A 112,669-nucleotide genomic window follows, 5' to 3' on the forward strand; every position below is an offset into this window, starting at 1 on the left:
ACCTGCCCGTGCGCAACCGCCTGCTCACCGAAGGCCTGCAACTGCACAACGACACCGTCGCCCATATCCCGCTGCACAACCAGATGCTGGCCTGGGCCATGAAGAAAAACATTGAACTGGTGCAGCGCACAGATAACCGCATCGACTGGCGGCTCATCAAGGTGAACTGAGGCCTGGGCGCCGCAGCATTCGAGACTGGCGCGGCGCAGCCCAGTGTCCCCGCGCAAGGGCCGCCCCGCCCCGCCGCGCCGTGGACGCCCCCCTTCCCGAAGGAGAGGGGGGAGGCGCCAAAGGCGACTCAGGGGGGGTATTCATTTCATCGGCTGCAGCATGATGATGGCCATGCCCGCCAGCGCCACCAGCACCCCCGCCACGTCCCATGCCGTGGGCCGGATGCCATCCACCACCCACAACCAGGCCAGTGCCACGCCAATGTAGACACCCCCATACGCCGCATACACCCGGCCAGCGCCCGCTGTGTCGTGCAGCGTCAGCAACCACGCAAACAGCGCCAGGCTGGCCGCAGCAGGCACCAGCAGCCACGCCGGCTTGCCCTGCTTGAGCCACAGCCAGGGCAGGTAGCAGCCGACGATTTCGGCCAGGGCGGTGAGGGTGAAGAGCAGCAGGGTTTGGAGCATGCAAAGACTTCGCAGCTTACTCAACGTGCTGAATTCAACTTGGTCCGCTGAGTAACTTCCCCTAGTGCGGAATACTCAACCCGTTCGTCCAGTGTCCCATTGCCGTCATTGTCAATTTCGGCATACCGCATGCGCCCCAACTTGTAGTACTCAGTCCGCAGCGGTTGGTGGTTCGAAGGGTTCAAGAACTTGATTTTTTGTAGTACGCCGTTTTGGAAAATAGAGTGCATCTCGGGGTAGCCATCGGCGTCCGTGTCTACCTCGGTCCTTTCTGTTTGGCCACGAGCAAAGCGGATGTGGGTTTCGAAAACACCGTTGAAGTCGTCGTCTGCTTTGGCTTCTGAGGGCAATCCGTCTGCGCTGAATTTCTGAACGTAGTCGATCTTTCCGTCGAAGTTGCGGTCAATCGTCATTTCGAGTGGCTTTCCTGTGACCGAGTAAGTCCAAAGCTCGTCGTCAACTCCGTCGCGGTTGTGGTCGATTTCGTACCGTCCCAGCGGTGCCTGAAGCGCTATCCACATGCCGAATGCACCAGTCAGTGCGCCAAACGCCAGCAGGCTGGCAGACCCCCAGCGCCTTGGGGGATTCGATGGTTGTCCGAGCTGAGACACCTGCGGCTCAGGATGGTGCTTGTCCCACTGGATCAGAAACGCCCTTGCGGCGGCGGCTTCGTCGTCTTCCGCCTCTAAGCGCAAGACGCCTGAGGCAGGCAGTTCGCCCACGCCGGACTGTGCATGCTCGCCAACGATGTGTACTGAAATGCCTTGCTGAGCGAGCAAGTCTTTGAGCATGTAGGCTTCGAGTGTGTTGGCGGGTTCGTAAACGGTACGCATGTGTCGGTAATTGAGGGCGGAAGGGAAGTAAGAACGTCAGAGCCAATCGCGCAGTGCCAGTTCGCCCTTGGGCGTGAACTGCACCACCCGCGAGGGCGTGCCTTGGGTGGCTGGTGCGCGGCGGGCCCAGCCGCCGTCAAGCAAACGCTGCAGCAATGCGGCACCCAGCGCGCCGCCCAGGTGGTGGCGGCGCTCGCTCCAGTCCAGGCACGGGCGGCACAGCATGCGCCGCTGTTGCTGCAGGGCGGCTGTGTCTATGCCCACCTGGGTGAACCAGGTCGTGCCTGCGGGCGTCAGGGCCACGCCATCCGGCGCAGGCTGCAACAGCCCTTGGCGCACCAGCGCTTCGTACAGCTGCACGCCCACCTCGCCCGCCAGGTGGTCGTAGCACATGCGGGCGCGGCGCAGGGCGGGCTCGCGCGGGCTGGAGCGCACACGCACCGCGCCAGAGCGGAAGGCCACATTCATCAGCGACTCCAGCAGCTGCGCTACATCGGCATTGGCCAGTCGAAAGTAACGGTGGCGCCCTTGCTGTTCGACCGCCAGAAGCCCGGCATCCAGCAGCTTGGCCAGGTGGGCGCTGATGGTCTGCTTGGTCACGCCCGCCACGGCGGCCAGCTCGGTGGCGGTGAGTGCGCGGTCGCTCATCAGCGCCGTGAGCACATCGGCCCGCGCGCTGTCTCCGATCAGCGCGGCAATGCGCGCAATGTGGGGTCCGTCTTTCATGGTTCGATCTTCAGCGAACCATTCATGCCCGTCAACCGCCTATCGTGCAGGGCCTACCCACTTCACCGCAATGCCGCCATGATCACCTGCTTCATCCGTTACGAAATCGATCCCTTCCAGCGCGAGGCGTTTGCCGAGTACGCCCGCCGTTGGGGGCAGATCATTCCCCGCTGCGGCGGCCACCTGCTGGGCTATTTTGTGCCACACGAGGGCAGCAACTACGAGGCTTGGGGCTTGATTGGCTTTGACTCGCTGGCCGCGTACGAGGCCTACCGCGCCCGCTTGCGGGCCGACCCCGAGGGGCAAGCAAACTTTGCCATGGCCCAGCAACAGCGCTTCATCCTGCGCGAAGAGCGCAGCTTCCCCCAGGTGGTGGAGGGCACCTTCAGCCTGCCCGCCCACGCCTGGGTGGAAGGAGCCCCCGCATGATGGCCGTGATCTTTGAGGTGCAACCCGCCCCTGGCCAACAGGATGCGTACCTGCAAGCCGCCGCCGCGTTGCGCCCGCTGCTGGAACAAGTGGATGGCTTTATCTCCATCGAGCGCTTTGAAAGCCTGAGCGAGCCAGGCCGTTTGCTGTCGCTGTCCTTCTGGCGCGACGAAGCCGCCGTGGCCCGCTGGCGCCAGGTGGAGGCGCACCGTGACACGCAGCAGCGGGGCCGTGCCCACATCTTCAGCGATTACCGCTTGCGTGTGGCAGCGGTGGTGCGGGACTATGGCTTGAACGACCGGGCGCAGGCGCCGCTCGATTCGCGCGCTGTGCACGGGTGAGCGATGTGAGCGCTGTGAGCGGTCATTGGCTGTCCGCCGCTGACGCCCGCGCCTCGGCGCTTTGTGCTGCTTGCGCCAGGCCCGCTTTGATTTGCTCCGCCTGCGCCGCCGCTTGCTTGGCTTGCTCTGCCTGCAGCTTGGTGGTGGTCACTGCCGTGGTGGCCACATCTGCGCCGCAGCCTGCCAGCGCGATGCTGGCCAGCCCAAGGAAGGTGTTGCGTTGCCAATTCAAACGTTTCATAGGGATTTCCGAAAAGTGTTGAGGTTTAGCGACTTTTGAGTGGCAGACCTTGGATTTGAAATGCTATTTAATTTGTAGCGGTTGAAATGCGATCGCCGGCGCGGTAGAGCATGCCCGAAACGAGGACCAAGCTCATGGTGGCTGTGGACGATACGAAGCTTGCCAGGGCAAGCCATGCGCAGGCGGAAAACCCTGCGAGGAAGTACAGCTGCGCTGCCGTGTGCTTGCGCTGAAGCACCACCACGGCAGCAATGTACGCGCCCAGCGCTGCAGCGGGCCAAGCGGCCCAGAGATTCTCTGAGAAGGTTCGAAATGCAGGTAGCGGATGGGTCTGGGGCTCGTACCACGTCCCCCATGAGGCAGCGAACGTAAACAAGATAGCCATGAAGGCCGCAAGGAGTTTTTCTAATCGTGAAAACAGTGGTTGCATGGAGTGCACGTGCTTGTTCCGCGTGGTTGGATGTCTGTCGCAGTGGCGAAGCCGTTCACTGCTTGGCAAGAAAATACGCCACTAGCGCATTGGCATGCCCGTGGCCCATTTGGTGTTGCTCTTTCAGCAGGGCTACGTACTCCATGTGCTTGCGCTCGCCCGCATTGCTCAGAACATCCAGCCAGTGGGCAATCGGTTTGCCGTAAGTCTTTTCAATGGACGGAAAGTACGAAGCCGGTCCCTTGGTTTTCTCTTCAGCCATACAGACTCCTCAGGTGGGTTGAGGCATGCGACTCGCAAGACGTGGTGTCACTGGTGCGCTTGTCTCCGACGGGCACGCCGATTCTCTCAGTCACTCTCCGTGCGTATCTCATGGCCGCCCTGGCAGGCCATGCTGAAGAACGGCAAAAGACGCACCACGGTATGGGCCAGCGCCTTGTTGGCCGTGCCGCCCTGGCTGGCTAGCAGATCGATCAGCTCATGCAGCAGCGCACCGGCTTGCGCCGAGGAGAGGCGGGGGTCATCGTAGTACGCACTCCACAGCGCAGACAGCGCCGGAAAGCGCTGCCGATCCGCCTGAATTAGCGCGAAGATGAATTCCTCTTGGTGCCCAATGGCCTCATGCTGGCCGTTGGCGTACATGTCAAAGGGCATGGTGTTTCTTGGGAGCGCTGCGTTGGGGAAAGCGAGGTGCTGATTTTGCAATCAATATGGCATCTGGCGCTTGCAGATAAAGCGCTAATAGCTATCAATTAAATAGCAAAATTTGCGGCGACTGTGGCATCGCCACGCACCCTCACATCGCCACGCACCCTCACATCGCAAAAATCTTCCCAGGGTTCAGGATGTTCTTCGGGTCCAGCGCGCGCTTGATGGCGCGCATCATGTCCACCGCGCCGGCGCCTGTCTCGTCCAGCAAGAAGCCCATTTTGTGGATGCCCACGCCGTGCTCGCCCGTGCAGGTGCCGCCCATGCTCAGAGCCCGGGCGACCAGGGTGTGGTTCATGGCTTCGGCCTTTGTGCGTTCTTCGGCGCTGTTCGGGTCGATGAGGTAGCCGAAGTGGAAGTTGCCGTCGCCCACGTGGCCGACGAGGAAGTAGGGAATGCCGCTGGCTTCCGCTTCATGAACCGATTCAAGCAGGCAGTCGGCCAGGCGGCTGATGGGCACGCAGGTGTCGGTGCTGATGGCGCGGCAGCCGGGGCGGCTTTGCACGGCGGCAAAGTAGGCGTTGTGCCGCGCGGTCCACAGGCGGGTGCGTTCCTCGGGGGTGCTGGCCCATTCAAAGGCTTGGCCGCCAAACTCGTTGGCAATGTCTTGCACCATCTCGGCCTGCTCCTTCACGCTGGCGGGCGAGCCGTGGAACTCCATCAGCAGCATGGGCTCTTCGCGCAGGCCTAGCTTGCTGTGGGCGTTGACCATGCGCACGGTGTGGCGGTCGATCAGCTCCACGCGGGCAATGGGCACGCCCAGCTGGATGGTCTGGATGGTGGTGCGCACGGCCGCTTCGATGCTGGGGAAGGAGCAGATGGCGGCGCTCACGGCCTCGGGCAGGGGGTACAGGCGCACGGTGATCTCGGTCATGATGCCCAGCGTGCCTTCGCTGCCCACCAGCAGGCGGGTGAGGTCGTAGCCCGCGCTGCTCTTTTTGGCGCGGGTGCCTGTGTGGATGACTTCGCCGCTGGCGGTGACCACTTGCAGCGCCAGCACGTTCTCGCGCATGGTGCCGTAGCGCACGGCGTTGGTGCCGCTGGCGCGGGTGGCCGCCATGCCGCCAATGCTGGCGTCGGCGCCAGGGTCGATGGGGAAGAACAGGCCCGTGTCCTTGATGGCCTCATTGAGCTGCTTGCGCGTGATGCCGGGCTGCACGGTCACCGTGAGGTCTTCGGCGTTGATGCTCAGCACGCGGTTCATGCGGCTCACGTCAATGCTGATGCCGCCCTGCACGGCCAGCAGATGGCCTTCGAGCGACGAGCCCGCGCCGTAGGCAATCACGGGCACGTCGTGGTCGCTGGCGAGCTTGACGGCGTCTGCCACGTCCTGGGTGTTTTCCGCAAACACCACGGCGCTGGGGGGTGGCGCCTGCAGCGAGCCCTCGTCACGCCCGTGCTGCTCGCGCACGGCCTGGGCCAGCGAGCATTGCGCGCCAAAGCGGGTTTGCAGAGCGTCGATGAGTGCCTGGGGCACATCGCGCAGGGCAATGGCGGGCAGCAGGTGGGCGGCAGCGGTGGGGGCGTTCATGGGCGGGTCTCCTGGGTGGGCCGAAAAGAATACCACCGGCGCCCGCCGCCTGCCACCGATGGCCTGCGTGGCAGGGGTTGAGCGGCGCTTAACTGACCAGTGAGTTCGCCAGCAGGGCGTAGCCGCCTTGCTCTTGCAGCGCGCTGATGTTGGGGTACGAGCCGCTGCTGCGCGGCACCACGATCAGCGTGACCACCGAGGTGCTGCCCAGCGTGATCTGGCTGGTGAAGTCAAACAGCACATTGCTCTGGTCGTCCTTGCTGGTCAGCCGCACGCGGTAAAGGCCGGACGACACCGAGACAAAGTCGCTGATGTCGCCGTATTCCGTGACCGTGGCGGTGGGGCTCAGCCCGCTCAAGCTGCTGGTGTTGGTGAGGTACAGGTCCAGTCCGCTCAGGCTTTCGCAGGCGTGGAACACGCGCACCTTGGTCTTGCTGCTGTCTGCGCTGCTGTTGGATTCGGCGAAGAACTTGAACTTGAGGCTGTTGGCCAGTGAGCCGTAGGCCAGCAAGCTGGTGTAGGTATCTTCTTCCAGCGTGCGGGTTTCGGTGAGCTTGGCGCTGGAGCCTCCGGCGGCGTACAGCGCGATCTGGGTGCTGTCGGCTTCTACGGCATACCAAGCAGAGATGTTGCCCCCGTTGCTTAGCGAAGCGGCCACGCGCTCGCCTGCGGCGTAGAAGTCGGCCTGGGTGTAATCCACCGTGGCGTTGATGAAGCGCAGCTGGGCTTCGCTGCCCAGCCCGCCGCAGCCGGTCAGGGCCAGCGCGCTGCCCGCGCCCACAAGGCCCAGGGCCGATGCCAGCACGCTGCGGCGGGTGGGGGGCAGGTGGGCGGTGAATGCCGAGCGAGGGGAGCGGTGGGACACAGGATTTCCTTGTAGTGGTCGGTAAAGCGACGAGGCTACGAAGCCGCCTGCAGGTCCACATGTGCCGGGGGTAAAGATAGCCCGCCGCACAGTAAAGAAAGTTGAAGCAGTGCCCCACACCTGTGGCGGGCTGCACCGCCTTGGCGCTGGCGTGTGCACCAGTGTTGGCGCTGTTGCCTTGCGCCTTGCGTTGAACTGGTGCGGTCGGGGCGTGGAGACCCCTCGCCAGGGCCCGTGTGCACGAAACAGGTGCGCCACCGTGGTGCATCGGTCTTGTATACCAGTTGGCACAGAACCTGCGTAGGTGGTGTCAATGACCACCGCCACCGACATCAGCAACCGCATCATGGAAGCCGTGATGGCCCAGAAGCTTGCCCCTGGCTCGCGCCTGGGTGAGCAGCAACTGGCCATGCTGTTTGACTGCAGCCGCACCATCGTGCGCGAGGCGCTGACGCGGCTGTCCACGCGCGGCATCGTCACCGTGAGTGCACGGCGCGGCTGGTATGTGGTGGAGCCCTCGCAAGACGAGGCACGCGAAGCGTTTGAGGCCCGGCGCGTGATCGAGCTGGGCCTGCTGCACCAGCTCAAAGCCCGCGCGGTGGACCCGGGCGCGTTGCGCCAGCTCAAGAACCACCTGGCGCGCGAAAAGGCCGCCCTGGCGGGCAGCGATGTGGGCATGCGCACCTACTTGCTGGGCGACTTTCATGTGTGCCTGGCCGAATGCCTGGGCAATGCGCTGCTGGCCGACACGCTGCGCGACTACACCGCCCGCACCACGCTCATCGCCATGCTCTACCAGTCTTCGCACGATGCGGCCCAAAGCTGTGCGGACCATGTGCGCATCGTCGAGGCGCTGGAGGCGGGCGACATCGACCGCGCCGAGACCCTGATGGCCGAGCACATCGGCACCGTGCAGGCGGCGCTGCGCCTGCAAGCCCAGACCGACCCCCTGGCCGGCCTGCGCGACGCGCTGGCCCCCGTGGCCAAGACGCCGCCGCAAGCCCCGAAAAAGCGGCCCGCAGCGCGCAAGGCCATGGCATCTACCTCCGCTACCTCTTCCACCCCCTCACCGTCTGACGACGGGTCTGCCTACCTAGGAGCCTTGCTATGACCGCTTTGATGAGTTCCCGTACCTCTTCCGTTGCCGCTGCTGTGGACAGCCACCGCACCCGCCGCATGGCGCTGGCTGTGCTGGCTGCAGCGGGCATGTCTGCCGCCTTGGTGGCGCCTGCCGCGCATGCCGAAAGTGCGCTGGACAACATCCTCAAAGCCAAAGAGATCAAGATCGCCATTCCCACCGACTACCCGCCCTACGGCTTTGTCGGCACTGACCTCAAGCCCCAGGGCCTAGACGTGGAAATGGCCAACTACATTGGCACCAAGCTGGGCGTGAAGGTCGAGCTGATCCCGGTGACCAGCGCCAACCGCATTCCTTACCTGCAAACGCAAAAGGCCGACCTCGTGATCTCCACCCTGGGCAAGAACGCCGAGCGTGAGAAGGTGATCGACTTCACTGCCGCCTATGCCCCGTTCTTCCAGGCTGTGTTTGCCAGCAAGAGCCTGAACATCAAGAGCTTTGCCGACCTGACCGGCAAGAGCGTGGCCGTGACGCGTGGCGCCATGGAAGACCAGGAGCTGGCCAAGGTGGCCCCCGCCGGTGTGGATGTGAAGCGCTTTGAAGACCATGCCGCCAGCATCTCGGCCTTTGTATCGGGCCAGACGCAGGCCATTGCGACCAGCGCCTCCACGGCGGGCACCATCATGGTGAAGAACCCACAGCTGCAGACCGAATACAAGCTGCTGCTCAAAGACAGCCCCAACTTCATTGGCGTGGCCAAGGGCGAAGACAAGTTGCGCACCCGCGTGAACGAAATCATTGCCGACGCCAAGAAGGCGGGCGACCTGGACAAGCTGTCGAGCAAGTGGCTGGGCCGCCCTGCGGGTGATCTGCCCCAATAAGCACTCAAGACCGTTCTCTTCCTTTGCACAGGGCTGCGGCGTGACAAGCGCCGCAGGGTTTGTCCACCATGCTGATTCAACTCGACTTTTCTGCCGTGCTGGCCGCGTGGCCGCTGCTGGTGCGGGGCGTGGTGTGGACCATTGCCCTCACCATCGTCGGCACCGTGCTGGGCCTGCTGCTGGGCACCGCCTGTGCCTGGGCACGGGCGCGCAACCTGGGGCACCGGCCGGCACCGCTGCGCTGGGCTGTGGCCAGCTATGTGGAGCTGGTGCGCAACACGCCCTTCATCGTGCAGCTGTTCTTCCTGTTCTTTGGCCTGCCGGCGCTGGGGCTCAAGCTCTCGCCCGAGTTCGCTTCCGTGCTGGCCATGGTGGTCAACTTGGGGGCCTATTCGTCCGAGATCATCCGCGCCGGCATCGAGGCCACGCCGCGCGGCCAGATCGAAGCCGCACACAGCCTGGCGCTCACGCCGGGCCAGACCTTTCGCCGCGTGGTGCTGCCGCCCGCGTTGCAAAAGGTGTGGCCTGCCATGGTCAGCCAGATCATCATCGTGATGCTGGGCTCTGCCGTGTGCGGGCAAATCTCCACGCCCGAGCTGAGCTATGCGGCCAACCTGATTTCCAGCAACACCTTCCGCGCGTTCGAGGCCTTCATCCTGGCCACGCTGGTGTATCTGGCGCTGTCCATGCTCACCCGCCGCCTGCTGATGTGGGTGGGTGCGCGATTCTTGGTGGGGAGGTAAATCCAGATGGTTGAATTTTCCTTGTGGGACATCTTGCGCAACCTGCTGATGGCGGCGCGCTGGACGGTGTCTCTCTCCCTCATTGCCTTCATTGGTGGCGGCCTGGTGGGCTTGCTGCTGCTGGTTGCGCGCTTGTCCAAGCTGCGCGGCACGGAGCGTGCCGTGGGTGCCTACGTGCAAGTGTTTCAAGGCACGCCGCTGCTCATGCAGCTGTTTCTGGCGTACTTTGGCATTGCCCTGTTTGGCATCAAGACCTCGCCATGGACGGCGGCGGCCGTGGCGCTCACGCTGTACACCAGCGCCTACCTCACCGAGATCTGGCGCGGCTGTGTGGCCTCCATCCCCAAGGGGCAGTGGGAGGCCGCGCAGAGCCTGGCGCTCAATTTTGCCGAGCAACTGCGCCACGTGGTGCTGCCGCAGGCACTGCGCATTGCGGTGCCACCCACGGTGGGATTTTTGGTGCAGGTCATCAAGGGCACGGCGCTGGCCTCGGTCATCGGCTTTGTCGAGCTGACCAAGGCGGGCAGCATGATCTCCAACGCCACCTACCAACCGTTTCTCGTCTACGCCTGCGTGGCGTTGCTCTACTTTGCCCTGTGCTTCCCCGTGAGCCTGGTGGCGCAATCGCTTGAAAGGAAACTCCATGGCACCCGCAGCTGAAGCCACCGCCACTGTCGCCACCCCCGTGCACCCGCACGACGGCATCCTCGTCGGCCCACCCCCCATCGTGGACATCACCGCGCTGCGCAAGTCCTACGGCACCAACGAGGTGCTCAAAGGGATCGACCTGAAGGTGGCGCGGGGCGAGGTGATTGCCATCATCGGCAAAAGCGGCTCGGGCAAGAGCACGCTGCTGCGCTGTGTGAATGGGCTCGAGCAGTTTCAGGAAGGCGCTTTGAGCGTGAACGGCAAGAAGCTGCTGCACGACAACCCCGCTGCCATGCGCGAACTGCGCCAGCAGGTGGGCATGATTTTTCAGGGCTTCAACCTGTTCCCGCACCTCTCGGTAGGCCGCAACGTGATGTTGGCCCCCACGCTGGTCAAGGCCCGCAACCCCAAAGACGCAGAGGTGCAGGCGCGCAAGTTGCTTGAACGCGTGGGCCTGGCCGAAAAGTTCGATGCCATGCCCGACCAGCTCTCGGGTGGGCAGCAGCAACGCGTGGCCATTGCCCGCGCGCTGGCCATGGAGCCGCAGGTGCTGTTGTGCGACGAGATCACCTCGGCGCTGGACCCTGAGCTGGTGGGTGAGGTGCTGCGCGTGGTCGAATCGTTGGCGCAAGAAGGCATGACGCTGATGATGGTCACGCACGAGATGGCGTTTGCCCGCAAGGTGAGCGACCGCGTGATCTTCATGCACCAAGGCCGGGTGCATGAGATGGGCACCCCCGCGCAGTTGTTTGGCAGCCCGCAAACGCCGGAGCTGCAGCAATTTCTGTCGTCGTTGCACGACTGAGATCGATCCCAAAAAAAGCGGCGGCTGGGCGCAACCATGCCGCCAAAAAAAGAGCCCGGAGCGTCCACCACCGCCCGGGCTCTCATGGGGTGGGCGCGGCGGGGGCCGCACCGCAGGGCGTTATGACTTCACGCCTGCTTCAAATTCTTCGCGCGACAGCATCTGGTCCTTGTTCTTGTCCAGCGCCTGGAAGCGGTTGCCAATGGCGGGCAGCGTGGCCGCTTCCTGCGGGCTGAGCATGCCGTCGTGGTTGGCATCGGCGCGCTGAAAGGCCGCGTCGCTGCTGGTGCTGGCACTGCCACCGCCAAAGGTGGCCTGGCCTGCGGTGGGCGTGGCGTTGGCTGGGCCCACCACGGTTTTGGAGGGCGCCGTGCCCGTGCCGCTGGCGCCGCTTTGTGCATGCACCGCACCGGCCGTGCCCAGCGTCAAGGCTGCAAACAGCACCACGCTGCTGGCTTCAAAGTGCCGTGTCCAGCCAGTGGCCGTGGCGCGGCTGGCCGGGCTTGTGGGGCTGGTGGTGTGGGGTGCAAGTTGTTGCTTGGTCTTCATGGATGCAGTGCTCCGTAAAGTTGAACAGGGTTGCATTGCACCCCAGCAGGGCCATGCAGGCCAGCACTTTTGCCTGCTGTTGCCTGGTCCAACATTTTTCAGCGCCGTGTAACGGCGCAGCCACCTGCCGTCCGCGCATCTGCACGGTGCGGTGCAGTGCACAGCGCACCGTTTCAAATAGAAATACCTTGTAGCGCTCAATAAATAAGCGCTGACAGCTATTGTTTTGATAGCGTATTGAGAGAGGCCGAATCGCACGGCGCACCGGGCACAATCGGGCCTTCGTTGATCCAACCCACCCCAGGTCCCGCCCATGGCCCAAGCTTCCAAAGCCCTTCCCGTCATCACCGCCCTGGCCGTGCTGGTCGCAGCCGCAGCGCTGTTCAATCCCTCGGCCGAGCGGCACCGCCAGCAGATCCAGGCGTCTGTGGCCGAGCGCAGTCCGCTGGCGGGCGTGCTGGGCGTAGGCGCGCTGGCTGCGTTTGTGTCCAACTACCACTCGGTGGGCGTGGCCTCGTACACCAGCATCCGGGGGCGCACCGTGTCGGTGGGCTTCATGGGCATGGTCTTTGTGCTCGACTCGCACAAAGATCTTTGAATTCCCTTTTGAACAGACATTGAATCCCACCGGAGACATCGCATGGGAAACCGCCTCACCGAAATCGCCACCCGCACCGGGGACGCTGGCACCACGGGCCTGGGTAACAACCAGCGCGTGTCCAAGAACAGCCTGCGCATCCACGCCATGGGTGATGTGGACGAGCTGAACTCGCACATTGGCCTGCTGCTGTGCGAGCGCCTGCCTGACGGCGTGCGTGCGCTGCTGGTGGAGATCCAGCACCAGCTGTTCAACCTGGGTGGCGAGCTGTCCATTCCCGGCTTTGAACTGCTCAAGGCCGAGGCCGTGCTCGCGCTGGACGAGTCCCTGGCCGAGCACAACGCAGTCCTGCCGCGCCTGCAGGAATTCATCCTGCCCGCTGGCACCCGCGCAGCAGCCCAGGCCCATGTCTGCCGCACCGTGGCCCGCCGTGCCGAGCGCGTGGTGGTGGCGCTGGGCAACGAGGAAGCCATCAACGATGCACCTCGCCAGTACCTCAACCGCCTCTCCGACCTGATGTTCGTCCTCGCCCGCGTGCTCAACCGCATGGATGGCGGGGACGACGTGTATTGGAAAAGCGAGCGCTTGGCGCGCCAAGAGGGCGCTTAGCCATCGGTTCGCCGCTCTGCGACTTTTTCTGTTTCTCGGTTTCCTCGTACCACGCGTTCCTTTTGTCATGAAAATTTCTGCTGGGTTTCGATATTCCATTGCCGCATGTGCCCTGATGTTGACGGGATGTCTCGTTCCCGAAAAGTTTGCAGCCAGTGTGGATGTGCAATCGGACGGTGGCTACACGTTCCGATACTCGGGCACGGCCGTGCATGCATTGGCTGCTGCTGAGATCAAGAAGGCAGGCCGTTTGACCGAGAAGGACCAGGTGGGCCTCAAAGCAGAGGCTGAAAAGCTCTCTGGCCACCCCGGCTTTCGCAAAGCGACCTACAAGGGCGATGGGCGCTACGAGTTGGAAATTAACAGCCCCAAAAAGCCAGGCCAGCCGCTGGACATGCTCAACATTTTTTCGGTGCGCACCGACAAAGACGGGGTGATGACCATCGCCTCGAAGGAAATCAAGGACAAAGAAAAGCGTGAACTCGAACAGCTCGGTATCACGGTGAACGGAACACTGGAGGTCAACCTTCCCAAGAACGCTGAAGTCATCTCGCACAACGCGACTTCAACGCCCACGCTGGGGTTTGGCTCGTACGCTTGGAAGATTGGCCGTGTGGACCAGAGGCCGCAGATGACGGTTCGGTTCAAGAGCTGACGCAGACTTCTCCCCAGCCATGGACAACCACCGCACACCAGCCCGCTGGACCAATGAGGAACATCCGTTTTCCGGCAAGACCGGTTGGCTCGGAGTGGCCTTGCCGTGCGCCATGGTGGCGCTGGGCATCTATGGGGAGTCTCCAGGCCTGGGTGGACTGGGCGCCGCAGTGTTGCTGGTTCAGGCGCTTGGATACCGGAAGTGGTTGGCAGACGGTGCCTTGGTAGCGGCTGCGCAAGCTTCCACGGACTGGATACCGGCACGGTTAGACCATGAGCAGTCTTCGGATGGATGGGGATGGAAGCTGGACGTTTCTCTGCCCAACGGGACGGCGGTGTGGATGTTGAAATCGACCGGTGATTTCAGAAAAGAGCTTCCGCTGTCCGTGGAGGTCTGTGATCTGGGGAACGACGTGGTGGTGATTCGCTGCGAAGACCGGTTGGTGCTGACCCGGGTGGAGTCTCAGGGGTAGTGCTTCTCGGTGCGCATCAATGGGCGGCTGGCCGTGCCTTGCACGCGGCCTTGATCAATCGCATGTAGGGCTGGCCCGGCACGTCCTTGAACAGCACGGGAGCCTGGCCTTCCTCGTAATTTTCCTTGCCAATGGTCGGCCCCTGCCATTGGGGCCCTGCATGGTACGAAAGCCAGAGATACCACGCCTTTTGTGCCGTGCAATCCACACTGACTTTGGCCACGTAAGAGCGGTATTTTTGTCCTCGAAACGAAGTGCGCTGGTGGCTGCGTGATACGCGCAAATCCAACAGCACGCGCTCACCCAGGGCCGTGGGGGCGGGAAGCACTTCGATCAGTTCCCCGTTTTTTTCGCTGGGGTCTCCCAGCACGGCGAACCAAGGCTCTGCCGACGCCGCCATGGGAGCTGCCAACACCATCAGGACCGAGCCATGGATCAGAAAGCGGAACACCACATTGCCTTTGGTGGAGTGCGTCACGCAGGCTAAGACGGATGGGAGGCGTGAGCGAGGTGGTGGATCGTAACGGATGGAGTTCTGCCTTCGAAAACCAGCTCTGGCGACAAGGAGGTCCGCCTACCTTTTGTTGGCAAAAAGGTGGGTCCGCCAGGGCGCCGACACACTTCTTTACATCATGTTCATCGGTGTATTGAATCCAAAAAGTTCCCTTTGATTGTTTCAATTTCATGAACATTTCGTTCCATGAAGAGGCATTTATCTCCGTGGAAACCCTAGATACAGTTCATCCCATCGATGAGCGACGCGTTCAACTGGCGCTCACCGACGCAGGTTGCACTGGCCTCCGCCCTCTGGGTGGTCTCCTCTGGCCCGCATCTGACTGTTGATCTGAAAGGTATGACCATGAAGAAGAACTATCGCACTCTCGCCGCCCTGTCCGTTCTGGCCCTGAGCTCCTGGGCTGCCCAAGCGCAATCGGTGGGCGCTTTTGGTGAAGGCTCCAACTATCCCGCAGCCGCATCGGCCCAAGGCACGCTGACCCGCGCCGCCGTGGCTGCCGATCTGGCCGCCGCCCGCGCCAATGGCACGATGCCACACGATGCCGAAGGCTCTGACGTTGCTTACAGCGATGTCTCTGCGCACGGTTCCCGCAGCCGCGCCGAAGTGCGCGCCGAAGCGATTGCCGCTGCCCGCGCCCATCAAACCGACCGCGGCGAGTTCTGATCGAACGGCGCTGCCCCGAGAGGGCACCCAAAAAAAGCCCGCAAGGCCTGCCTTGCGGGCTTTTTTGCATGGGCGCGATGGAAAGGCGGATGGCGGTGAATGCGCGGACGCAGCGCATGGATCGTGCTTGACGCTACGCTAGCGCCTTCGATGTGCAACCCAGGTAGTCAACGCAGTGACACAACGACCCAGTAAGCAAGACGCTGCGCCACAGGTGCAGGCGGCGCAATCGCCCAGCCCAGGCTTGCACGAGGCTTGGGATGCCCTGCAGTCAGGCCGGCTTGCAGAGGCAGAGTCCCGGTTTCGCCATCTGTTGCAACAGGAGCCTGCGCAGCCCATCGCGGCGCATTTTCTGGGTGTGGTGCTGCACCAGCTCGGTCGGTCGGACGAGGGCCTGGCATGGGTGCAATCGTCTTTGACGGAAATGCCCGGATGGAGTGAGGGCTACAACACGCTGGGCAACCTGTTGGCTGTCATGGGGCGGCGCGAGGAGGCTGTTGCTGCGTTCATGGAGGCGGTGGAGATTGAGCCACGCTACGCGGTTGCATGGAACAACCTGGGAGCGTTGCTATTGCAAGAAGGCAATCTTGAGGGCGCGCGCATGGCCCTTCAAAACGCTGTCGACATAGACCCCGCGTTCCGAGACGCGCTGCAGAACCTTGGCGACACCCACACCCGCGCGGGCGATGCCCACGCCGCTGCGCTGTGCTATTGCGCCGAATACGTGCTGCGCCCACCCGACCCTGCACAGCGCCAAGTGCTGGGCATCGCCTACAGCCAACTGGGACGCTATGAGGAGGCCGCCCAGGTGTACGAGGCCTGGCTGCAAGACGAGCCCGGCCACCCGATTGCCACCCATTTGCTGGCAGCCAGCCGGGGTCAGGGGGTGGTCGAGAGGGCCTCTGATGCGTACTTGCAGGCCTATTTCGATGGCTTTGCCGACACCTTCGAGAGCAAATTGCTGGGCTCCCTGGGTTACCAAGTGCCATCGGCATTGGGCGATGTCATGCGCGACCTGGGGGTGCCGCTCCGCAGTCTGCGCGTGCTGGACGTGGGTTGCGGCACCGGCCTGTGCGGCGCCGAGGTGCGGCCCTTTGCGCGCTGGCTGGAGGGTGTGGATTTGTCTGCCAAGTCGCTCGACAAGGCGCGGGGCAAAGCTGTGTATGACACGCTGCACCAGGCCGAAATTGTGGAGCACCTGGCTGGAGCTGATGCTGCAGCGTATGACTTGGTGGTGGCGGCCGACACCCTGATCTACTTTGGTGGTATCGAGCGCTTAGTCCACGGCGTGCGCCATGTGCTGGCGCCCGGTGGGTGGTTTATCGTTTCGTTGGAGGTGTTGTCCGCCGATTCGCCATCCCCCCATGCCATCCAGCCTTCAGGGCGCTACAGCCATCGCCAGGACTATGTGCAACAGGTGCTGGCGGCTGCAGGGCTGGTGGTGCAAAAGACCATCGCCCTGGATCTGCGCCATGAATTGGGGCGGCCTGTGCCCGGCGCACTGGTGGTGAGCCGCTGGCCAGTCGATGGCTGATGTCGCTGGGGTAGGGGGCTCTGCGCAGGCGCTCAGCCCTTGGGCGCCAACACGGCCATGGTGATGCGCGAGACGCAGGTCAGCTCGCCCGCGTCGTTGACCATGTCAATCTGCCAAACCTGCGTGGTGCGGCCAATGTGCACTGGCCGTGCCGTGCCGGTGACCCAGCCGCTGGTGGCTGCGCGCAGGTGGTTGGCGTTGATGTCCAGCCCCACGGCGCGGTGGCCTTCGGGGCTGGCGTAGTAGGCGCCCAGCGAGCCCAGGGTCTCGGCCAGCACCACGCTCACGCCGCCGTGCAGCAGGCCAAACGGCTGGCGGGTGCGCTCGTCCACGGGCACGCGGCCACGCACGAAGTCATCGCCCACTTCCGTCAGCTCAATCCCCAGGTGGCTGGTGGCGGTGTTGGCGCTGGTGTCGTTCAGGCTTTGGACGGAGATGGGCTTTTTCCAGATGGACATGGGGGCGGGTTCCTGTCGGTGCATGAGGGATGTGCGAATGAGGCTGCACGGTGCTTGCAGAGACAGCCTAAGGGTTGATTCTCTGGCGCTCGCGCAAGCCACCGCATAGATTGCCATGTTGCCCTGTGTTTGGGGCACTGGTGGCGGCAGGTCGGTCGCGTGCCATTGTGGTCAATTCTCAGGAGCCTGTGTTCTATGCTGCGTCGCCAATTTGTCACCCATGCCCCTCGTCTGGTTGCTGCCTTGGCAGCTCCTGCACTGGTGCGCAATGTGTTTGCGCAAGAGGGCGGCATCAGCAGCAAGAGCCTGACGATTGGCTGCTCGGCTGCACTCACCGGCCCGTTGGCAGGCTTTGGGCAAGACATCAAACTCGGCGCCGAAGCCGCGCTGGCACAAATCAACGCGCGTGGCGGCATCCATGGCCGCGCGGTGCAATTGCAGGTGGTGGACGATGGCTATGTGCCCCAGCGCACCACGGAGAACATCCAGCAAATCATCAGTCAGGGCAGTGCGTTTGCACTGATGTCCTGTGTGGGCACGCCCAACAACGCAGGCATCCTGCCTTTGATCGACGAAGCGGGCATTCCGTATGTGGCGCCGTTCACCGGGGCATCGTCGCTGCGCAAGGGCTCACGCAACGTGTTCCATGTGCGCGCCAGCTACACCGACGAAGTGCGCCGCCTGGTGCAACGCCTGGCGGGCATGGGGCTCAAGGACATCGGCATCGTGAACCTGGACAACGCTTATGGGCGCGAAATGCTGGAAGACTCCACGCGCTTTTTGGCAGAGCAGGGCCTCAAGCCACTCGTGCAGGCGGCTCTGGCCACCGATGGCAAGAACCTGAGCGATGTGCTGGCCAAGGTAGGCCAGGCGCGTCCGGCGGCGGTGCTGCTGGCTACGGCAGGCTCGGCATCGGTCGAGCTGGTGCGTGGGCTGAAAAAGAACCTGCCCGGTGTGTTGATGGCGGGCCTGAGTGTGACCCTGACGAGCGATGGCCTCAAACAACTGGGCGATGCGGGCAGTGGTTTGGCGGTCACCATGGTGATGCCTGACCCTAACCGCGCCAAGACCGCGCTGGTGCGCGACTACCAGGCCGCCATGCGTGCCAAGGGTGTGCAAGAGTTCAACCTGGGCACGCTGGAGGCCTACGTCAACACCCGCGTGCTGGCCGAAGGCCTGGAGCGTGCCGGCGCCGACCCTACCCGCAGCAAGCTGCGCACCGCACTGGCGGGCATTCGCAACTTGGACCTGGGGGGGCTCACCATCGATTACGGTGGCCAGGCCCCTTACGTGGGCTCCCGGTTTGTCGATATGGGCGTGCTCAACGGCACAGGCCGTTTCGTCGGCTGATACAGCCTGGCAGCGTGCCCACGCCCGTTGGGGGGCTGGATCAGCCGACGAAACGGCCGTTGGCGCCCAGGATGCCCAGGTCCACAAAGTGCGAGCCCACGTAGGGGGCACCGCCGCTGAAGTCCACCGTCATGCCTCCCATGTCGTGGCTGCGCAGGCCCGCCAAGGCAGAGCGCAGCTTGCCACGCGTCAGCTCGCGGCCAGCGCGCTCCAGGCCTTCGGCCAGCACGCGGGCGTTGACATAGCCTTCAAAGCTGCGGGCTGAGAATTCCTGGAAGCCCGCTGCGCGCATGGCCTTTTGGTACTCGCGCACCAGTGCCACGCTGGTGCGGCCTGAGTCGGGCAACACCATCGACAGGGCCAGGCCTGCAGCTTTGCCGCCCAGTTGGCGAAGGTTGTCGCCGCTCAAAGCCACGCTGGTGGCGGCCAGTGGGGTGCTGGGCGATACCTTCTTGAATTCATTGACCAGTGCTGCCGTCACGTCACCGGCCGTGCCCAGCAGCACGGCCATGGGCTTGGCCGCCACGGCTTGGCCCACCACGCTTTCAACGCCCTTGCCTTCTGCATCCAGCTTGAAGGCCTTGGGGGCCGCTGTCTGGCCGGTGGATTTGAGGGCTGCGGTCACGTCGGTCAGAAACTCGCGGCCAAAGGCCGTGTCCTGGTACACGATGGCCAGGTCGGTGATGCCCATGGACAAGAGTTTTTGCGTAAGGCGTTGCGCTTCTTCCGAGTAGCTGGCGCGCACGTGGAAGACGGAGCGGTGCTCGGGCTTGCGCAGCGATGTGGCACCGCTTTGTGGTGCGATGTATGGGATTTGGGCCTCGTCCACCAGGGGCAGAATGCGCTGGTTGTTGGCAGTACCCATGCAGGAGATCAGTGCGACGGTATTGGCGTCGGCAATCAGCTTGCGGGCATTGTCTTCCGAGCGTTTGGCGTCGTAGCCATCGTCCAGTGCCACCAGCTTGATCTCGCGGCCATTGATGCCCTTGGCGTTGGCTTGGGCGATGCCTGCTTCTAGGCCTTGCTTGAGTTCGCGGGCCAGACTGATCAAGGGGCCTGTCAGGCCCAAGGAACAACCGACAGACACGGTCTTGCTGTCCATGGGGTCTTGCACGCCCACCGCGCGCGAGGCGGTGGCAAAGAGAAGGCCCGTGCTGGCGGCCACCAGCGATTGTGTGAATTGACGACGTTGCATGGCTGTGAAATCCGCAAGTAAAACAGCCGACCTCTGAGGGAGGTCGGCTTAAGTCATGAAGGGGGTGGGGCCGTGCGAAGGCCTGAGATTCCCAGGCGAATAACCTAGGGTTAACCCTAATTTTACCGGGTGGTAGAGGATTTCTGCAAGCGGAACGTCCGCCAACGGCAGCGGGGGACGTTGTCGTTCAGCATGAATGACTGGGCGGCTGGCGCCCCGGCTCAGCGCATGGAGCCTGTGTCCACGTACCGTTGGTGCCAGGACAAGGCCTCGTTCAGCAGGTGTGGCGTATGTTGGCCCGTGGCACCTTTGCGGGCGCGGGCCAGGTAGTCGCGCAGCGCGGGGCGGAAGTCCGGGTGGGCACAGTGCTCGATGATGAGTTCAGCCCGCTGTGTGGGCGAGTGCCCGCGCAGATCGGCCAGGCCTTGCTCGGTCACGATGACTTGTACATCGTGCTCGGTGTGGTCCACATGCGAAACCATGGGGACGATGCTGGAGATGGAGCCACCCTTGGCCAGCGAGGGCGTGACGAAGAACGAGAGGTAGCAGTTGCGGGCAAAGTCGCCCGAGCCGCCAATGCCATTCATCATGCTGGAGCCCATGATGTGGGTGGAGTTGACGTTGCCGTAGATGTCCGCCTCGATCATCGCGTTCATGCCGATGATGCCCAGGCGCCGCACCAGCTCGGGGTGGTTGCTGATCTCCTGGGGGCGCAGCAGGATTCGCTCGCGGTAGAAGTCCAGGTTGCTCGCAAACTCGGCCAGCGCAGCGGTGGACAGCGAGATGGCGGTGGCCGATGCCGAAGCCATCTTGCCGGTGCGCAGCAAGTCGAGCATGCCGTCTTGCAGCACTTCGGTGAAACCGGTCAGCCCCTCAAAAGGGCTGTCCTGCAGGCCCGCCAGCACGGCGTTGGCCACATTGCCCACCCCTGATTGCAGGGGCAGCAATTGCTTGGGAAGGCGGCCCTTCTGTACCTCGGCCTGCAAGAAGTCGATGATGTGCGAAGCGATCTTTTGCGACACTTCGTCGGGCTTGGCAAACACGGTGTTGCGGTCGCTTTGGTGGGTGCCCACCACGGCCACCACCTTGGCGGGGTCTACGCGCAGGTAGGGCTCGCCAATGCGCTCGTGGGGCTGCGTGAGCGGAATCGGCTTGCGGTGCGGCGGCAGGGCCGTGCCGTAGTACACATCGTGCATGCCCTCCATGGCCTCGGGCACCATGGAGTTCACTTCGATGATGACTTTGTCGGCCAAGTCCAGCCAGGTCTTGTTGTTGCCCACGGCGGTGGAGGGAATCAGACGCCCATCGGGAAGAATCCCCAGCACCTCGATGACCGCAACGTCCAGATGGCCCAGAAAGCCAAACCAGGCATGCTGCGCCACGTGCGACAGGTGCATGTCATTGAACTGCATCTTGCCGGTGTTGATCTTTTCGCGGCAGATGGGGTCGGACTGGAACGGCAGGCGCATGTCGATGCCATCCACCTTGGCCAGGGCTCCGTCCAGTTCGGGCGCGGTGGACGCGCCCGTCCACACATTGATGCGAAACGACTTGCCCGCCGCGTGTTCGGCCTCAATGCGTTTGGCCAGCGCCAGCGGAATCGCCTTGGGATAGCCCGCCCCGGTGAAGCCGCTCATCCCCACGTTGGCCCCTGCCGGAATCAACGCTGCGGCCTCTTCTGCCGTCATGATGCGTGAGTGAAAGTCGGGGTAACGAACGCGCTCTGCCAGGGTCATTGGGGCCATCTCCGGTCAAAAAAAATACCGCCCCACAGGGCGGTTCCGTCTTCTACAGGGCAAATGGTAACGACCGTGTAAACCCTGTCAGTGATTACCCTCAAATGTCCCCGTTAAAGACAGGGGGCGTCAGGCTTGCGTCAAATTTGCGGCGGAGATCTGCAGGGGCTGTCTGCACACCTCCTATGCGCCGTGGGTTGCTGCGCCAGTCAGTCTGTAGACCGATTGAGCAGTGCGTACAACACGATGGCGCCGAACGTGGCGGTACCGATGCCGCCGAGGGCGAAGTCGCCGAACTTGAGTGTGAAGTCGCCCGTGCCCAGGATGAGGGTGATGGCCGCCACGATCAGGTTCTTGTTCTGCGAAAAATCCACCTTGTTGTCCACCCAGATCTTGGCGCCCGCCACGGCGATCAGGCCGAACACCACGATGGAGACACCGCCCATCACCGGCAGCGGAATGGTCTGGATCAGCGCGCCGAACTTGGGGCTAAAGCCCAGCACCAGCGCAAACACACCGGCCAGCAGGAACACGGCGGTGGAGTAAATCTTGGTGGCGGCCATCACGCCGATGTTTTCGGCATAGGTGGTCACGCCCGTGCCGCCCGCGCTGCCGCTGACCATGGTGGCAATGCCGTCACCGATGAAGGCGCGGCCCATGTAGCGGTCCAGGTCCTGGCCCGTCATGGCCGTGACGGCTTTGACGTGGCCCAGGTTCTCGGCCACCAGGATGATGGCCACAGGGGCGATGAGCAGCATGGCGTTGGCGCTGAACACGGGTGCGGCAAAGTTGGGCAGGCCAAACCAGGCCGCGTTGGCCAAGGCCGACAGGTCCATGGGTTTGCCCAGGCCCAGGCCGTTGGTCAGCACTGCATAGGCGATGCTGGCCACGATGAGCCCCACCAGAATCAGCAGGCGCTGCACCATGCCGCGCGTGAGCACGGCCACCAGGCCCACGCACACAAAGGTCAGGGCCTGCATCCAGCTGTCAAAGTTGCTCGCGGCCATGTTCTTGATGGGGATGCCCGCCAGGTTCAGGCCAATCACGGCCACCACCGAACCGGTGACCACCGGGGGCATGCAGCGCTCGATCCAGCCCGTGCCTACGGCTTGCACCAGCACACCGATGAGGGTGTAGACCAGGCCGCAGGCAATGATGCCGCCCAGCGCCACGCCGATGTTGGCATTGGCGCCTTTGCCTGCGTAACTGGTGGCTGCAATCACCACGCCAATGAAGGCGAAGCTCGAACCCAGGTAGCTGGGCACTTTGCCGCCGGTGATCAGGAAGAAGATCAGCGTGCCCAGCCCGCTCATGAGGATGGCCACGTTCGGGTCAAACCCCATGAGGATGGGGGCCAGCACGGTGGCGCCGAACATGGCGATCACGTGCTGCACGCCCATCACGGCGGTTTGTGGCCAGGGCAGGCGCTCGTCGGGGCCGACCACGCCGCCCCGCTCCAGCACGTCGGGGGTTTTGACTTTCCAGTCCATGAATCCCATGGTGTTTCCTTTATTGTGAAAATTTGTGTGCTGGATGCTAGTGGATTTCGGGGCGCAGAAGCGGTCGCTGTGCGCGGGCGGGTTGTGAGGTGGGTGGACGGTTACGATGGCGCGTCACTTCCCGTCCAGCCGCTACGCCATGAAACCCTCTTCGCTTTGCCCCTCGTGCCGCCAGCCTATGCAGACCCAGACGCTGGCGGGCCACGACCATGGCAGGGGCCAGAGCGCGGTGGAGCTGGACCTGTGCTTTGCCTGCCAGGGCATCTGGTTTGACCACCGAGAGAACCTGAAGCTGCACCCCCAGGCGGTGGTCGAGCTGTTTGCGCTGCTGCACCAGCACCGCACCGATGAGCGCAGGCCGCTGCAGCACAACCTGGCCTGCCCGCGCTGCGTGCGGCCCCTGTCGCAGGGCTATGACATGGTGCGCAGCGGGCGCTACATGGTGTACCGCTGCGCGCAGCAGCACGGGCGTTTCAGCGCGTTCTCCTCGTTCATGGTGGAGAAAGGCTTTGTGCGCCACCTCACCCGCGCCGAGGTGCAAGACCTGGCGCGGCGGGTGGATGCCATCTACTGCACGGGCTGCGGCGCGCCGGTGGACATCCGCAAAGACCACGCCTGCCCGCATTGCCGGGCGGCGTTTTCGCTGATCGACCCGGAGGCCGTCAAACGCGCCCTGGAGGGCTATCGCGTGGCTTCGGCGGCCAAGGTGCCTGGCGCCGCCGGTGACGGGGCGCCGCGCCCCGACTTGGCCGACGCGCTGATCATGATCGAGCGCGACCGCAACCGGGCCGAGCGCGAACAGCAAAAGCGCCGCTTCACGCAAGAGGACGACCGCACCGTCACCGGCGATCTGCTGACCGCCGGGGTGGGCCTGGTGGTGGGGATGCTGCTGGGCGGTTAGGCCGTCACGCCCACTTGCAACACAGCGGTGTAGCCACCGTTCACCGTACCGCTGGTGTCGGCGATTTGCAGGGCGCCACTGTCGTCGCTGAACACGTTGTCGGACGCCAGCGAAGTGCGCGCGTAGTTGGTGCGGCTGGTGGCGTAGGCGGTGGTGGCGTACACCTCGGCCATGGCGGCGGGGGTGAAGGTCAGCTGCGAGGTCTTCACATCGTTGTTGCCAGAGGTGGCCACCGACAGGCTGCGGTACACCTCGAAATGCACATGCGGGTAGCGCCCGTCGTAGCAGCCAGGGAAGATGGTGGTGAAGCTCACCTCGCCATTGGCGTCGGCCACCTGCACGCCGCGCAGGTAGTTTTCGTTGGTGATGCCGGTGCTGTACATCGAGTAGTTGCCGTCGCGGTCGCAGTGCCACAGGTACACGGCGTAGCCTGCCAGGCTGGCGCAGTTGGCGCTGGCGTTGACGAGCTTGAGCCGGATGGTCAGCGGCACGCCAGCGGCCGTGGTGCTGGTGGTCAGGCTGCTGCGGATGTCGCTGCGCACAATGCCCGACAGCAGCAGCGCGTTGGCCACTGTGCCGCCACTGCTGTTGGTGCCGTCGCCGGGGTAGGGGCCTGCCGTCTCGCTGGGGATGGTGCTGCAGGTGGTGGTGCCGGTATCGGTGCCCGTTCCGGTCCCTGTGCCGGTTCCCGTACCACTGCCAGAGCCTGTTCCCGTGCCGGTCCCGGTCCCCGTGTCTGTCGTGGTATCCGTGGCCGTGGTGGCGTCGCTGCTGCCGCCGCCGCAGCCCCACAGGGAAAAGGGCACGCTGGTGCCCACAGCCAGCCAGCGCAGGGCTTTGCGGCGTTCGGTCAACCGGTGCAGGTCTTGTGCCAGGCCGCCGTAATGCGCGTTGGGGGCGGCTGCGGGGGCGAGGTGGGGGGTGGTGCGGTCCATCGTGTGCTCTCTCTCTGGGTGGTTGCGGTTCAAGCAACGCAATCTAGAGAGCCCACTGCACCTCCTTTTTGCTGGGCCGTAAAGATTCGGTAAAACCAGGGCGAGCAGGGAACTGTGTGGTTCTAAGCAAAAAGAGGCTCTAGCGCTTTTGCCATAAGCGCTAGAAGCTATGAATTTGGTAGCAAATGGCGGCGCAAAGGCAGGCTGATCCCGCTCCGGCCCTCAGGCTTTGGCGGGCTTGCGTGTGCTTTTGGCGGGCTTCTTCTTGGCCGTGCCGCCCTTTTTGCCGCGCAGGTGCAGGCCCCAGCCCACCAGCAGCCACAGGTAGGACGCCAGCACCGAGTAGGCCGCGATGGCGGGCAGCGACAGCGGCGGTGCGGTGAGGGAGCGGGGGTTGCTGAGGGTTTCAAGCAACTGCTTGGTGCCCGTGCCCAGCACGGGCACGGTGGGCGCGCTGCCCGCGCGGGCCATGCGCGCGGCCATGAAGACAAAGAACTCCATGAGCAAGGCGCCAATCAGGTAGCAGGCCAGCAGGGACATCAGGAAGGCGAACGCCCGGCGGTCGCCCTTGGCCAGAAAGACGATGGCCGACACCAGCACCAGTGCGGGCAGCAGCAGGACCACGGCGGGCCAGGCGGAGAGGAGTGTTTGCATAGCAGCGGTGGAAATGCGGGGGCTGAGGCCCGTGGGGACGCCAGATGCCCAGGGTTCGTCTCAAGGGCCGATTTTGCGCCTGTCGGGCGCGGCTGCCGATGATAGTGGTCCGGCCGCGCCGCAGCGGCCAAAGCACCGACCACGAGGTAAGCAGGTTTTACAAAGCGGCCGCTTGTGCCGCTTGGCGCGTGGGCACCGCCTCTGCCCGTCACCCCCGTTGCCGGGCGACGGCCAGTGCGTTGCCCAGCTGGGCCAGGGGCGCTTGCCAGCGGGGGGCTTTGCCGGTGAGCTGGGCCACGATGGCCGCCTTGAGCGGCGGCAGGCGCCGCGCGCCTTGCAGCACCAGCTGGCGCAGTGCACGGGGCAGGGGGCGCGCATCGGTGTACAGGCGCACGATGGCGTTGGTGCCCTGGTAAATGGGCCAGGCATGCAGGTGGTGGGCCCGCGCATAGGGCGCCAGCGCTGCCGCGTCGCCCCAGTCTTGTCCGCGCTGGCGGGCGGCCACCAGGGCCTGCGTCAGCCGCTCCACCCCGGCCAGGCCCAGGTTGTAGCCATGGGCGGTAACGGGGTGCATGCCCACCGCCGCATCGCCCAGCAGCGCACAGCGTGGGCCGGTGAAGCGCTGCGCGTACACAGCCACCAGCGGGTAGGCGTGGCGCTCGCCCAACAGCTCCATAGCGCCCAGGCGGTTTTGGAACTGAGCTTGCACCTCGGCCGTGAAGGCGGCGGGCTCCAGCGCCAGCATGCGGGCGGCATCGGCCGCCTGGGCGGTGACCACCACGGAGCACTGCGCTTGGCCCTCGGTAGCGCCGTCGGTCGCACCGGCGGCCACATCGGGCAGCGGCAAAACGGCCAGCGTGCGTTCGTAGCCAAAGCACTCGTGGGCGGTGTCGCCGTGGGGCTCGGCATGGCGCATGCGGCAGACGATGACGGTGCGCCCAAAGTCGGTCATCTGCGCACCAATGCCCAATTGGCGCCGGGCGGCAGAAAAGCGGCTGTCGGCCGCCACCACCAGGGGGGCGCACAGCCGCTCGCTGGGCTGCCCGGGCTGGGCGGTCAGGGCAAAGTCCACCTCGGCGTGGGTGGCCAGGGCGGCCACGCGGTGCACCTGCGCCCCGGCCACGATGCGCACGCCCGGTGTGCGGGCCGCCACCTGGTAGGCCGTGCGGCGCAGGGCATGGTTGGGCACGATGAAGCCCAGCGGGGGGCGGGGGCCTGAGGCTGTGGTGCCTGCTGGGGTGTCGGCGGAGCCAAACCCATCGGGCGCCTGCAGTTGCATGGCGCTGTGCGCGCCCACGGGGCCGTCGTGCACTTCTGCGGTGCGGATGTGCCCGATTTCATGGGAGGCCAGCGCGCCCCAGGTGCCCAGGCGCTGCAGCGTGGCCGCGCTGGGGTGGGTGAGGGCGATTTCTCGCCCGTCCGGGGCGGGCTGCTCCAGCGCTGCGGTGGGGTTTTGGTCCAGCACCGTCGCGGTAAAGCCGGCTTGCGCCAGCGAAATCGCCAGAGACAGGCCGGCAGGGCCTGCGCCCACGATGAGTACGTCGCTGTGCATGTGCATGGAATGGATGGGGTGCGGCCCTGAAAAATGACGCTGGCATTGTGGCCCCGGCCTCGGCCCCGGGGCTTGCATTGCATCAAAGGGCGCCTGGATACCTAGGGACCCTTTGCACAAATCACCGCGCCGTGTGCATCTGCGGTCTCGGGCGGTCTGCGGCGTTGCAAATACTCGCAATAGCGATGGCTATTGCTGCGTTTTGCGCCTTGCAGCCCATCCCGATCCGCAGCGCACACTTGGCCAGCTCGATTCGTGCAGAAGATCCCTGGGCTGCGGGGTGGTGCAATCGACGCGCCGAGCGTGAAATATGTAACGCAAAGTGATGCGCGTTGCGCCGCCCGATGGCCACTAGAGCGGCGCCAGTGTTACAAAGTACGGCGCGTTTCAATTGCCTTCGTCAAGATACGAACGGTTGCAATTGAAGGGGCTGGGCAGGGCGTTTGGCGGGCGTGCGTGAAACAATTACGCCGCATTTGAAACAAGCCTCCTGCCCGGGTTGCCAATGCTGCAAGGGGCCACGCGGCACCAGCGGTGTGGCAGGGGCGCGCTGCACTGAATTCACATCCATCCAAAGAGGGAAATCACACCATGAAACAACTGTCTTACATCGCCATGGCCTGCGCGCTGGTCTTGACGGGCTGCGCCACCACCGACGGGGGCTCTGCCGGTGGCCTGTCGGCCGTCTCGTCGGCCCTGGGCTCGACCAGCGCTGGTGGTTCGGGCGCCAGCAAGTCCGAGAACAAAGTGGGCGCAGCCCTGGACGTGTTCAAGGCCGCCACCGTGTCGGACGACGAACTCAAGTCTGTGGCCCTGCAGTACCGCGCCTATGGCGACCGCACTGAAAAGCTGGCCCCTGCCAACAACAAGTACTCCCAGCGCCTGGCCCGCCTGACGGCCAAGCACGTCAACGAAGACGGAATGAAGCTCAACTTCAAGGTGTACCTGAGCAAGAACGTGAACGCCAACGCCACAGCCGATGGCTCCATCCGCGTCTATGCGGGCCTGATGGACATGATGAATGACCAGGAATTGTTGGGCGTCATCGGTCACGAAATCGGCCACGTCAAGCATGCCCACACCATGGGCGCGATGCGCACCGCCTACATGGCATCGGCTGGCCGCAAGGCCGTGGCCGCCTCGGGTGGCGCAGCGGCCAAGCTGGCGGACTCGGACCTGGGCGAGCTGGGCGAAAAGCTGCTCAACAGCCAGTTCTCGCAAAGCCAGGAAACCGAGTCGGATGACTACGGCCTGGCTTTCATGCAAAAGCACAAGTACAACGTCAAGGCGATGGAAGGCGCCTTCCGCAAGCTGGCCTCCTTGGGCGGCAAGCAAGGTGGCATGGACCAGATGCTGTCCTCGCACCCCGATCCAGGCGCCCGTGCCGACCGCATGCGTGACAAGGCTGCAGGCAGCAAATAACGCTATCAATAAAATAGCTGCTAGCGCTTTATAGATAAGCGCTAGAGGCCATTTTCAAACAAAAAGCCCCGCACTGCGGGGCTTTTTTATGGGTTGGCAACGTGCTGGAGGGCGCTGGCCTCAGGGGTACTGGTGCCCCCGGCGCGTGCGCATTGCGTTTCCTGCGGGCAGACCCATGCCAGGCCCGCTGCCTGTGAGCACACTGGTGGCGCCCACCGTGCTGCCCGACGCGGCCGTGTCAAAGCCATAGGTGCCTTGCCACACGGCCCAGGTCATGTCGTTGCCTGTGCACTCGCTGTCCTTGAACGCCAGCGGGTGGGTGCTCTCCAGCAGGTTGGCTGCCACCGCAAGCTGGCTTGCCAGACCCGCCGGGCGGCTCTGGCAGGAAAGGCCTTCGTAGGGGCTCAAGCTGCCGTTGCTGATGATGTTGTGGCTGATGCGTGTGCCCGCACTGCTGGGGTTGAAGGGCCCCCAATTCAGGCCAATGTGCTGCTTGATGATGGTGTTGTGGTGCACGTCATGGTCGCGCATGGAGCAGGTCGATTGAAAGCACTGCACGCCCAGGTGGATCCCGGCATTGACGATCAGGTTGTGGTGAATGTGCACGTTAGCCGAGTTGTCCTGCGCAGAAATCTGAATGCCCATCGCCGTGCGGTTGGCGTCCGAGAAGGTGATGTAGTTCTCGCGGTAGGTGTTGTACTGCGAGTTGTCCTTGTCGTGAAAGCCTCCGTTGACTTTGCCCAGGTTCAGCTGGTTGTTCTCGATCAGCGATTGGCCCGCATCGAACAGCGTGGTGGCGTAGCCGTTGCCCACATAGGGGCCAAAGTCGTTGTCCTGGATCAGGAATTTGTGCCGCCAGGCCGGGCCGGAGTCGCCCCAGCCATGGATGAACGCAGGGTTCTCGCCGTTGTTAGTGGCTTCGCCATCGAGAAAACGCACATGCCGGATCACCAGCCCGGCCTTGCTCGGGTCGCTGACGATGCCCCACTGGGTGACGCCGGTGATGTCGAAACCTTCGATGCGCACCGCGGGGGCGATGTCGCTGCCCACGCTGATGTTGGTGGTCTTGTTGAAGTTCAGCGTCACCACCTCGTCCGGGTAGGCGAGAAACTGCTTGGCCTTGTTGTCGTACACCTTGATGTTGCCGGGCAGGTAAGTCCCTTTGCGCAGCACGATGGCCTGGTTGGGCGTGGAGTTGGCCAGCGCATAGGCCACGGTCTTGTAGGGCGCTGCCAGGGTGCCGCGCCCTGAAGCGTCGGTGCCATTCGGGTCCACAAAGAGAAAGCGCGAGGCCGCTGACTGGATCGTGAAGCTCTGCTCCAGCGTCTTTTGTGCAGCGCCACTGTCCTTGATCTCCAGGGTGAGCACGTAGGCGCCCTCGCTCGCCGGAGTGAAACGCACGGTGCCCCGGCGCCAGTCCAGCGAGACGCCTGTGGTGCTTTGCGCTACGCCGCCCAGGGTGAAGCTCTTGATGCGGTACTCGTACGGGAAGATGCCGCCCACCACGCCTGGGCGGCTTTCGTACGCAATGCCTGGGTAGGCGATGTCACGCAGGCCAAAGGACACGGCCAGCGCGGCGTTGGGCAATGTCTCGGGCAGGGTGAGGTGCGCAGCGCTGGTGTACATGCAGCGCACAAACACGGGCGCGCCACTGGCAGGCACGGAGGCGGGCGCCGCGCCGGACACCGCACACGCCTGGCCCGCAGGCTGTGCCAGCACACGCAAGTCCAGCGGCGCCCCGGCAGCCACCTGGGGCGTGAAGGTGTAAGGCTGGTTCAGCGTTGCATCCAGCGTGGCCGAGCCGTGCCCCAGCTTGAGCGTGCCACCCAGGCCGAGGCCTTGCACGCGCACATTCAGGGCGACTGGGCTGGCTGGTGCTGGTGCTGGTGCTGGTGCTGGTGCTGGTGCTGGTGCTGGTGCTGGGGCTGGGGCAGGAGCAGGAGCAGGAGCAGGAGCAGGAGCAGGAGCAGGAGCAGGAGCAGGAGCAGGTGTCGGTGCGGGCGTAGGCGTAGGCGTAGGCGTAGGCGTAGGCGTAGGCGTAGGCGTAGGCGTAGGCGTAGGCGTAGGCGTAGGCGTAGGCGCGGGTGTGGGTGTGGGAACCGGCGTCGGCGTGGGCGTTGTCGGTTGCACGGGCGAGGGGGCGGGTTCCGGGTTCGCCGTGGTCACGGTGTCTTGTGTGCCGCCGCCGCAGGCGACCAGGCTGGCGGTCAGCGTCCAGGCCAGCAGGGCCCGGGCGGTGGCATGGTGGCGGGGGCCTGCAGTGTGGGCTGGCAACAGGGGGGCGTGGGGCAGCATGGGGCTCAGATCCTGGGTCTGGTTTCAATCCGGCAGGCGCCGGGCTCTTTTTTTGGCTGCCGCTCGCTGGCGGCCTCTCTCTCTGAGCGCGGATTCTGTGTCATCGGATGTCGTACGTGTCGCGTAGCCATCCCCACCTTGTTAAGGTTTGTAATTTTTGAGGCCCAGGTGCTGCGCCGCCGCCACAGGCGCTGTGAGTGTCAAACAGGTGACTGACCCGGGTGGCTTATGTGTTGATGCACTGCTAAGTTGCCGGGCATGGAGACACCACATATTTCTGACGGCCGGGGCACATCGGCCGAGGGCCCCACGCCGCCCTACATACCGCAAATCCGCCTGTACCAGCACTGGCTGCGCGATGTACGCGGCCTGCAGTTCGACAGCTACGACGCCCTGTGGCGCTGGTCCACCACCGAGCTGGATGCGTTCTGGCAAAGCGTGTGGGACTACTTTGATCTGCAGTCGCCCACGCCGCACACGGCCGCGCTGGCGTGCAACACCATGCCGGGGGCGCAGTGGTTCCCCGGTGCGCAGGTGAACTACGTGCGGCAGGTGCTGCGGCATGTCGATGCGGCCCAGGCTGCGGGTCTGCCCGCCATCATCAGCCGCAATGAAAAAGGCCAGCACCGTGAACTCTCCTGGCCCGAGCTGCGCCGCCAGGTCGCGTCGCTGGCGCTGCACCTGAAGGCCCAGGGCGTGCAGCCCGGCGACCGCGTGGCCGCCTACCTGCCCAACGTGCCGGAGGCCATGATCGCCTTCCTGGCCACCGCAAGCATCGGCGGCGTGTGGAGCATCTGCGCGCCCGACATGGGCACCCACGCGGTGCTTGACCGCTTCCGCCAGATCGAGCCCAAGGTGCTCATCAGCGTGGACGGCGTGACCTACGGCGGCCGCGACCACGACCGCACCGGCGTGCTGGCCGAGCTGCGCGCCGCGCTGCCCAGCGTGCAGCACGTGGTGCTGCTGGGCAATCTGGATGCTTCTATTTCGATAGCTGGTTGCGCTGATTGGACAAGCGCTACAGCCCAAAACGATGCAGAAACTGCGGCCTTTGAGTCGATGTGGCTCCCGTTTGACCACCCACTGTGGATCGTCTACTCCAGCGGCACCACCGGCCTGCCCAAACCCATCGTGCACGGCCACGGCGGCAGCATGCTGGTGGCGCTGCAGCTCAAGGTGCTGCACAACGACATTGGCTGCAGCTACGAGGCCAACAGCTTTGGCGAGCGCTACCACTGGTACAGCTCCACCGGCTGGGTGATGTGGAATGCGCAGATGAGCGGCCTGCTCTCGGGCACCACCTGCGTCATCTTTGACGGCAACCCCGGCGGCAGCAAGGAACACCCCGACTGGGGCGTGCTGTGGCGCTTTGCGGCCGAGACGGGCGTGACGTTCTTCGGCGCGGGGGCGGCGTTCTTTGCCAACTGCATGAAGGCAGGCATCACGCTGGCCGACTATGGCGACCTCACGCGCATCCGCGCCCTGGGCACCACGGGCTCGCCGCTCTCGCCCGAGGTGCAGCAATGGGGCACGGCGCAGTTTGAGGCGCTGGGCACACCCGATATCTGGTGGAACAACATCTCGGGCGGCACCGACTTCTGTGGCGCCTTCATCGGCGGCAACCGCGAGATGCCCCAGGTGCCCGGCGAGATGCAATGCCGCATGCTGGGCGCGGCGGTGGAGGCCTGGAATGCCGAAGGCCAGCCGGTGACGGACGAAGTGGGCGAGCTGGTCTGTGCGCAGCCGATTCCGTCGATGCCGCTGTACCTTTGGGGCGACAAGGACGGAAGCCGCTACCTGTCGAGCTATTTCGACATGTACCCCGCAGGCCACGGCCGCCAGCCCGGCGGTGGTGACGGCCCTGCCCACATGGGCGCGGTGTGGCGGCATGGCGACTGGCTGAAGATCGACGGGGCCACGGGCGGCTGCATCATCTACGGCCGCAGCGATGCGACCATCAACCGCCACGGCCTGCGCATGGGCACCAGCGAGATCTACAGCGCGGTCGAATCCCTGCCCGAGGTGCTGGACAGCCTGGTGGTGGACCTGGAGTACCTGGGCCGCGAGAGCTACATGCCGCTGTTTGTGGTGTTGCGCGCCGGGGTGGTGCTGGACGACGCATTGCGAGCCCGCATCAACGCCGCAGTGCGCACGGCGCTGAGCCCGCGCTTCGTTCCAGACGACCTCTTTGCCGTGGCCGAGGTGCCGCGCACGCTCAGCGGCAAAAAGCAGGAGCTGCCGATCAAGAAGCTGCTGCTGGGCCAGCCCATCGAGAAGGTGGTGAACAAGGACGCGATGGCCAATCCGGGGTGCCTGGATTGGTATGTGGCGTTTGCGGCAGGGCGGGCTGTGAAACTACAAAATTCATAGCGGCTAGCGCTTGTTGGACAAGCGGTGGCGACCTTTTTTCTTGAAATATGGCGTGGCTACATGGCCCAGTCAGCCCTGGGTTTCCGCGCACCAGCGGCGCTGCGGTCTTAGCCCCCTCTCCCCTGGTGGGAGAGGGTTGGGGAGAGGGGGCTTGTGCAAGGGGCTGTGCCTCATTACCCCCCTCTCCCCCGCCCTCTCCCGCAAGGGGAGAGGGAGCATCAGGGGTGCTATGACCGATGCGGGGCGGTAGAAGGCAGCCCTGTCCCTCGCCACCTCAATCCAGCTTCGCTCCAGATGCCTTGATCAGCCGTTCCCACACCGGCCGTTCCTTGGCCATCGCTGACGCAAACAACGCGGGCGAGCTCTTTTGCACATCAAAGCCCATCGCTGCAATGCGCTGGGCCACGTCGGGCTGCTCGGTGGCTTTGCGCACCTCGGTGGCAATGCGCTCCAGGATGGCGGGTGGCGTGCCTGCAGGCGCACCAACGGCCAGCCAGCCCGCCACGCGGTAGGCCTCGTCATTCAGGCCCTGTTCGGCCAGGGTGGGCACATTGGGCAGCGTGCCCATGCGGCGCTCGCCGCTCACGCCAATGGCCTTGAGCTTGCCTGCGTCAATGTGGGCCTTGACCTGCAGCGCGCTGGCAAAAGCAATCTGGATCTGCCCGCCCAGCAGGTCCTGCACCATGGGCGCCTCGCCCCGGTAGGCCACATGGCTCATGTCGGCGTTTTGCGATTGGCTCATGTACGCGCCCGCCAGGTGCGGGTAGGCGCCCGTGCCATACGAGCCGTAAGACACCTTGCCTTTGTTGGCCGCGATGTACTTGAGCAGCTCTGGCCCCGTGGCTACGGGCACGCTGGGGTGGGCCACCAGCACCAGGGGTGCGATGGCGATCTGGTAGACGGGCGCAATGTCGCGCTCGGGGCTGTAGGGCAGCTTGGTGTAGAGGAACTGGTTGGTGAGCATGGAGTTGCTCAGCCCCAGCAGCAGTGTGTAGCCGTCGGGCGCGGCCTTGGCCACGGCGTCGGTGCCGATGATGCCGGCGGCGCCGGGCTTGTTGTCGATGACCAGTGGCTGGCCCAGGCCCACGGCCATCTTCTCGGCCAGCACGCGGGCCAGCACGTCGGTGGCGCCGCCGGGGGCAAAGGGCACCACCACCTTGATGGGCTTGCTGGGGTAGGCCTGGGCCAGTGCTGTGGTGCCCGTGCCTGCGGCGATGCAGGTTGCGGTGGCCAGGGCGGCCCCGCGCAGCCAGTGGCGGCGGGGCATCCAGCGGGGCATCAATGGGGAGGGGTGCATGCGATGTCTCCTGTCGTTGTGGTTGGCAAATCGTCAGCCTGGCTTGCTTTGCTGGGCGGGTGCCGGGGCAAGCCGCCAGCCCCGGCACGCAGCGCCATCAGGGCCCAATCAGGTGGGCGCAGGGGTGGCAGCAGCGCCCTGCGCTACCACCGTGATGCGCAAGGGCAGGGGGGCCAGCAGTTCGCGCAGCGCGGTCAGCCGTGCCGCGTTGTCTGCGCCAGGGGTGGGGGCTACGGTCACGCGCACGGCGTTATCCCCTTCGGCCTGGATCTGGACCTGTGCTTGCGCCGGGTTCAGGTCGGCCAGGGTGGGCAAAGCGGCCATGGCGGCTTGCACCGCCTGGCACGCTGCGCGCTGTCGCAGCTCGGGCTTGTAGATCTTGCCGACGTTGGTCACCGGCATGTGCTCGATCACCTGCACCCAGCGCGGGCGGGCCACGGCCTCGTCCACGCGCGCGGCGGTGAAGGCCATCAGCTCCGCTTCTGTCACCTGCACGCCGGGCCGCAGGGTGGCGTAGACCACGGGCAGCTCGCCTGCATAGGCATCGGGCGCGCCCACGGCGGCGCACAGCTGCACAGCGGGGTGGGCGCCCAGCGCGTCTTCGATCACCTTGGGGTCGATGTTGTGGCCGCTGCGGATGATGAGGTCCTTGGAGCGGCCGCTCAGGTGCAGGCGCCCTTGCTCGTCCACAAAGCCCAGGTCGCCGGTGGCCAGCCATCCATCGTGCGTGAAGGCCTTGGCCGTGTCGGCCGCATCGAGAAAGCCCGAGAACAGGTTGGGCGACTGGAACAGCACCATGCCCGGCTGGCCGGGCGACAGGTCCAGGTCGGACGCGTTGCCCTGCGCATCAAGCGCCACCACGCGCAGCTGGGTGTACGGCAGCCGCCAGCCCACGCAGCCTGCGGGCGCGTTGACGCCGGGCGGGGTGATGGTGGAGATGCCCGCCATTTCCGTCATGCCCAGGCTTTCGTGGATATGCAGGCCAAACAGCCGCTCAAACCGCGCCGCCAGCTCGGGCGCCAGGATGGCCGCGCCGGTGCGGCAGTAGCGCAGGGTGGCAATGTCGGCCCCGTCCAGCGGCACATTCGCCAGCGCCGCCAGCACCGTGGGCACGGCCGAGAGGTAGGTGCAGCGGTAGCGCTCCACCAGCCGCCAGTAGTTCGCAATCACCTCGCGGTTGCGGAACAGGCCGGTGGTGGGGATGATGGTCTCCACCCCCGCAGACAGCGCCGCCAGCGAGCCCGGCAACACGCCCGCCACATGGAACAGCGGGTAACCGTTGATGCCCACGTCCTCGGGCCGTATGCCCTGCATCTGCACGCTGCCCCAGGCGGTGAACACCTGCGCGCCGTGGCTGTGGCGCGCCAGCTTGGGCGCACCCGTGGTGCCGCCGGTGTGAAAGTACGCAGCGATGTCAGTGGCCACAATGCGGCGGCCGCTCACCAGGTGGTCGCCGGGGTGCTGGTGGCGCGCGGCCAGGTCCACCACGCCAGCGGGCAGGGCGGTTGTTGCGCCCGCTGCCTCATCGTGCGGGGCTACGCGCAGCACGGTGGTCAGCGTGGGCACCAGGGCGCGCAGGCGCAGCGCCTTGCTCCAGTAGCCCAGGTCGCCCTCGCCGCCGTAGGCAATCAGCACCTTGGCGCGGGCCAAGGTCATCATGGCTGCGATCTTCTCGTCGGTGAGCATGGGGTTGAGCGGCTGCACGATGCCCGCCGCCTCGCCGCCCCACAGGGCCAGGTGGTATTCGAGGCAGCCGGGCAGCAGCACGGCCACGGCGTCCTGCGGGCCCACGCCCAGGTGGTGCAGCAGGTTGGCCGTCTGGTGGATGCCGGTGAGCAGTTGGGCATAGGACCAGCGGATGGGCTCGGCAGCCGGGTCGGCGGTGGGCAAAAAGGTCAGCGCCGTCTTGTCGCCAAACGCCGCCGCCGAGTTCACAAAAATTTCGTAGGTGCTTTGCACCGGCAGCGCCTCGGCCAGGGGGCGGGCTTCGAGCCGCTGCACATCCTGCAGGCTGCGGATGGGGAAGGCGCGGGAGAACGGGGCGGCAGAGGGCGCAGGAATGGGGACTGCAGGGGCCGAGGATGGGGGCTGTGGCGGCGTCAGCCCGCTCTGGGGCTGGTCGGTGCGTTCGTGCAGGCGGTTCCCGGTGGTGTGCATGGTGTTTGTCTCGTTGGTCCTGGCGCCACTGTGCCGTGGCGTGTGGCCACAGTCTCGCTGCGTGCGGGCGCAAAAGCAGTCGCGCAAATGTCAGTGGGGGTCAGTGGGGGGCCGTGGGGGCCTGCGGAGGCAGCCAGGGGTTACCCGGGGCCGGGGTGGCGCCGCGCCCATAATGGGAAGTGTTGTCACTGCGCGCTCAGGGCGCTCTTTTTCATGAACACTCCCCAGCACCCCAAACGCTTTTCCATGATCCGCGAATTCCATCTGGCCGACTGGTTCACCCTCGGCAACGCGGTCTGTGGCGTGGGGGCTCTGTTTTCGGCCATGTCGTACCTGGCCACGCACGATGTGGTGCACATCTACTTTGCCGCCGCCCTGGTGTTGGCGGCGCTGATCTTTGACGTGCTCGATGGCCGCATCGCCCGCTGGCGGCAAAAAAGCTCGGCCATGGGCCGTGAGCTGGATTCGCTGGCCGACGTGATCTCGTTCGGCGTGGCGCCCGCCATCATTGCCTACGGCTGCGGCATGCAGGGCCTGTACGACCGCGTGGTGCTGGCCTACTTTGTGGCCTGCGGCGTCTCGCGCCTGGCGCGCTACAACGTCACGGCCGAGACGCTTTCGGAAGGCACGGGCAAGGTCAAGTACTTTGAGGGCACGCCCATTCCCACCTCCATCGTGCTGGTGGGCCTGCTGGCCCTGGCCGCCGCCCAGGGCGCGGTGGGCGCCAACCTGTGGGGTGGCCGTGTGGTGCTGGGGGGCTTTACGCTGCACCCGCTGGTGCTGTTGTTTGCGCTGTCAGGCTCGTTGATGATCAGCCGGATCAAAATTCCGAAGCTGTAATTTGCTATCAATAAAATAGCTGCTAGCGCTTATTTGGTAAGCGCTAGCAGCTATTTTTATGCAAATGGGTGGGTTGGCCCTTTGGGCGGGGGCTCAGGCCGCTGCCGGTTTGCGGTTGACCAGCACAATGCCCACGGCCACCAGCGCCAGTGCGGCCACCAACGAGGGCGTGACCGGCTCACCCAGCCAGCTGGCGCCAAACAGCAGCGCAAACACCGGGGTCAAGAACACAAACGAAGACATCTTGGTGGCCGGGTAGTGCGCCAGCATCCACATCCAGGCCAGGTAGCTCACAAACGCGCCCACCACCGCCTGCACCAGCAGCGATGCCCAGGCAAACGCGCTGAAGTGCCAAGACCACACCTCCCCCAGCGCCAAGGACAGCAGCGGCAGCAGCGCAGCGCTCACCGCCACCTGGTACAGCAGCTGCTGCGCCGGTGCCACCCGCGCCAGGGCCGTGCTGCGGATGACCACGGTGGTCAAGGCCCACATCAGGCCCGCCACCAGCCCCAGCACATCGCCCAGCCAGGCCAAGGGGTGGGCATCCGGGCCCCGGCCAGTCATGCCGTCCCCCAGGGCCAGCCCCACCCCCACAAAAGCCGCGGCCAGGCCCAGCCACTGCCAGCCGCGCAGCCGCTCACCGGGGATAAAGCGCGGCAGCAGCAGCGCCACCCAGAACGGCGAGCCGTACAAAAACACCGTGAGCCGCGAGGCGCTGGTGTACTGCATGCCCACGTAAATGCACGCAAACTCGCCCGCAAACAGTGCTCCGGCCAGCAGCCCCGGGCCCCAGCCGCCAAGCCGGGGGGCTGGGGCTTTGTCTGCGGCACCGGCCGGTGTGGGGCTGGGCACAGCGCCTGCCGCGCTTGGCACGGGGGTGCGCAGGCCACTCCACAGGCACCACGCGGCCACCGCCACTGTGGCCAGAGCAAAGCGCACAAAGGCCTGAAACACCGGCGCCACCTCGGCCACCGTGGCCTTGACCAGCACCTGCTGGAACCCCCAGAACATGCAGCAGGCCAGCAGCAGCGAGATGGAGAGGGTGTCGAGATGGGTTTTGCGTGCGCGGGGGCTGGTCATGGCTTGATTATGGTCAGGTGACAGGGGCGGCGCTTCGGGGTTCAATAGGGGGAATGCCCCAACCTGCCTCCCTCGCCCCTGCCGCCCAGACGCCCCTGGCCGCAGGCGTTCGTCCCTTGAAACCGAATGTGAGCGGTTGCCCCGCCTGTGGCGGCTTGGCCACGCGCTGCCGCTACACTCAGGCCTTTTGGCTGCGCCCGGTGGCGTGGCTGCTCAACACACCCCTCCATGGCCACTGAAACGGCGGCGCACACCCGCGCCAGTTTTGACCTCAAAAGCGCTTCACTGCCGGTGGTGGCCGTGGTGCTCAAGACCACGGACGCGGCGCAGTTTGCCGTGGACTTGGCCGACCGTGTGGCCGATGCCCCAGGCTTCTTTGACTACGACCCGGTGCTGATTGACCTGTCGCCCGTGCGTGAGGCCGAAGACGCCATCGACTTTGCCGCCATCACCGAGCAGCTGCGCGAGCACCGCACCCTGCCCGTGGCCGTGCGCGGCGGCAGCCCTGCCCAGATGGAAGCGGCCCGCGTTGCAGGCCTGGCCGCCGCCCCTGATGCCCCACCGGCCCGCGCCGAAGCGCCCGCCCCGGTGGAGGTGGTGCGTGAAGTGGTGCGCGAGGTCGAGGTCGTGCGCGAAGTGCCCACCCTCGGCCCCGGCACCGTGGTGGTCGACAAGCCCTTGCGCTCGGGCCAGCAGGTGTACGCGCGCGGCGCCGATCTGGTGGTGATGGCCGTGGTGAGCTTTGGTGCCGAGGTGATTGCCGACGGCAACATCCACGTCTACGCCCCGCTGCGCGGCCGCGCCATTGCCGGGGCCCGGGGCAACACCGAAGCCCGCATCTTCAGCACCTGCCTGGAGCCGCAACTGGTTTCCATCGCAGGCATTTACCGCACCACCGAAACCGCCCTGCCCGAGAACGTGGCCGGCAAGCCCGCCCAGGTTCGCCTGGAGGGCGAAAAACTCATCATCGAGCCCCTGGCTTGATGGCTTCCATTCCCTCGTATCAACCCACAGAGAATCTGCAACACATGGCCAAAATCGTCGTCGTGACCTCCGGCAAAGGTGGCGTGGGCAAGACCACCACCAGCGCCAGCTTTGCCACCGGCCTCGCCCTGCGCGGCCACAAGACCGCTGTGATCGACTTTGACGTCGGTCTGCGCAACCTGGACCTCATCATGGGCTGCGAACGCCGCGTGGTGTATGACCTGATCAACGTCATCCATGGCGAGGCCAACCTGAACCAGGCCCTCATCAAAGACAAGCAGTGCGACAACCTGTTCGTGCTGGCCGCCAGCCAGACGCGCGACAAGGACGCGCTGACGCAAGACGGCGTAGAGAAGGTGCTCAAAGACCTGGCCGCGATGGACTTCGAGTACATCGTCTGCGACTCACCCGCTGGCATCGAAAGCGGCGCCCTCATGGCCATGCACTTTGCCGACGAGGCCCTGCTGGTGACCAACCCTGAAGTCTCTAGCGTGCGCGACTCCGACCGCATCCTGGGCATGCTGGGCAGCAAAACCAAGCGCGCCATCGACGGCGGCGAGCCCATCAAAGAGCACCTGCTCATCACCCGCTACAACCCCGCCCGCGTGGAAGACGGCCAGATGCTGAGCCTGGAAGACATCCAGGACATCCTGCGCATCAAACTCATCGGCGTGATTCCTGAATCCGAGGTGGTGCTGCAATCGTCCAACCAGGGCACGCCCGCCATCCATGCGCAGGGCACCGACGTGTCCGAGGCGTACAAGGACGTGATCGACCGCTTCCTGGGCGCGACCGACAAGCCCATGCGCTTCATCGAGGCCGAAAAGCCCGGTTTCTTCAAACGCCTGTTCGGGAGCAAATAAGCCATGGCTTCGTTCCTCTCTTTCCTTCTGGGCGAAAAGAAAAAAACCGCCAGCGTGGCCAAAGAGCGCCTGCAGATCATCCTCGCGCACGAGCGCAATGGCCGCAACGCCTCCGAGCCCGACTACCTGCCGGCACTGCAGCGCGAACTGGTGGCCGTGATCTCCAAATACGTCAAGATCAGCCCCGACGACCTCAAGGTCCACCTGGAGCGCCAGGACAACCTGGAAGTGCTCGAAGTCAAGATCGAGCTGCCCGACACCGTGCGCTGAACGCCGGGCACTGCCTGGCAAGCACCCCCAAGCCCGCCCCGCAGCCCTGCGGCGCGGGCTTTTTTGTGCCGGTGTTGCGGTGACTGGCCTGACAATTGCTTAAAAAATCAGGGTAAACCCTATATCGATGGGTAGAGAGCATTTTGGTGGACACAACCTGGAAACTCAGCTGGCAGCGTGCCAGCAACCACGAAGGCTTCACACGCGGGGCGCGGGCGTTTTTGGCGCTGGCCGTGGTGCTGGCCTATGGCTGGTGGGCGGATTGGCAGACCGAGCTGATGCCCGTGCTGCTGGGCGTGATCGCCAGCGCCCTGACCGAGACCGATGACAGCTGGCGCGGCCGCTTGCGCGCGCAATTGCTGGCCATGGGCTGCTTCACCCTGGTGGCGTTGGCGGTGTGTGCCACGGTGTCGTGGCCCTGGGTGCTAATGGGGGTGATGGCGCTGTCGGCCTTCACCTTCACCATGCTGGGGGCGCTGAGCGAGCGCTACCGCGCTATTGCCTTTGGCTCGCTGGTGCTGTTCATCTATGAAGCGCTGGCCGCCCACACCAGCCGCGACGCCGCCGTGGTGGCCACGCCCTTGATGCTGGGCGGGGCCGCCTGGTACGGCGTGGTGTCGGTGCTGTGGAACGCGGTGATGCCCCGCGCCCCCGTGCGCTATCGGCTGGCCAAGTTGTATGCCATGCTGGGCGAATACCTGCGCCTCAAAGCCCTGCTGCTGGAGCCCGTGCGCGACGAAGACCTGGAGCGCCGCCGCATGGCGCTGGCCCTGCACAACGGGCGGGTGGTCGATGCGCTCAATGCCACCAAAGAAAGCCTCATCAGCCGCATGGGCCGGGGCACGCCACCGCTGTGGCTGCAAACCGCCATGCACCAGTACCTGGCTGCGCAAGACGTGCACGAGCGTGTCAGCTCTTCGCACGAGCATTACGACCTGCTGGCCCAGTCGTTCTTCCACAGCGACGTGCTCTACCGCTGCCAGCGCGTGCTTACGTTGCTGGGCGAGCAGGCGCTCAAATTCTCGGTGGCCATCCAGCAGCAGACCGAGCCGGTGCACTCCGGCGTCACCTCGCGCGCCATTGAAGACATGGAAGCCGCCCTGGCCCACCAGGAAGAGATCGAGCGCGAACACCCCAGCGCCGCGCAGGCCCGGCCCCTGCGCTCGCTGCGCGCCTTGGGACACAACCTCACCGCCCTGGCCCGCGTGTTTGCCGGTGCCCTGGCGCTGCCGGTGGACGAGCCCGGCGCCTCTGCGGCGGTGGACTACAGCCTGTTTGACCGCGAGCCCCGCACCCTGCGCGACGCCTGGGGCCGCATCCGCGCCCAGTGCCGCGCGCAGTCGCCCTGGCTGCGCCACAGCGTGCGGCTCAGTCTGTCGCTGGTGCTGGGCTTTGCCGTCATGCAGGCCACCGCCGACCCGCACGGCTACTGGATCTTGCTGACCATCGTCTTTGTCAGCCAGCCCCAATACGCCGCCACCCAGACGCGCCTCATGCAGCGCGCCAAGGGCACGGCCATCGGGCTGGCACTGGGCTGGGCGGTCATCCAGCTGTTCCCGGGCGACTTCATCCAGGCCGCCCTGCTGGTGCTGGGCGGCGCCGTGTTCTTTGGCGCGCGCCACACCCGCTATGTGCTGGCCACCGCCGCCGTCACCACCTTGCTGCTGCTGAGCTTTCACCAGATGGGCATGTCGCAGGGCGTGATCCTCACCCGCCTGCTCGACACCGCCGTAGGCTGCTGCATTGCCGCTGCCGCCGCCTGGCTGGTGCTGCCGCACTGGCAATCGCGCCAGTGGCCCCAACTGGCCGCCCAGGCGCTGCAGACGCAAGCCATCTACCTGCGCGAAATTTTGGCCCAGTACCAAAGCGGCAAGCGCGACCACCTGGCCTACCGCGTGGCCCGCCGCAACGCCCACAACGCCGACGCCGCCCTGTCCAACTCCTACAGCGCCATGCTCAAAGAGCCTTTGCGGGTGCGCGGCGGTGCCGAGGTGGTGGGCAACTTCCTGCGCTTGTCGCACACGCAGCTCAACTACCTGTCTGCCCTGGGCGCCCAGCGCGGCGGCGCAGCCGCCCAGCCCATGGACGAAGCCACCCAGGCCTCGGCCCAGGCGCTGCTGCAGTCGTTGCAGGATTTGTCGGACGAGCTAGAGCGCGCCCAGCGCGAAATGGGCGGCCGCCGCCGCCCCGTCGCCCAGGCCCCCGCCGTGGCCGAGGTGCTGCGCCAGTTTGGCCAAACCCCACCCGCAGCGCCCGCCCAGAGCTGGATGGCGAACCAGCTGCAGCTGGTGGGCAAGGTGTTTCCGCAGCTCAGGGAGCAGGCGAGGCAGATGGTGGAGCGGGGGTGAGGGTGGGTTGGCGCCGCTTTATTCATGCGGAGATGCGGCTCCCAATTCAAAGCTTCATGGTTTGCTGAAGCGGGCTTTGTCAGAGTCTTGTATTTGCTGAAGGGCTATAGTTTGGTGGTAGATGTGTGTGGGGTTTTTCGGAATTTAATACTTGGATATTTAAAAATCGATCTACGCACGCGCTAAGATTCTGCGGAATATATTAATTTGGAACCTACATGTGTAAGCTCTCTCACCTCGTTGAAAATGAATGGGTTGAGCACTCGTTTGCACCGATCTTCGCGCTTGAGGAAAATCGAATTGCCGGCGGAGTACCGGGAGGTGACGCATCAATATTTGAAACATTGGTGATGTGTTTATCCGAGCCGATTTTGGTAATTTACATTCTTCACACCCCACGGGGTGAAGCGGATCCGGGGCGTTATCAAAGCCCCGAACTTTCCATGAATGATTTCCGCGCTTTTATCGGGAAGTACCGAGATTTTTTGAGCAGCGATGCACGTTTTGATATTTGGGCTCATTCATCACACGATCATGCGACAGTTGTCTGGGATAGGCACAACAAGTTCTTTGCATATGGGCCGCTTCCAAAATTCGTCTCACAGCTCCAGGCAAAGGGTTTTGTTGAAGGCACTATCAGACCTCTTGGTACACATCAGCACCACTACCGCGCGGAACAAGATGCGTTGGCAAGGTCGCTAATCGATGAATATCAATGGTGTTATTCTCCACTCCGACCGGAGGACGAGCAGTGAGCATGTGCCCCTACCTTTCAGCCTGTTCACTTCTACGCTATCCATTATGAAATGTCGTCCTCGGCTGCCTCCGACGGAGTCCACTTCGTACCAAGTGCTTTGGGAGAGATGGGAGCTTCTTCCCACGGGGGAACTGGCCGTCTACCTTCGTCGAATAATCGTCGCCGAGCGTCGATGTCGCACCGGAGAGTTTCCGAGGCGCCTCTTTTCTCGATTTCGTCGCCGACGAATTGCGGTTGGCCGCAGGTTAATTGCGTTGGGTGGAACAGTGCATCCGCGTCTTTTTATTGATCCACATATTCGAGGCTGGAAATATGGGCAGCAGTTCTGGCTTGCGAACGTATCCCCGAAGCTCTGCCGACCAGCCATATTCCTTCTTGTGCCCATTGTGACGGGCATTCAATAAAAGATAAAAGGTCGGCCCAGTCGCAACAGCCTATGGCGGCAGCTGGCCTCCAACGTTAGGCCGCAGAAAAATGCCCGCTCTTAAACCGTCGCATCCGCTCATCGAGCAACGAGTCAGGAATCGCCTGATTGAGTGGCTTGAAATGCTGGTCCACTACGAGACTGATCCACCACCGTTCGATCTGAATGCAGTACTAAATCAGTGGGAAGACTGGAATTCGCCCCTTCATTCATACTCTGCCCCGACTTACTCGGAAAGCGAAGCCAAGAAGCTCCTGCTTGTAGCGAATGCCTGGGAAGGCTTTTGCAAAGGAACACCAAATACTATTTCGAATGAGCGTGAAGCTTTAGGCACATCGGAATGGATAACACTCGTCTTGGCATGCCAAGTCGCTCTATCTGAGTTGCGTCGCCGGGGCAGGCTCCCCGAGGAAATCGAGGTTGGTCATGGCGAAAATACGGTTTAACCCAATAGTCAGCGCCTGCTAGATTGGGGCCGGAGGGTAGAACACCTGCAGTCCTAAATCATGCCGCTGTTGTGGACGTTTTGGAGGCCTATGGCGTCACAAGAATCTGTGCCACAGCATCGCCCCGTGCTGCAAGCGGCAGACGCAGTGTGGTGGGTGGGCAAACCGACTTCCCTGCTCGCCGTACACCTCCACCGCCGCATTCTTCATCCCCAACGGTTCGTGCCGTTGCGATTACCCATCGCTCCAACCCCTGGCGGTAAATCCCGGTTGGCGTAACAATGCGGCAACTATTGCGGAGGGGCGCATGAACGAACCAACCACCATGAAGTGGGCCGTGCTGGCCCTCGGCTGTGCAGCCCTGGCAGGTTGCGGGGGCTCTGCCGAAAACGATGGTGTCACCATCTCGTTCGGCGGGCCGGGAGCTCCGCCCGCTGTGGCCGAGGTACCCCAGCCCAAAGCCATGGGCAAGGCCATGGCGCTGGCTTCCATCGCCCCACTGGCCCAGGTCAGCTTGGCACCGTCCGACCAGGACTTCCCCAACCCTGAGCGCGGCTTCTACCGCTTTGCCACCGACCCCTCCAAAATCACGGCCACCTCGCTCGACTATGTGGTGGCAGACGGGCAGCGGCTGGTCTACACCCCGGCCGACCTCAGCGCCTACCGTACGCGGGATTTGCCCAGCAGCTACCTCACCAAGCTGAACACCGGCTTTGCCAACCTGCGCAAACAGGGCCTCAAGGCCGTGGTGCGCTTTGCCTACAACTACCCTGAGACCGAGGCCGATTACCTCAACGCGCAAGACGCCACGCTCTCGCGCGTCAAGCGCCACCTCACCCAGCTGCAGCCGGTGCTGCAGGCCAATGCCGATGTGATTGCGGCTGTGCAGGGCGGCTTCATCGGTGCGTGGGGCGAGTGGCACACCTCGTCCAACAACCTCACCACCCCCGCCAACAAATCCGCCGTACGCGACGCGCTATTGGCGGCCGTGCCCGCCAGCCGCCAAGTGCATGTGCGCACCCCGGCCGACGTGGCCGCGTGGTACCCCACCCCACCCACCCTGGCGCAACTGCTGGCCCCAAGCCCCACGGCTGCAGCGCGCATTGGCCAGCACAACGACTGCTTTTTGGCCAGCCCCGACGACGTGGGCACCTACTGGGCCGATACGTCTGCGCAGGCTGCCGCTCTGCGCACCCATGCCCAGCAGACCAGCGCGGTGACGGGCGCAGGGGGCGAGACCTGCGCCCCACCCGAGGTGGCCCAGGCCCGCATGGCCTGCGAGGACATCTTGCGCGAAGGGGCGGTCTACCACATGACCTACCTGAACCGCGACTACTAAGAGGGCTTCTTCGCCCAGTGGCAGGCGGGCGGCTGCATGGCCGAGGTGTCGCGCAAGCTGGGTTACCGGCTGCAATTGAGCACCGTTGCACACAGTGCCATCGCCGCGCCGGGCGGCACGCTGGCCTGGCAGGTGGCCCTCAGCAACCAGGGCTGGGCCCGGCCGCTGAATGCGCGCAGCCTGGCGCTGTACCTGGTCAGCGCCACCAACGTGGCCACCGTGCTGCCCTTGGCAGGCACCGACCTGCGCCAGGCCAGCCCTGGCGAGCCGCTGCAATGGTCGGGCGAAGTCACCCTGCCCGCCACCCTGGCCCCCGGCAGCTACAGCGTGCACATTGGTGCGCCCGATGTAGCCAGCGCTTTGGCTGCCACCCCCGCCTATGCCGTGCGCTTTGCCAATGCCGACAGCGCTGTGACGGGCGTGCAGTGGCAGGCGGGCACGGGGCGGCTGGCGCTGGGGACCACGTTGCAGGTGCAGTGAGTGCTTGCCGATTGCCCGCAAAATCCCCCGCATGGATTCCACGTTATTTCTGGCGATAGGGTTGTTGTTTCCCGCAATCAGTTGGCTGACGCTGATCACGGGATACCTTCACTACAAATGGCACGGGGGCTCGTCGTCTGGTGTGTACGTCCCTTTTGTCGGCCCCGGGTTGCTCGATCTGTGGCTGCTGGCCCGTGGTGAGCCCGGTTGGGCGCTGGTAGTGCCGTGGCTGGCAGACGTGGGAACCCTGTTTTTTCTGGTGGCTTTGCCTCGATTGGTAAGGGATGTATGGCAAACCAGCCGCTTCACCCGTTTGCTGCTTTTATCTGGTCAGCACTCCGATACCAGGGTAGAAATTTCGCTCCACCGAGGTGGGCACTACTTGCTTCGGAAACACTGGAACCCAGACGCTACTACGCATGCCTCCGCCGGGTATCGCCCTGTCTTCCTGGGTGAGCCTGGAGTCTGCGAAGAGGTAACTGGTGGTTGGCGTTTGACCAGCCACGCAGGGCGTGTTCGGCTTTTGCTTCGCGGCGAAGGTTCTGGCTATGTGGTAAGCGATATGGCGGTGGCGGCGCGCGATGAAGACTTTCAAAACATCAATGGATGTTTGTTAAGGAATCATGCTTGAAAGTCGGTCTAGCGCTTGAATCGAAAGCGCTGGTAGCTATAAAAAATATAGCGATATAACTCGCACAACCAAACCCTACAGCGGGTGCTCCGTATAAAACTTGCCCCCGTGGTACAGCAGGGGCGAGGCGCCTTCGCGATGTTCGCAGTGCTCGACCTCGCCCACGAAGATGGTGTGATCGCCTTCCTTGTATTGGCTGCGGTTGAAGCATTCAAACGTGGCGGCAGCCCCGGCCAGCAGGGGCGCGCCCTGGATGCCGGGGCGGTGTTCCACGCCTGCCCAGCGGTCGATGCCACGGGTGGCGAAGCGTTCGGCCAGGGCCTTTTGGTCGGCGGCCAGCACGTGGATGGCGTAGTGCGAGCCGTTGGCAAAGGCGGGCATGCTGCTGGCGCTGTGCGACAGGCTCCACAGCACCAGCGGTGGGTCCAGCGACACCGAGTTGAACGAGCTGGCCGTGAGCCCGACCAGCTCGCCCGCCGCATTGCGTGCGGTGACGATGGTCACGCCCGTGGCAAACATGCCCAGCGCGTTGCGAAACTCGCGGGAGGAGAAGCTGGGGGGCAGTGCCAGGGCAGGGCGGGGCGAGGGGCTGTTCACAAAGGTTGGGCGCGGGGCCTGCATCAAGGGGGGATGGAACTATTATGGAGTGCCGCCCGCGCGCCTGTGCGGCGGGGGTTACTCGGCACTTATTTCTTTAGGACTTACGCAAATCGCGATGCAACAGGCGGCCCAGCCTGGGGCACGCCGCCCGCCTCGGCCCTGTTTGGCGTCCGTCATTTTCTGTATGGCTTTGCTCCCCACCTTCTCCACCCTGGGCTCTGGCCCCACCGTGCTCATGCTGCACGACGCTGATGGCGACCACCTCACCTTTGCCCCCCAGTTGGAGATGCTGGCCAGCGCCGGCTACCGCGCCGTGGCGTGGGACATGCCGGGCTACGGCCACAGCGCACCCATTGAGCCCTACACCTTCAAAGGCCTGGCGCAAAGCTGTCTGGCGCTGATCGATGCGCTGCAGTGCGGCCCCGTCACGCTGGTGGGCCACGGCATGGGCGCCATGCTGGCGTTGGAGGTTGCGGTGCGCCGGGCCGAGGTGGTGCGCCGCCTGGTGCTGTGCGCGGGCGGGCCCGCGCTGGATGCGCAGGCCGTGCAAGCCTGGCTGGCCCCACGCGAGCGCGCGCTGGACGCCGTGCAGCAGCCCGGCGGCAGCATGCAGCAGTTGGCGCAAACACTGGTGCCCCAGTGCATTGGCACCGCCGCCTTGCCCGAAGGCGTGCGCCTGGCCGAGCATGCCCTGGCGCAGGTCCACCCCGCCACCTACCGCCGCGCCTTGCAGGCCATGCAGGGCTTTGACCGCTGGGCCCAGGCCTGGGTGAATGTGCACACCCCCACGCTGTTGCTGGGGGGCGATGCCGACCATTGCACCCCACCCGCGGCACTGCAGGCGCTCGCCGAGTTGATGCCCGACGCCCAGCACCTGAGCCTGCCCCACATTGGCCACTGGCCGCAGCTGGAGCACCCCGAGGCGTTTGACGCTGCGTTGCTCGACTTTCTGGCCACGCAGCGGGTGCTGCATTGAGCGGCGCTGCGCAGCCCGCAGGCCAGGGGGCGCGGCACCGGGGGCATTCCCAAGCACGTTCCCCGGTGTGGACCGTGGCGACGGCGAGTGCGGTGGTCACTGCGCTGGCCGCCGTGCTGTGGGTGCCCACGCAGCTGTGGCCTGGTGGCCCCGCGTCCGGCGGTGTGTATGGCCGCGCGCCTTCGGGCCCGATGGGGCTGAACGCGCTGGAAGGGCGCGCAGCAGTGCAGGGCAACTTGGCCGTGCCTGGCTCAGTCCATTCAAGGGACTCAATGGAGCCCATGGGTGCTGAGGCGCAGCCCCGCCCCGCTGCCACGGTGCCAGCGTCGACGGCGCCCTCTGGGGTGGAGACGTCTGCGACGGCTGCGCCCGGGATGTCCGAGCCAGCCACGCAAGCCGCCTGCGAACTGCTGTTGGCGCGCCTGCCCGGTGTGACACGCTCGCAGTGCCTGGCCACGCAACTGCAGCCCAGCGGCGCGGCATCAGGCCAAGGCGTGCCGCTTTACTGGCGCGATGTGGTGCCACGCACGGGGGGGCCTGCCCCGGCCGCCGATGTCCCGCCGCTGCGCGTGCTGGTGGTGGGCGCCATGCACGGCGACGAACTCACAGCCGCCTCGCTGGCCTTGCGCTGGATTGCCCTGGCGGGGGCCGAGGGCGGGGACCGCGGTGCGCCGCAGCCGCCCGTGCATTGGCGCTTTATCCCCGTGCTCAACCCCGATGGCCTGTTGGCCCCCAAACCCACGCGGGTCAACGCCAGCGGGGTGGACCTGAACCGCAACTTTCCCACCCCCGGCTGGGCGCAAGATGCGCCGGTGTACTGGGAAAAGCGCACCCGCAAAGACCCGCGCCGCTGGCCGGGCCACACGCCGCTGTCCGAGCCCGAGTCGCGGTTTTTGCACCAGCAGATGGAGCAGTTCCAGCCCCAGCTGGTGGTCAGCATCCACGCGCCTTATGGCGTGCTGGACTTTGACGGCCCGCACGACCCGCCTGCCCGGCTGGGCCGTTTGCGCATGGACAAGCTGGGCGTGTTCCCCGGCTCGCTGGGGCATTACGGCGGGCTGCACCGGGGCGTGCCGGTGGTCACCATTGAGCTGGAGCACGCCCTGCGCATGCCGCCCGACACTGAGGTGCGCGCCATGTGGCGCGACCTGCGCCAGTGGATGAACACCCGGCTGCTGGACGGCGGTGATGCCGTGGCGGGCGTGGCCGGTGCGGAACCGCCCGGCGTGGCGCGTTGAGGGCAGGCCGGGTTTGAATAAAAATGGGCGTTAGCGCTTATCTATCAAGCGCTAATAGCTCCTATTTTGGTAGCAAAAAGTGCGCTGCTTGCGCTACGGCCTCTGCATCGGCCTGCACAGCACCGGGTGGGCCACCCTTGCCCCACAGGGCGCCGCCCCAGGGCATCGATAAGAACTTGGCGCACAGCTCTACCGAGTCGATCATCGGCTGGGCCTTGGCACGGTCGCCGCTGGTGGTGATGAGCTGCAACGACTTGGCCGCCATCTGCTCCTTGAAGGGCAGGCCCGGCACGCGCATCCAGCCGCTCCAGTGGTCCAGGTAGGTCTTGAGCGGCGCGGGAATGCTGAACCAGTACACCGGCGACACGAACACGATGTGCGTAGCCGCCAGCGTGGCGTCGAGCAGGGTTTTCAGATCGCCCTCGGGCGCGGGGTAGGTGCCCACGGTGTGGCGCAGGTCCACAAATGGTGGCAGCTGCATGCGCGCCAGGTGGTGCCAGGTTTGCACCGTGCCTGCGGGCAGTGCAGCGGCGGCTTGCTGGGCCAGCCATTCGGTGTTGCCCAGGTGGCCGCTTTCGCGGGTGGAGGTGGTCAGAAAGAGATAGTGCGGGGAGTGCGGTGTGGTGTTCGGCATGCCGCCGATGGTAGCGGCGGCGGAGCCGTGATGCCGTGGTGAGCGGCATGGCCCGCAATGCGCCATGCCGTCCCTTGGGGCTCAGGCCGCTACGGTGCCGCGCACGGCGCGCGGTGCCTGCACACCCAGAAAACCAAAGTTCATCGCAGGCACTTCGCCGCTCACCAGCTCGGCCATGGCCTTGCCCGAGCCCGCGCCGTGCGTCCAGCCCAGGGTGCCGTGGCCTGCGTTCACCCACAGCTTGCCCACGCGGGTGTGGCCGATGAATGGGATGTTGGTGGGCGTGGCGGGGCGCAGGCCGGTCCAGTACTCGGGGTTGCCGCCTTCTTCGGGCGTGCGGGTGTCGCACACGCCGGGCAGGATCTCTGCAATGCGGCGCGACAGCATGTGGCAGCGGGCGCGGGCCACGGGGCTGTCCAGGCTCAAATCAAAACCGCCCAGCTCGATGGTGCCGGCCACACGCAGGGTGTTGCCCAGGCGGCTCATGGCGATCTTCTTGCCGTCGTCGATGGTGGAGACCATGGGAGCGCCCTCGGGCTTGAGCAGCGGGAAGGTGGCGCTGTAGCCCTTGCCAGGGTAGATGGGCAAATCCACGCCCACGGTGCGCAGCAGCGGCGCACTGTACGAGCCGCAGGCCACCACAAAGGCATCGGCTTTGAGAATGAAGTCTTTTTGGCCGCCAGCGCCCGTGTTGCGAGCGATAACAGCTACAGAATCAATAGCGTCCCCGATCTTGTTCAGTCGCAGCACGTCGTGCCCGTAGAGGAACTGGGCGCCCCGCGCAGCGCAGCGGCGGGCCAGCTCTTGCGTGAACACGCGGGCGTCGCCGCTTTCGTCGGTGCTGGTGTAGGTGCCGCCGGTGATCTTGTCGCCATAGGCTTTAAAGGCGGGCTCGATTTGGAGCAGCTCGTCGCGGCTGACCAGACGGCGCTGCACGCCAAACTTGCGCATCAGGTCCACCGCGTGGCCTGCGGCGTCGAACGATTTTTGGTCGGTGTAGAAATGGGCGATGCCGCGTTCGAGCCGGTTGTATTCAATGCCGGTGCTGGCCACCAGGTCCTTGAGGGCCGCGTGGCTGTAGGCGCCCAGGGCCACAATCTGCTGCACGTTGCGCTCAAATGCCACGTCGTTGCACTGCGCGAGAAACTTCAGCCCCCAGCGCCACTGGTCCCAGTCGAGCTGCGGGCGAAACAGCAGTGGCGCCTCTTTGTCGAACATCCATTTGAGCGCCTTGAGCGGCGCTTCGCGGTTGGCCCACGGCTCGCAGTAGCTCACCGAGATCTGCGCCGCGTTGGCGAAGCTGGTTTCCAAGGCAGCGTCGGGCTGGCGATCGACGACGATCACTTCATGACCGCGTTCCAGCAGGTGCCACGCTGTGCTGATGCCGATGATGCCGGCGCCCAAAACAATGGTTTTCATGAGGGCGCAGTGTGCGCGACATTGCATTTGAGTAAAAGCAAAATTAAACTTACTCCAAAATCATCAGCATCGCTAATGTTTGGCGGTGCCATTTTTCTGTATAAATTTGCCTGAGATCGGCCTGCGCAGGCCCTTGCGAGACCATGAGCACTTACGATCCCGCCGCCCTGGAATGCCTTGCCGCCATCGTGGAAGAGGGCGGTTTTGAACGCGCCGCGCAGCGGCTGAATGTGACGCAATCGGCCGTCTCGCAGCGCCTGCGGGCGCTGGAGGCGCAGGTGGGCTCGGTCCTCATCGTGCGCAGCCGCCCGCTCAAGCCGACGTCTGCCGGGCAGTTGCTGCTCAAGCACACCAAGCAACTGCGCCTGCTGCGCGCCGACCTGGAGCGCGACCTGCAGGAGCTGGCCCCCAGCGCCCCCGGCAGCACCCGCGAAGACGAGCGCATCTCCATCGCCATCAATGCCGACAGCATTGCCACCTGGGCCATGGGTGCGCTGCACGACCTGGTGCGCCAGCGCCTGCCGCTCGAAATCATTGCCGATGACCAGGACTTCACGCAGGAATGGCTGCGCTCGGGCCAGGTGCTGGGCTGCGTCACCACGCTCAAGCAGGCGCTGCGCGGCTGCAAGATGGTGCCGCTGGGCGCCATGCACTATGTGGCGGTGGCATCGGCCGAATTTGCCAGCAAGCATCTGCCGCAGGGGCTCACGCCGCACAACTTCCGCGAGGTCTCATTTTTGTCCTTCAACCGCAAGGACGACATGGCTGCCGAGTTTGTGGCCCGTGCGTTCGGCCTCAAGCGCGTGGCACTGAACCACCTGTTTGTGCCCAGCACTGAAGGGCAGATGCGCGCCGTGGCCGCAGGCTGGGGCGTGGGCGTGATGCCCGAGCTGTTGGCGCGTGGCCCCATTGCCGATGGCAGTCTGATCGACCTGGTGCCTGGGCGCTCGCTGCCGATTCAGCTGTATTGGCACTGCTGGAACCTGGAGTCTGAGCTGCTGGATGCGCTGACCGATGCCCTCAAGGCCACGGCCGCACGCACCTTGGTGGCCTGACCGGAGTACGTTTGGGGCATTCGGGCGGCCACACGGCGTGAACGCCGTAGTTGCAAAGCAACTTCTACAGTAGTTTTTTTACCGTAGTGGATAAGATGCGAACCATGTCTTCGCTGCCCACCAAAGTTTCGTTCAAAGAGCAGATGCACCTCGCCCGCGAGGAGGCCATCCTGCAATCGACTTGCCGCCTGCTGGGCGAGAAGGCCTATGACGCCATGACCATGGACGATGTGGCCAACGCCGTCGGCATTGCCAAGGCCAGCCTGTACAAGCACTTCAGCAGCAAAGAGGAGCTGTGCTGTGCCGCCATGGTGCAGATTTTGGAGAGAGTGCGCGCTTACCTTTCTGGCTTGCCAAGCGAGCTTGCACCCATTGAAAAGCTGCGGGCGCTGGTGCGCTGGTCGCTGGAGCGGCTCATCACCAACGAAATGCCGCTGCTGCCCAGCCGCAATTCCAGCCTGCGTGCGGTGCTCATGGCCAACAAGCAGTACCTCAATGGCCTGGTGAACGTGAGCGATCAGATTGGCGAATGGATCACCGAGGCCCAGGCGCAGGGCGTGATCGACCCCAAGCTGCCGCCCCTGGTGGTGCTGTACACCCTGTACGCGCGGGCGTGTGATCCGGTGGTGACCTTCTTGAAGGACGGCGGGCAGTATTCCGACGCCGAGATCGTCGAGCTGGTGGTGCGCACCTGCTTCGATGGGCTGGCCGCACGCTGAGCCGCCCATGAAAAAGCCCCGCTCGGGGCGGGGCTCGTGCCGTACCGTTGAGGGGCTGAGTGGAATCAGCGCACGATCAACAGCGGCACCTTGCAGTGGGCCAGCACCTGCGTGGTGACCGAGCCCACGACCAGCGTGGCCAGGGCGCCGTGACCGTGCGAGCCCATCACCAGCAAGTCGAATTTGCCGCTCTCTGCCACTTTGGCAATGGTCTCGCCCACCGCACCCACTTTGAACATGCACTTGGCTTGCACGCCATGGCGAGCGAGGAACTTGGCCACGGGGGCGGTGACTTTCTCGGCTTCTTCCGTGTGGTAGTTGTCCACCACTTCTTTGCCCAAGGCCGCGCGTGCGCGGGTGGGCAGCGGGGCCTGCACCGTCAGCACGGTGTAGCTGTGGCTTGCGCCCAGCAGGTCTTCGTGGGTGGCCAGGTAGGCCAGCATCTTCTTGGTGTAGGCGCTGCCGTCGACAGCCAGCAAAATGTTCATGGTGTGCTCCAGGTTGGTGTGCTCAGACTAATGCGCGCGAGCGGTTGTTGTCTTGACCTGGGTCATGTTTTTCGTCGTGCGCTGTGAAAGGCGGTTGAACAGGGGTGTTCAGGGGCCTGCGTCGATCATACGGTGACGCACATCTGGGGCTGGAAGGTGGCCTGTTCCCCCTTGCGGGCATAGCCCAGCGGGTTGGCCACCACGCGGCATTGCCAGGGCTGCCCGGTGGCGTCGTGCGTGCCGCGCACGGTGTAGTCGCTGGGCGCGTGCAGGTGGCCGTGCAGCCACAGCTGGGCGTGGGGCAGCAGCCCGTCCAGGGCGTTGCAAAAACCTGCAGTGCCGGGCACCAGCCCATAGCGCGGGTCCGCACTGCGCAGGCTGGGGGCAAAGTGGGTAACGGCCACGGTGGGGCCGTCAAATGGCGCGGTCAGGGCAGAGCGCAGCCATTGCTGGCAAGCCAGGGCCTGCTCGCGCATGGGCTCGGCCAGAAAGGGCTCGCCATGCCGGGTGCCACCGGTCTTGCGCAGGTAGAAATTGGCGGCGCGGTAGGCTTTGTCGCGCAGGCGCAGTTGGCGGGCAAGGTCTTCGGTGCCTTCGTCCTCAGCCAGTGCGTCAAAGTCGCTCCACAGGGTGGTGCCCACAAAGCGCACGCCGCCGAGCACCAGGGTTTCGCGCTCCAGCCAAGCAATGCCCAGCCGCTCGCAGGTGCTGCGCAGGCGTTGGTGGGCTTCGTCAAAGTCTTGGGCGTCGTATTCGTGGTTGCCCGGCACAAACAGCACGGGGGTGGGCCAGGTGCCGCCTGCCGCCTGGGGGGCAAACCGGGCCAGGCCGAAGTCTTCGTCGCTGAGCTGTCCCCCTTGCTGGTACGAGCCGATGTCGCCAGCGAGCACCAGCAGGTCAGCGCCGGGTGCGGGCTCGGGAACAAAGTGGGGGTGCGCCTCCAGGTGCAGATCGGACAGGAGCTGAATCTTCATGCGGGCAGTGTAGATGCCCAAGGGGCGCCCGGGCTGGGTGCGCCTAGTCCGGGAACATGCTGCGGGCCGAGCGCGCCAGGGCGTTGAGCAGCCATTCCATGGCCTTCTCTTGGGGGCCGCGCCGCCGCCACAGTGCATCAACGTGCACAGCGGGCACGTTCAGGGGCAGGGGGCGTTGCACCAGCCGGTCGGCAATGCCGGTCACCGGCACAAAGTGCCGGGGCAGCACGGTGAGCAAGTCCGAGCCCACCACCACCCGGCCCGCTGTGAAGAACTGGTTGACCGTGATGAGCACATGCCGCTTGCGCCCCAACGAGGCCAGGGCTTCGTCGATGAACCCGTAGGGGCGCCCGGAAAAGCTCACCAGCATGTGCCGCGCTGCGCAATACGCATCGAGCGTCAACTCCCCGCTGGCCAGTGGGTGCCCTTGGCGCATCACGCACATGTATTCACCGTCGTACAGGCGCCGGCTGTCGTAGGCCACGGCGCCGCCCGATTGGGCGCGGGCCGTCAGATCCGCCAGGGCGGCCGGAAAGTAGCCCACGGCCATGTCGGCCGACTCTTCGTCCAGCAGGCGGCGTGGGTCGCGGGTGGTGAGGGGCAGCACGCGCACCGAGATGCCCGGTGCCTCGCGCTCGATGATTTGCACCAGCGCGGGGATCAGCGTGGCGGCGGTGGCATCGGCCATGGCCAGCACAAAGGTGGACGTGGCGGTGGACGGCTCGAAGGCGCCCGGGGCCAGGGACTCCTGCAGCAGGGCCAGTGCATCGCGCACGCTGGGCCACAGCGCCAGTGCGCGGGGCGTGGGCTCCACGCCCTGGCCGCTGCGCACCATCAGCTCGTCACCCACCACCTCACGCAAGCGCCGCATGGCGTTGCTGACGGCCGGTTGGGTGATGGAAAGCTTGTGCGCAGCCTTGGTCAGACTGCGCTCGGCCATCACCTCATCGAAGACACGCAGCAGATTCAAATCCAGTGATCGGAAGTTCACTAGCGATGCTTTGGGCGATGTCTTGGGTGAGGTCATGGCTCGATCATCATCAATGTGAATGTAAAGAATTCAAAATATAAATTTGAATAGATAAAGGGTAAACCCTAAGATTCATGCATTCGCCCGGCAATCTCGCCAAAAGCGTTTGAAAAGGGACTTCCAAAATGACCAATTTCGCACACGTCGACTACCCCACCGAACACCTTGGCGTGACCCGCGCCGAAAACGCAGCCGCCTCCATCAAGGACATGGCGTCGCGCTTTGACGGCACCCGCGGTGCTGCCTCTTTGCTGCTGGCCGCAGTGGTTTCCGCCCTGCTGGTCGTGGCCAACCAAGTGATCGACACTTGGAGCGAAGGCCACCTGCTGGCCGCTTGGATGGTGCTGTGGCTCGTGGCCTTTGCCGCCCTGGCCCTCTTGACCATGCCCGCCCGCCGCATGGCTGTGGCCCTGCGCGCCTCGGCCAAGGCCTGGGCTGAAAACCGCGCTCGCAATGCAGAAGACGAGCGTACCTGGCAAGTCGCCCTGAAGGATCCCCGCATCATGGCCGAATTGAACCATGCCATGGGCGTGCCCACTGTGAGCGATATCTGTCGCTACTACTGAGCATCAGGTTACTCCAAGCTGCGGCAGGCCCTGAATAAGCACCAGGGTTGAGCCCAAGATTCAAGCCGTGGACGGTACAACGTCCACGGCTTTTTTCATGCCCGCTCGCACGGCGAGGTGCCGGGCTGTTTGGTTGCATATGCGGTTGCCCGCAGATGCCCACAAAAAAGCCGCCCGGCACAAAGGCGGGGCGGCTGATGGAGGCCTGAGCCCAGCGCGCAAGTGCGCGACAAATGGGCTCAGCCATGTGTCGGTCAGGCCGACAGGCGCTTTTCAATAGCGGCCTTGGTGTCCAGCAGGGCTTGGGGCAGGTGGTAGGCCAGTTGCTCAAAGTGCGTGGTGTGCAGCTTGAGTTCTTCGGTCCACGCGGCCTTGTCAATGCTGGTGACGGTGTTGAACTGCTCAGGCGAAAACTCCAGGCCGGTCCAGTTGATTTCGGCGTACTGCGGGGCCACGCCAAACATGGTTTCCTCGCCCTGGGCCTTGCCTTCAATGCGGTCGATCATCCACTTGAGCACGCGCATGTTCTCGCCATAACCAGGCCACACGAACTTGCCCGCCGCGTCCTTGCGGAACCAGTTGGTGGTGTAGATCTTGGGCTGCTTGCCACCGGCGGCGGTGATCTTGTCGCCCATGTTCAGCCAGTGCTGGAAGTAGTCGCTCATGTTGTAGCCGCAGAAGGGCAGCATGGCGAATGGGTCGCGGCGCACCACGCCTTGCTGGCCAAAGGCAGCGGCAGTGGTTTCCGAACCCATGGTGGCGGCCATGTAGACGCCTTCGGTCCAGCTGCGGGCTTCGGTCACCAGTGGCACGGTGGTGGAGCGGCGGCCGCCGAAGATGAACGCATCGATGGTCACACCGGCTGGGTCGTCCCAGGCCGAGTCAAGGGCTGGGTTGTTGGTGGCAGCCACGGTGAAGCGGGCGTTGGGGTGGGCGGCCTTGGCGCCGGTTTCCTTGGCGATGGCGGGCGTCCAGTCCTTGCCTTGCCAGTCGATCAGGTGATCGGGCAGTTTGCCGGAGTCCTTGTCCATGCCTTCCCACCACACGTCGCCGTCGTCGGTAAGGGCCACGTTCGTGAAGATCACGTCCTTGTCCAGGCTGGCCATGCAGTTGGGGTTGGTGAGCGTGTTGGTGCCGGGGGCCACGCCAAAGTAACCTGCTTCAGGGTTGATGGCGCGCAGGCTGCCGTCGGCCTGGGGCTTGATCCAGGCGATGTCGTCGCCAATGGTGGTGACCTTCCAGCCTTCGAACGCTGTGGGTGGCACCAGCATCGAGAAGTTGGTCTTGCCGCAGGCGCTGGGGAAGGCGGCTGCCACGTGGTACTTCTTGCCTTGGGGGTTGGTCACGCCCAGGATGAGCATGTGCTCTGCCAGCCAGCCTTGGCTCTTGCCCATGGTGGACGCAATGCGCAGGGCCAGGCACTTCTTGCCCAGCAAGGCGTTGCCGCCGTAGCCCGAGCCATAAGACCAGATTTCGCGCGTTTCAGGGTAGTGAACGATGTACTTGACGGTGGGGTTGCAAGGCCAGCTGGTCTTGTCGGTTTCGCCTGCCGCCAGGGGGGCGCCCACGGTGTGCATGCAAGGCACAAATTCGCCATCCACGCCCAGCACGTCGTACACCGCCTTGCCCATGCGGGTCATCAGGCGCTGGTTCACGGCCACGTAGGCGCTGTCGGTCAGTTCGACGCCGATGTGGGCAATGGGGCTGCCCAGCGGGCCCATGCTGAAAGGCACCACGTACATGGTGCGGCCCTTCATGCAGCCGTCAAACAGGGGCTGCAGGGTGGCGCGCATTTGGGCAGGCTCCATCCAGTTGTTGGTGGGGCCTGCATCTTCCTTTTGGGCCGAGCAGATGTAGGTACGGTCTTCCACGCGGGCCACGTCCGAGGGGTCAGAGCAGGCCAGAAAGCTGTCGGGGCGCTTGGCGGGGTTGAGCTTCTTGAAGGTGCCCGCCTTGACCAGTTGCTCGCACAGGCGGTCGTACTCTTCCTTGGAGCCATCGCACCAGAAGATGTTGTCGGGCTTGCACAGAGCAGCCATATCGGCCACCCAGGCCAGCAGGCGTGGGTTCTTGACGTAAGCGGGGGCGTTGAGATTCAGGCCCTGCATGGTGGGTGCGTTCATCGGGAGCTTCCTAAGTTGAAAAACAGTTTTTTCAAAGGAAGCGAACCGTGCGGCTCACGACGACAAAGACCTGGCGCAATTGCGATGCTGAGCGCTGCCTTTGAAAAAACGGCTTGCGGCAAGCGTTGGCAAAGGGAGCGCTGGGCGGGCCACCCCTTGCACAGCGCGGTGCCTGTGCTCAGTCGGCGGGCGAAACAGGTGTGGCTACCCCCACGGTGTGGAGGCGTCTCCACGCATTCCGCGGGTCGGCTGGGATGACGATTTTATGAATCTGTCGCCGTTTTGTCTGTCAGACTCGGGTCAAATCCATGCAAAAATTGCATGGGGTTATGTGGTGATTGTGGAGGCTGTGGGGCCTCGTCCTGGGCCATTCAGGGGGCTTTGCCGGCTGTCCAGCGCTCAAAACCGGCCTTGCGCAGCGCACAGGCGGGGCAGGTGCCGCAGCCGTAACCCCAGGCGTGCCGCTCACCGCGCACGCCGTGGTAGCAGGTGTGCGATTGCTCCAGCACGATGTCCACCAGCGCGTCACCGCCCAGTGCATGGGCCATCTCCCAGGTGTCGGCCTTGTCGATCCACATCAGCGGCGTCTCAAAGGTGAAGCGTTGCCCCATGCCCAGCGAGGTGGCCACTTGCAGGGCCTTGAGCGTGTCGTCACGGCAATCGGGGTAGCCCGAAAAATCCGTCTCGCACATGCCCCCCACCAGCGTGTGCAGACCACGCCGGTAGCCCACGGCCGCTGCCAACTGGAAAAACAGCAGGTTGCGCCCCGGCACGAAGGTGTTGGGCAGGCCGGCCGCAGTCATCTGGATTTCGGTCTCGCTGGTCAGTGCTGTGTCGCTGATGCGGCCCAGCACGCCCAAGTCCAGCATGTGGTCGTCGCCCAGCTTGCCGCGCCATTGCGGGAACTGCGCGCGCATGGCCTCCAGCACGGCGTGGCGTGCCTGCAGCTCGATGTGGTGGCGCTGGCCATAGTCGAAGCCGATGGTCTCGACATGGGCAAAGTGGCTCAGCGCCCAGGCCAGGCAGGTGGTGGAGTCTTGCCCACCAGAAAACAAAACGAGTGCGTTGCCGCTGCGCATGGGTGGATTCCTTGCAAAAAATGGGTGAAGTCGGGGCCGTGTTCAAGGTGGGTCAGCGCGTGGCGCCAAACGAAAAAAAGCCCCGCAGTGCGGGGCTTTTGCTCTGGGGCGCAGGGGGCGCCTCAGGCCATTTTGACGGCAATGAAGGCCAACAGGAACATGATGACACCGCCCATGACGGGCAGCACTACGGGCATGAAGGAGACCACGTTTTCCACGGGGTCAGACGATGGCTCGGAAGTGGTGTGCGAGGGGCTGTGGTCCGACATGGTGATGGCTCCAGTGCTGAATGTTGGCGCGATTCTAGCGGTTCCCGTGCGTTTTCGTCTGCGGGTCTTTACGGGTCAGGCGCTCACATCAGGGCCGCTTCCATGCCCGCGGCCCGCAGTTGCTGCAGCACCTGCTCGACATGGCTTTTGCTGCGGGTTTGCAGCACCAGTTCAATGTCCACGTTTTGTGCGGCCAGCATGGTGAAGGCGCGCTGGTGGTGCACCTCTTCGATGTTGGCGCCCGCGTCGGCCACCGTGGCGGTGATGCGTGCCAGCACGCCGGGTATATCGCGTGCGCTGACCTGGATGCGTGCCAGGCGGCCCGAGCGCACCATGCCGCGCTCGATGATGGCGGCCAGCAGCAGCGGGTCGATGTTGCCGCCGCACAGCACCAGGCCCACGCGCTTGCCCTTGAAGCGCTCGGGGTAGCGCACCAGCGCGGCCAGGCCTGCAGCGCCAGCGCCTTCGACCAGCGTCTTTTCAATCTCCAGCAGCATCAGCACGGCTTGCTCGATATCGCCTTCGTCCACCAGCACCAGGTCGTCTACCAGGCGCTTGATGATCTCTTGTGTGATCTTGCCCGGCGTGCCCACGGCAATGCCCTCGGCAATGGTCGATGTGCCCTGTGGGTGGTGCGTGCCCTGGATGGCATTGACCATGGCTGGGAAGCGCTGGGTTTGCACGCCAATGATTTCGATACCGGGTTTGAGTGCCTTGGCCGCTGTGGCCACGCCCGAGATCAGGCCGCCACCGCCCACGGCAATCACCAGCGTGTCCAGGTCGGGCACGGCTTGCAGCATCTCCAGCCCCAGCGTGCCCTGGCCTGCGGCCACGCCCTCGTCGTCATAGGGGTGCACAAAGGTCAGCTGTTGCGCATCGGCCAGCGCATAGGCGTGTGCTCGGGCTTCCTCCAGTGTGTCGCCGTGCAACACCATTTCGGCGCCAAAGCCTCGGGTGCGTTCCACCTTCACACCGGGGGTGAAGCGTGGCATCACGATCACCGCGCGCAGGCCCAGGCGCTGCGCGTGGTAGGCCACGCCCTGGGCATGGTTGCCCGCACTCATGGCCACCACGCCGCGTGCGCGCTCCTCATCGGTGAGCAGCGCCAGCCGGTTGCAGGCGCCACGCTCCTTGAACGATGCGGTGAACTGCAGGTTCTCGAACTTGAGAAACACCTGCGCTCCGACGATGTGAGAAAGCGTCTTGGATTCAACGCAAGGGGTGTCCAGCACCTGGCCTTGTAGGCGGGTGGCGGCGTCACGGATGTCTTGGAGGGTCAGCATGGGTGCCATTGTGGCGCACCGGGGCTGGTGGTGTCACTTGGGCTGCGGTCCACCGCCAGGCCACATCCGCTGCAGCACGCCGTCGCGCCGCACCCAGTGGTGGTACAGCGCTGCAGCCACATGCAGTGCGACGACGCCCCAGGCCACAAACTTGCCCAGGAAGTGGTGGACGGCATCCACCGGCGCTTCAAACTCATCCCAACTGAGGTGAAAGGACTCGCTGATCCATGCAAAGGCCGCAGTCTCGTTGAAGCCGGTCACGGTGAACAGGCCGAAGTCCGTGGGCGCGCCCGTGCCGATGTAGCCAGTCACCGGCATCGCGATCAGCAGGCCATACAGCCCGATGTGGGCGGCATGCGCCAGTGCGTGCTCCCACGCCGGGCCGGGGGGCTGCGCAGGCTGCACAGCCCGCAGGCGCCACAGCAGGCGGGGGACGACCACAAACCCCACCAGCAGGCCCAGCACCCAGTGAATGTTGAGCACGGGCAGGGACTCCGGCGAGGTGTCGTCCATGAACCAGATGACGTAGTACACGACCACGTATGCGCCGATGAAAGCGGCTGCGCTGGTCCAGTGAAAGAGCTGGGCGATGGCGCCGAAACGGTGGGTGGAGTTGTTCCACTGCATAAAGTTTTTGAATGGGTAGGCTGGGGTCAAACGGTGGTGGTCAGGCACGAAGCCCATTGAGCAGGCGGTCCAGCCCGTCCAGGGCTTGGGCCAGCTTGATGGAGGGATCGTCATCTGGCTCGGCGATCCAAAAGGAGGCTTCGGTGACAGCGCCGTACAGCATGCGTGCCGTCACGCCAGCGTGATGCCGCGCCACAGTGCCTTCTTCCATCAGCTGCTCCAAGGACGCTTCCAGTGCTGCAATGCCTACGGACTGGGCGGCCTGGGGCACATCCCCCAACACGGCCCTTGCGTCCTGCAGGATGATGCGGCGGATTTCGGGCTCCAGCGCCAGCTCCAGATAGGTGTGGCAGCGTTGGCAAAAGCCTTCCCAGAGGGTCGGCGCGGCCTGCGATACCGCGTCCAGCTGGGTGCCCACCTCGGCCTCGATCTGCTCAATCACGGCCACCAGCAAGCCCTCCTTGCCGCCAAAGTGGTGGTACAGCGCCCCCCGTGTAAGGCCTGCTTCGCCCGTGAGGTCGTCCATGGACGTGTGTGCGTAGCCCTGTGCGGCGAAGGCGTGCCGTGCCGTGGCCACCAGTTTGGCCCGGGTCTCTTCCATCATTTCCGCCCGTGTGCGGCGCTGCGACATGCGCTCCTCCTTTGACATACGCTGCGTATGTTAATTGGCATACGCAGCGTATGTCAATGTCTTGAGGCGCGTCACGCTGGGCTGCGGATTGCGTGGTTGCGTCATCGCCCGTTGCGCTTCATCAAACTACCTATAGCGTTTCGTGGGTATCGTTGACGCTATAGGTAGTGTTTTAAACCCTCGTTGGATTGTGAGAACCCATGGCGTCCACCCTCGTCACTTTGCCCCGCGAAGTTGTTTTGCGCAGCGGCCAGCGCGCTCCTTTTGATGCGGAGCGCATTCGCGCTGCGCTGGCCAGTGCGGGCCTGGCCTCGGGTGAATATGGCGCTGAAGAAGCCGCGTTGCTCACCGCGCAGGTCACTAAGGTGCTGATCCACCGCTTTCACGGCGAAGCCCCCACGGTGGAGCAGATCCAGGACGTGGCCGAGCAAACGCTCATCGCCGCCAACCATCTCGCCACGGCGCGCGCCTACATCGTCTACCGCGAGCAGCACGCCACGCTGCGCGCGGAAAAGCAGACGCTGGTCGATGTGGAAAGCTCCATCAACGAATACCTCACGCGTGCCGACTGGCGCGTGAACGCCAACGCCAACCAGGGCTACTCGCTGGGCGGGCTGATCCTGAACGTGGGGGGCAAGGTCACGGCCAACTACTGGCTGTCGCACGTCTACACGCCCGAGATCGGCGAGGCGCACCGCAATGGCGATATCCACATCCACGACCTTGACATGCTCAGCGGCTACTGCGCGGGCTGGTCGCTGCGCACGCTGCTGCACGAGGGGCTCAACGGCGTGCCCGGCAAGGTGGAGGCGGGGCCACCCAAACACATGAGTTCGGCTGTGGGGCAGATCGTGAACTTTCTGGGCACGCTGCAGAACGAGTGGGCGGGTGCGCAGGCGTTCTCGTCGTTCGATACCTACATGGCACCGTTTGTGCGCATCGATGCCATGGACTACGCCGCCGTGCGCCAGTGCATCCAGGAGCTGGTTTACAACCTCAACGTGCCCTCGCGCTGGGGCACGCAGACGCCGTTCACCAACCTCACCTTCGACTGGACCTGCCCCGAAGACCTGCGCGAGCAGGTGCCCGTGATCGCTGGCAAAGAGATGCCCTTGGCGTACGGTGACTTGCAGGTGGAGATGGACCTCATCAACCGCGCCTACATCGACGTGATGACCACGGGCGATGCCAAGGGTCGGGTGTTTACCTTTCCCATCCCCACGTACAACATCACCAAGGACTTTCCGTGGGATAGCGAGAACGCGCAGCTGCTGTTTGACATGACGGCCAAGTACGGCCTGCCGTACTTCCAGAACTTCATCAACTCCGAGCTGGAGCCCAACATGGTGCGCTCCATGTGCTGCCGCCTGCAGCTCGATCTGCGCGAGCTCTTGAAGCGCGGCAACGGCCTGTTCGGCAGCGCCGAGCAGACCGGCAGCCTGGGCGTGGTCACTATCAATTGCGCACGCCTGGGCTACCAGCACGCGGGCGACGAGGCGGGCTTGTTTGGTGCGCTCGACCGCTTGATGGAGCTGGGCAAACAAAGCCTGGAGACCAAGCGCAAGCTCATCCAGCGCCTTATGGACCAGGGCCTGTTTCCCTACACCAAGCGCTACCTGGGCACCTTGCGCAACCACTTTTCCACGCTGGGCGTGAACGGCATCAACGAGATGGTGCGCAACTTCACACACGGCCGTGAAGACATCACCAGCGAAGGGGGCCATCGCCTGGCCCTGCGCCTGCTCGACCACGTGCGCGAGCGCATGACGCAATTCCAGGAAGAAACCGGCCACCTCTACAACCTGGAGGCCACACCCGCCGAAGGCACGACCTACCGCTTTGCCAAGGAAGACAAAAAGCGCTGGCCCGGCATCCTGCAGGCGGGCACGGCCGAGCAGCCGTACTACACCAACTCCTCGCAGCTGCCCGTGGGCTTCACGGACGATCCGTTCGAGGCCCTGATGCGGCAAGAGGCGCTGCAGTCCAAATACACCGGCGGCACCGTGCTGCACCTGTACATGGGCGAGCGTGTCTCCAGCGGCGCGGCCTGCCGCGAGCTGGTGAAACGGGCGCTGACGAACTTTCGCCTGCCCTACATCACCATCACGCCCACGTTCTCCATCTGCCCCACGCACGGCTATCTGGCGGGCGAACACCCGTTTTGCCCGCGCTGCGATGAAGAGCGGCTGGCCGCCAAGCGTGCGGCCCTGGCGGCCTGAAGCGGTGCAGGGCAGTTGTGAATAAAAAGTGCCTCCAACGCCCAATATAAAAGCGCGAACAGCTATTAAATGCATAGCAATTTGAAATGCACTGGTGATAGCTGCAGCACCCCATCGGCCCTGGGCCGATACCCCCGGGGCCGCAGGCCACAACGGTGGCCCCTTTTGTCCTTCCTCCCCTTTTTCGGAGATCCATCCCATGACCCATTTCTCATCCACCGAACACACTGCCGTGGCCAGCGCTGCCGTGCAACTGACCGACGCCGAGCGCCAGCCTTGCGAGGTGTGGACCCGCGTGATGGGCTACCACCGCCCGGTGGCCAGCTTCAACGTGGGCAAGCAGGGCGAACACCATGAGCGCCAGTTCTTCAACGAATCGCGCTGCTGTGGCTGATGCGGCAGGCGCAGCCCCACTGGCCTGGCCGGGCGGGCTGCGCGTGGGCGGCCTCACGCCGCTCACCACCATCGACTTTCCAGGCCGCTTGGCGGCGGTGGTGTATTGCCAGGGCTGCCCCTGGCGCTGCGGCTATTGCCATAACCCTGAGCTGCTGGACGCCACGGTGCCCGCAGCCACCCCATGGCCCGAGGTGCTGGCCTTTTTGGGCAAGCGCCGGGGGTTGATCGATGGCGTGGTCTTTTCAGGCGGCGAGCCCACGCTGCAAACGGGCCTGCCCGCCGCCCTGGCCGAGGTGCGCGCCATGGGCTTTGCCACGGCCCTGCACACCGGCGGCATGTACCCCGAACGCCTGGCCGCCGTGCTGCCCCTGCTTGATTGGGTGGGGCTCGACATCAAAGGGCCCGAGCACCGCTACGAGGCCATCACCGGCGTGCCCGGCAGCGGCGCGCGTGCCTGGCAGTCGCTGGCGCTGCTGCAGGCCCATGCGGTGGCTTTTGAATGCCGCACCACCTGGCACGAGGGCCTCTTCAGCCCACAAGAGCTGCAGACGCTGGGCGATACCCTGGCCGATGCCGGTGTGCGCCACTGGGCCGTGCAGGTCTGCCGAAAAGGGCCTGGCGTGCCCCTGGCTGCGGGTGCCGACATCGAGGCGCCGGTGGGAGCCAGAATCCCGCGCTTCGAGGTCCGGGGGGCCGAGAAAACCCTTGGTCGGTAAAAAAAATCGCGCCAAAAGGCCTAATTTTTTGCATCATGAAAATGCATTGCAAAAAATGGCAATTTCGACAGGCCGACGCAAGCAGAATCGGCGACCATCTGAGATGGCTTGCGCAAAACAGGGCCCAGGCATACGGTTCACCCCCGGGTGAATTCCGTTTTTGCGGCCCGATTTGTGTGAGTCTTATCTGAATTTGACCGTGGTCGCCGGGCGCAATCCCAGCCGGTGGCTTTTCCACTCCTGTTCCTTGAGACAAGTCATGAGTACCCAGCAACCCTCCATCATCTACACCTTGACAGACGAAGCGCCACGCTTGGCGACGGCGTCGTTCCTGCCCATCATCCGCAGCTTCGCGGCTCCGGCGGGCATCAACGTGACAGAGAGCGACATCTCTGTGGCGGCACGGGTGCTGGGTGAGTTTCCTGAGTTCCTGAAAGAAGAACAGCGCGCGCCCAACACGCTGGCCGAGCTCGGCAAGAAGACACTGCAGGCCGATGCCAACATCATCAAGCTGCCCAACATCAGCGCCTCGGTGGGCCAGCTGCAAGCCGCCATCAAGGAGCTGCAAGGCAAGGGCTACGCCTTGCCCGACTACCCTGAAGCCCCCAGCACTGACGAAGAAAAGGCCATCCGCGCCCGCTACGCCAAGTGCATCGGCAGCGCCGTGAACCCTGTGCTGCGCGAAGGCAACTCGGACCGCCGCGCCCCCAAGGCCGTCAAGGAATACGCCCGCAAGAACCCCCACAGCATGGCCGAATGGAGCCAGGCATCGCAGTCGCACGTGTCGCACATGCACCATGGCGACTTCTATCACGGCGAAAAGTCCCTGACCCTGGACCGCGCCCGTGAAGTGAAGATGGAGCTGATCACCAAGAGCGGCAAGACCATCTTGCTCAAGCCCAAGGTCTCGCTGCTCGACCGCGAAATCATCGACAGCATGTTCATGAGCAAGAAGGCCTTGCTCGAGTTCTACGAAAAAGAAATCGAAGACGCCCGCAAGACCGGCGTGATGTTCTCGCTGCACGTCAAGGCCACCATGATGAAGGTCTCGCACCCCATCGTGTTCGGCCACTGCGTCAAGATCTTCTACAAGGAAGCCTTTGAAAAACACGGCGCCCTGTTCAAGGAACTGGGCGTGAACGTGAACAACGGTATGGCCGACCTGTACGGCAAGATCGCCACGCTGCCCCAGTCCAAGCAAGACGAAATCAAGCGCGACCTGCACGCTTGCCACGAGCACCGCCCCGAGCTGGCCATGGTCGACTCGGCCAAGGGCATCACCAACTTCCACTCGCCCAACGACATCATCGTGGACGCCTCCATGCCCGCCATGATCCGCAACGGCGGCAAGATGTGGGATGCCAACGGCCGCCTCAAGGACGTGAAGGCCGTGATGCCCGAATCGACCTTCGCCCGCATCTACCAGGAAATCATCAATTTCTGCAAGTGGCACGGCGCGTTCGATCCCAAGACCATGGGCACCGTGCCCAACGTGGGCCTGATGGCCCAGCAAGCCGAAGAGTACGGCTCGCACGACAAGACGTTTGAGATCACCGAAGACGGCGTGGCCAACATCACCGACCTGGCCACCGGCGAAGTGCTGCTGAGCCAGAACGTGGAAGCAGGCGACATCTGGCGCATGTGCCAGGTCAAGGACGCAGCCATCCGCGACTGGGTCAAGCTGGCCGTGAACCGCGCCCGCAACTCCGGCATGCCTGTGGTGTTCTGGCTCGACTCGTACCGCCCGCACGAAGCGCAGCTCATCACCAAGGTCAAGATGTACCTGCACGAGCACGACACCACCGGCCTCGATATCCAGATCATGAGCCAGGTGCGTGCGATGCGCTACACGCTCGAGCGCGTGATCCGTGGCCTGGACACCATCAGCGCCACCGGCAACATCCTGCGCGACTACCTGACCGACCTGTTCCCCATCATGGAACTGGGCACCTCGGCCAAGATGCTGTCCATCGTGCCTTTGATGGCTGGCGGCGGCATGTACGAAACCGGCGCGGGCGGCTCGGCCCCCAAGCATGTGCAGCAACTGGTGGAAGAAAACCACCTGCGCTGGGATTCGCTGGGCGAGTTCCTGGCCCTGGCCGTGTCGCTGGAAGACCTGGGCCTGAAGACCGGCAACGCCAAGGCCAAAGTGCTGTCCAAAACGCTGGATGCCGCTACTGGCAAGCTGCTGGACAACAACAAAAACCCCAGCCCCAAGACCGGCCAGCTCGACAACCGTGGCAGCCAGTTCTACCTGGCCCTGTACTGGGCCCAGGCCCTGGCCGCGCAGACCGACGACGCCGACCTGGCCAAGCTGTTTGCCCCTCTGGCCAAGCAACTGACCGACAACGAGCAAAAGATCGTGGACGAGCTCAACGCCGTGCAAGGCAAGCCCGTGGACATCGGTGGTTACTACCTGCCTGATGTGGCCAAGCTGGACGCGATCATGCGTCCTAGTCAGACGTTCAACGATGCGTTGAAGGCGGCGCTGGCGTAATCTCGCCCATGTGCCACCGCCCTGGCGCCGTGCCAGGGCAAAAAAAAGAGACTGCCATAGGCAGTCTCTTTTTCATTGGCTGATCAAGTCTTTGGATCGAATGCAAGCTTTGAACAGACTTCAGCGCAGGTTTACGGTGCCAGCCCTTGGGTGGCTAAAAGCTCCAACGCTTGCCCCAATGCGGCAGGTGATGCAGCCTGGCTTTCTGTGCCATCACCGCTTTCCTCGCTTTTTATGGTCAGTCCGGTACCTACACCCCGTGGGTCGGTGAGACGCCGCACCACCAAAAGTTGCTGGCTGCTGGAGTTGGCTGCGGATGAGTAGCCTTCGCCCTCGTTCACGCTGTACTGCAGTACGTACCCTCGCTGCAATGCTCCGCTGCTATTTATCCATACGCATACGACATTGCCTGCGAGGGTGCCGCGGATTTGGTGCTCACAGCCAAATAGGTTGTTGGCGCTGGCCATCAGACCATTGCCATTGGCTGTAGCAGCCTGCGCCTGGGTCAAGTCGACCACATCCGTGGACACAACGCCGCTGCCAATGGAGTTGAATACCCACAAGCCCCGCAGGCTAGAGGCTTGAGCGGGGTAACCAAACTGAAAGCGTGAAATGGCTTTTTCCGTTTCATTGGGAAACTGCACAAAACCCGTGGTGCCAGAGGTGAAGCGGATGGTCATGTTGCCAGCGCTGCCTGCCTCCACTCCAGAGCGGGCATTGCTGCCGAAGAACCGTCCGCCGGTGTAGCGCACCAGGGGGGCCGTCGCGGCGTTGTTCACCACCTTGCCTACAGCCAAGTAGAACGTAGGCTGGCTATTGGCCTCGTACGCATACATCTGCATCAGCAGTGTGTCGTTTTGTACATCCATCGCCAAGCCACGCCCCGGCTTGCCGTCCACCTCCGAAGTCACCACCCAGGTCCCTGCCTGGGGCATGAACGCATAGGCCATACCGGCGCTGCACAGCAGTGCTGCGGTCATCAATTTCTTCTTCCACATGTGCAAAGCTCTCCCTCAAAACGGTTGGAATGAATGTTTACAAAACTTCACACCTTACCCGTTTTTGCACACATCCGTGAGAAATTGTTAACCGACCGATGCTGTGTCTCAACTCGCCTCTGATTGGCCTTGCTTCGTTCAATCACTTCGCCGTTGTACACAGGCTCCATGCAAGGCTTTGAGCAGATTCTTAGCTGCCAGCGCACACCCGCAGCACCTCTGCCCCATACGCTTCCAGCTTTTTGGCACCCATGCCGCTGATGCCCTGAAGGTCCTCCAGTGTGGTGGGGCTGCGCTCTGCAATGGCTGCCAGCGTGGCGTCGTGGAAGATGACGTAAGCGGGCAGGTTGTGCTCGCGGGCCACCTCGGCGCGCCAGGCTTTGAGGTTGATGAAGCGCACCTGCGCATCCGGCCCCAGGTTGGCGGCGGCAGCCGGGGGGGCGCTGGCCTTGCGCGTGCGTTTGGCGGGGGCGGAGGACACCGATTCGCGCAGCTGCACCGGCACCTCGCCCTTGAGCACCGCGCGTGAGCCTTCGGTGAGGCACAGCGTGTCAAAGCTGTGGCCGCTGTCCAGCATCACCTTTTGCAAGCCCACCGCACCGGTGGCGATGAGCTGGCGCAGCACGCCGCGCAGCTGCGGCTCGGTCAGGTCGGCGCCGATGCCAAAGGTGGAAATCTTCTCATGCCCAAACTGCGCGACCTTCTCGGTCTTCTTGCCGCGCAGGATGTCCATGATGTGGCCAGTGCCAAAACTGATGCCGCTGGCCTGGTGCACGCGGTAGATGGTGGACAGCAGCTTGCGCGCAGCATCGGTGGCATCCCACACAGCAGGCGGGTTCAGGCAGTTATCGCAATTGCCACAGGGCGTGGACTCCTCTCCAAAGTAGGCCAGCAGCCGCACGCGGCGGCAGTCGGTGGCCTCGGCCAGGGCCAGCAGGGCATCGAGTTTGCCGCGCAGTGCCTGTTTGAACTCCTCGCCCGCCGGGCTCTCGTCGATCATGCGGCGCTGGTTCACCACGTCTTGCAGGCCATAGGCCATCCAGGCGTCGGCGTTCAGTCCATCGCGGCCAGCGCGGCCCGTCTCCTGGTAGTAGCCCTCGATGTTCTTGGGCATGTCCACATGCCCCACAAAGCGCACGTCGGGCTTGTCGATGCCCATGCCGAACGCGATGGTTGCCACCATCACCACGCCTTCCTCGCGCAAAAAGCGGTCCTGATGCCGCTGGCGCACCTTGGCGTCCAAGCCCGCGTGGTAGGGCAGGGCGTTGATGCCTGCGTCGCTCAGCGTGGCGGCCAGCTCTTCCACCCGTTTGCGCGACTGGCAGTACACCACGCCCGCATCCCCAGCGTGCTCGCGCTCGATGAAGCGCAGCAGTTGCGTAGTGGCGTCCTTTTTCTCGACGATGGTGTAACGGATGTTGGGACGGTCAAAGCTGCTGATGAACAGGCGCGCGTCCTGCAGTTGCAGCCGCTCGATGATGTCTTCGCGCGTGAGGGCATCGGCCGTGGCCGTCAGGGCAATGCGCGGCACCTGCGGATAGCGCTCGTGCAGCAGCGACAGTGCCCGGTATTCAGGCCGGAAGTCGTGCCCCCATTGGCTTACGCAATGCGCTTCGTCAATCGCAAAAAGCGACAGGTGCCCGCCTTGGTACAGGCTGTCGAGCAAACCCAGAAAGCGCGGTGTATTGAGCCGCTCGGGCGCGGCATACAGCAGCGTGATGTCACCGGTTTGCAGGCGCAGCTCAATGTCCTGCGTCTCGTCGTAGCTCAGCGTGGAGTTGAGAAACGCCGCGCTCACCCCCGCCTCGTGCAGCGCCCCCACCTGGTCGTGCATCAGCGCGATCAGCGGCGACACCACAATCGTCACCCCACGCCCCTGCTGCTGGCGCACGATGGCGGGCACCTGGTAGCACAGGCTTTTGCCTCCCCCGGTGGGCATCAGCACCAGCGCATCGCTGCCGCCAATCACATGCTCAACGATGGCCTGCTGGGGGCCTCGGAACTGTTCGTAACCGAAGACGCTTTGTAGTACGGACTGTGCGGGGGACAAACTCAAAGACTCTCTGTGTGATAGCAGCGAATGGTGCAGTCAAGATGCTTGGGCGAGCTTGGCATCCGCATCTACTGCTGCTGCTTTGCGCGATGGCTTGTGAAAGCAAGTGCTTATTGTGCGCTCGGTTCCGGACCTACCTGTCGGATCGGGCCATGGCCAAGAGTTGGTTGAGGCCGGGCCTGGAGTGTGGGCCCAGGTGATCGGTTTTGGCCGGTGCACCATGCTATTGGTGGCTGATGTCTCAGAGCGAATGCTGGGAGAACACCCATGTCTCCGCATCTTTTCTTGGCACAGAGACATCGCGGCTTGCGCCATTGCATCATTTGGCGCGCTGCGATATGAAGAACTCTGTCGCCACCCCGTGCAGGGGCGCGGGGGGCGACACACAGGGCAAGATTATTTTGCGAGTGCCTTGGATTGCCGCAAGGCCACCGTGAGTTTCTTCAGCGCGTCCTCGCTGGCCCGGACTGCCGCCAAAGAGAAGTTGGCTTTGAACTCTGCAAACTCAGCTTTGCCGACACCTTCCACCCGGACCGTGTCCAGGGTCTTGCCTTGATTGTCTTTCAGCTGGCAGTTGAGTACGACGGTGAAAGACGTAGGCGGCCAGGTAAACGCACTTTCGGAAGATGAGTTGGTTGTGATTTCTGGCGTGATGAGCAGTTGGATTCCGCTGGTCTGTACTTCAGCGAGATCCCCAGGGTTTTTGATCTTGGTTACATCCCGGAAAACGGTGCCCAATGCCTTGTACAAACCGGGCTCAATATCGCGGTAAGGGAAGTAGCGCACCTTGTCGCCGCCACCGCCCGGTGTTGTTACTTCGAGCGTTTGGGATGCCGCAGAGATGTGATAACCCACCTTCTTTGCAAGCAGGTTTTGGTCTGGTGTTGCCTTAACCGCTTCCAGGTTGGGCGCCATAGAGATGGGATGGGCACAGCCTCCCAAAATGAGCGTCAATGCGAGGCCACAGGCGAGAAAAATAGATCTTTGGGACATGGCAAATTCTTAGCGTTGTTTCAGTGCACGGATGAAATCTGGATCGGCAAACAGCTCGGCCAAAAGCTGCTGGACCATCAGGGGGTAATTGTTTGCAGCTTGTGGAATAGCGACAGCTCCTGCGAAGGCGCCGTCCCACTGCCGTGTGATCTTCTTGACCTTGTCGTAGCGCAACTCAGATCCATTCTTCACAACAAACTGGGCTTCCAAGACGCCATCATTGGTTTTGATACCACCTGCGTTAATGTTGTTTTGCAGCAGTCTGCCCGAGACCTCGAGAGGCGATGCTGGCGCATGCAGCTTGGCCATCTCCAGCTCTGCGCGCAAAGCGGCGGCCAAATAGTCACCATAGTTTTTGCCGACAGGAGACACCAGAGATGCTGCGCGCAACCCAATGGTGTCTGCGTTTTGCATACCTGCTTTGGTGTCAAAAACCCCTACCTTGGCGGCAGAAACGTCTGCTTTCTTCAGTTTTTCAACGTTGTCAATTGATGGCGCGTAGTTGGGCGCAGGGCCAGCGCAACCGACCAAAAAAATGCATGTAAGTGCGGCCAATGGCAGTGCCATGGACATCGAGCGTTTGGACTGCATGTAGCGGTTCCCCCCTCTTTCGTGTCTTGTTAGAGAATTGTTTTTGCCGTGGCGGATCCCGGCGCGGGGGATCATATATGACGGTTATTGCCTCAATAGGGGCGTTTCAGCCGTTTGCCTTGGGGTGGTTTCTACAATGGAGGGATGCAAGCCCTCCACTACACCCGCGCCCAGCAGCTTCCCGGCATCCTTGCCCAACGCATTGCCATTCTTGACGGTGCCATGGGCACCATGATTCAGCGTTTCAAGCTGGGTGAGGCCCAGTACCGCGGCGAGGGCTACAGCGGCCCGGACGGCGCGGGTGATCGGTTCAAGGAGTTCCCGCGCGATGTGAAGGGCAACAACGAGTTGCTGAGCCTGACGCGCCCCGATGTGATCCGTGACATCCATGAGCGCTACCTCGCTGCCGGGGCCGACCTGATCGAGACCAACACCTTTGGCGCCACCACCGTGGCGCAAGAGGACTACAAGATGGCCGAGCTGGCGCGCGAGATGAACCTGAAGTCTGCGCAGCTGGCCCGTGCTGCCTGCGACAAGTACAGCACGCCCGATAAGCCCCGCTTCGTCGCCGGCGCCCTCGGCCCCACGCCCAAGACGGCCAGCATCAGCCCCGATGTGAACGACCCCGGCGCACGCAACATCGACTTTGAGCAACTGCGTGCCGCTTACTACGAGCAGACCGAGGCCTTGGTCGAAGGCGGCTCGGATGTGCTGCTGGTCGAGACCATCTTCGACACGCTCAACGCCAAAGCCGCGCTGTTTGCCATTGACGAATTTTTTGAAAAAAGCGGCGAGCGCCTGCCCATCATCATCAGCGGCACGGTCACCGACGCGTCGGGCCGCATCCTGAGCGGGCAGACGGTGACGGCCTTCTGGCACAGCGTGCGCCACGCCCGCCCGCTGGCCATTGGCCTGAACTGCGCGCTGGGTGCCACGCTGATGCGCCCCTACATCCAGGAGCTCAACCGCGTGGCGGGGGACACCTTCATCAGCTGCTACCCCAACGCAGGCCTGCCCAACCCCATGAGCGACACAGGCTTTGACGAAACGCCCGAAGTGACCAGCCGCCTGGTGCATGAGTTTGCCGCCGAAGGGCTGGTCAACATCGTGGGCGGCTGCTGCGGCACCACGCCCGACCACATTGGCGCCATCGCCCGTGCGGTGGAGACGGTGCCTGCGCGCAAGATGTTCTACCCCGCAGAGGCCTGACAGGGCCGACAGGACTGGCGCCCCGTCAGGCGCCAAGCTGGCCTTGCTGTGGATGGAGCCACTGGCCTCAACCCGGTTTTGCATCCGCCATGTTTGAGAAAAACCGGGTTTGTAAGAAAATACGGCTCCAGCGCTTGATTGGTAAGCGCTGGCAGCTATTAAAAACATAGCTAACAACCCACAGACAAAGGGCCTTGCCACTGCCACCCTGATTGCGCGATGCCCACAGGCATGGTGTTGGGGCGGCGGCCTCTGTGCCGCGTTGGCGGCTTTTTTGCCCTGCTTGTGCCTTGCTACCGCCCTGCGGTCCCCCACTGCCTTGATCCATGCTCTCCACCGCTGAAACCCCATTTGCCGCTGCTTTGCCCATCGATGCGAGCCATGCTGCGCCCGCTGCTGAGCCGTCGGCAGACCCTGCGGCCGAGCGCGAAGCCATCAAGCTCGAAAAGCGCCTGGTGCGCCAGGTGGCCCAGGCCATTGGCGACTTTGGCCTGATCGAAGACGGTGACAAGGTGATGGTGTGCGTCTCGGGCGGCAAGGACAGCTATGGTCTGCTCGACGTGTTGCACAAGCTGCAGCAGCGCAACGGCCACCGCTTTGAACTGGTGGCCGTCAACCTCGACCAGAAGCAGCCCGGCTTTCCGGCCCATGTGCTGCCCGACTACCTCGCGAAGGTGGGCGTGCCCTTTCATATCGAAACGCAGGACACCTACAGCGTCGTCAAAGAGCACATCCCAGAGGGCAAGACCATGTGCAGCCTGTGCAGCCGCCTGCGCCGGGGCATTCTGTACCGCGTGGCCGACGAGCTGGGCTGCACCAAAATTGCACTCGGCCACCACCGTGACGACATGCTGCAGACCTTCTTCCTGAACATGTTCTTTGGCGGCAAGCTCAAGGGCATGCCGCCCAAGGTGCAGAGCGACCGGGGCGACCACCTCATCATCCGCCCCCTGGCCTATGTGGCCGAGAGCGACCTGACCCGCTGGGCCGAGATCCAGCAGTTTCCCATCATCCCCTGCTCGTTGTGCGGCAACCAGGAGAACCTGCAGCGCAAGCAGATCGGCCAGATGCTGCGCGACTGGCAGCAGCTGTACCCCGGGCGCATCGAGAACATGGCCGTGGCTCTGCGCAACCTGGTGCCCTCGCACTTCATGGACACGCGCCAGTTCGACTTCAAGGGCATGGTGCCCAATGGCATGGCCGACGCCGATGGCGACAAGGCCTTCGACGCCGAAGAGTTTCCCCAGGCCGTGGGCACCCTCGCGGGCCTATCGGTGATGCCCCGCTGACCTGACACCGACGATTTTTAGATTGGGCCACCCCATGACCACCCTCAAAGCCCCCGAACTGCTCTTGCCCGCTGGCTCGCTCGACAAAATGCGCGCCGCCTACGACTTTGGCGCCGATGCGGTGTACGCCGGGCAGCCGCGCTATTCCTTGCGTGCGCGCAACAACGAGTTCCGCCTGGAGCAGATCAAGCAAGGCATTGACGAGGCCCACGCACGCGGCAAGAAATTCTTTGTGACCAGCAACCTGATTGCGCACAACGACAAGATCCGCACCTACCTGCGCGACATCGAGCCCGTGATCGACTGCAAGCCCGACGCCCTCATCATGGCCGACGCGGGCCTGATCATGATGGTCAAGGAAAAGTGGCCCGAGCAGGTGGTGCACCTCTCGGTGCAGGCCAACACCACCAACTGGGCGGCGGTGAAGTTTTGGCAGAAGATGGGCGTGGAGCGCATCATCCTCTCGCGCGAACTCAGCCTGGACGAGATCGAAAAAATCCGCCAGGAATGCCCCGACATGGAGCTGGAAGTGTTCGTGCACGGCGCGCTGTGCATCGCGTACTCGGGCCGCTGCCTGCTCAGCGGCTACTTCAACCACCGCGACCCCAACCAGGGCACCTGCACCAACGCCTGCCGCTGGAACTACGCCACGCACGACGCCGACATCGACCCCACCACCGGCGAAGCCATTGCGCAGAAGATGGAAGGCGACTTCAACTTCGAGGCCGCGCAGCAGAAGGCCGAACAATCGTTTGCCTCCACCACCGGCAACGGCGAGCGCCACCCCAAGGCCGACAAGGTGTACCTGATCGAAGAAGCGGGCCGCCCTGGGCAAATGATGCCCATCATGGAAGACGAGCACGGCACCTACATCATGAACAGCAAGGACCTGCGTGCGGTAGAGCATGTGGCGCGCCTGGCGCAGATCGGCGTCGATTCGCTCAAGATCGAAGGCCGCACCAAGAGCCTGTACTACGTGGCCCGCACCGCCCAGGTGTACCGCCGCGCGATCGACGACGCCGTGGCGGGCCGCCCCTTCAACCCTGAGTTGCTGATTGAGCTCGAAGGCCTGTCCAACCGGGGCTACACCGGCGGCCTGCTGGAGCGCCGCCCCAGCAACGACTACCAAAACTACATCAGCGGCCACTCGCTCACGCAGCGCAGCCAGTACGTGGGCGAGGTGCTCGGTACCGAGGGCCTGGCCGAAGCGGGCCTGAGCGGTCTGAACCAGGAATGGGTGCTGGTCGAAACCAAGAACCACTTCGCCGTGGGCGACCTGATCGAAGTGGTGCACCCCAGCGGCAACATCACCGTGCGGCTGCAGGAGATGCGCAACCTGGAAGGCCAGCCCGTGCAAGTGGCCCAGGGCAGCCCCGTGCGCGTGTGGATTCCGCTGCCTGCGCTCTACAGCGGCGCCTTGCTGGCCCGTGTGATCGAGTCGCAGCCCACAGCGGCACCCGCTGCACCGGCCGAAGCGGCACTGGCCGCGCATTGATCCCGGCAAAGCGGCGATGCCGCCTGGGGCCGCCGTGTGATGCCCGCACGCAACGGTGTGCCCCATGTGCGAGGTATTCAATGGGCCAATGCGGAACTAGTTCACTGCACTGGCGTTTCTGACGGGCGCAGGCCCCTGCGAGCCCGCAGGGGCTGGCAACAATCGCGGCTCTGAGACCTTCCCACAGAAAGCGATCCATGCCCGCCCTCAAACACGCCGATGCCCTGGTGCACTCCAGCCACCAGGTCGTTCTCTCCGACATTTCCTACACCTCGTTCACCTACCCCGGTGACCAGGAGGCCCTGGCCGCGCTCAAGGCCATCCCCGGCGCCGGCCCGTTGCTGGCCTGGCTGGACGCCAATTTCTCCGAGCAGATCACCCACCTCAACAACAACGAGCAGATGGTGCGGGTCAATGCCAACAACTATGGCTCGTTGTTTGCACTGGTCGAGCGCTGCTGCGCCATCCTCTCGTGCAAGGTGCCAGATGTGTACATCACCACCAACCCCGAGATGAACGCCTACACCTCGGGCCAGCGGCGCACCTGCATCGTGCTGCACAGCGCCTTGGTCGAGGCCCTCACGCCCGACGAGCTGTGCTTTGTCATTGGCCACGAAATCGGCCACATCAAGGCCGCGCACGGCCTGTATCGCCAGCTGGGCGACATGCTGATTCGCTACTGGGACATCCTGTCGTCCGTCGTGCCCATCCCCGGTGTGGGCCTGCTGCGCATACCCCTGCTGCTGGCGTACTGGGAGTGGTACCGCCGCGCCGAATTCACCTGCGACCGCGCAGGCCTGCTGTGCGTGCAAGACATGGCCCCCGGCCTGAACGCGTTGGCCCAGCTCTCGGGCAAGGTGGCGGGGTACGAAGACGAGCGCAACATCGAAGAAACCATTGCCCAGACCGAGGCCCACAAAGAGGTCAACAAGCTGGTGCTGCTGGTGTCGATCCTCGAAAACTCCAGCACCACCCACCCCTTCATTCCCCTGCGCCTGAAGGCCCTCAAAGAGTACGCGCAGGGCGATGCGTACCGCCAGATCCTGGCAGGCCAGTACGACCGCGAGGCCAAGGCGCTGACTGCCTCGGCACCAGCCACCGCACCTGCTGACGGTGCCCCTGACGCAGTGGCCGACCCCGCCGACCCCGCCGCCGCCAAGCCCCTGCTGGCCGCAGGCGCAGACACCGTGGACAAGTGGAAGGCCTCGGCCACGGGGTTCTTCAAGCGGTAGTGGGGTTGTGCTGTGCGCGCAGGCGCACAACACGGACAACACGGACAACGCGCAGGGCACGGCGCGCGCACACTGTGCACTACCATGCTGCCGTGCTGCACACCACATGCCCGAAAGCGCGTGGTGTGCGACCCCTGGCCACCCACCCCGCGAACCCACCATGCTGCACCGCCAACGCCATCGTTTGCCCCTTGTCGCCCTCTGGGCCTCTTTGTGCTGCCTGTCGCACGCCAGAGCCCAGCAGGCGGCTTCGGGCGTGGCACCCTCCAAGCAACGCTATGTGCAGGGCTCGTGGGTCAACCTGCGCGAGTCGGCCCAGCCGCAGGCACGCATCGTCGCCCAAGTGCCCGCCAACACCGTGCTGCAACAGCTCACCGAGCGTGACGGCTGGTGTGCCGTGCTCTATGCGGGTGATGCACGCCTGGGGCCGCCGTTGCCCGAGCCCCTGCAAGCCCACATCGCCTGCAACCTGCTGGCCGACCAGCCCCTCACCCTGGCCCAAGCGGGCAAAGACGCCGCCCGCGCCTTCTGGGTGGCCCCATCGCCCAACCGCTTGCGCGCTTACGGCAACGCCCTGCCGCGCCCGCCCGCTCTGCAGTTGTCTGCGCTGGTCAAGAGCCACACGCCCGAAATGCCGGTGCAATACCCCACGCGGGCCGAGTTTGAGGCCGCCAAAAAGCTCCTGCGCACTGGCGTGCCACTGCGGCCTGAACAAGAGATCGACCGGGGCCGCCCCATCAACCCGCTGGACGATCTGAAGCTGGCCACGCGCGGCACGGAGTACCAGCCTGCCGTGGCCCCTCTGGCCGCCAAACCCACCTTGCCAGCGATTGCGCCGTCGTACTTTCGCAACCACGCCAGCGTGGCCCTGCTGCACGAGACCGACGCCGATGGCCTGGCCGCCGTGGCGGGCACCCGCATCAGCGTCATCCCCAAGGGCTTGCCCTATGGCACCTTCACCCGCCATCAAGGCCCAGAGATCGACTACATCACCGGCTTTTGGGACGTGGGCTTGGCCGACCAGACTTTTGCCCCCGCGCTCACCTTCTATTCCGTCACCCACCAGGGCCTGGTGGGCGCACGCAGCTTGAGCCAACGGTACTGGAACATCAGCAACGAAGCCCACTACTGCGGTGGCCACTACCCCGGCAAAGGCTTGGACGACCCACGCGACGACGAAACCACCCCCGTGCGCGGCTATGCCAAGCTGCCAGACACGGCCGAAGTGCTGGTGCGGTTGGTGCTGCCCGGCAAGCTGCCGCCCGACGCCGTGAAGGTCAAAACCCAGCGCTACGCCACCAGCTGGATGATCCCCGCAGAACCGCCCGAGCGGCCCAAACCCCAGCGCAAATCCACCGCCGTGCTGGTGCATGAAATCGACCTGGACCGCGATGGCATTGCAGACATCCTGCGCATCGACACCCCCGCGCCCGGTGGCATGAGCTTGGAGCCGATTTTTGACTGGCGCTGGTACCTCAATATCAACGGCCAGTGGTTCAAGGCGGGGTACTGGGAGGATCAAGAGTGCACTTGATGCTTGTGGAGGCTGGGCCACTAACTGGCCCACCGAAAGCGCCGCTTAAGCCACGTCGCCTGTCACCACCGAGAGCAGCGTTTCACCGGTGGCGACCAGCTTCTCGGCGCCTCCAGCCTGGGCATACAACTCACAGGCGGTGAAGACCTGTGTTTTGCCCGGCTTGACGACACGGGCTCTGGCAATGAATCGATCGCCAATGGCTGGGCGCAGGCAGTTGACCGAATAGTGCGACGCCAACACCCGCCCGACCACCGTGGCGGCAGCGAAGCCGCAAGCCGTATCGATGAGCGCACCGACCAGGCCTGCGTGCAAGAAGCCCGCGTACTGGCCGACCTCCGGTCGCCAAGGCATGGCGATTTCGACCTTGCCGGGTTCCGCGCTGATGACCTCCATGTGGCACCATCGATTGAAAGCGGCAGTCTGGTTGATTGCGCGAATTTGCGCGAGGGGGTCGTGGAGTGAATGCATCGCGTCGCCTCCAGGCAGGTGGACAACGGCAATGTAGGTTTTGGCGCGCGTGGCAGCTGTCAACGCGGCGACAGGCGATCTTGTTCAATAGCCCCTGCATCAACCACCGCGAGGCCACAGTCAACATGGGGGTTATTGCTTCATTGGTCCAAAGAAATCGGTCGGGCTCTCAATTCGACACGCCATCGTCGTAGCTATTGCAATCAAATCCATTCAGCCTTGCCAGCCTGGGTGCCTCAAAGCGCTTTTCCTTGTTGACTTTGACGCGTCCTTTCACCCGCTCGTAGAGCGTGAGCTTGCCTGCCAGATAGTTGACGCTGGTGCGCCCGTGCTCCTTGCCTTGCACCTCCCAAAGGTTTTCCTTGCCGATCAGCTCAAAGTCGCCACGCTGTGGGCTGAAACGGAATTGAAGCGCCGTGGTAGCCGACACATCGCCTTCGGCTTTGTCCACAGCGGTGACAAAAAGCGATGTGCCCTTGGTCTCCAGGTTGAAGAACTTCTGTGCCCTGCAATAGCTGGCAGAGGCGGACAGGAGCGTGTACTGGCCGCCCGGCGTGCCTGCCAGCACCACGAGGCGGATTTCCATCGGCGCATCCGAGGGGGCATTGACTTCGTTGAGGAGCAAGGCGAGGTCCTGGACGCTATCGCCGTTCCAGTCGCCCGTCGTGGAGGTCCATTCCACGAAAGTCTGTTGCGGAAACAGGGCAGCGACCGCTGCTTTGGCACTGGCAAATTCAGGCGGCTGGGCGTATGCCACCGCTGCCATGGTCAGGCAGGCGATGGTGGTGGAAATGCGTTGGATGCAGCGCATGCGGTGCCTCATGAATGCAAGTGTTTGGGGCTGTGTCCGTGCGGGATCACCCCTGGGTGCCCGGCTGCCGCAGCAGCGCCGCCAGCACCAGCGCCTCGGCCAGCACTTCCAACGCCTCTTCGAGGGTGGCCAGCAGCGGCGGCAGCTCGGGCAGCCAGTGCCAGTGCGTTTGTACTTCAGGCCACTGGTCCACGCCAATCGCTAGCCAGCCCACGGCCAGGCCCGCCCACAGCAGGGCGCGCGTGCTGCGGTGGCCCAAGGCGCGGTGCAGCCAGGCCAAGGTGAGCAGGCCGATGGCGGCCACGGCCAGCATAGGGGCCTCGCGCACGGTGCTGTACTGGCAGGCGGCAGTCCATTCGTGGCAGCGGAACTTCCACAGCTCGTGCAGCATGAACTGCTCGTCCAGCGCCAGCACCAAAAACGCCACCGCCAGCCACGCGCCCAGCAGGCGGGGCAGGGCGCGTTCGCCCACGAGCCGCAGGGCGGTGATGCTGAGCGTGAGCAGCAGCGCGCTCGACAGCCAGGCCACGGGCGATGCGTCCGAGCGGAAGGCGCGTTCCCACGCGGGGGCGTAGACCCAGGCGCTGAGCAGCAGGTAGCCCAGCACGGCGGCGAGCAGCGCGGGCGCCACGCCGCGGTGGGGGTTGGGGCGATGGCGGGGCAGCGGTGTGGGTGGCGCAGCGTGGGGCATGGGCCGATTGTCTGCCAAACCCGCAAGATTGTGAATAAAAAGTGCCTCTAGCGCTTGATGTGAAAGCGCTAGCAGCTATTGTTTTGATAGTGATTGGGTCGCGGCTTTTCATGCGGGTTGAATGGGAACAGAATCTGGCATCTCCGCTGCACTGGGCCAGGCTTGGCCTTGCGCCCCACCGTTCAGCCACACCGCCTTGCCGCCATGTCCATCCAAATGGATCCCCCCCGCAGCCCTGTGCCCGCCGCAGCCCAGGTGTTGGCCGAAGCTGCTTTACAGCGGCAAAACATGCTGCTGGGCGCAGACAAAGTGGGCACCGGTGTGGCGGCGCCCACCCCTGGGGCTCTGCCGTCCCCCACGCCAATCCCTGCCACGCCTTTGGCCCCGCCGCCGTTGCCCGAGGGGGTCCGTGACCCGGCGCTGGCCGACCGGGTGAGCCTGTCGCCCCGCGCCAGCCAGGCGCTGCAGGCGCAGGGCCAGGGTGGGGTTGCGCAGGGCAACGCAGCACCGGCCGCGCCCCGGGCCGCGCCTTTGCCCCCTGCGGCTGCAGCCACCTTGGCGGCCGCGGCTGCTGGCGGCGCTGAAGCGGTGGAGGGTGCTGCATGGCCTGCGCAGGGCGTGTCGCCCGCCATGCGGGGGCTGCTCCAGGCGCTGGTGCAGCAGCTTGCCCCTGCGGCGCCACCGCGCGTGGTGGTGGCGCAGCCCTGGGGGCCTGCGGCGGGCGGTGGCGTGGCTGCCGATGTCGATGTGCCCCCGCTGCAAACCTGGCTGGTGGGCCAGGGCCGTGTGCTTACCGAGCAGGGCGAGCGCGTTTTCTCCGCCACGCTGCGTGTGCCAGCGGCGTGGTTGCAGGCGCAACCTGCCGCGCCTGCCGCAGCGCCACCGGGCTCTGCCAGCACGCTGCAGGCCGCCTTTGCCGGGCGGCCCCAGGCGTTGGCGGGCGGCTTGTTTGCGTTGGTCTTGCAGCCGACGGTGCTGGCGGGCGATGCGCACGGTGGTGCTCCCGTGGGGGGGCACACTAGTGCCTTGTTGGCTCTGGAGCTGGCCCCGTGGGCGGGTGCCGCCGCCAGCCTGGTGTACGGGCGCGAGCAACTGCACTCGCGCAACGACCCGTGGTTGCAGATGCTGGCGCTGCAAGCCAGCGGCTACGGGCGCGATGAGGAAGAGGCGGAACAGCGCCGCCGTGCACGGGGCCATTGCGACACCCCCGGCTGCCCCTACGCAGGCCGCGCGCCTTGCGAGCAGCCGTTTTGCCATGCCATGCGGGTGGAGCCGGTGCCTCCGATAGATCGGGCTTGACGCTGCGCACGGGCTTGGCGTGAACTTACGCAAACCGTTCACGCTGAGCCTGTTGAAGCGCCGCTCAGGGCTTCGACAAGCTCAGCCCGAACGGATTTCTCATGTGCAAAGATGCCGACTCAATGGCCCGTCAAGAAAGAAAAGAGGCGGGCATAAAAAAAGCCGCCCTGTGGTGAGGGCGGCTTTGCCGGGCGCTTGTGGCGCACCTGGATTCGGGGCGCTGGCGGTGTGCCAGCGCTGCGAGAAAATTCAGACCACGGCGGGCATCATGGATACAGGCCGCGCATTTCGCGGGCGTGCAGGATGCGCTGGCAGGCCACGATGAAGGTGGCAGTGCGCAGGCTCACCTTGTGCTCTTGCGCCACTTGCCAGATGCCCGCAAAGGCCTCTTGCATGATGCGCACCAGGCGGGCGTTGATCTCGTCTTCGCTCCAGAAGAAGCTGGAGAAGTCCTGCACCCATTCAAAGTAGCTCACCGTCACGCCGCCGGCGTTGGCGATCACATCGGGCAGCACCAGCACGCCCTTGTCGTGCAGGATGTCGTCGGCCTCGGTGGTCGTGGGGCCGTTGGCGCCTTCGATCACGAGCTTGGCCTTGATCTGGCCCGCGTTGTCCTTGGTGATCTGGCCTTCCAGCGCGGCAGGGATCAGGATCTCGCAGTCCACGCCCCAGAACTCTTCGGCCTTCATCACATCCGCGCCAGCAAAGCCGCCCACGCCGCCACGGGTCTTCACATGCGCCAGCAGCGCGGGCACATCAAGGCCCTTGCTGTTGAAGATGGTGCCGGTGTGGTCTTGCACGGCCACCACCTTGGCGCCTGCTTCGGCAAACAGCTTGGCGGCAATGCCGCCCACGTTGCCAAAGCCCTGCACGGCCACGCGGGCGCCGTCCAGCGCCAGGCCGGTCAGCTTGGCGGCTTCCACGCCCACGGTGTACACGCCGCGGCCGGTGGCCTCGACACGGCCCAGTGAGCCGCCCAGGTCCACGGGCTTGCCGGTGACCACGCCGGTGGAGGTGGCGCCGGTGTTCATCGAATACGTGTCCATCATCCAGGCCATGATCTGGCCGTTGGTGTTCACGTCAGGCGCAGGGATGTCCTTGGAGGGGCCGATCAGCAGGCCGATTTCGCTGGTGTAGCGGCGCGTCAGGCGCTCCAGCTCACCCATTGACAGCTTCTTGGGGTCCACGCGAATGCCGCCCTTGGCACCGCCGTAGGGCACGTTCACTGCGGCGTTCTTCACCGACATCCAGGCCGACAGGGCCATCACTTCAGACAGCGTCACGTCTTGGTGAAAGCGCACGCCGCCCTTGCCGGGGCCACGGCTCAGGTTGTGCTGCACGCGGTAGCCTTCGTAGTGAGCGATGGTGCCGTTATCGAGCTCAATTGGCACGTCCACGATCAGGATGCGCTTGGGGCGCTTGAGCGTTTCCACCCAGCGCGCCAGGTTGCCGAGGTAGGGGGTGACGCGGTCGACCTGCTGCAGGTAGTTGCCCCAGGGGCCGAGATGATCGGCTTGCAGGTAAGAGGGCAGGGGGTGTGCGGGTGCGGCGGGTGCGCCAGAGGGGGTTGACATGTAATTTCCTTGTGGGACCAGTTCAAGGCGCGAAGCTTATGCCTGCCGATTACCTCTGTCCAAGGCCAGAGTGTTACGGGGTTATGCGTTTGCTGCATAACTTGCCAAGTTGTCCTGTTGACGCTCAGGACCGCTGCACATCGGTCCTGTCTTGTTACCCTTGGTGGCATTTCTACCGACGGTGCCCCATGTCCGCAAACACGTTCACCTTGACCTGCATTGGCGCCGACGCAGGCGCGCTTTCCAACCTGAACGCCCATCTGCAGGCTGCCATTGGCGTTGCCAGCGGTGCCTGGGCCGAGCCGTTGAACGGAATGTTTGCAGACTGGGACCAGCCCTCGGTGCTCAGCGCATCCTTGCTGGGCACCACCTTGCGCTGCAGCATCGACACCTCGGCGCACGATGCACTGGAGAAGGCGCAGATCACAGCCCTGCATGCAGCGGGTGCCGAGTACCTGCGCGTGCAGGTGTTCAACAGCCAAGTGGGCGAGTCGCAGACCCTGCACTACCACGGCGGCAAGCGGATCACTGCCAAGGCGTTCCCTAAGCCGACCTTGTCTGAGGCCGACCGTTTGTACGAACTGGTGCTCGAGTCCAAGGATGGCGCGCTGGCCAAGGAGATCAAGGCCGGGGCCTCCCCAGATGCCGTGGTCAACGGCGTGCCTTTGTTCATGCACGCCCTGCGCGGGGGCATGGAGAAGTCCTTGCGCGCCATGTTCGACGCCCGCGTGGACCTAGCCCCCTGCCTGCCTTGGGCGGCCGAGGCTGCACAGCAGATCGGCCAGCTGGGCGGCAGCCGCAGTGAAGCCATGCTGGCAGCGCTGCTGGCACTGCCAGGCGCGGACCTCGTGGCGCTGTCGCGCTCTGTGTTGGTGATGCGGGCGGTGTGTGCACACCCCCGACTGCTCCAGTGGTTGCTGGTGCAAGAAGGTGTGGACGTGAATGCCCGGCTGTACGAAGAGGACTCAGCGCAGGAGATCGGCAGCCTGCTGTTCCACAGCGTGGAGCTCTTTGAGGACCAGCCCAAGGTCTTGGCGGTGCTCCAGGCCCAGGGCGCCCGCTCGGTGCCACCCGTGCAGATGAGCGACGTGGTCCGGCTGGACCGCATGCGTTACAGGTACCGCGATGCGGAGACACCGGCGCAACTGGTCGCGGCGGGTGTGGGCCTCGATACCTCTGTCTGGCGCGAAGACTATCCCGCAGTGCGTATGCTCCTGCGCAACTACCAGGGGGCGTTGCAGGACCTGCGGCTGGTGGAGGACTTGCTCGACGCGGGTGCCAGCATCGCTGGCTGGTTGACGCCAGAAGTGGCCCAGGAGGAGGTTCTGGCAGCGCTGCTGGAGTGGTACTGGTACGAGCATATTGCCGCCCAGGAGGGGCGCCCCGCCACCCTGGACGGGCAGCGTGCGGACGCGATCATCGGCATCTTTCGCCGCCTGCTGGAGCTCGGGCTCAACGCAGATGCCCCCGTGGTCTTCAGCGCCCGCAACCTGGCCGCCAAGGACGAAGCCTATGCAACGCCCCGCGTGCGCTACGAGGGCAACCTGCTCGGCGCCGTGGCTGGCTTGCTGTGCGCACGGGGCAGCGAACTGCGCGGCCTGTGCCTGCCCCTGCTAGAGCTGCTGCTGGCGCATGGCGCTGACCCGCGTGCGCCCTGCCGGCGTGTCGCCGACCACCTGGACTTGGGTGGCACCAGTATCTGGGTGCGCGGGGCCTGGCCGGAGATCAACCTGCCCTGGCCCGAAGGTGCCTCGGCATTGGACTACCTGGTGCTGCGCCAGGCCCAAGGGCCGGACGCTGTCGATGCGGTCGTGATCATGGCGCTGCAGGCTCGGGGGTAACGCGGGCGACGGTCCAAGCCACCTTGACCCTGCCAACCGGCTCTACCCTGACGGACAGCGCAGCACCAGGTTCTGCATCACTGAGCAGAGCGGGGTGGCAACCACTAGGTTGCGGGGGAGAGGGCGAGACCAGCTCCGTCTGCTACCACCAGGATGCGTCTGAAGCGCGCCAGGGCCTCTGCCCAGGGCATCAGGTGGCCCACGCAGGGGTGACACGGTGCAGCTGCTGCAGGCAGATGCACCAGGGGAATTGAGTAGGCGGGGGAGAGTGTCCGGGTGCGATGGTGCCCCAGGCCAGTCTGTATCTGGACAGTGCATTTGATGCATACAGTGGCGGGCGTGTGCTGGAGCCGGCCTTGGCAGCGCACGGAACCCCGATTTCTGTGCAATTTTTGTGCCCTGCGCGCGTTGCGAGGCGCATGGCTTGCGCTTGTTACCGGTGATTAACATTTGGCCGATAGACTCGGGCGCCAAAGCACCTGCAACCCCGCGAAGAACACGGCCTGAGAGGGGTGGGTGTTTTTCATGCCCCGCAGCCCGGAGCGGCGGCAGACCGGGCCAGCGCCTTGGCTGCGGCCCTGGGGGTCAGCGTGCAGTCTGTCCAATCTCCAACAAGGTCCGCCAATGAGTGTCAACTGCCATGCCTGCGCCACCGTGAACCGCGATGGCGCCAAGTGCTGCAAGGGTTGCGGCACAGCCCTGATTCCCCAACCAGCCGAAGCTGTCGCCAGCACGGTGTGCCCCGCCTGTGCGGCTCCGTGCAAACCCGGTGCGCGTTTTTGCGGCCAGTGCGGCGAAAACCTGGTGGCCCCACAGCCCGCTGGGACCGTTGCAGGGGCCGCCGTTGTCGCCGTCGCCACTCCCACCGTGCCCCCGGTTTCCGCTGCGCCATCGCCCAGCACCACTCCGGCAGACGAGCCCGTGCTGGAGCTGGACATGGACTTCGACCTGGACGATGGCCCCTCGGACCCCGATGCCGACACCCGGCCTGCGCCGCTGGAGTTTGTAGCGTCGGCGCAAGAGGAGGAAATGGACTTGCTGCTGGACGTGCCTATGGCCGCCGAGGCCCCCGCCGCCACGCAAGCCCATGCGGCGCCCGCACCCACAGTACCCGCCCCCACACCTGCCGAGCCGGTCGTGGCCGCCGAAGCTGCCGCCCCGGTGCCCGAAGCGCCTGCGGCGGTGGCCGCAGCGGTGGCCGCAGTCTCTGCCGTGGCTTCCTCTGCGTCAGCGTCTGGCGCGGTGCCTGCTACGCCCGCTGTGCCCGCGCCCACCGTGCAGGCCCCAGCCACCTCTGCCACTACTCCAGCGGCGGCAAGCCCTGCACCCGCCCCGGCAGCCGCAGCGCCCGCTCCACGCCCGGCGGCACCCGCCTCGGCCTGGCCGTTGCCTGAGGAGCCCGTGGCCTCTTCCGCACCGGGCGGTGCCCTGAAGTACGCCGCCATGGGCTTTGCCGGTGTGGCTGTGGTGGCCGGCCTGGCCTGGTGGCTGCTGGTGGCCAAGCCGCAAAGCCAGCCCGCCGTGGCACAGCAGGCGGGTACGCAGATGGCAGACGCTGCGCCAGCGCCGGGCCCCAAGATCGTGATCGAATCGGCCCCCGCCGCCCCTGTGGTGGCTGCGCCCGCTGCCCAGTCTGAGCCCGCACCTGCGGCGCCGGTGGCATCGCCCGCCGTGGTGACCGAACCCCTGCAACCGCAGGTGGTGGCACCCGCCCCCGTGGCTGCCGCTGCGCCAGCGCCAGCCGCTACCGCTAAGCCCGCGCCCAAGGCCAGTGAAGCCGCCCCCAAGCCGCCCAAGACACGCCCCGGTGCGCAGCCTGCCAACGAGCCGCCTTGGCCCCACGCGGGCTCGCGGGCCCCGGCGCCGCCCACCTTGTCCAACGCCCCGGCGCCCGCCCCGCAGCCGCCAGCAGTCACCGTCATCACCGCGCCGCCTGCCGATGGCCTGGGCCCCCTGCGCGCCGCGCTGCGCCAGTGCGACCGCGAAGACAACATGTTCAGCAAAGGCGTGTGCGTGGTGAAAGCGCGCCACCAGCACTGTGGCAACCACTGGGGCCGCGTGCCGGACTGCCCCATGAGCAGCCGCAACAACGACCCCTACGCCAACTGATACCGGGATGCGTTCAAGAAGACAAACCCGTTCACGCTGAGCTTGCCGCAGCGCCGTGCGAGGCATCGACCAGCGCAGCACGAACGGTTGGGGTTTTGATCTAGAGAACGCGAATCTGTATGAGGGGTGCAAGGGCACTGCGCCGGGCCTGCACCCATACCAACAACTGACGATTTACCGAGGGAGAAAACACCATGAACCAACCGCCCAACCCAGCGCCGAATGCACCACTGAACCCGTCGCCCGCGCGCACCGACAACCCGTATTCCATCTACCGCCTGCCCGAGGCGCTGACCTGCTGGCCCGCCATGGCCGTCATGGCCGCCGCCTTCCTGGTGGCCGCCCTGGTGTTTGCGCTGGGCGGCGTCATGGCCCGCGTGTGGTTTGGTTTCACGCTGCTGTTTGCCATCGTGGCCGTGGTGGTGGGCATGGCGGGTGTCAGCGGGGCGGGCGCATGCCTGTCTGACCTGGCCCGGGGCCGCCCCTACCGGGGGCTGGTGGGGTACTTCATGGCCGGGCTGCTGTGCCTGCCCAAGCTGCTGGGCGCGGGCCTGGTGATGGGGCTGGGCGTGCTGGCCGTGTTCCTGGCCCTGGCCGTGGTGTTCTTTGTCTGCAAGATCCCGGTGCTGGGGCCATTGCTGCTGGTGGTGGTGGTGCCTGTGGCGGTGCTGCTGATGGCGGCGCTGATGCTGGCGCTGTATGTGGCCTCGTCCATCGTCGGGCCTGCACTGTGGGACGGTGAGCGCGTCATGCACTCGCTGTCGATCGCCTGGCACATCACGCGCAAGTACCCGTTTGCGGCCATCGGCAAGATCGTAGGCGGCATGCTGCTGTCGGCCATCTTCGCCTCGATGCTGTTTGGTTTGCTCACCTCGGCCTCGTTCACGGTGGGCGGCATGTTTGCGGCCGTGGTCGGCATGGGCGGCGACTTTGGCGGGGGCATGGGCTACGGTATGGGCGGCCGCATGGGTGGCGGCTTCAACCCGCTGGCCGTCATGATGGGCGGTGCCTCGGGCCATGTGATGGGTGCGGGCGTGGGCTTCAGCCTGGTGTTTGCGCTGGCCTCGGCGTTTGTCTTTTTGCTGCCGCTGATGGTGGGCGTGCTCACCTGGTGCGAGTTTTCCGAGAAGGTGGACCTGGGCAGCATCCGTGACTCTGCAGACGAAGCCCTCAAAGAAGTGAACAGCAAGGTGGCGGACCTCAAGGAAAAAGCCCAGGCCCAAGCCGCTGCGGCTGCAGCCGCCGCCACGGCCGCCACTACCGCGCACAACACGGCGAATACGGCCAGCCCTGCGCCAGCCCAGGCCCCTGCGGCAGCGCCCTCGGTGGCCCCGGTAGCACCCGCCACGGCGGCACCTGTGGCATCCACAGCGCCCGCCGCTCCAGCCTGCCCCCAGTGCCATGGCGAGGTGCAGGCCGATGACCGCTTTTGCGAGCACTGCGGCCACAAGCTGGTGTGATCGGTTGAAATCGAGATAGAGCGTGCAGGGGGGCGCCATGCCCAGGGCACGCTCTGGGCATGGCGGCGCCCCCGCCTGGTGGATCACTCCACCGTGAAATGCTCCAGCGCCGCGTCGCCCGTGGGGTAGCGCAAGGGCAGGCCCTGCAGCACCGCACGCAGCACGGTGACAATCATCAGGTTGCGGTGGGTTTTGGAGTTGGCGGGCACGATGGTCCACGGTGCCCAGGGCGTGTGCGTGGCGCCCAGCAGCGTGTCGTAGGCGCGGCGGTAGTCGCCCCATTGCTTGCGCACTGCAATGTCTCCCATGCTGAACTTCCAGTGCTTGGCCGGGTCGTCCAGGCGCTCTTGCAGCCGCTCGCGCTGCTCGTCCTTGCCAATGTGCAGCAGAAACTTCAGCACGATGGTGCCCGTCTCGCTGAGCATGCGCTCAAAGTCGTTGATGTGCGCCAGGCGCTGCTGGTGCTGCTCGGGCGTGATCCAGCCGTTCACCACGGGCACCAGCACGTCTTCGTAGTGGCTCCGGTTGAACACCGTGATGTCGCCTGCCTGCGGCACCTGCTGGTGGATGCGCCAGAGGTAGTCGTGCGCCAGCTCGGGCTCGGTCGGGGCCTTCCAGCCCACGGCGTGCACGCCCAGGGCGCTCATGCGGCCAAACACGCCGCGAATGGTGCCGTCCTTGCCCGAGGTATCGGTGCCCTGCAGCACCACCAGCAGCTTGTAGCGCTTGTCGGCGTAAAACAGGTTTTGCAGCGCGTCCAGCTCCACGGCCAGGGCTTCCACCGCCGCTTTGTCTTCGGCCTTGCTGCCGGTAGAAAAGGGCTTGGCGCTGGGGTCGATGGCGTCCAGCGCAAACGGCTTGCCCGGCTCGGGCTGCCAGGGCGCCCAGCGCGGCGCCAGGCTGTGGCGGACGGTGCCCCAAAGGGCGTCATGGGCATGGGGTGAGGGCATGGGGCTCTCCGGTGTGGGGGTTGGCAGGGGCGTTGGCGCCACGATACCAGCCGAGTCCTTCACCGGGCATTCATGCCATTGAATGCTATTAAAAATATAGCTGCTAGCGCTTATTCAATAAGCGCTGGCAGCATTTTTACCTATAACCTAGCCTGCGCCGGTCAGAACGCCACCTGCACCCCGGCCACCACCTGGCGGCCCAGGCCAGGGATCACCGTCAGGTTGCCCCACGAGGCGGTGTAGTAGGTCTTGTCGAACAGGTTTTGCACGTCCAGCGTCAGGCGCGTGCGCTTGTCGATTTGCCAGTAGCTGGTGATGCGCGCCGTGGTGTAGGCGGGCAGGCGGTAGGCATCGGTAGCGGTGCCTGTGCGCTCGCCCACGTGCACCAGCCCACCGCCAATGCCGTAGCGACCGCCCCAGGGGGCTTGGTCTTCGCGGATGGCGAACAGCCCGGCGCTGACGCGGGGCACGTTCAGCAGGCGCTTGCCCAGCAGGGCGGCGTTGTTGTCGCGGGTGACTTCGGTGTCGGTGTAGGCCAGGTTGGCCGTCATGCGCCAGTGGGTGTCGATTTGCCCGGCCAAGTCCAGCTCCAGCCCCCGGCTGCGCACCTCGCCAGCGGCAATGCTGAAGTTGGCATTGGTGGGGCTGCGGGTGAGCACGTTGGTCTTGCGAATATCAAACAGCGCCACGTTGGCGTTCAGGCGCTGGTCGGGCGACTGCCACTTGGCGCCCAGCTCAAACGCCTTGCCCTTTTGCGGGTCGAATGCGTTGCCGTTTTCGTCGGTGCCCGCATTGGGGCGGAACGAGCGACCCGCCGAGGCATACACCGAGGTGTTGGCGTCAATCAGGTAGGTCAGGCCGATGCGCGGCGTGGTGGCCGAGTAGGAGTGCACTTGGCGCGTGCCCGCCATCAGGTCTTGGTTGTCCTGGTGGTAGCTGTCAAAACGCACGCCGGCCAGCAGCTTCCACTGGGCGCTCAGGTCGATCTGGTCTTGCGCAAACAGGCCGGTGGCGCGCAGGCGGTCATTGAGCAGGTAGCCCTGTGCCAAGGTGCTGCCGGTGACGGTGCCGTAGGTGGGGTTGTAGATGTCGATGGGGTACTTTTGCGTGGAATAGCGAATGTCCTGGCCCGACGTCAGCCGCCACGAGTCCACCCCCGCCAGCACGGTGTGGCGCAGCGCGCCGGTGGTGACCTTGCCTTCCACTTCGGCTTGCACCGACGTGTCCCGCGAAGGCAGGCTGCGCCAGCTGTCGCTGCGCGCCAGGGTGCGGCCGTCGCTGCCCAGCACGCCCAGCTGGCCCGTGCCAAAGTCCACGGCGTTGCCGTACAGCTCGGTTTCGCGGTACGACGCGCCCAGGCGCGTGCGCCAGCCGCTGCCCAGGTCATGGTCCAGCGTGATCTGGTGGGTGTCGCCATTGACATGCAGGTTGCCCCGGTCGGGCTCGCCCAGGAAGCGGTCGCGTGGCAGGGCCCCCACATTGCCGTTGACCTGCACCAGGCCCCGGTCCAGCGGGGTGCGGATGCGGATGAACTCGGCCTCGTAGTTCAGCACGGTGTTGGGCCCCAGATTCCAGGTGATGGCCGGGGCCACCACCATCTTGCGGTTGTCCACCAGGTTCGAGCGGCTGGCGCCGTCTTCAGCCGCCACGTTCAGGCGGTAAGCCACGTCGGTGCCCAGCGGGCCGGTGCTGTCGAGCGTGGTACGCCGATAGCCCAGGGTGCCCACCTGTACGCCCGCCTTGTTGGCGGCGGTGAACTGGGGCTTTTTGGTGACCACATTGAGCGTGCCGCCGGGCTCGCTGCTGCCGTACAAAGCAGCGGCGGGGCCTTTGAGGAACTCCACGCGCTCCACGCTGGCCACATCGCGCTGCGGGCCATAGCCCCGGTTGGAGGCAAAGCCGTTGAGCAGCTGCCCGCCGTCGGTGTTGCTGAAGCCGCGAATGGCGTAGTTGTCCCAGGTGCCGCCAAAGTCGTTGAGGCGGGTGATGCCGCTGACAAAGTCCACCGTGTCGGCCAGGCGGCGGGCGCCCAGGTCTTGCATGAGCTGCTGGGGCACCACGCGCACGGACTGCGGCGTCTCGATGAGCGGGGTGTCGGTGCGGGTGGCTGCGGTGTTGCGCTGCGCGCCCTGGTAGCCGCTGCTGCCCGAGGTTTCGCGCACCTGCACTTCAGACAAGGCGGGGCTGGCCGGTGCCTCGCCCGACTGGGCAAAGGCGTGAGAGGTAGCAGCCAGGGTACACAGCGCCAGCGCAGCGCGGGCCACGGCATGGTGTCGCACGGGCCGGAAAGGGAATGAAGACATGGTGATGGGGTCTGAAAGGGACGGACAAACCCGCCCACCCAACGCCGCAGCCCACACAGGCCACCGCGCCAGGCAAAGGACGAGCGGGGCGCCATTATCCAATTAAATGCAACTAATTCGCATTTGCTTTCAGTTTTGATGGGCGGGAATGGTGAACCTGGGGGTAGAGGCCGTGTTCACACGCAATAAAGTCTGAGACGACGCAATAAAGTCTGAGACGCACAGCCAGGTGGTAGCGATCACTATGCAGCGGTTGCCGCCATTCGAATCTACGGCGAGCGCTTACTATCGGCCAGAAGCAGCCTGTGGTGGCAAATTAAAGCGGACGTTCAAGGGGAACATGAGTCGCAGGATGTCGGTCTTGACCGTTTCGTTGGGCCTCACCATGCCGCTCCAAACAACGCAGTCTTCGAGTGACTGCACTGAAGAGTGTTGCGACTGAGCCTTCCGTCAATGGCTCCCAAAATGCACATACACCCGTCACTGATTCTGACGATCGCATCGTTTGCGGCCGAGTGCATGGACAAATTGCTTTGCGTCACGATGGCTTGTACTTGGGACATCTCCATGCCGTCAGCAAACTGTGCACAGGATAGGACCATCCGCTCAGAAGGTCTTGGACGAAGACTCGGAGAGAAGTCTTCCAAGACCGCATACGAGAAGCCAACGACTAGGAGCGCCAAGACTCCGTGCAGCCACCATTTTTGCAAGAACTTCACTGTGAGGTCTAACGTTTAACATGTGAGGCGGCGCCCGGCTTGCCGGGTGACATCCTCTCAATGGAAGGATTAGGCGTCGGCTTTCGAGAGAACATAGGCAATGCGCTGCTTGTCGAAGGCGATCCAAGACGTCTTTCCTTGAAGCATGGCTCCTTGAAGCTCGGCGAGCTTTAGCGTCATCTTCAGGAAATCGACCCACGGCATTCCGACATAGCCATCTTTCAGTGAAGGGTGCGACGGTAGCGTCGCGGCTGAAGACCAAGTTCCGTTACTTGGAATGGTGACGCTCTTCATCACAAGCCGATCGCTGGCTTGAGTTGTGTATGAAATACCGGGCTTGGCAAAGGAAGGGATTGACGTGGGATCGATTCCGGCAAAAACGTCCCGACCAACCATCATCTTGTACAGATGATGGAAATCGGAATCACGTTTGTGTTCTGCAATGTCAAAAATTAACTGCTCGAGATCGTGCGGATCTTTCTTCCCCGTCTTTCTTAGAAATGCAAACACGCGTATCTCCGGCGCCTAACCCACTAAGCCGCAGGCCATATCTGGCGCTTGCGGTTTAAATGGGCACGTAGACAACGCTGCAAGTGGCCTGAAACCTAGCTTTACGGCATGTTTTCTGCATAAAAATACAGTACTAAATTCAGTCATGAAACCCCCCGCTCCTCCTGTATTGTGCACCACACGGTTTGCTGGGTCAGGTCCCGCGAGTGCATTCGTTAAAAATACTATAGCTTGCACGGAGTTGGGCCGCTACATGGTCTGTCGCTCATTGGATGACCGCTTTGCGCGCCTTAGCTGAAAGACTGCTTCGGGCGGGAAGTCTGACTTCGCGGAATTCCGCTTTGGGCCCTGAGCCGACGGTGAGCTTCCCTTCCCAAAAGCCGTCATTGATTCACAAATCCGCTACTCGTGGTCCGAAAAAGAGCTGTTGTTAGCCCTAGACCTGCCTGCTCGAAATCTGTAGTTTGTTTCGTCGAACCTTGCCCAGTATCGTGGCATTTTTATACTCGAGCGATTCAACGGTGCTGCAACAAAAAACTAGACTGCAGGTCTCTTTCAAGAGGCATCAATGTCCAGAACATCTCTAGCGGCACAGTTCATTCAGTCAAAATTTGCGTTCGCAATTACCTTTAGATCTTTCTTATGGCACTCATCGACGATCCGAAGGCTTTTATCGCAAGGATGTTTCAGATGGAGGCCAACGAGGGACGCGGCACGTATTGCCAGGTTTTCTCGGAAGGGACAACTGCAGTTCCCATCGACCTGCAGCCGCACGATCGCGTGTACGCCATCTACAAGTCCAAGTACTACTTCACCTCGGACGCCATGTATGTCTCCGGTTCTCAAGGCAGCTTGAGGCTCGCTTGGAAAGAGGTCTCCGCCTGTTCAAGTAAACACGGCGATGGAAGCAAGAAATCTACGATTTCAACGGTACATGGGAAATCGATTGTCATTGACATGACGGATCTCGCAAAAGGGTGGTCTGGTCGCATCTCTCAACTTGTGCACAGCATGATTGACAGATGGGGGAGCCCGGGTGCGCTAGGTCTGCCGCTGATGACGGTACAAGAGTTTCTTTGTCACCCAGATGCGGAAGCTGCATTCGCTCCGAATTTTGAAGGGCGCCTATCGTGCTCGGAACTCAGCGAAGCATTTCAACTACTACTCGGTCTTCCTGGCGTTGAAAGTGTTTTCCTTAGCCGCGCTGGAACGGAAGAAGAAGAGCTTGCTATTCAGGGCGTCATCATCGTCTCCACGTGTGAGCCGGATGAATTTGCCGCATTTATCAGCCGACTGAGTGCAAGCGAAGTGGTCCCTGCAGATGAAAGTGTTCGGAGAAAAGTAGGACGTCTCGCAGCCGATCAAAAGGTATTTGAGGTCATGTGGTCCTAGGACAGAAATCTACCCATTCCATCGAGGGGACGGCGCAAGTGCCATGCTCGCAGATCACTTCCGGGATAAAGCATTGAGCGTCCGCTTCCATTTGCAATGAACGGCTGCTCTTGGCCGATAGTACTCACTCGCAGGCACGTCGCGCTTGAGCTTGGAGCGGACCTTGGCGCTGTCTCAGACATTGACGCCACGACTGGTTGTAGATGAGTCCCACGGGGGCATCTGTCTCAGACTTTCTCAGCGAAAGATCGCCAGACGCGCTCCATCGCGCCCCGTTTGGCTGTCTCAGACTTTAATGCCCGTGAACAGGCCGATACGGACCAAGGATCAGACGCTCTCAATTGCCTCAGCAGCTTCAGCCGCGACAGCCGCCCGGCTGTTGATGCGTGGCCGCACCGCACCTAGGGGCCACAAGGCACACCCCCCAGCCGGGTTGACTGTGCCTACGCAGGCGGCTGGGTGCGTTCCATCAACGCCACAAACCGCCGCGCGCCCAGGCCCAGAGGCCGCTCCTTGGACCACACCACATCCACCCACAGGGCGGCGCCGTTGCTCAGGTTCTCAAACGGCATCTCCACTAGCCGGCCCGATTCGATGCGCGGCTGCACCAGTGCGCGCGGCTGCCAGCCCCAGCCCAGCCCGGCCTCGATCAGGCCCAGCGCGGCCAGGTGGTTGTCGGTGCGCCAGTGGTGGCGGGCAAACACAAAGCGCGGGTCGGTCTGCGCCAGGTCGCGGCTGGCCACCACGATCTGGCGCGTGGTGGTCAGGTGCTCCTCGCGCAGCATGGCGCTGGCGGGGGCTTCGCCGCGGGCCTGGGCGGCCGCGCGCGCGGTGGCCAGCACCGGGTGGTCGGGCGCCATCACGGCCACCAGGGTTTCGGTGCCCACCTCTTGAAAGCCCTCGCGCCCGTCAATGCTGGGCCGCTCGAACACCAGCGCCAGTTGGGCGCGGCCGCTGTGCAGCAACGCCAGCGCATCCACCTGCGGGGCGGCCAGCACTTCCACCTGCAGCAGCGGGTATTCGTGCGCCAGCGCGGCCAGTGGCGCCGTCCAGCGCGCGGCCAGCAGCTCGGGGGCAATGGCCAGGGTCAGGCGCTCCTCCAGCCCCTGCGTCAGTGCCAGCGCCTGGGCGTTGAGCTGCTGCAGCTGCCCGGCCAGCAGCCGCGCCTGGGGCTCCAGCGCCCTTGCGGCAGCGGTGGGCCGGGGTTCGCGCCCGCTGCGGTCAAACAGCTGCACGGCCAGCTCGGCCTCCAGGTGGGCGATGGTCATGCTCACCGCCGAAGGCACCCGCGACAGCGCCCGCGCAGCGGCCGAGAACGAGCCGTGGTCCAGCGCCGCCAAGAACACCTGCACGCTGTCGGAAGAAAAGGCCATGGGCTTGAACTATCAATTAATCTGAAAGAAGCTGACTTTATATATCAGCAAGGTGCACATAAAGTGCACAGCCATGACTTCCAACTCCCTGATTCAACCCCTGTGGCGCAGCCTGCAAGGCCCCAAGCGCCGCGTGCTGTACGTCACCCTGTACGAACTCATCGCCATTGCCGCCGCGACGCTGGGGCTGGCGGTGCTGACGGGGCAGGGCGCCGGGCACTCGGGCGTGGTGGCGGTGGCTGCGTCGGCAGTGGCCGTGGTGTGGAACGTGGTCTTCAACTGGGCCTTTGAGCGCTGGGAGGCCCGCCAGGCGGTGCGTGGGCGTGGCATCGGCCGCCGCATAGCCCATGCCATCGGGTTTGAAGGGGGGCTCGTCTTCACGCTGGTGCCGCTGTTTGCCTGGTGGTTCAACGTGAGCCTGTGGCAGGCCTTTGTGATGGACCTGGCGCTCATCGTCTTCTTCCTTTGCTACACCTTTGTCTTCAATTGGGTGTTTGACCGGGTGTTTGGCCTGCCCGCCTCGGCCATGGGGCATGCGGCGGCCTGACGCGGCAGGGTGTATTTGCTATGTTTTGGATAGCTGCTGGCGCTTTAGGGATAAGCGCTGGAGGCCCATTTAATCTAAATTTCTGGCCCAAGCCTGCAAGATCAAGCCTGCAAGAGCTGCCCTGCGATGGCCGCCGCAGCGGTGCGTGTTTCGACCCCCAGCTTTTCGAAGATGTGCTCCAGGTGCTTGTTCACCGTGCGCGGGCTCATGCCCAGGATGTCGGCAATGTCGCGGTTGGTCTTGCCCTTGCTGAGCCAGGACAGCACCTCGGTTTCACGCGGGGTCAGGGCCACCTGCTGCAGGTGGCGCGGCGCAGCGGCCTCGGGGGCGGCATGGCTGAGCAGCAGCATCGACTCGGCCAGGCCGCTGGCCCCCAGGTGGCGCGCCAGCAACTGGCGGCCATCGGCCAGTGCCAGGGTCTGCCCGCCCGTGCGCTGTGCGCGGTTGAGCCAGGCCGCCGCCGCATCGTGCGGCGCAGGCGCTGCGGCAAAGGCGGCTTCGAGCCAGCGCAGGGCCTGGGGGGATCGCCAGGCCACGCGGCCCTGGCCGTCGAGCACCACCACGCCGAGCCCGGCCACATCCACCGCTTCGCGCGCCAGCCGTGTGGCCTGTGCGTTGCGCACATGGGTGGCCAGCCGCGCCAGCACCTCGGGAATGCGCAGCGGCTTGACGACATAGTCCACCCCACCGCTGGCAAAGCCCTGCAGGATTTGCTCGGTGTCTGACAGCCCCGTCATGAAAACGATGGGCACATGCGACCACGGCGGCGTGGCCTTGAGCTGGCGGCACAGCGCAAAGCCGTCCATGCCGGGCATCACGGCATCGAGCAGCACGCCGTCGGGCACAGTGATGTCAAAGCGCTGCAGGGCCTCCTGGGCGTCGCGCGCGGCCAGCACCGCGTAGCCTTCTGCGGCCAGGGCGTCGCACAGCATGCGCAGGGTGTCCAGCGCGTCGTCCACCACCAGGATCACGCGCTGCGGCGCCGGGGGGGCGGGCTGGGGGCCAGCCTCTGCCAGGGCTTGGGGGTCAGTCTCGGCGTCGGACATGGTGCTCTTTCATGCATCGGCCGCTTGCACCGCACGCAGGTGCTCGGCCAGGGCTTCAAAGTCGAAACGGTCGGCGCAGGCTTGCAACAGCGCCAGGGTGGCCTGGTGGTTCGGCAGCTCAGCGCGTGCACGCCGCAATTGCTCACGCAGCGCAGCGGCCTGGCCTGACCGTGCCAGGCGCGCGAGGTTTTCGCGCAGGTCGCCCGGCAGCGTGGCCAGGGTGTCGTGCGGGTCCACTGGCCCGGTGGCGCTGCGTGGGGCGTGGGCCAGCGGTGTGTTGTCGCGCACCCATTCCAGCTGCAGCGCCTGCTCCAGCGCCTGCAGCAGTTCGGATTCGATCACCGGCTTGCCCACAAAGCCCTGGCACTGCTGGGCCGCCAGGCGCGAGGACTCGTGCTCGAACAGGTTGGCCGACACGAACACGATGGGCAGCTCGGCCGCAGGCCGCAGATCGCGCAGCAAGGCGGCGGTTTGCCAGCCGTCCAAGTCGTCCATGGTGATGTCCAGCAGCACCAGGTCGGGCGGGGTCTGGCGCACGATCTCCAGGCACTCGCGCCCGCTGGCCGCCTCACGCACCACAAAGCCCAAGGGCACCAGCAGCCCGGCGAGCAACTGGCGCTGCAGGGGCTGGTCGTCCACCACCAGCAGCGTGCGTTGCGGCGCCAGGTAGCCAATCACCGAGCGCAGCGCCGCGCGGCTGGGCGTGGTCCAGTGCGGGTCGGCGGCCATGCCGGGCAGGTACAGCCGCACGGTGAAGGTGCTGCCCTGTCCGGGCGTGCTGGTGAGTGTGAGCTGCCCGCCCATCAGCTCGGTCAGCAAATGCGTGATGGTCAGGCCCAGGCCGGTGCCCGCCTCGCTGGCGCGGCGACCTGCGCTGCCGCGCTCAAACGGCACGAAGATGCGCTCCAGGTCCTGCGGCTCAATGCCAATGCCGGTGTCGATCACCTCGATGCGCGAGACATGCTGGCGAAAGTCCATGCGCAGGCGCACCTCGCCGCGTTCGGTAAAGCGCACCGCGTTGGACAACAGGTTGATCAGAATCTGCCGCAGCCGCTTGGCGTCGGCGCGAATCCAGGCCGGCATGGTGCCCAGCGTCTCCACCACAAAGCGCAAGCCCTTGGCCTGGGCCTGCGGGCGCAGCATGGCCTCGATGTTCTCGATGAGGTCGGGCAGGGGCAGGGGGGCCAGGTCCAGCCGCAGCCGCCCCGCCTCGATGCGGGCCAGCTCCAGCGATCCATCGATCAGCGCATGCATGTGCAGGCCGCTGTGCTGCATGGTCGATAGCGTCTCGCGCAGCCAGCCTTCGGTGTGCGGGTGTTTGAGCAGGATTTGCGTGTAGCCCAGGATGCTGTTGAGCGGCGAGCGCAGCTCGTGCGTCATGCCCGCCACGTAGCGTGTCTTGGCCTGGTTGGCCGATTCGGCCTGGTCCTTGGCGGCCTGCAGCTCGGCGTCGGTGCGCTTGTGGGCCTCGATCTCTTGCAGCAGCAACTGGGTCTGCCGCTCCGACTCGTCTTGCGCCATGCGGCGGCTGTCGGTGCTCAGCACCACCCACCAGGCACACACGGCCGCCAGCAAGGCCAGCAGGGCAAACACCTTGAGAAAGGGCATCTGCAGCAGGGTGGCATGCGCGGGGCTCTGCAGGCCCTCTTGCACATACACCACGCCCACCAAAAACGCCATGGCCGCGCACAGCGACACCAGCACCATGGCGTACTGCCCCACGCGAAAGTTCACCTTGATGGCCCAGCGCTTTGGCAACAAGGCCTCCACCACGCCGCGCAACTGGTCTGCCGCGCGCGAGCCCGTCTTGCAGCGGTCGTGGCAGCGCGATTCGAGCGAGCAGCACAGTGAGCAAATGGGCGCGGCATAGGCCGGGCAGCGCGCCATGTCTTCCGACTCGAACTGGTTCTCGCACACCGCGCAGCGCACGATCTCGCCGGGCTTCCAGTCGTTGTCCGGCGTGCGGGCCAGGTAGTAGCGGCCCTGGGTCATCCACGCCAGCAGGGGCGCCAGCGCAATCGACAGCACCAGCGCGATGAAGGGCGAGAACGCGGCAGCCTCTTCGCCCAGCAGCCCCGCATAGGCGCAGCAGGCCACCGTGGCCGCCAGCACCATGGCGCCCAGGCCCACGGGGTTGAAGTCGTACAGGTGCGCGCGGCGAAACTCAATGCCCTTGGGCGACAGGCCCAGCGGCTTGTTGATGACCAGGTCGGCCACCAGCGCACCCACCCAGGCAATGGCGACGTTGCTGTAGACCGCCAGCACTTTTTCGAGCGCGCCAAACACGCCCAGCGTCATCAGCAGCGTGGCGATCAGCACGTTGAACACCAGCCACACCACGCGGCCAGGGTGGCTGCGGGTGATGCGGGCAAAAAAATTGGACCAGGCCAACGAGCCCGCATACGCATTGGTGACGTTGATCTTGATCTGTGACACCACCACAAACACCACCGTCACGGCCACCGCCAGCCCCGGCAGGCCCAGGGCCTGCATCACCTGATGAAAGCCTGCGAGGAACATTTGCGTGGGCTCGGCCGCACGCTGTGTGCCCACCTCGAACTGCAACGCAGCAAAGGCCAAAAAGGCGCCGCCCGCCATCTTCAGCATGCCCGTCACCACCCAGCCCGGCCCCGCGACCAGCACCGCGCCCCACCAGCGCAGGCGGTTGGCGGCGGTGCGCTCGGGCAGAAAGCGCAAAAAGTCCACCTGCTCGCCAATCTGCACCACGAGCGAAAAGATCACCGCCGCTGCTGCACCAAACATGAGCGGGTCGAACTGGCTGCTGCCGCTCTTGAGGCCGGAAAGCCCCGCAAAGTCGCGGTACAGCTGCGGCTGGGCCAGGGCAATCCACACAAAGGGCAGCAGCAGCAAGAACAGCCACAGCGGCTGCGTCCAGGCCTGTAGCCGCGAGATGAGCGTGATGCCGCGCATGGCCAAAGGCAGGATGACCAGCGACGACACGATGTAGCACCACTCCAGCGGCCAGTCCACCACCATCTGCAGCGCCAGCGCCATGATGGCCGCCTCCAGCGCAAAGAAGATGAAGGTGAACACCGCGTAGATCAGCGAGGTGATGGTGGAGCCCAGGTAGCCAAAGCCCGCGCCGCGGGTGAGAAGGTCCATGTCCAGCCCGTAGCGCGCGGCGTAGTAGGCAATGGGCAGCCCCGTCAGAAAGATCAGCAGCCCCACCGTGAGGATGGCCCACATCGCATTGCTGAAGCCGTAGTTCAGCGCAATGGCGCCGCCAATGGCTTCCAGCGCCAGGAACGACAGCGAGCCAAAGGCCGTGTTGGCCACGCGGAACTCGCTCCAGCGCCGAAAGCCCTTGGGCGTGTAGCGCAGTGCGTAGTCCTCCATCGTCTCGTCGGCCACCCAGGCGTTGTATTCGCGCCGGAACCGAAAGATGGTCTGCGGCGCGCTCTGGGGATCGGGGGGGAGCGGGTGGGCCATGCAGGGCACCAAGCAAGAAGCGTTCTACGTCCCCCGCTGAAGTGGCACGGGCTGCGTACGCCACCTACGTTAATTGACGTATGGGCGCGAACAAGGGTTGTCCCTAATCTTCAACCCAGAGCGGACACACCGCCCCAACCCCGTCGTTTCAACCCCTTCCTGATCCTGCAAGGAGCGTCCTCATGAGCCACCCATCAGACCCCCGCACCTCTGGCCCCAACGCCGCAGAGCCCGGCCGCCGCCGCATGTTGCAAGCGCTGGGGGCCGCCTCGGTGGCAGGCTTGCCCGCCTGGTCGTTTGCGCAGCCCACGGCCCAGGTCAACACCACCAAGTTGGCGGTGACGGACACGGAGGTCACGGTGGGCCAGCTGCACTCGGCCACCGGCACCATGGCCATTTCTGAAACGGGCTCCATCCAGGCCGAGCAGCTGGCCATTGACCAGATCAACGCCATGGGGGGGGTGCTGGGCCGCAAGATCAAGGTCATCAAGGAAGACGGCGCCTCTGACTGGCCGACGTTTGCCGAAAAGTCCAAGAAGCTGCTCATCAACGACCACTGCGCCGCCGTGTTCGGCTGCTGGACCAGCGCCTCGCGCAAAGCCGTGTTGCCCGTGTTTGAAAAAGAAAACGGCCTGCTGTACTACCCCACCTTCTATGAAGGCCTGGAGCAGTCCAAGAACGTGATCTACACCGGCCAGGAGGCCACGCAGCAAATTTTGTACAGCCTGGAGTGGGCCAAGACCGAGAAGAAAGCCAAGACGTTCTTCCTGATTGGATCGGACTACATCTGGCCCCGCACCTCGATGAAGATCGCGCGCAAGCACATCGAGAACTTCCAGAAGGGCAAGGTGGTGGGCGAGGAGTACTACCCGCTGGGCAGCACCAACTTCGGCTCGCTCATGAACAAGATCAAGGTGCAAAAGCCAGACTGCCTGTTTGTGGCGGTGGTGGGCGGCTCCAACGTGGCGTTCTACAAGGCGCTCAAGGCCGCAGGCATCACGGGCGACAAGCAACTGCTGGTGACGTTGTCCGTCACGGAGGACGAGATGACCGGTGTGGGCGGCGAGAACTTCGCGGGGTTCTATTCGTCGATGAAGTACTTCCAGTCGCTCGACAACGAGAACAACAAGAAGTTTGTGGCCGCCTTCAAGGCCAAGTACGGCAAGGACGCCGTGATCGGCGACGTGACGCAGGCGGGCTATCTGGGCCCCTGGCTGTGGAAGGCCGCCGTGGAAAAGGCCAAGAGCTTTGACGTGGACAAGGTGGTGGCCGCATCGCCGGGCATTGAGCTGACCACGGCGCCTGAAGGCTACGTGAAGGTGGATGCCAACCACCACCTGTGGAGCAAGTCGCGCATCGCCATGGGCATGCCAGACGCCACGTTCAAGGTGGTGTCCGAGTCTCCGAACCTGATCAAGCCCGATCCGTTTCCCAAGGGATACCAGTAAGCAGTGAGAAGTCACCCCCTGAGGCGCTTCGCGCCTTCCCCCTCTCTCGCTGCGCGGGAGGGGGACGACACCCTCGGTGCGGGGCGGCCCTTCCTCGGTGTCCCTGGCATTTGCGCCGCGCCAGTAGCGGGCGCAGTGACCGGATGACTGCTGCGGGGCTGTGCTTCGCGCAAATCGCTCTCTTTTCGATTGGCCTGCACGCAGGAGCTGCAACATGACCTTTTCCGAAATGCTCAACATTGGCCTGATGCAGGGCTTTGCGGGCCTGAGCCTGTTTGCCGTGCTGCTGCTCATGGGCCTGGGGCTGGCCATCATCTTTGGGCAGATGGGCGTTATCAACATGGCGCATGGCGAGTTCATGACGATTGGCGCCTACACCATCTACCTGGGCTCTACGCTGGCGGCCAACCATGCGCCGCAGATGGCGCCGTACTACTTTCCGCTGGCCATCATCGCGGCCTTTGGCTTTGCCTTTGCCGCGGGCTGGCTGGTGGAGTGGGGACTGATTCGCCACCTGTACAAGCGCCCGCTCGATACGCTGCTGGCCACCTGGGGCATCAGCCTGGCGCTGCAGCAGTGCTTTCGCACCTTCATCGGGCCCAAGGAGGTCAGCCCCACGCTGCCTGAGTGGCTGATGGGCTCCTGGGCGCCTGCCCCAGGGCTGGACATTCCGATCAATGGCCTGTTTGTGCTGGGGCTCACCGCCGTGGTGACCGCAGGTGTGCTGCTGGCGCTGCACAAAAGCCGCTGGGGCTTGCGTGTGCGGGCCACGGTGAGCAACCGCGTCATGGCCAACGCCATTGGCATTGACACCCAAAAGACTGACCGCCTCACTTTTGCCATCGGCTGCGGCATTGCGGGTGTGGCGGGGGCTGCGTTCACCACCATCGGCTCCACCGGCCCCACTAGCGGCTCGTTGTACATCGTGGATGCGTTCCTGGTCGTCACCTTTGGTGGCGCAGCGAGCTTGCTGGGCACGGTGGTTTCGGCCTTTGGCATTGCGCAGACGCAGTCCATCACCGAGTTTTTCCTGGCGGGTTCCATGGCCAAGGTGATCACGCTGTCGTTGATCGTGCTGATCCTGATGGTGCGACCCCAAGGACTCTTTGCATCGAAGGTTCGTCGATGACATCCGCACACCCGACCATTCCCACCGCGCTCAACGGAGTCTCCGCATGAATGCCCTCAAAGCCTGGATCCTGCGCTACCAGCTTGCCAGCCTGGTGCTGCTCACCGTGCTGCTGGCCCTGGTGCTGCCGCTGGCGCTCGACATTTTTCGCCTCAACCTGGTGGGCAAGTACCTCACCTACGCCTTTGTCGCCATCGGCCTGGTGATGGTGTGGGGGTACGGTGGTGTGCTCAGCCTGGGGCAGGGTGTTTTCTTTGGCCTGGGCGGGTATGCCATGGCCATGTTTTTGAAGCTGGAAGCGTCTGACCCCATCAGCACCAAGATCCAGTCCACGCCCGGCATTCCCGACTTCATGGACTGGAACCAGATCACCGAGCTGCCCAGCTTCTGGGTGCCGTTCAAGAGCCTGCCGTTCTCGCTGGCCGCCGTCATCGTGGTGCCTGCGCTGCTGGCCTGGCTCATCAGCTTTGCCATGTTCAAGCGCCGCGTGGGGGGGGTGTATTTCGCCATCATCACGCAGGCGGTGGCGCTGATTCTCACGGTGCTCATCATTGGCCAGCAGGGCTACACCGGCGGCGTCAACGGCATGACTGACCTGAAGACGCTGTGGGGCTGGGACACGCGCACCGACAGCGCCAAGTACATCCTGTACTACGTGTGCGTGGCGCTGCTCATCGGCTCTATCGTGCTGTGCCGCTGGATCCAGACCGGCAAGGTGGGCACGCTGCTGCTGGCCATGCGCGACAAGGAAGACCGCGTGCGCTTTTCGGGCTACGACGTGGCCAATTTCAAGATATTCACCTTCTGCCTGGCGGCTGCGTTGTCAGGCATTGGCGGGGCGTTGTTTTCGCTGCAGGTGGGGTTCATGTCACCGAGCTTCGTGGGCATCGTGCCCTCCATCGAGATGGTGATCTACGCCGCCGTGGGCGGGCGTATGAGCCTGGTGGGCGCGGTGTACGGCACGCTGCTGGTGAATGCGGGTAAGACGTTTTTCTCGGAAAGCTTTCCGGAAGCCTGGTTGTTCTTGATGGCGGGCCTGTTCATCGGCGTGACCATGGCCTTCCCTATGGGGTTGGCGGGCTTGTGGGAGAGCCACGTTGTGCCCTGGTGGAAGGGCCGCCGCGAGGCCCTGCGCCAGGCCTCGGTGCCACCCCGGCCGGTGGCAGAGGCTGCAACTGCCGCAAATGCCGTCCCCACAGCATCGGTCAGCGTGGCGCCCGCGCCCGCGCCCGCGCCCGATGCCCTGCCCGACGGCGTGAGCCGCCAGGGCGCCTGACACCCCACGCCACGGAGCACGCCCCATGAGCAATACCGACTTCGCCCTCGCCGTGGAAGACCTCACGGTGTCGTTCGACGGCTTCAAGGCCATCGATGCCCTGACGCTGTACATCGACAAGAACGAGCTGCGCGTGATCATCGGCCCCAACGGTGCGGGAAAGACCACGCTGCTCGACCTCATCTGTGGCAAGACCCGTGCCACGGGCGGCAGCATCAAGTTCAAGAACGAAGAATTGACCCGCATGGCCGAGCACCAGCGCGTGCGCTTAGGGATCGGCCGCAAGTTCCAGACGCCCTCGATCTACGAGAACCTCTCGGTCTTTCAGAACCTGGAGGTGTCGTACCCCGCAGGCCGCTCGGTGCTGGGGGCGCTGGCCTTCAAGTGCACCGACGAGGTCAAGGCCCGCGTGCAGGTGGTGGCCGAGGACATTGGCCTGGGCGACAAGCTCGATACCGAAGCGGGCTTGCTCAGCCACGGGCAAAAGCAGTGGCTGGAGATTGGCATGCTGCTGATGCAGGAGCCCGAGCTGCTCATGCTTGACGAGCCGATTGCCGGCATGAGCGCCCGCGAGCGCGAGCTGACGGCCGAGTTGCTGCAGCGCATTTGCAAGAACCGCGCGGTGATCGTGATCGAACACGACATGGAGTTCGTCAAGCGCATTGCCCACAAGGTCACGGTGATGCACCAGGGAAAGATCCTGGCTGAGGGCCCCATGGAGAAGGTGCAGGCTGACCCTAAGGTCATCGACGTGTACCTGGGCCATTGAGATGAAGCGCCCCCCTGAGCGGCTGCGCCGCTTCCCCCCGCTCTCACCTTGCTGCGCAAGGTGGGCAAGGGGACGCAGCCCTCGCTGCGGGGCGGCCCTTGCTCGGCCGCCCTGGTATGGGCCGCGCCCGCTTCATGCGGTGTGGATGACGTGCAGCGCCAGGACGAATGCAATGCGAGACGGCCCCTGGAGCGACCGCAGCCCTCTCCGTCCATCCTCCAAACCCTCTGGAGCACAACTATGTTGAAAGTCGAAGACCTGTTTGTCGCCTACGGCCAGAGCGAGGCGCTGCACGGCATCTCGTTTGAAGGCCGTGCCAACGAGACCGTGGCCATCATGGGCCGCAATGGCATGGGCAAAACCACGCTGTTCAAAAGCCTCATGGGCGTGATGCCGGTCAAAAGCGGCCAGATCACCGTGGCAGGCCAGGACGTGACGAAGGACGAGAGCTTTCGCCGCGTGGCCAAGGGCATTGCCTATGTGCCCCAGGGGCGCATGATTTTCCCGACCCTCACGGTCGAGGAAAACATCGAGACCGGCCTGGAGAACTCCAAGACGCGGCAGATTCCAGAAGACATCTATGCGCTGTTCCCGGTGCTGTGGGACATGCGCCGGCGCAAGGGCGGCAACCTGTCGGGCGGGCAGCAGCAGCAACTGGCCATTGCCCGCGCCCTGGTCACCGACCCCAAGGTGCTGCTGCTTGATGAGCCCACCGAGGGCATTCAGCCTTCCATCATCAAAGACATCGCCAAGGCGCTCAACGAGATCCGCAAGCTGCGCCAGACCACCATCGTGGTGAGCGAGCAGGTGCTGTCGTTTGCCATGGATGTGGCCGACCGGCTGTTCGTCATCGAGGGCGGCCGCCTGGTGCATGAGACCGCACGGGCCGACACCGACCAGCAGCGCATCAAAGCGTATCTCTCTGTATGAGGCACCCCCTGTGTCGCTTCGCGCCTTCCCCCTCTCTAGCATCGCTGCGCGCTGCGGGAGGGGGACGCCCCCAGCGCGGCGGGGCGGCCCTTGCGCGGGGGCACTGGCGTTGGCCGTGACCGTTTCACAGGCAGCTTGCCTTGCAGGCCCTGGAGCTTTTATCTCGCTTTTTCATTTTTCCACCCACCCCTTCCAAGGAGCACGCCATGGCTGAAACCCTGATCAAGGTCGATCTGAGCAAGTCGCCCACCGAGAACGAAAACATCCACAACCGCTGGCATCCCGACATCCCCATGGCCTGCTGGGTCAACCCGGGCGATGAGTTTGTGCTGGAGACGTTTGACTGGACGGGCGGCTTCATCCAAAACAACGACAGCGCCGACGATGTGCGCGACATTGACCTGACCACGGTGCACTACCTCAGCGGCCCGGTGGGCGTGAAGGGTGCCGAGCCGGGCGATCTGCTGGTGGTAGACCTGCTGGACATTGGGGCCAAGCAAGACAGTCTGTGGGGCTTCAACGGCTTTTTCAGCAAGAACAATGGCGGCGGCTTTCTGACCGAGCACTTCCCCCAGGCGCAAAAGTCCATCTGGGACTTTCATGGCATGTTCACCAGCTCGCGCCATGTGCCGGGCGTGAAGTACGCGGGGCTCATCCACCCCGGCCTGATTGGCTGCCTGCCTGACCGCAAGATGCTGGAGCAGTGGAATGCGCGCGAGCAGGCGCTCATCGACTCGGCACCCACGGCTGGGCTGGCCAATCCGCCCTCGGCGGGCACAGCCCACATGGGCCGCCTCACGGGCGAGGCCAAGGCCAAGGCAGCAGCCGAGGGCGCACGCACCGTGCCGCCGCGCGAGCATGGCGGCAACTGCGATATCAAGGACTTGTCGCGCGGCGCCAAGGTGTTCTTCCCGGTGTATGTGGACGGCGCGGGCTTGAGCGTGGGCGACCTGCACTTCAGCCAGGGCGATGGAGAGATCACGTTCTGCGGCGCCATCGAGATGGCAGGCTGGGTGCACATGAAGGTCACCCTCATCAAGGGCGGCATGGCCAAGTACGGCATCAAGAACCCTATCTTCAAGCCCAGCCCCATCACGCCGACCTACAACGACTACCTGATCTTTGAAGGCATCTCGGTGGATGAGGCGGGCAAGCAGTACTACTTGGACGTGAACGTGGCCTACCGCCAGGCCTGCCTGAACGCCATCGAGTACCTCAAGAAATTTGGCTACTCCGGAGCTCAGGCGTATTCCATCCTGGGCACCGCGCCCGTGCAGGGTCACATCAGCGGCGTGGTGGACGTGCCCAACGCCTGCGCCACGCTGTGGCTGCCTACGCAGATCTTTGACTTCGACATCAACCCCAGCGCGGCCGGACCGATCAAGCACCTGGACGGCTCCATTGCCATGCCGTTGTCGCCCGACCTGGTCTGACCGCACAACGCCCTGCCACTGCTGCGCAAGGAGCCGCCATGCCCACCTACGACTACGCCTGTGCCCAGTGCGGCGGCTTCGATGCCTTTCGCACGCTGGCCGACCGCAACGAGCCCGCCGCCTGCCCTGACTGCGGGGCCGCATCGCCCCGCGTGTTTGCCACGGCGCCGCGCTTGGCGCTGATGAGCGCCACCACCCGCAGCGCCATGGCCACCAACGAGCGTGCGCGGCATGAGCCGCAGCGCTCAGGTGACTACGCCCGCCTCAAGCACCCCGCAGGGTGTGGCTGCTGCTCTTCGTCGTCCACGCGCAAGGCCACGGTGACAGCGCCTAGTGGCGCCAAAGCGTTCCCAAGCAAGCGGCCCTGGATGATTTCCCACTGACGGGATGCGTCCCTGTGTTTCACAGCGATATTTCACGCAGCAAGGGCGCTTGACAGGGCAACGCCTTCAGGTGGCAGAGTCGCGCGCGCGGGCTTAGGCGTTGGCCTGCGCGCACTTCCCCTTAAAATTGCCTGTCAGCCCAAGGAGCGTTGCAGCGGCAGGCCAGGCCCCACCCACAGGTGGCCGGTTGCCGTCAGGCTTGGGCCCTGTGCACTATGGCACCGTCCCCCCGTAACGACGCTCACCTGTTTTGTCCGTGTTCCTGCACAGGTGAGCCCTATGTCTGCTGTTTCCGTCCCTCCCATGAAACTCTCTGGCCTGGAGCCTGTCTCCATTGGCGAGGGCACCCTGTTCGTCAACGTGGGCGAGCGCACCAACGTCACCGGCTCCAAGGCGTTTGCGCGCATGATTTTGAACGGCCAGTACGAAGAAGCCCTGGCCGTGGCCCGCCAGCAGGTGGAGAACGGCGCGCAGGTCATCGACATCAACATGGACGAGGCCATGCTCGACAGCAAGACCGCCATGGTGCGCTTTCTGCAGCTCATCGCGTCCGAGCCCGACATCGCGCGCGTGCCCATCATGGTGGACAGCTCCAAGTGGGAGGTGATCGAGGCTGGCCTGCGCTGCGTGCAGGGCAAGGGCATCGTCAACTCCATCTCCATGAAGGAGGGCGTGGACAAGTTCAAGCACGAGGCGCGCCTGGTGCGCCGCTATGGCGCCGCTGCGGTGGTGATGGCGTTTGACGAAACAGGCCAGGCCGACACCTACGAGCGCAAGATCGAAATCTGCGAGCGCGCCTACCGCATCCTGGTCGATGAAGTCGGCTTCCCGCCCGAAGACATCATCTTCGACCCCAACATCTTTGCCGTGGCCACCGGCATTGAAGAGCACAACAACTACGCCGTCGATTTCATCGAAGCCACGCGCTGGATCAAGCAGAACCTGCCGGGCGCCAAGGTGTCGGGCGGCGTGTCGAACGTGTCGTTCAGCTTCCGCGGCAACGACCCCGTGCGCGAGGCCATCCACACCGTGTTCCTGTACCACGCCATCAAGGCCGGGATGGACATGGGCATCGTCAACGCAGGCATGGTGGGCGTGTACGACGACCTGGAGCCCGTGCTGCGCGAGCGTGTGGAAGACGTGGTGCTCAACCGCCGCCCCGACGCGGGTGAGCGCCTGGTCGAGATCGCCGAAACCGCCAAGAGCGGCGCCAAGGACGAGAGCAAAAAGCTTGAATGGCGCGGCACGCCGGACAACCCCAAGACCGTGGGCGAACGCTTGAGCCACGCCCTGGTGCACGGCATCACCGACTTCATCACCGAAGACACCGAAGAGGCCTACCGCGCCATCCTGGCCAAGGGCGGCCGTCCGTTGCACGTGATCGAGGGCCCGCTCATGGACGGTATGAACGTGGTGGGCGATCTGTTCGGCGCGGGCAAGATGTTCCTGCCCCAGGTGGTGAAAAGCGCACGCGTGATGAAGTCCGCCGTGGCCCACCTGATCCCCTACATCGAAGAAGAAAAGCGCCAGGACGAACTGGCCGGGCGTGATGTGCGCAGCAAGGGCAAGATCATCATCGCCACCGTCAAGGGCGACGTGCACGACATCGGCAAGAACATCGTCACCGTGGTCCTGCAGTGCAACAACTTTGAAGTGGTGAACATGGGCGTGATGGTGCCCTGCCACGAAATTTTGGCGCGCGCCAAGGTCGAGGGGGCCGACATCGTGGGCCTGTCGGGCCTCATCACCCCCAGCCTCGAAGAGATGCAGTACGTGGCCGGCGAGATGCAGAAGGACGACCACTTTCGCATCAAGAAGATCCCGCTGCTCATCGGCGGCGCCACCACCAGCCGCGTGCACACCGCCGTCAAGATCGCTCCGCATTACGAAGGCCCCGTGGTCTACGTGCCCGATGCCTCGCGCAGCGTGAGCGTGGCGCAAAGCCTGCTGGGCGACGGCGTGCAGAGCTACGTGGATGAACTGAACGCCGACTACGACAAGGTGCGCACCCAGCACGCCAACAAAAAGGCCACGCCCCTGTGGCCCCTGGCCAAGATCCGCGCCAACAAGACCCCCGTGGACTGGTCTGTCCACCGGCCCGCCGTGCCCCGCGCGCTGGGCCGCCGCGTGTTCAAGAACTTCGACCTGGCCGAGCTGGCCAAGTACATCGACTGGGGCCCGTTCTTCCAGACCTGGGACCTGGCCGGTCCGTACCCTGCCATCCTCACCGACGAGATCGTGGGCGTGGAAGCCACGCGTGTGTTTGCCGATGGGCAGGCCATGCTCAAGAAGATCATCGAAGGCCGGTGGCTCACCGCCAGCGGCGTGATGGCCCTGCTGCCCGCCAACAGCGTGAACGATGACGACATCGAGTTCTATACCGATGACACCCGCAAAGAAGTGGCCATGACCTGGTACGGCCTGCGCCAGCAGGCCGAAAAGCACACCATCGACGGCGTGACGCGCCCCAGCCGCTGCCTGGCCGACTTTGTGGCGCCCAAGGAAAGCGGCATTGCCGACTACGCCGGCCTGTTCGCCGTGACGGCGGGCCTCGGGATCGAAAAGAAGGAAAAAGCCTTCATCGACGCGCTGGACGACTACTCCGCGATCATGTTCAAGAGCCTGGCCGACCGCCTGGCCGAGGCGTTCGCCGAAGCCCTGCACCACCGCGTGCGCACCGACCTGTGGGGCTATGCCGCTGGCGAAGCGCTGAGCAACGACGACATGATTGCCGAGAAGTACCACGGCATCCGCCCCGCGCCCGGCTACCCCGCCTGCCCGGACCACAGCGCCAAAAGCGAGCTGTTCCGCGTTCTGCAGGCCGAGGAGATCGGCATGACCCTGACCGAAAGCCTGGCCATGATGCCCGCCGCCAGCGTGAGCGGCTTCTACATCGGTCACCCTGACGCGGTGTATTTCAATGTCGGCAAGATCGGTGAAGACCAGTTGCACGACATGGCCCAGCGCCGGGGCATGGACGAGAAGGTGTTGGAGCGGTTGTTGGCACCGAACCTGTGATGCTATGAAATGAATAGCTGTCAGCGC

At 64.5% G+C, this 112,669-nt stretch carries 102 protein-coding genes, 1 pseudogene and 1 riboswitch (1 of these 104 running past the window's edge); of the genes and pseudogenes, 55 read left to right on the forward strand and 48 right to left on the reverse strand.

Translation table 11 applies throughout. The features are described from left to right. Window positions 1–170, forward strand: the 3' end of a protein-coding gene (locus tag CLU86_RS18345; protein ID WP_099742635.1) for an ABC transporter substrate-binding protein. Its footprint begins 1,429 nt before the window's first position; 170 of the gene's 1,599 nt are visible here — the last part of the coding sequence; its start codon lies off the left edge, out of view; the stop codon is at window positions 168–170. 141 nt (window positions 171–311) lie between these two features. On the opposite strand, the gene CLU86_RS18350 is transcribed toward CLU86_RS18345, so the two are convergent. The 3 genes from CLU86_RS18350 to CLU86_RS18360 are packed head-to-tail and all read right to left on the reverse strand — an operon-like array spanning window position 312 to window position 2,197. Further along, window positions 312–638: a YnfA family protein gene (locus tag CLU86_RS18350; protein ID WP_099742636.1), complete on the reverse strand. Its 327-nt coding sequence runs from the start codon at window positions 636–638 to the stop codon at window positions 312–314. 20 nt (window positions 639–658) lie between these two features. After that, complete coding sequence (locus CLU86_RS18355; RefSeq protein WP_099742637.1) at window positions 659–1,471, reverse strand: putative signal transducing protein; 813 nt, start codon at window positions 1,469–1,471, stop codon at window positions 659–661. A 36-nt stretch (window positions 1,472–1,507) separates the two neighbouring features. Continuing rightward, window positions 1,508–2,197 (reverse strand): helix-turn-helix transcriptional regulator, encoded by a 690-nt coding sequence (locus CLU86_RS18360; RefSeq protein WP_099742638.1) that lies wholly within the window; start codon window positions 2,195–2,197, stop codon window positions 1,508–1,510. 78 nt (window positions 2,198–2,275) lie between these two features. Here CLU86_RS18360 and CLU86_RS18365 point away from each other — a divergent pair, with 78 nt between their 5' ends. Beyond that, window positions 2,276–2,626, forward strand: a complete 351-nt coding sequence (locus CLU86_RS18365; protein WP_099742639.1) for an NIPSNAP family protein — start codon at window positions 2,276–2,278, stop codon at window positions 2,624–2,626. Continuing rightward, entirely contained in the window at window positions 2,623–2,967 is a 345-nt protein-coding gene (locus CLU86_RS18370; protein ID WP_099657362.1) for an antibiotic biosynthesis monooxygenase, read from the forward strand. Before CLU86_RS18365 ends, CLU86_RS18370 begins: the two co-directional genes overlap by 4 nt. Window positions 2,968–2,989: 22 nt before the next feature. On the opposite strand, the gene CLU86_RS18375 is transcribed toward CLU86_RS18370, so the two are convergent. The 6 genes from CLU86_RS18375 to CLU86_RS18400 form a co-directional block, all read right to left on the reverse strand. Continuing rightward, on the reverse strand, window positions 2,990–3,208 hold the full coding sequence (locus CLU86_RS18375; RefSeq protein ID WP_099742640.1) for a hypothetical protein: 219 nt from the start codon (window positions 3,206–3,208) through the stop codon (window positions 2,990–2,992). Between the two features lie 67 nt (window positions 3,209–3,275). Next, complete coding sequence (locus CLU86_RS18380; protein WP_143226738.1) at window positions 3,276–3,638, reverse strand: hypothetical protein; 363 nt, start codon at window positions 3,636–3,638, stop codon at window positions 3,276–3,278. Window positions 3,639–3,693: 55 nt separating this feature from the next. Further along, window positions 3,694–3,900 carry a DUF4287 domain-containing protein gene (locus CLU86_RS18385; protein ID WP_099742642.1) on the reverse strand — a complete coding sequence of 69 codons (207 nt, stop codon included), beginning with the start codon at window positions 3,898–3,900 and terminating at the stop codon, window positions 3,694–3,696. Between the two features lie 86 nt (window positions 3,901–3,986). Then, window positions 3,987–4,292 carry a hypothetical protein gene (locus tag CLU86_RS18390; RefSeq protein WP_099742643.1) on the reverse strand — a complete coding sequence of 102 codons (306 nt, stop codon included), beginning with the start codon at window positions 4,290–4,292 and terminating at the stop codon, window positions 3,987–3,989. Window positions 4,293–4,452: 160 nt separating this feature from the next. Beyond that, the gene (locus tag CLU86_RS18395; protein WP_099742644.1) at window positions 4,453–5,877 is read right to left on the reverse strand and encodes an FAD-binding oxidoreductase; all 1,425 of its coding nucleotides are present in this window, start codon (window positions 5,875–5,877) and stop codon (window positions 4,453–4,455) included. An 88-nt stretch (window positions 5,878–5,965) separates the two neighbouring features. Further along, entirely contained in the window at window positions 5,966–6,742 is a 777-nt protein-coding gene (locus CLU86_RS18400; protein ID WP_158236351.1) for a DUF4397 domain-containing protein, read from the reverse strand. A gap of 313 nt (window positions 6,743–7,055) precedes the next feature. On the opposite strand from CLU86_RS18400, the gene CLU86_RS18405 reads away from it, so the two are divergent. From CLU86_RS18405 to CLU86_RS18425, 5 genes are all read left to right on the forward strand, one after another. Further along, window positions 7,056–7,853, forward strand: coding sequence for a GntR family transcriptional regulator (locus CLU86_RS18405; protein ID WP_099742645.1), 798 nt, complete (start codon window positions 7,056–7,058; stop codon window positions 7,851–7,853). Window positions 7,854–7,918: 65 nt separating this feature from the next. Beyond that, window positions 7,919–8,701 carry a transporter substrate-binding domain-containing protein gene (locus CLU86_RS18410; protein WP_199175207.1) on the forward strand — a complete coding sequence of 261 codons (783 nt, stop codon included), beginning with the start codon at window positions 7,919–7,921 and terminating at the stop codon, window positions 8,699–8,701. 68 nt (window positions 8,702–8,769) lie between these two features. Continuing rightward, window positions 8,770–9,444, forward strand: a complete 675-nt coding sequence (locus CLU86_RS18415; RefSeq protein WP_099743682.1) for an amino acid ABC transporter permease — start codon at window positions 8,770–8,772, stop codon at window positions 9,442–9,444. A 6-nt stretch (window positions 9,445–9,450) separates the two neighbouring features. Continuing rightward, window positions 9,451–10,104: an amino acid ABC transporter permease gene (locus CLU86_RS18420; RefSeq protein WP_099742647.1), complete on the forward strand. Its 654-nt coding sequence runs from the start codon at window positions 9,451–9,453 to the stop codon at window positions 10,102–10,104. Beyond that, the gene (locus CLU86_RS18425) at window positions 10,088–10,897 is read left to right on the forward strand and encodes an amino acid ABC transporter ATP-binding protein (protein ID WP_304528980.1); all 810 of its coding nucleotides are present in this window, start codon (window positions 10,088–10,090) and stop codon (window positions 10,895–10,897) included. The genes CLU86_RS18420 and CLU86_RS18425 overlap by 17 nt, the downstream gene beginning before the upstream one ends. Window positions 10,898–11,017: 120 nt before the next feature. Here the strand turns inward: CLU86_RS18425 and CLU86_RS18430 are convergent, their stop codons facing one another. Next, on the reverse strand, window positions 11,018–11,446 hold the full coding sequence (locus tag CLU86_RS18430) for an EF-hand domain-containing protein (protein WP_099742648.1): 429 nt from the start codon (window positions 11,444–11,446) through the stop codon (window positions 11,018–11,020). A 313-nt stretch (window positions 11,447–11,759) separates the two neighbouring features. On the opposite strand from CLU86_RS18430, the gene CLU86_RS18435 reads away from it, so the two are divergent. The 4 genes from CLU86_RS18435 (at window position 11,760) to CLU86_RS18450 (ending at window position 13,780) form a co-directional block, all read left to right on the forward strand. Next, window positions 11,760–12,044 (forward strand): hypothetical protein, encoded by a 285-nt coding sequence (locus tag CLU86_RS18435; RefSeq protein WP_099742649.1) that lies wholly within the window; start codon window positions 11,760–11,762, stop codon window positions 12,042–12,044. A 42-nt stretch (window positions 12,045–12,086) separates the two neighbouring features. Next, window positions 12,087–12,653 (forward strand): cob(I)yrinic acid a,c-diamide adenosyltransferase, encoded by a 567-nt coding sequence (locus CLU86_RS18440; RefSeq protein ID WP_099742650.1) that lies wholly within the window; start codon window positions 12,087–12,089, stop codon window positions 12,651–12,653. A 67-nt stretch (window positions 12,654–12,720) separates the two neighbouring features. Further along, entirely contained in the window at window positions 12,721–13,308 is a 588-nt protein-coding gene (locus CLU86_RS18445) for a hypothetical protein (RefSeq protein WP_199175149.1), read from the forward strand. Between the two features lie 19 nt (window positions 13,309–13,327). Continuing rightward, on the forward strand, window positions 13,328–13,780 hold the full coding sequence (locus CLU86_RS18450) for a hypothetical protein (protein WP_099742651.1): 453 nt from the start codon (window positions 13,328–13,330) through the stop codon (window positions 13,778–13,780). A 16-nt stretch (window positions 13,781–13,796) separates the two neighbouring features. On the opposite strand, the gene CLU86_RS18455 is transcribed toward CLU86_RS18450, so the two are convergent. After that, window positions 13,797–14,258, reverse strand: a complete 462-nt coding sequence (locus CLU86_RS18455; protein WP_233195097.1) for a surface-adhesin E family protein — start codon at window positions 14,256–14,258, stop codon at window positions 13,797–13,799. Window positions 14,259–14,639: 381 nt separating this feature from the next. Here CLU86_RS18455 and CLU86_RS18460 point away from each other — a divergent pair, with 381 nt between their 5' ends. Beyond that, window positions 14,640–14,960: a DUF4148 domain-containing protein gene (locus CLU86_RS18460; RefSeq protein ID WP_099743686.1), complete on the forward strand. Its 321-nt coding sequence runs from the start codon at window positions 14,640–14,642 to the stop codon at window positions 14,958–14,960. A gap of 175 nt (window positions 14,961–15,135) precedes the next feature. Continuing rightward, window positions 15,136–16,494, forward strand: coding sequence for a tetratricopeptide repeat protein (locus CLU86_RS18465; RefSeq protein WP_099742652.1), 1,359 nt, complete (start codon window positions 15,136–15,138; stop codon window positions 16,492–16,494). A gap of 32 nt (window positions 16,495–16,526) precedes the next feature. On the opposite strand, the gene CLU86_RS18470 is transcribed toward CLU86_RS18465, so the two are convergent. Next, a complete protein-coding gene (locus CLU86_RS18470) occupies window positions 16,527–16,952 on the reverse strand; it encodes a hotdog fold thioesterase (protein ID WP_099657376.1) in 426 nt (141 codons plus the stop codon). Between the two features lie 195 nt (window positions 16,953–17,147). On the opposite strand from CLU86_RS18470, the gene CLU86_RS18475 reads away from it, so the two are divergent. Then, entirely contained in the window at window positions 17,148–18,302 is a 1,155-nt protein-coding gene (locus CLU86_RS18475) for an ABC transporter substrate-binding protein (protein WP_099742653.1), read from the forward strand. Between the two features lie 40 nt (window positions 18,303–18,342). Here CLU86_RS18475 and CLU86_RS18480 read toward each other — a convergent pair whose 3' ends face one another. From CLU86_RS18480 to CLU86_RS18490, 3 genes are all read right to left on the reverse strand, one after another. After that, window positions 18,343–19,497 (reverse strand): ABC transporter substrate-binding protein, encoded by a 1,155-nt coding sequence (locus tag CLU86_RS18480; protein WP_099742654.1) that lies wholly within the window; start codon window positions 19,495–19,497, stop codon window positions 18,343–18,345. A gap of 221 nt (window positions 19,498–19,718) precedes the next feature. After that, a complete protein-coding gene (locus tag CLU86_RS18485; protein WP_199175150.1) occupies window positions 19,719–21,233 on the reverse strand; it encodes an acetyl-CoA hydrolase/transferase family protein in 1,515 nt (504 codons plus the stop codon). 209 nt (window positions 21,234–21,442) lie between these two features. After that, window positions 21,443–22,732, reverse strand: a complete 1,290-nt coding sequence (locus tag CLU86_RS18490; protein ID WP_099657379.1) for a solute carrier family 23 protein — start codon at window positions 22,730–22,732, stop codon at window positions 21,443–21,445. Between the two features lie 139 nt (window positions 22,733–22,871). On the opposite strand from CLU86_RS18490, the gene CLU86_RS18495 reads away from it, so the two are divergent. Next, window positions 22,872–23,633, forward strand: a complete 762-nt coding sequence (locus CLU86_RS18495) for a zf-TFIIB domain-containing protein (RefSeq protein ID WP_099742655.1) — start codon at window positions 22,872–22,874, stop codon at window positions 23,631–23,633. Here CLU86_RS18495 and CLU86_RS18500 read toward each other — a convergent pair. The 3 genes from CLU86_RS18500 to ubiM form a co-directional block, all read right to left on the reverse strand. Then, window positions 23,630–24,568 carry an intradiol ring-cleavage dioxygenase gene (locus tag CLU86_RS18500; protein WP_099742656.1) on the reverse strand — a complete coding sequence of 313 codons (939 nt, stop codon included), beginning with the start codon at window positions 24,566–24,568 and terminating at the stop codon, window positions 23,630–23,632. The genes CLU86_RS18495 and CLU86_RS18500 overlap by 4 nt on opposite strands. 222 nt (window positions 24,569–24,790) lie before the next feature. After that, window positions 24,791–25,222: a hypothetical protein gene (locus tag CLU86_RS18505; RefSeq protein WP_099657382.1), complete on the reverse strand. Its 432-nt coding sequence runs from the start codon at window positions 25,220–25,222 to the stop codon at window positions 24,791–24,793. A 208-nt stretch (window positions 25,223–25,430) separates the two neighbouring features. Continuing rightward, on the reverse strand, window positions 25,431–26,780 hold the full coding sequence (gene ubiM, locus CLU86_RS18510; RefSeq protein WP_143226739.1) for a 5-demethoxyubiquinol-8 5-hydroxylase UbiM: 1,350 nt from the start codon (window positions 26,778–26,780) through the stop codon (window positions 25,431–25,433). A gap of 585 nt (window positions 26,781–27,365) precedes the next feature. On the opposite strand from ubiM, the gene CLU86_RS18515 reads away from it, so the two are divergent. Next, on the forward strand, window positions 27,366–28,196 hold the full coding sequence (locus CLU86_RS18515; protein WP_099742657.1) for a M48 family metallopeptidase: 831 nt from the start codon (window positions 27,366–27,368) through the stop codon (window positions 28,194–28,196). A gap of 120 nt (window positions 28,197–28,316) precedes the next feature. Here CLU86_RS18515 and CLU86_RS18520 read toward each other — a convergent pair whose 3' ends face one another. Next, entirely contained in the window at window positions 28,317–30,491 is a 2,175-nt protein-coding gene (locus tag CLU86_RS18520) for a right-handed parallel beta-helix repeat-containing protein (protein WP_158236352.1), read from the reverse strand. 258 nt (window positions 30,492–30,749) lie between these two features. On the opposite strand from CLU86_RS18520, the gene CLU86_RS18535 reads away from it, so the two are divergent. Continuing rightward, window positions 30,750–32,861, forward strand: coding sequence for an acetoacetate--CoA ligase (locus CLU86_RS18535; protein WP_099742659.1), 2,112 nt, complete (start codon window positions 30,750–30,752; stop codon window positions 32,859–32,861). A 274-nt stretch (window positions 32,862–33,135) separates the two neighbouring features. Here the strand turns inward: CLU86_RS18535 and CLU86_RS18540 are convergent, their stop codons facing one another. Together CLU86_RS18540 and CLU86_RS18545 are read right to left on the reverse strand one after the other, a co-directional pair. Continuing rightward, window positions 33,136–34,158: a Bug family tripartite tricarboxylate transporter substrate binding protein gene (locus CLU86_RS18540; RefSeq protein WP_369803842.1), complete on the reverse strand. Its 1,023-nt coding sequence runs from the start codon at window positions 34,156–34,158 to the stop codon at window positions 33,136–33,138. 108 nt (window positions 34,159–34,266) lie between these two features. Beyond that, window positions 34,267–36,315, reverse strand: a complete 2,049-nt coding sequence (locus tag CLU86_RS18545; RefSeq protein ID WP_233195099.1) for an acyl-CoA synthetase — start codon at window positions 36,313–36,315, stop codon at window positions 34,267–34,269. A 213-nt stretch (window positions 36,316–36,528) separates the two neighbouring features. On the opposite strand from CLU86_RS18545, the gene pssA reads away from it, so the two are divergent. Beyond that, window positions 36,529–37,155: a CDP-diacylglycerol--serine O-phosphatidyltransferase gene (gene pssA, locus CLU86_RS18550; RefSeq protein ID WP_099657386.1), complete on the forward strand. Its 627-nt coding sequence runs from the start codon at window positions 36,529–36,531 to the stop codon at window positions 37,153–37,155. Between the two features lie 93 nt (window positions 37,156–37,248). Here the strand turns inward: pssA and CLU86_RS18555 are convergent, their stop codons facing one another. Continuing rightward, a complete protein-coding gene (locus CLU86_RS18555; RefSeq protein ID WP_099742661.1) occupies window positions 37,249–38,235 on the reverse strand; it encodes a DMT family transporter in 987 nt (328 codons plus the stop codon). A gap of 228 nt (window positions 38,236–38,463) precedes the next feature. Here CLU86_RS18555 and minC point away from each other — a divergent pair, with 228 nt between their 5' ends. The 8 genes and pseudogenes from minC (at window position 38,464) to CLU86_RS22705 (ending at window position 46,777) form a co-directional block, all read left to right on the forward strand. Beyond that, window positions 38,464–39,219 carry a septum site-determining protein MinC gene (gene minC, locus CLU86_RS18560; protein WP_099657388.1) on the forward strand — a complete coding sequence of 252 codons (756 nt, stop codon included), beginning with the start codon at window positions 38,464–38,466 and terminating at the stop codon, window positions 39,217–39,219. A gap of 44 nt (window positions 39,220–39,263) precedes the next feature. After that, window positions 39,264–40,082 (forward strand): septum site-determining protein MinD, encoded by an 819-nt coding sequence (minD, locus tag CLU86_RS18565; RefSeq protein WP_099657389.1) that lies wholly within the window; start codon window positions 39,264–39,266, stop codon window positions 40,080–40,082. Between the two features lie 3 nt (window positions 40,083–40,085). Continuing rightward, a complete protein-coding gene (minE, locus tag CLU86_RS18570) occupies window positions 40,086–40,352 on the forward strand; it encodes a cell division topological specificity factor MinE (RefSeq protein ID WP_099742662.1) in 267 nt (88 codons plus the stop codon). Window positions 40,353–40,498: 146 nt separating this feature from the next. Next, window positions 40,499–42,700: a YccS family putative transporter gene (yccS, locus tag CLU86_RS18575; RefSeq protein WP_099742663.1), complete on the forward strand. Its 2,202-nt coding sequence runs from the start codon at window positions 40,499–40,501 to the stop codon at window positions 42,698–42,700. A gap of 218 nt (window positions 42,701–42,918) precedes the next feature. After that, entirely contained in the window at window positions 42,919–43,455 is a 537-nt protein-coding gene (locus tag CLU86_RS22695; protein ID WP_143226740.1) for a hypothetical protein, read from the forward strand. A 476-nt stretch (window positions 43,456–43,931) separates the two neighbouring features. Then, a complete protein-coding gene (locus CLU86_RS22700) occupies window positions 43,932–44,327 on the forward strand; it encodes a hypothetical protein (protein WP_143226741.1) in 396 nt (131 codons plus the stop codon). A 475-nt stretch (window positions 44,328–44,802) separates the two neighbouring features. Continuing rightward, window positions 44,803–46,146, forward strand: a pseudogene (locus tag CLU86_RS23150) (DUF4832 domain-containing protein). Between the two features lie 31 nt (window positions 46,147–46,177). Next, window positions 46,178–46,777 carry a hypothetical protein gene (locus CLU86_RS22705; RefSeq protein ID WP_143226742.1) on the forward strand — a complete coding sequence of 200 codons (600 nt, stop codon included), beginning with the start codon at window positions 46,178–46,180 and terminating at the stop codon, window positions 46,775–46,777. Between the two features lie 75 nt (window positions 46,778–46,852). On the opposite strand, the gene CLU86_RS18590 is transcribed toward CLU86_RS22705, so the two are convergent. Next, window positions 46,853–47,374 (reverse strand): flavin reductase family protein, encoded by a 522-nt coding sequence (locus CLU86_RS18590; protein WP_099657393.1) that lies wholly within the window; start codon window positions 47,372–47,374, stop codon window positions 46,853–46,855. A gap of 187 nt (window positions 47,375–47,561) precedes the next feature. On the opposite strand from CLU86_RS18590, the gene CLU86_RS18595 reads away from it, so the two are divergent. After that, window positions 47,562–48,353, forward strand: coding sequence for an alpha/beta fold hydrolase (locus CLU86_RS18595; protein WP_099742666.1), 792 nt, complete (start codon window positions 47,562–47,564; stop codon window positions 48,351–48,353). A gap of 74 nt (window positions 48,354–48,427) precedes the next feature. Beyond that, window positions 48,428–49,591 (forward strand): M14 family zinc carboxypeptidase, encoded by a 1,164-nt coding sequence (locus tag CLU86_RS18600; protein ID WP_233195100.1) that lies wholly within the window; start codon window positions 48,428–48,430, stop codon window positions 49,589–49,591. A 61-nt stretch (window positions 49,592–49,652) separates the two neighbouring features. On the opposite strand, the gene CLU86_RS18605 is transcribed toward CLU86_RS18600, so the two are convergent. Together CLU86_RS18605 and CLU86_RS18610 are read right to left on the reverse strand one after the other, a co-directional pair. Beyond that, window positions 49,653–50,225 carry an NAD(P)H-dependent oxidoreductase gene (locus CLU86_RS18605; RefSeq protein ID WP_099742667.1) on the reverse strand — a complete coding sequence of 191 codons (573 nt, stop codon included), beginning with the start codon at window positions 50,223–50,225 and terminating at the stop codon, window positions 49,653–49,655. Between the two features lie 81 nt (window positions 50,226–50,306). Beyond that, entirely contained in the window at window positions 50,307–51,644 is a 1,338-nt protein-coding gene (locus CLU86_RS18610) for a D-amino acid dehydrogenase (protein WP_099657397.1), read from the reverse strand. Between the two features lie 143 nt (window positions 51,645–51,787). Between CLU86_RS18610 and CLU86_RS18615 the strand changes: the two genes are divergently transcribed. Both CLU86_RS18615 and CLU86_RS18620 read left to right on the forward strand, forming a co-directional pair. Continuing rightward, window positions 51,788–52,699: a LysR family transcriptional regulator ArgP gene (locus CLU86_RS18615; RefSeq protein ID WP_099742668.1), complete on the forward strand. Its 912-nt coding sequence runs from the start codon at window positions 51,788–51,790 to the stop codon at window positions 52,697–52,699. 104 nt (window positions 52,700–52,803) lie between these two features. Further along, window positions 52,804–53,418, forward strand: a complete 615-nt coding sequence (locus CLU86_RS18620; RefSeq protein ID WP_233195101.1) for a TetR/AcrR family transcriptional regulator — start codon at window positions 52,804–52,806, stop codon at window positions 53,416–53,418. A gap of 65 nt (window positions 53,419–53,483) precedes the next feature. Here the strand turns inward: CLU86_RS18620 and CLU86_RS18625 are convergent, their stop codons facing one another. From CLU86_RS18625 to CLU86_RS18635, 3 genes are all read right to left on the reverse strand, one after another. Then, entirely contained in the window at window positions 53,484–53,906 is a 423-nt protein-coding gene (locus CLU86_RS18625; RefSeq protein ID WP_099657400.1) for a universal stress protein, read from the reverse strand. Window positions 53,907–54,031: 125 nt separating this feature from the next. Beyond that, window positions 54,032–54,880 carry a metallophosphoesterase gene (locus CLU86_RS18630; RefSeq protein ID WP_099743691.1) on the reverse strand — a complete coding sequence of 283 codons (849 nt, stop codon included), beginning with the start codon at window positions 54,878–54,880 and terminating at the stop codon, window positions 54,032–54,034. Between the two features lie 43 nt (window positions 54,881–54,923). Continuing rightward, window positions 54,924–55,907, reverse strand: coding sequence for a LysR family transcriptional regulator (locus CLU86_RS18635; protein ID WP_099657401.1), 984 nt, complete (start codon window positions 55,905–55,907; stop codon window positions 54,924–54,926). 128 nt (window positions 55,908–56,035) lie between these two features. Between CLU86_RS18635 and CLU86_RS18640 the strand changes: the two genes are divergently transcribed. Further along, window positions 56,036–56,476, forward strand: a complete 441-nt coding sequence (locus CLU86_RS18640) for a hypothetical protein (RefSeq protein ID WP_099742670.1) — start codon at window positions 56,036–56,038, stop codon at window positions 56,474–56,476. A 254-nt stretch (window positions 56,477–56,730) separates the two neighbouring features. Here CLU86_RS18640 and CLU86_RS18645 read toward each other — a convergent pair whose 3' ends face one another. The 6 genes from CLU86_RS18645 to CLU86_RS18665 all read right to left on the reverse strand — a co-directional run bounded on the left by CLU86_RS18645 (window position 56,731) and on the right by CLU86_RS18665 (window position 62,488). Continuing rightward, window positions 56,731–58,599: a phosphoenolpyruvate carboxykinase (GTP) gene (locus CLU86_RS18645; protein WP_099742671.1), complete on the reverse strand. Its 1,869-nt coding sequence runs from the start codon at window positions 58,597–58,599 to the stop codon at window positions 56,731–56,733. Window positions 58,600–58,970: 371 nt separating this feature from the next. Further along, window positions 58,971–59,678 (reverse strand): 7-cyano-7-deazaguanine synthase QueC, encoded by a 708-nt coding sequence (queC, locus tag CLU86_RS18650; RefSeq protein WP_099742672.1) that lies wholly within the window; start codon window positions 59,676–59,678, stop codon window positions 58,971–58,973. 122 nt (window positions 59,679–59,800) lie between these two features. Next, a complete protein-coding gene (locus CLU86_RS22950; RefSeq protein WP_199175151.1) occupies window positions 59,801–59,947 on the reverse strand; it encodes a hypothetical protein in 147 nt (48 codons plus the stop codon). A gap of 83 nt (window positions 59,948–60,030) precedes the next feature. Next, window positions 60,031–61,230 carry a threonine ammonia-lyase gene (locus CLU86_RS18655; RefSeq protein ID WP_099743692.1) on the reverse strand — a complete coding sequence of 400 codons (1,200 nt, stop codon included), beginning with the start codon at window positions 61,228–61,230 and terminating at the stop codon, window positions 60,031–60,033. 33 nt (window positions 61,231–61,263) lie between these two features. After that, window positions 61,264–61,857, reverse strand: coding sequence for a cytochrome b (locus CLU86_RS18660; RefSeq protein ID WP_099743693.1), 594 nt, complete (start codon window positions 61,855–61,857; stop codon window positions 61,264–61,266). A gap of 40 nt (window positions 61,858–61,897) precedes the next feature. After that, on the reverse strand, window positions 61,898–62,488 hold the full coding sequence (locus CLU86_RS18665; protein ID WP_099742673.1) for a TetR/AcrR family transcriptional regulator: 591 nt from the start codon (window positions 62,486–62,488) through the stop codon (window positions 61,898–61,900). A 200-nt stretch (window positions 62,489–62,688) separates the two neighbouring features. Here CLU86_RS18665 and CLU86_RS18670 point away from each other — a divergent pair, with 200 nt between their 5' ends. The 4 genes from CLU86_RS18670 (at window position 62,689) to CLU86_RS18685 (ending at window position 68,316) form a co-directional block, all read left to right on the forward strand. Continuing rightward, the gene (locus CLU86_RS18670; protein WP_099742674.1) at window positions 62,689–64,707 is read left to right on the forward strand and encodes a ribonucleoside triphosphate reductase; all 2,019 of its coding nucleotides are present in this window, start codon (window positions 62,689–62,691) and stop codon (window positions 64,705–64,707) included. A 199-nt stretch (window positions 64,708–64,906) separates the two neighbouring features. Then, the gene (nrdD, locus tag CLU86_RS18675; protein ID WP_099657406.1) at window positions 64,907–65,101 is read left to right on the forward strand and encodes an anaerobic ribonucleoside-triphosphate reductase; all 195 of its coding nucleotides are present in this window, start codon (window positions 64,907–64,909) and stop codon (window positions 65,099–65,101) included. Then, the gene (locus CLU86_RS18680; protein ID WP_099742675.1) at window positions 65,061–65,819 is read left to right on the forward strand and encodes an anaerobic ribonucleoside-triphosphate reductase activating protein; all 759 of its coding nucleotides are present in this window, start codon (window positions 65,061–65,063) and stop codon (window positions 65,817–65,819) included. Before nrdD ends, CLU86_RS18680 begins: the two co-directional genes overlap by 41 nt. 259 nt (window positions 65,820–66,078) lie before the next feature. Further along, a complete protein-coding gene (locus CLU86_RS18685; protein ID WP_099742676.1) occupies window positions 66,079–68,316 on the forward strand; it encodes an NADP-dependent isocitrate dehydrogenase in 2,238 nt (745 codons plus the stop codon). A gap of 131 nt (window positions 68,317–68,447) precedes the next feature. On the opposite strand, the gene CLU86_RS18690 is transcribed toward CLU86_RS18685, so the two are convergent. The 4 genes from CLU86_RS18690 to CLU86_RS18705 form a co-directional block, all read right to left on the reverse strand. Further along, a complete protein-coding gene (locus tag CLU86_RS18690) occupies window positions 68,448–69,314 on the reverse strand; it encodes a hypothetical protein (protein ID WP_099742677.1) in 867 nt (288 codons plus the stop codon). Between the two features lie 190 nt (window positions 69,315–69,504). Beyond that, the gene (gene recQ / locus CLU86_RS18695; RefSeq protein ID WP_099657410.1) at window positions 69,505–71,364 is read right to left on the reverse strand and encodes a DNA helicase RecQ; all 1,860 of its coding nucleotides are present in this window, start codon (window positions 71,362–71,364) and stop codon (window positions 69,505–69,507) included. Between the two features lie 399 nt (window positions 71,365–71,763). After that, complete coding sequence (locus CLU86_RS18700) at window positions 71,764–72,360, reverse strand: hypothetical protein (protein WP_143226024.1); 597 nt, start codon at window positions 72,358–72,360, stop codon at window positions 71,764–71,766. A 9-nt stretch (window positions 72,361–72,369) separates the two neighbouring features. Next, window positions 72,370–72,951, reverse strand: a complete 582-nt coding sequence (locus CLU86_RS18705) for a hypothetical protein (protein WP_233195102.1) — start codon at window positions 72,949–72,951, stop codon at window positions 72,370–72,372. A gap of 144 nt (window positions 72,952–73,095) precedes the next feature. Here CLU86_RS18705 and CLU86_RS18710 point away from each other — a divergent pair, with 144 nt between their 5' ends. From CLU86_RS18710 to CLU86_RS18730, 5 genes are all read left to right on the forward strand, one after another. Further along, window positions 73,096–74,160 carry a homocysteine S-methyltransferase family protein gene (locus CLU86_RS18710; protein WP_099742678.1) on the forward strand — a complete coding sequence of 355 codons (1,065 nt, stop codon included), beginning with the start codon at window positions 73,096–73,098 and terminating at the stop codon, window positions 74,158–74,160. 326 nt (window positions 74,161–74,486) lie between these two features. After that, window positions 74,487–75,449 (forward strand): tRNA 2-thiocytidine(32) synthetase TtcA, encoded by a 963-nt coding sequence (ttcA, locus tag CLU86_RS18715; protein WP_099657413.1) that lies wholly within the window; start codon window positions 74,487–74,489, stop codon window positions 75,447–75,449. 34 nt (window positions 75,450–75,483) lie between these two features. After that, a complete protein-coding gene (yegQ, locus tag CLU86_RS18720; RefSeq protein ID WP_099742679.1) occupies window positions 75,484–76,944 on the forward strand; it encodes a tRNA 5-hydroxyuridine modification protein YegQ in 1,461 nt (486 codons plus the stop codon). Between the two features lie 197 nt (window positions 76,945–77,141). Then, window positions 77,142–78,176 carry a M48 family metallopeptidase gene (locus CLU86_RS18725; protein ID WP_099742680.1) on the forward strand — a complete coding sequence of 345 codons (1,035 nt, stop codon included), beginning with the start codon at window positions 77,142–77,144 and terminating at the stop codon, window positions 78,174–78,176. A gap of 160 nt (window positions 78,177–78,336) precedes the next feature. Continuing rightward, on the forward strand, window positions 78,337–79,710 hold the full coding sequence (locus CLU86_RS18730; protein WP_233195104.1) for an SH3 domain-containing protein: 1,374 nt from the start codon (window positions 78,337–78,339) through the stop codon (window positions 79,708–79,710). 45 nt (window positions 79,711–79,755) lie between these two features. Here CLU86_RS18730 and CLU86_RS18735 read toward each other — a convergent pair whose 3' ends face one another. The 3 genes from CLU86_RS18735 to CLU86_RS18745 all read right to left on the reverse strand — a co-directional run bounded on the left by CLU86_RS18735 (window position 79,756) and on the right by CLU86_RS18745 (window position 81,683). Beyond that, window positions 79,756–80,181, reverse strand: coding sequence for a PaaI family thioesterase (locus CLU86_RS18735; protein WP_099743696.1), 426 nt, complete (start codon window positions 80,179–80,181; stop codon window positions 79,756–79,758). A gap of 169 nt (window positions 80,182–80,350) precedes the next feature. Continuing rightward, window positions 80,351–80,947 carry a hypothetical protein gene (locus tag CLU86_RS18740; protein ID WP_158236354.1) on the reverse strand — a complete coding sequence of 199 codons (597 nt, stop codon included), beginning with the start codon at window positions 80,945–80,947 and terminating at the stop codon, window positions 80,351–80,353. A 91-nt stretch (window positions 80,948–81,038) separates the two neighbouring features. After that, window positions 81,039–81,683, reverse strand: coding sequence for a hypothetical protein (locus tag CLU86_RS18745; RefSeq protein ID WP_099742682.1), 645 nt, complete (start codon window positions 81,681–81,683; stop codon window positions 81,039–81,041). Between the two features lie 204 nt (window positions 81,684–81,887). Between CLU86_RS18745 and CLU86_RS18750 the strand changes: the two genes are divergently transcribed. Then, the gene (locus CLU86_RS18750) at window positions 81,888–82,982 is read left to right on the forward strand and encodes a hypothetical protein (RefSeq protein ID WP_099743697.1); all 1,095 of its coding nucleotides are present in this window, start codon (window positions 81,888–81,890) and stop codon (window positions 82,980–82,982) included. Between the two features lie 266 nt (window positions 82,983–83,248). On the opposite strand, the gene CLU86_RS18755 is transcribed toward CLU86_RS18750, so the two are convergent. Further along, the gene (locus CLU86_RS18755; protein ID WP_099742683.1) at window positions 83,249–84,556 is read right to left on the reverse strand and encodes a Glu/Leu/Phe/Val dehydrogenase; all 1,308 of its coding nucleotides are present in this window, start codon (window positions 84,554–84,556) and stop codon (window positions 83,249–83,251) included. Between the two features lie 188 nt (window positions 84,557–84,744). Between CLU86_RS18755 and CLU86_RS18760 the strand changes: the two genes are divergently transcribed. The 3 genes from CLU86_RS18760 to CLU86_RS18770 all read left to right on the forward strand — a co-directional run bounded on the left by CLU86_RS18760 (window position 84,745) and on the right by CLU86_RS18770 (window position 89,966). Continuing rightward, window positions 84,745–86,397, forward strand: a complete 1,653-nt coding sequence (locus CLU86_RS18760; RefSeq protein WP_099742684.1) for a hypothetical protein — start codon at window positions 84,745–84,747, stop codon at window positions 86,395–86,397. Window positions 86,398–87,021: 624 nt separating this feature from the next. Next, window positions 87,022–88,506 (forward strand): zinc ribbon domain-containing protein, encoded by a 1,485-nt coding sequence (locus tag CLU86_RS18765; RefSeq protein WP_158236355.1) that lies wholly within the window; start codon window positions 87,022–87,024, stop codon window positions 88,504–88,506. A gap of 194 nt (window positions 88,507–88,700) precedes the next feature. Beyond that, window positions 88,701–89,966, forward strand: coding sequence for a zinc ribbon domain-containing protein (locus CLU86_RS18770; RefSeq protein ID WP_233195106.1), 1,266 nt, complete (start codon window positions 88,701–88,703; stop codon window positions 89,964–89,966). Between the two features lie 83 nt (window positions 89,967–90,049). Here the strand turns inward: CLU86_RS18770 and CLU86_RS18775 are convergent, their stop codons facing one another. The 3 genes from CLU86_RS18775 to CLU86_RS22710 form a co-directional block, all read right to left on the reverse strand. Next, on the reverse strand, window positions 90,050–90,916 hold the full coding sequence (locus tag CLU86_RS18775; protein WP_099742686.1) for a PPK2 family polyphosphate kinase: 867 nt from the start codon (window positions 90,914–90,916) through the stop codon (window positions 90,050–90,052). A gap of 161 nt (window positions 90,917–91,077) precedes the next feature. Continuing rightward, the gene (locus tag CLU86_RS18780) at window positions 91,078–93,219 is read right to left on the reverse strand and encodes a TonB-dependent siderophore receptor (protein WP_099742687.1); all 2,142 of its coding nucleotides are present in this window, start codon (window positions 93,217–93,219) and stop codon (window positions 91,078–91,080) included. A gap of 788 nt (window positions 93,220–94,007) precedes the next feature. After that, the gene (locus CLU86_RS22710) at window positions 94,008–94,448 is read right to left on the reverse strand and encodes a hypothetical protein (RefSeq protein WP_143226744.1); all 441 of its coding nucleotides are present in this window, start codon (window positions 94,446–94,448) and stop codon (window positions 94,008–94,010) included. A 642-nt stretch (window positions 94,449–95,090) separates the two neighbouring features. On the opposite strand from CLU86_RS22710, the gene CLU86_RS18790 reads away from it, so the two are divergent. Continuing rightward, window positions 95,091–95,840, forward strand: a complete 750-nt coding sequence (locus CLU86_RS18790; protein ID WP_099742689.1) for a hypothetical protein — start codon at window positions 95,091–95,093, stop codon at window positions 95,838–95,840. A gap of 443 nt (window positions 95,841–96,283) precedes the next feature. Here the strand turns inward: CLU86_RS18790 and CLU86_RS18795 are convergent, their stop codons facing one another. After that, the gene (locus tag CLU86_RS18795; protein ID WP_099742690.1) at window positions 96,284–97,213 is read right to left on the reverse strand and encodes a LysR family transcriptional regulator; all 930 of its coding nucleotides are present in this window, start codon (window positions 97,211–97,213) and stop codon (window positions 96,284–96,286) included. Window positions 97,214–97,286: 73 nt separating this feature from the next. Here CLU86_RS18795 and CLU86_RS18800 point away from each other — a divergent pair, with 73 nt between their 5' ends. Further along, the gene (locus tag CLU86_RS18800) at window positions 97,287–97,760 is read left to right on the forward strand and encodes a PACE efflux transporter (protein ID WP_099742691.1); all 474 of its coding nucleotides are present in this window, start codon (window positions 97,287–97,289) and stop codon (window positions 97,758–97,760) included. 101 nt (window positions 97,761–97,861) lie between these two features. Here CLU86_RS18800 and CLU86_RS18805 read toward each other — a convergent pair whose 3' ends face one another. Both CLU86_RS18805 and CLU86_RS18810 read right to left on the reverse strand, forming a co-directional pair. Then, a complete protein-coding gene (locus CLU86_RS18805; RefSeq protein ID WP_233195108.1) occupies window positions 97,862–98,806 on the reverse strand; it encodes a response regulator in 945 nt (314 codons plus the stop codon). Between the two features lie 9 nt (window positions 98,807–98,815). Beyond that, window positions 98,816–102,256: an ATP-binding protein gene (locus CLU86_RS18810; RefSeq protein WP_099742692.1), complete on the reverse strand. Its 3,441-nt coding sequence runs from the start codon at window positions 102,254–102,256 to the stop codon at window positions 98,816–98,818. A gap of 182 nt (window positions 102,257–102,438) precedes the next feature. On the opposite strand from CLU86_RS18810, the gene urtA reads away from it, so the two are divergent. The 8 genes from urtA to metH all read left to right on the forward strand — a co-directional run bounded on the left by urtA (window position 102,439) and on the right by metH (window position 112,642). Beyond that, window positions 102,439–103,704, forward strand: a complete 1,266-nt coding sequence (gene urtA, locus CLU86_RS18815) for an urea ABC transporter substrate-binding protein (protein WP_099742693.1) — start codon at window positions 102,439–102,441, stop codon at window positions 103,702–103,704. Window positions 103,705–103,918: 214 nt separating this feature from the next. Further along, the gene (urtB, locus tag CLU86_RS18820; RefSeq protein ID WP_099742694.1) at window positions 103,919–104,833 is read left to right on the forward strand and encodes an urea ABC transporter permease subunit UrtB; all 915 of its coding nucleotides are present in this window, start codon (window positions 103,919–103,921) and stop codon (window positions 104,831–104,833) included. Window positions 104,834–104,879: 46 nt separating this feature from the next. After that, window positions 104,880–106,109 carry an urea ABC transporter permease subunit UrtC gene (urtC, locus tag CLU86_RS18825; protein ID WP_099742695.1) on the forward strand — a complete coding sequence of 410 codons (1,230 nt, stop codon included), beginning with the start codon at window positions 104,880–104,882 and terminating at the stop codon, window positions 106,107–106,109. A 25-nt stretch (window positions 106,110–106,134) separates the two neighbouring features. Next, entirely contained in the window at window positions 106,135–106,878 is a 744-nt protein-coding gene (gene urtD / locus CLU86_RS18830) for an urea ABC transporter ATP-binding protein UrtD (protein WP_099742696.1), read from the forward strand. A 240-nt stretch (window positions 106,879–107,118) separates the two neighbouring features. Beyond that, a complete protein-coding gene (gene urtE, locus CLU86_RS18835) occupies window positions 107,119–107,808 on the forward strand; it encodes an urea ABC transporter ATP-binding subunit UrtE (protein WP_099742697.1) in 690 nt (229 codons plus the stop codon). Between the two features lie 206 nt (window positions 107,809–108,014). Continuing rightward, on the forward strand, window positions 108,015–109,241 hold the full coding sequence (fmdA, locus tag CLU86_RS18840; protein ID WP_099743700.1) for a formamidase: 1,227 nt from the start codon (window positions 108,015–108,017) through the stop codon (window positions 109,239–109,241). 38 nt (window positions 109,242–109,279) lie between these two features. Then, a complete protein-coding gene (locus CLU86_RS18845; protein WP_099742698.1) occupies window positions 109,280–109,624 on the forward strand; it encodes a zinc ribbon domain-containing protein in 345 nt (114 codons plus the stop codon). Between the two features lie 135 nt (window positions 109,625–109,759). Then, window positions 109,760–109,874: riboswitch (S-adenosyl-L-homocysteine riboswitch) on the forward strand. Between the two features lie 29 nt (window positions 109,875–109,903). Beyond that, complete coding sequence (metH, locus tag CLU86_RS18850; RefSeq protein WP_099742699.1) at window positions 109,904–112,642, forward strand: methionine synthase; 2,739 nt, start codon at window positions 109,904–109,906, stop codon at window positions 112,640–112,642. Window positions 112,643–112,669 lie beyond the last annotated feature (27 nt).

The organism is Acidovorax sp. 62 (assembly GCF_002754495.1).
Lineage (GTDB): Bacteria > Pseudomonadota > Gammaproteobacteria > Burkholderiales > Burkholderiaceae_C > Acidovorax.

Bases quoted from the DNA above. Each gene is read 5' to 3' on its own strand.
- CLU86_RS18730 (WP_233195104.1), top strand. From the start codon at position 78,337: ATGCTGCACCGCCAACGCCATCGTTTGCCCCTTGTCGCCCTCTGGGCC.
- CLU86_RS18805 (WP_233195108.1), bottom strand. From the start codon at position 98,806: ATGTCCGACGCCGAGACTGACCCCCAAGCCCTGGCAGAGGCTGGCCCC.
- urtA (WP_099742693.1), top strand. From the start codon at position 102,439: ATGAGCCACCCATCAGACCCCCGCACCTCTGGCCCCAACGCCGCAGAG.
- CLU86_RS18395 (WP_099742644.1), bottom strand. From the start codon at position 5,877: ATGAACGCCCCCACCGCTGCCGCCCACCTGCTGCCCGCCATTGCCCTG.
- CLU86_RS18445 (WP_199175149.1), top strand. From the start codon at position 12,721: ATGAAAATTTCTGCTGGGTTTCGATATTCCATTGCCGCATGTGCCCTG.
- urtB (WP_099742694.1), top strand. From the start codon at position 103,919: ATGACCTTTTCCGAAATGCTCAACATTGGCCTGATGCAGGGCTTTGCG.
- CLU86_RS18610 (WP_099657397.1), bottom strand. From the start codon at position 51,644: ATGAAAACCATTGTTTTGGGCGCCGGCATCATCGGCATCAGCACAGCG.
- CLU86_RS18780 (WP_099742687.1), bottom strand. From the start codon at position 93,219: ATGTCTTCATTCCCTTTCCGGCCCGTGCGACACCATGCCGTGGCCCGC.
- CLU86_RS18440 (WP_099742650.1), top strand. From the start codon at position 12,087: ATGGGAAACCGCCTCACCGAAATCGCCACCCGCACCGGGGACGCTGGC.
- CLU86_RS18845 (WP_099742698.1), top strand. From the start codon at position 109,280: ATGCCCACCTACGACTACGCCTGTGCCCAGTGCGGCGGCTTCGATGCC.
- minC (WP_099657388.1), top strand. From the start codon at position 38,464: ATGGCCACTGAAACGGCGGCGCACACCCGCGCCAGTTTTGACCTCAAA.
- CLU86_RS18685 (WP_099742676.1), top strand. From the start codon at position 66,079: ATGAGTACCCAGCAACCCTCCATCATCTACACCTTGACAGACGAAGCG.
- metH (WP_099742699.1), top strand. From the start codon at position 109,904: ATGTCTGCTGTTTCCGTCCCTCCCATGAAACTCTCTGGCCTGGAGCCT.
- CLU86_RS18495 (WP_099742655.1), top strand. From the start codon at position 22,872: ATGAAACCCTCTTCGCTTTGCCCCTCGTGCCGCCAGCCTATGCAGACC.
- CLU86_RS18745 (WP_099742682.1), bottom strand. From the start codon at position 81,683: ATGCCCCACGCTGCGCCACCCACACCGCTGCCCCGCCATCGCCCCAAC.
- CLU86_RS18355 (WP_099742637.1), bottom strand. From the start codon at position 1,471: ATGCGTACCGTTTACGAACCCGCCAACACACTCGAAGCCTACATGCTC.
- CLU86_RS18475 (WP_099742653.1), top strand. From the start codon at position 17,148: ATGCTGCGTCGCCAATTTGTCACCCATGCCCCTCGTCTGGTTGCTGCC.
- ttcA (WP_099657413.1), top strand. From the start codon at position 74,487: ATGCTCTCCACCGCTGAAACCCCATTTGCCGCTGCTTTGCCCATCGAT.
- yegQ (WP_099742679.1), top strand. From the start codon at position 75,484: ATGACCACCCTCAAAGCCCCCGAACTGCTCTTGCCCGCTGGCTCGCTC.
- CLU86_RS22700 (WP_143226741.1), top strand. From the start codon at position 43,932: ATGCCCGCTCTTAAACCGTCGCATCCGCTCATCGAGCAACGAGTCAGG.
- CLU86_RS18765 (WP_158236355.1), top strand. From the start codon at position 87,022: ATGAGTGTCAACTGCCATGCCTGCGCCACCGTGAACCGCGATGGCGCC.
- CLU86_RS18670 (WP_099742674.1), top strand. From the start codon at position 62,689: ATGGCGTCCACCCTCGTCACTTTGCCCCGCGAAGTTGTTTTGCGCAGC.
- urtE (WP_099742697.1), top strand. From the start codon at position 107,119: ATGTTGAAAGTCGAAGACCTGTTTGTCGCCTACGGCCAGAGCGAGGCG.
- CLU86_RS18645 (WP_099742671.1), bottom strand. From the start codon at position 58,599: ATGAACGCACCCACCATGCAGGGCCTGAATCTCAACGCCCCCGCTTAC.
- CLU86_RS18370 (WP_099657362.1), top strand. From the start codon at position 2,623: ATGATGGCCGTGATCTTTGAGGTGCAACCCGCCCCTGGCCAACAGGAT.
- CLU86_RS18450 (WP_099742651.1), top strand. From the start codon at position 13,328: ATGGACAACCACCGCACACCAGCCCGCTGGACCAATGAGGAACATCCG.
- CLU86_RS18485 (WP_199175150.1), bottom strand. From the start codon at position 21,233: ATGACCCTGGCAGAGCGCGTTCGTTACCCCGACTTTCACTCACGCATC.
- CLU86_RS18655 (WP_099743692.1), bottom strand. From the start codon at position 61,230: ATGCTGACCCTCCAAGACATCCGTGACGCCGCCACCCGCCTACAAGGC.
- CLU86_RS18790 (WP_099742689.1), top strand. From the start codon at position 95,091: ATGGCACTCATCGACGATCCGAAGGCTTTTATCGCAAGGATGTTTCAG.
- CLU86_RS18665 (WP_099742673.1), bottom strand. From the start codon at position 62,488: ATGTCGCAGCGCCGCACACGGGCGGAAATGATGGAAGAGACCCGGGCC.
- ubiM (WP_143226739.1), bottom strand. From the start codon at position 26,780: ATGCACATGCACAGCGACGTACTCATCGTGGGCGCAGGCCCTGCCGGC.
- CLU86_RS18410 (WP_199175207.1), top strand. From the start codon at position 7,919: ATGGCGCTGGCTGTGCTGGCTGCAGCGGGCATGTCTGCCGCCTTGGTG.
- CLU86_RS18505 (WP_099657382.1), bottom strand. From the start codon at position 25,222: ATGCAAACACTCCTCTCCGCCTGGCCCGCCGTGGTCCTGCTGCTGCCC.
- CLU86_RS18710 (WP_099742678.1), top strand. From the start codon at position 73,096: ATGCAAGCCCTCCACTACACCCGCGCCCAGCAGCTTCCCGGCATCCTT.
- CLU86_RS18520 (WP_158236352.1), bottom strand. From the start codon at position 30,491: ATGCTGCCCCACGCCCCCCTGTTGCCAGCCCACACTGCAGGCCCCCGC.
- CLU86_RS18535 (WP_099742659.1), top strand. From the start codon at position 30,750: ATGGAGACACCACATATTTCTGACGGCCGGGGCACATCGGCCGAGGGC.
- CLU86_RS18775 (WP_099742686.1), bottom strand. From the start codon at position 90,916: ATGCCCTCACCCCATGCCCATGACGCCCTTTGGGGCACCGTCCGCCAC.
- nrdD (WP_099657406.1), top strand. From the start codon at position 64,907: ATGACCCATTTCTCATCCACCGAACACACTGCCGTGGCCAGCGCTGCC.
- CLU86_RS18735 (WP_099743696.1), bottom strand. From the start codon at position 80,181: ATGCATTCACTCCACGACCCCCTCGCGCAAATTCGCGCAATCAACCAG.
- CLU86_RS18490 (WP_099657379.1), bottom strand. From the start codon at position 22,732: ATGGGATTCATGGACTGGAAAGTCAAAACCCCCGACGTGCTGGAGCGG.
- CLU86_RS18480 (WP_099742654.1), bottom strand. From the start codon at position 19,497: ATGCAACGTCGTCAATTCACACAATCGCTGGTGGCCGCCAGCACGGGC.
- CLU86_RS18635 (WP_099657401.1), bottom strand. From the start codon at position 55,907: ATGACCTCACCCAAGACATCGCCCAAAGCATCGCTAGTGAACTTCCGA.
- CLU86_RS18640 (WP_099742670.1), top strand. From the start codon at position 56,036: ATGACCAATTTCGCACACGTCGACTACCCCACCGAACACCTTGGCGTG.
- minD (WP_099657389.1), top strand. From the start codon at position 39,264: ATGGCCAAAATCGTCGTCGTGACCTCCGGCAAAGGTGGCGTGGGCAAG.
- CLU86_RS18725 (WP_099742680.1), top strand. From the start codon at position 77,142: ATGCCCGCCCTCAAACACGCCGATGCCCTGGTGCACTCCAGCCACCAG.
- CLU86_RS18420 (WP_099742647.1), top strand. From the start codon at position 9,451: ATGGTTGAATTTTCCTTGTGGGACATCTTGCGCAACCTGCTGATGGCG.
- CLU86_RS18625 (WP_099657400.1), bottom strand. From the start codon at position 53,906: ATGAACATTTTGCTGGCTGTCGACGGCAGCGCCTACACCAAGAAGATG.
- CLU86_RS18615 (WP_099742668.1), top strand. From the start codon at position 51,788: ATGAGCACTTACGATCCCGCCGCCCTGGAATGCCTTGCCGCCATCGTG.
- CLU86_RS18360 (WP_099742638.1), bottom strand. From the start codon at position 2,197: ATGAAAGACGGACCCCACATTGCGCGCATTGCCGCGCTGATCGGAGAC.
- CLU86_RS18405 (WP_099742645.1), top strand. From the start codon at position 7,056: ATGACCACCGCCACCGACATCAGCAACCGCATCATGGAAGCCGTGATG.
- CLU86_RS18605 (WP_099742667.1), bottom strand. From the start codon at position 50,225: ATGCCGAACACCACACCGCACTCCCCGCACTATCTCTTTCTGACCACC.
- CLU86_RS18380 (WP_143226738.1), bottom strand. From the start codon at position 3,638: ATGCAACCACTGTTTTCACGATTAGAAAAACTCCTTGCGGCCTTCATG.
- CLU86_RS18750 (WP_099743697.1), top strand. From the start codon at position 81,888: ATGTCCATCCAAATGGATCCCCCCCGCAGCCCTGTGCCCGCCGCAGCC.
- CLU86_RS18350 (WP_099742636.1), bottom strand. From the start codon at position 638: ATGCTCCAAACCCTGCTGCTCTTCACCCTCACCGCCCTGGCCGAAATC.
- CLU86_RS18740 (WP_158236354.1), bottom strand. From the start codon at position 80,947: ATGGCAGCGGTGGCATACGCCCAGCCGCCTGAATTTGCCAGTGCCAAA.
- CLU86_RS18680 (WP_099742675.1), top strand. From the start codon at position 65,061: ATGAGCGCCAGTTCTTCAACGAATCGCGCTGCTGTGGCTGATGCGGCA.
- pssA (WP_099657386.1), top strand. From the start codon at position 36,529: ATGAACACTCCCCAGCACCCCAAACGCTTTTCCATGATCCGCGAATTC.
- CLU86_RS18810 (WP_099742692.1), bottom strand. From the start codon at position 102,256: ATGGCCCACCCGCTCCCCCCCGATCCCCAGAGCGCGCCGCAGACCATC.
- CLU86_RS18515 (WP_099742657.1), top strand. From the start codon at position 27,366: ATGAAACAACTGTCTTACATCGCCATGGCCTGCGCGCTGGTCTTGACG.
- CLU86_RS18795 (WP_099742690.1), bottom strand. From the start codon at position 97,213: ATGGCCTTTTCTTCCGACAGCGTGCAGGTGTTCTTGGCGGCGCTGGAC.
- CLU86_RS22705 (WP_143226742.1), top strand. From the start codon at position 46,178: ATGGATTCCACGTTATTTCTGGCGATAGGGTTGTTGTTTCCCGCAATC.
- CLU86_RS18540 (WP_369803842.1), bottom strand. From the start codon at position 34,158: ATGCACCCCTCCCCATTGATGCCCCGCTGGATGCCCCGCCGCCACTGG.
- urtD (WP_099742696.1), top strand. From the start codon at position 106,135: ATGAGCAATACCGACTTCGCCCTCGCCGTGGAAGACCTCACGGTGTCG.
- fmdA (WP_099743700.1), top strand. From the start codon at position 108,015: ATGGCTGAAACCCTGATCAAGGTCGATCTGAGCAAGTCGCCCACCGAG.
- CLU86_RS18690 (WP_099742677.1), bottom strand. From the start codon at position 69,314: ATGTGGAAGAAGAAATTGATGACCGCAGCACTGCTGTGCAGCGCCGGT.
- CLU86_RS18390 (WP_099742643.1), bottom strand. From the start codon at position 4,292: ATGCCCTTTGACATGTACGCCAACGGCCAGCATGAGGCCATTGGGCAC.
- CLU86_RS18430 (WP_099742648.1), bottom strand. From the start codon at position 11,446: ATGAAGACCAAGCAACAACTTGCACCCCACACCACCAGCCCCACAAGC.
- queC (WP_099742672.1), bottom strand. From the start codon at position 59,678: ATGCGCAGCGGCAACGCACTCGTTTTGTTTTCTGGTGGGCAAGACTCC.
- CLU86_RS18555 (WP_099742661.1), bottom strand. From the start codon at position 38,235: ATGACCAGCCCCCGCGCACGCAAAACCCATCTCGACACCCTCTCCATC.
- CLU86_RS22950 (WP_199175151.1), bottom strand. From the start codon at position 59,947: ATGTCGGACCACAGCCCCTCGCACACCACTTCCGAGCCATCGTCTGAC.
- CLU86_RS18705 (WP_233195102.1), bottom strand. From the start codon at position 72,951: ATGCAGTCCAAACGCTCGATGTCCATGGCACTGCCATTGGCCGCACTT.
- CLU86_RS18770 (WP_233195106.1), top strand. From the start codon at position 88,701: ATGAACCAACCGCCCAACCCAGCGCCGAATGCACCACTGAACCCGTCG.
- CLU86_RS18470 (WP_099657376.1), bottom strand. From the start codon at position 16,952: ATGTCCATCTGGAAAAAGCCCATCTCCGTCCAAAGCCTGAACGACACC.
- CLU86_RS18755 (WP_099742683.1), bottom strand. From the start codon at position 84,556: ATGTCAACCCCCTCTGGCGCACCCGCCGCACCCGCACACCCCCTGCCC.
- CLU86_RS18630 (WP_099743691.1), bottom strand. From the start codon at position 54,880: ATGAAGATTCAGCTCCTGTCCGATCTGCACCTGGAGGCGCACCCCCAC.
- CLU86_RS18425 (WP_304528980.1), top strand. From the start codon at position 10,088: ATGGCACCCGCAGCTGAAGCCACCGCCACTGTCGCCACCCCCGTGCAC.
- minE (WP_099742662.1), top strand. From the start codon at position 40,086: ATGGCTTCGTTCCTCTCTTTCCTTCTGGGCGAAAAGAAAAAAACCGCC.
- CLU86_RS18800 (WP_099742691.1), top strand. From the start codon at position 97,287: ATGACTTCCAACTCCCTGATTCAACCCCTGTGGCGCAGCCTGCAAGGC.
- CLU86_RS18500 (WP_099742656.1), bottom strand. From the start codon at position 24,568: ATGGACCGCACCACCCCCCACCTCGCCCCCGCAGCCGCCCCCAACGCG.
- CLU86_RS18620 (WP_233195101.1), top strand. From the start codon at position 52,804: ATGTCTTCGCTGCCCACCAAAGTTTCGTTCAAAGAGCAGATGCACCTC.
- CLU86_RS18660 (WP_099743693.1), bottom strand. From the start codon at position 61,857: ATGCAGTGGAACAACTCCACCCACCGTTTCGGCGCCATCGCCCAGCTC.
- urtC (WP_099742695.1), top strand. From the start codon at position 104,880: ATGAATGCCCTCAAAGCCTGGATCCTGCGCTACCAGCTTGCCAGCCTG.
- CLU86_RS18595 (WP_099742666.1), top strand. From the start codon at position 47,562: ATGGCTTTGCTCCCCACCTTCTCCACCCTGGGCTCTGGCCCCACCGTG.
- CLU86_RS18385 (WP_099742642.1), bottom strand. From the start codon at position 3,900: ATGGCTGAAGAGAAAACCAAGGGACCGGCTTCGTACTTTCCGTCCATT.
- CLU86_RS18760 (WP_099742684.1), top strand. From the start codon at position 84,745: ATGTCCGCAAACACGTTCACCTTGACCTGCATTGGCGCCGACGCAGGC.
- CLU86_RS18700 (WP_143226024.1), bottom strand. From the start codon at position 72,360: ATGTCCCAAAGATCTATTTTTCTCGCCTGTGGCCTCGCATTGACGCTC.
- CLU86_RS18375 (WP_099742640.1), bottom strand. From the start codon at position 3,208: ATGAAACGTTTGAATTGGCAACGCAACACCTTCCTTGGGCTGGCCAGC.
- CLU86_RS18365 (WP_099742639.1), top strand. From the start codon at position 2,276: ATGATCACCTGCTTCATCCGTTACGAAATCGATCCCTTCCAGCGCGAG.
- CLU86_RS22695 (WP_143226740.1), top strand. From the start codon at position 42,919: ATGTGTAAGCTCTCTCACCTCGTTGAAAATGAATGGGTTGAGCACTCG.
- CLU86_RS18460 (WP_099743686.1), top strand. From the start codon at position 14,640: ATGAAGAAGAACTATCGCACTCTCGCCGCCCTGTCCGTTCTGGCCCTG.
- CLU86_RS18545 (WP_233195099.1), bottom strand. From the start codon at position 36,315: ATGCACACCACCGGGAACCGCCTGCACGAACGCACCGACCAGCCCCAG.
- CLU86_RS18435 (WP_099742649.1), top strand. From the start codon at position 11,760: ATGGCCCAAGCTTCCAAAGCCCTTCCCGTCATCACCGCCCTGGCCGTG.
- CLU86_RS18415 (WP_099743682.1), top strand. From the start codon at position 8,770: ATGCTGATTCAACTCGACTTTTCTGCCGTGCTGGCCGCGTGGCCGCTG.